Consider the following 115343-nt stretch of genomic DNA (forward strand, 5'->3'; position numbering starts at 1 on the left):
CCAACGGCGCGGCGGCAGCCGGCGCGGCCACCGGCGAGTACGACGCGGCGATCTGCGCCCCGATCGGGGCGGCCCGGCACCGGCTGGCCGTGATGGCCGACAAGATCGCCGACCATCCGGACGCGGTCACCCGGTTCGCCCTCGTCTCCCGCCCCGGCCCACCACCACCGGCCACCGGCGACGACCTCACCTCGCTGGGTCTACATCGCCCACGACCGGGTGGGCGCGCTGCTGTCGGTGCTGATGGAGTTGGCCGTCCGGGGTGAACCTGACCCGGATCGAGTCCCGCCCCACCGGGGAGGCCCTGGGCCGGTACGTCTTCTTCCTCGACTGTGCCGGGCACGTGGCGGACGCCCGGCTCGGTGAGGCGCTGCAGGGGCTGCGTCGGGTCTGCGCGGACGTACGCTTCCTCGGCTCGTACCCCCGGCACCGCTGGACCGCGACGGACGAAGACCGGCCGGTGCCGGCCCCGGCCGGTCTCTCCGACGCCGACTACACCGATGCGGCGGCCTGGCTGGCCCGGCTACGCACCGGCGAGTGAGGCACCGCGCGGGCCGGGTTAACGCGCGGGCCGGGTTAAGAGGGGGCCCCTGCGCTACCGGAAGCGTTGACCGGGGGCCCTTCCCTACCGCTCAGCTGAGGAGGCTGCCGAGGCCGCCGCGCTGCTCCTGCTGGCCGCTGCCGGTCACCGGTGCCTCCTCGGAGGGCTGCACCACCACGAACCCCTGCCCGGCGAAACTCATCGTGAAAGCCTCACCGGTACGCCGGCCGAGCAGGGTGCCCAGCCCGAGCTGCTCGGCCCGTGGTAGCCGGTCTGCAGGCTGGCCGACCAGCAGACCGCCGCCTGCGGGTCGACGTAGGTGGGTGCGTCGACACTGAGCACCACCGGGGTGCCCTTGGTGGTGATGGCGATCCGGCCGTGCCCGGTGAAGACGCAGTTGAACAGGCCGGACGACGCCATCCCGGCCCCGCCGACCATCCGGACGTCGTACTGCAGGCCGGAGTCGAAGGCCAGCACGCTGGAGCCGTTGATGGAGAGCGCGTCCCCCGGCTCCAGGTCGATGATGTGCACGTCCTTGGCGAAGTCGGCGAGGAAGAGGTCACCCACGCCGGTGACCTTCATCAGCGGGACACCCTCGCCGGTGAGTTTCTGCTTGAGGAACTTGCCGAGCCCGCCGGAGCCGAGCGCCTGGAACTGCATCTGCCCCTGATAGGCGACCATCGACCCGACCCGGGCCATCGTCTCCCCGTTGAGGGCGATCTTCAACATCTTGGAGTTCTGCAGCCGCATACCGGGCTGCGCGGACTCCCTCTCCAGGTTCTCCGCGGAGAACAGCTCGCTGCGCATGGTGAAGGTGCCTCCTGATTCGCGTACCTGCCTGTGAAGGTAGGTCAGCGCCGCAACCGGCCGGCATCCGCCGAACCGGCAGCAGGTCAGCCCCAGCCCAGCTCGTGCAGCCGCTCGTCGTCGATGCCGAAGTGGTGGGCGATCTCGTGCACCACGGTCACCGCCACCTCCTCGACGACGTCTTCGTCGGAGTCGCAGATCCGCAGGATCGGTCGGCGGTAGATGAAGATCCGGTCCGGCAGCACCCCGGCGTAGTCCCAGCCCCGGTCGGTGAGGGCGTGGCCCTCGTAGAGGCCGAGCAGCTCCGGCTCGCCCGGTGGCGAGTCGTCCTCCACCAGGATCACCACGTTGCTCATCAACCCGAGCAGTTCCTCGGGCACCTCGTCGAGCGCCTCACCTACCAGTTCCTCGAAACGTTCTCGGCTCATCTCGACGGGCACGTCGTCCATTCTGCCGGCAGCCGGGCCGGAACGCCGGGCGGCGACCGATGCCGGGGACCGGGCGGGTTCGTCAGGCGACGGCCAGGCTTCGCCGGGTCGGCCGGCGGGGCAGCGGCCGGACGGGAGCAAGGGCCGGCCGGGGTGGCGAGGTCGAGGGATGCCCGACCGCCCGCCCGGAGGCGGGGCGGCCGGGTGCCCGTCGAACAGAAAGCGGTGTACGTCAGGCGGCGAGGCGCGCGCTGAGACTGATCTGCGCGCCCGGAGAGAGCAGCCGCGAGATCGGGCAGTTCTCCTTGGCGGCCTCGGCGAGCTTGGTGAACTGGGCCTCGTCGAGGCCCGGCACCTGGCCGACCGTCTCCAGGTCGATCCGGGTGACCGTCATACCGGCGTCGGTCTTGTCCAGGTGGACCTTGGCGGTGGTCTGCACCGAGGTGGCCGGCGAGCCGGCGTCGGCCAGCCCCTTGCTGAGCGCCATCGAGAAACAACCGGCGTGGGCCGCGCCGATCAACTCCTCGGGTTGGTCCCCTCGCCCTCCTCGAAGCGCGACTTGAACGAGTAGTTCCCGGCGAGGCCGCCCTTGCCGGTGCTGATGGTCCCGGACCCCTCGGTGAGGGTGCCCTGCCACTGTGCGGATGCGGTACGGATAGGCATTCCCCGACGCTAACCGACGCCGGGTCCAGCGGCGACCGTCCCACCGACTCGGTGCCCGCCCGCCGGTCCGCCCCGCCCGCCACGGGCGGGCCACGACACGGCAGGTACGACATCCGCGGGCCAGGGCGTCGGAGGGTCGGGACCCGGCCGGCGACCGCCGGTTGTGTCATGATTCGGCGGGAGGCCGACGGCCGGGTCCAGCCCCGGCACGGCCGGGTCCAGCGGCAACGCGGGTCCACCGACGGCTCAGGCTCGCGCAGGCGGAAGGGTGGCCGATGTCCCAGGATCTTCCCGTTCCCCGGCAGAACGACCGCTCCGACGGGCCGGCCGTCCTGGAATGGGGACCGGACGAGCCGGCGGCACCGTCGTCGGGTCGTTTCGGGCGTACGCTCGCCGGCCTTGGCCGGGACCGACGGCTACCGCCGGTGCTGGCCGGGTTGGGCGCGGTTGCCGCGATGGCCTCGCTGGTCGGCGAGTGGCTGGTGATGACCGTGCCGGACAGCGGCCCCGGGGCGGACACGGTCCTGCGGGTGCCCGGCAACGTCTCCGAGGTCGGCGGCTTCGGGCCGGTTACCTGGTCGGCCTGCTGGTGCTGAGCGCTGTGGTGGTCCTCGCGCTGGCCGGCACCCCGGCGGTACGGCCCAACGCCCGGTTGGCCGGGTTGGCGCTCACCGGAGCGCTGCTGGCGCTGCTGGTGGCCACGGCCTTCTCGCTCGACGAGCCGAGCCAGCGCACCCTCTTCTACTCCCCCGAGGACGGCTTCCAGGTCGAGTACGGTCGCGGCCTGGTGATGGCCTTCGTCGGCTGCCTCCTGCTCGTGGCGGCGCTACAGCTCAGCGGCCAGGCCACCGAGGCACCGACCGACAGCCCCGGATGGCGGTGGCCTGGTCGCCGGGACCGCCCGCAACCGGACGACGACGAGCTGCCCGCTCCGGCCGACCTCACCGTCGGACCCGCCGTCCCGTTCGCCCGCCCCGAACCCCAGCCTGACCGCACCATCCCACCCCGACACCCACCCCACCGCACCCCGGCGCCCGCCGCACAGGATCTTTCAGGCACGTAGGGGAGCAGCCCCACGGGTGGCGGGGCAGGGGCAGCGGAGGACGGGCGGACGGAGTGCGGGGCAGTGGCTGGTCAGGTGGTCACCGGGTGGTCGCCGCGGGTTGGTGCCCGATTCGCGCGGAAGCCATGGTTGCGACCGGTTCACCGAGGTACGGTTGCTGCCCGCCGTTGGAGGATCGGAGGCACCGACGACCGGACGACCGGGCCCGACGGCGGCGGGCGAAGGAGGAGCCATGACCCGCCCGGGACTACCCAAACTGATCGCCACCGACCTCGACGGGACGTTGGTACGCAGCGACGACACGGTGTCCGCGTACACCCATGGTGTGCTGGACCGGGTCCGGGCCGCCGGCATCCCGGTGGTCGGCGCGACGCCGTGGTGGTGCTGCTGCCCGGGGCGGCCCTCGGCGACGGCACCACCGGCCGGCTGCTCGCCGCGCTGGTCGCCGCCGGGGCGTTCGCGGCCTTCCTCTCCACCTCGTCCGGCCTGCTCACCAGCGTCGCCGGGGTGATCTGGACCGACGTGCTGGGCCGCGGCTCGGTGCGCGACTTCCGGCTCGCCACGGTGATCGCCGGTGGGATCCCGGCCGCGCTGGCGCTGAACGTCTCCGGGCTGGACGTGTCGCAGGTGGTCGGGCTGGCCTTCGCGGTAGCCGCGTCCAGCTTCTGCCCGCTGCTGGTGCTCGGCATCTGGTGGCGCGGCCTGACCGACCTGGGCGCCACCGCCGGAGTGCTCGCCGGTGGCGGCGCGGCGATCACCGCCGCCCTGGTCACCGTGCTCGGCCCACCGCTGTCGGGCTGGCCGGCCACGCTCGTCGCCCAGCCCGCCGCCTGGACGGTGCCGCTGGCCTTCTCGGTGATGATCGCGGTGTCGATGCTCACCCGCCGCCATGCCCCCACCGACGTCGCCACCATCATGCTCCGCCTCCACACCCCCGAAGCCCTCCGCCTGTAAGGAAGGGCCCCCTGTTAACGCTTTTCGTATAGCGGGGCACCCCTCTCACCGCCCACCGGGGCGGACGAAGCTCCTGCCTGGGGAGGAGACACAGGTCGTACCGCGGCGGGATCAGCCGGTGGCGGTCGCGGGCTAGGGTCGCAGGCATGACTGAGGAGCACCGGGCGCTCGCGCTGCGCGGGCTGGTCAAGCGGTTCGACAGCAAGGTGGCGGTCGCCGGCGTCGACCTGGACGTGCCGACCGGGTCGTTCTACGGCCTGCTCGGCCCGAACGGCGCGGGCAAGACCACCACCCTGTCGATGGCCGTCGGCCTGCTGCGCCCCGACGGTGGCCAGGCCCAGGTGCTCGGGTACGACGTCTGGACCGACCCGGTACGCGCCAAGCAACTACTCGGCGTGATGCCCGACGGGGTACGCCTCTTCGACCGGCTCGACGGGGCGGAGCTGCTGGCGTACCACGGCTTGTTGCGCGGCATGGACCCGGCGGTGGTGGACCGGCGCGCGGCCGAGCTGCTGGACGTCCTCGCGCTCGGCGACGCCGGCCGGACGCTGGTGGTCGACTACTCGGCCGGCATGAAGAAGAAGATCGGCCTGGCCTGCGCGCTGCTGCACGGCCCCCGGCTGCTGGTACTGGACGAGCCGTTCGAGGCGGTCGACCCGGTCTCCGCCGCGCTGATCCGCGACATCCTGCACCGGTACGTCACCGGTGGCGGGACGGTGGTCTTCTCCAGCCACGTCATGGAGGTCGTCGAGCGGCTCTGCTCGCACGTGGCGATCCTCGCCGACGGGGTGATCAAGCGGGTCGGCACCATCGACGAGGTACGCGCCGGCCGGGCGCTGGAGGACGTCTTCGTCGAGGTGGTCGGTGGTCGGACCGCGACGGGTGAGGAGTTGGCGTGGCTGTCCCGGTGACCACCCCGCCGGTCGTCGCGCCCACCGAACACCTCCGGCCGGTCCGGGCCCGACACTTCGTCCGGCTGAAGCTGCGGGTGACCAGGAACAATCTCCGAGGCCAGAGCTGGCGCGTGGCGCTGTTCGTACTCGGGGTGTTCTTCGGTCTCTGGTTCGCGGTGGGTGGCTTCTTCCTGTTCGCCGCGCCCGGCCTGGCCGACGGCGGCCGGTACGCGATCCTGGCCGGTGCGCTCGGCGGCGGCCTGGTGACCCTGGGCTGGCTGGTCCTGCCGCTGGTCTTCTTCGGGGTGGACGAGACGCTCGACCCGGCCCGGTTCGCGCTGCTGCCGCTGAGCCGGCGGACCCTGGTCACCGGGCTCTGCGCCGCCGCCCTGGTCAGCGTGCCGATGGTGGCGGCGCTTGTCGCGTTCGCCGGGCTGGTGCTCACCGCCGGCCTGCTCGGCGGCTGGGCGGCGGCCGTGGTCTGCGTACTCGGGGTGCTCTCCGGGTTGTTGCTCTGCGTCGCCGGCAGTCGGGCGTTGACCAGCGCGTTCGCCACCATGCTCCGGTCCCGTCGGGTCCGTGACCTGGCGGCCGTCCTGCTCGCGGTGCTGGCGGCCATGCTCGCCCCGATCCAGCTCGCGCTCACCGCCGCGCTACGCGACGCGGACTGGGACCGGCTGCTGGGGATCGCCCGGGTGGTCGGCTGGACCCCGCTCGGCGCACCGTGGAGCGCCGGCATCGAGGTGGCCGAGGGACGGGCCTGGGCCGCCGCGCTGAAGTTGCTGATCACCGGGGTGAGCGTCGCGGCACTGTTGCTCTGGTGGTCCCGGTCGTTGGAGTCGGCGATGACCGGTACGGCCAGCGCCGGTGCCGCCCCGGCCCGCCGTGGCCCGGCCGGCACCGCCGTGGCCCGGCTGTTTCCCCGGCCGCTGGGCTGGCTCGGGCGGACCCGGTTCGGTGCGCTGGTGGCCCGCGAGTGCCGGTACTGGTGGCGGGACGCCCGCCGCCGGGCCAACCTGATCACCCTCGTGATGGTCGGGATCTTCGTGCCGGTGATGATCAACGTTGGCGGCGCCGGTTTCGTCTTCGACAGCGAGCAGGGGTTCAGCTCCGCCGGTCCGACCTCACCGCTGACGGCAAGCGTGTCGATGGTCTTCGTCGGGGTGCTGGCCGCGGTGACGCTCGCCAACCAGTTCGGTTTCGACGGCAGCGCGTACGCGGCGAACGTGGTCGCCGGGGTGCCCGGCCGGGTCGAGTTGCAGGCCCGGATGGTGGCCTTCTCGGCCTACGTGGTGCCGCTGCTGGGGGCGCTCTCGGCCGTCATGGTGCTGGTGCTGGGTGAGCCGGCCTGGATCGGCCTGACGTTGGGCGTCCTCTTCGCCACCTACGGCGGCGGGCTGGCGGTCAACTCCTTCCTGTCGGTGCTGGGCGCGTACTCGCTGCCGGAAACGAGCAACCCGTTCGCGATGAACACCGGCGCGGGGATCGCCCGCAGCATGCTCACCCTGGTGTCGATGATCGTCTCGGCGGTCGTGGCGATCCCGATGCTGGTCGCCGCCGTCCTGCTCGGCGACGCCTGGTACTGGTTCGCGCTACCGGTCGGCGTGGCGTACGGGGTGGGCGCGGCGTGGCTCGGCGCGTACCTGGCCGGAGACGTTCTGGACCGCCGGATGCCGGAGCTGCTCGCGACGGTGACCCCACGCCGCTGAGGATGGGTACACTCCATCCCCATCGACTGGCGGATCGAGGAGGCACGATGTCGCGCCGGACCGGTAAGCCTTCCTACCTGCTGGCCCGCCCCGACAACCGGCGACGTCTCGTCGCGGTCGGCGTGGGGCTCGTCGCGGCGGCGGTCCTGCTGGGCGGTGGCATCGGCTACGGCGTGGGACGACCGGATGCCACCGAGGCCAGCATCGCCGACCTGCGACGCGCCGAGACCGAACGCGACGTACAGCAGATCGCCGACCTCACCGCGCTGGCCCGGCAGACCCGCGACCAGCTCTCGCCCATCCTCACCGCGCTGCGGCCGGACGGACCGGCACCCGACCCGGCGCAGGCCCGCCAGTGGCAGCAGACCATGCGTACGGTCGCCGAGCCGTTCGCCAACCCGCCGTCCGGCAGCACCGCCACCAACGTCGCCCGCGGTGGGCTGCGCAGCGCCGTCGACCAGGCCGCCGTGGCGGTGGACGCGTACGCCCTGGCGGCGGAGTCACCGGCGGCCAACCGCAAGGCGCTCACCGACATCGCGGTCCGGCAGGCGACCCTCGCCGCCACCACCTGGTCGGTGGCCGCGACCCAGCTCGACCAGATCAACATCGACGCGGGCCACGGCCACCAGCACGTCTACCTCGACACCGGTCAGGACGGCGGCGCCTTCACCCCCGACCACGCCCCGGAGGGCACCGGCGGCTGAGCCGACTCGCTCGGGCCGGCCATGGGTGGCGGGCGCACAATGGGGCGATGCCTGTCGTCGAGTCGGTGATCACCGTTCCCGTGGCCCCCGAGCTGGCCTTCGCCGTGTCGCAGACGGTCGCGCCGGTGCGGTACCGCTGGGATCCCTTCGTCCGGGAACAGCACTTCGTCGACGGTGCCACCCGCCCCGGCAAGGGGGTGCGTACCTTCACCCGCTCCCGGCACGGGCTGACCATGGTCAGCGAGTACGTCTCCTTCGCCCCGCCGACCAACGTCGGGATGAAGATGATCCGGGGGCCGTGGTTCTTCGAGATGTTCGCCGGTGGCTGGCGGTTCGCCCCCGGCCCCGAACCGGACACCACGCTCGCCACCTGGCGGTACAGCTTCCGCTGCCGGCCGGCGTTCCTGCGCCCGATCGCCGACCGGGTCGGGGTCTGGCTGCTCGGCCGGGACATCCGCCGGAGAATCACCGGGTACGCCGCCGGCTGCGCCGACGAGCAGGTGCTCGCCGCCGCCCGGGAATCCCTCTCCGGGCCCGCTCAACAGCCGGAGAGTCACGGTTAGCTTCGTGCCCCAGTCCGGCGCGGCACAATGTTTCACGTGAATCATGAGCCGGGTGCCGAGATCCACCACACCGACCCCTTCGCCGTACCCGTCGGTGACCGCTCGCCGGTCCGGCGGTTGCGGGGGCGGCTGGCCGCCCCGGTCACCCTCTGGACGGCGCCCGGCCCGGCCGGGCTGACCGTATCGTCCACGCTGGTCGCCGAGGGCGAGCCGAACCGGCTGCTCGGGCTGATCGATCCGGAGTCGGACCTGTGGGCGGCGGTCGAGGATTCCGGTCGGTTCGCGGTTGCCCAGTTGGGCCCGCCACACCGGCAACTCGCCGACCGTTTCGCCGGCCTCTTCCCGGCCCCGGGTGGCCTCTTCGCCACCGGCGAGTGGACCGAAACGTCGTACGGGCCGGTGCCGGCCGACGCCGGTGGCTGGGCGGGGTGCCGCCTGGACGTCGCCCGCGAATACGGCTGGGGCCTGCTGGTGGAGGCCACGATCGAGACAGTGGAACTGGCCGAGGAGACCGCACCCCTGCTGCATTACCGAGGCCGCTACCACACCCTGAAGGACTGACCGCCCTCGACAGCATCGGACATGCCTGCCGCCGTCACCCGCCCAGCAACGGGCTGCGGGCTGCGGGCTGCGGGCTGCGGGCTGCGGGCTGCGGGCTGCGGGCTGCGGGCTGCGGGCTGCGGGCTGCGGGCTGCGGGCTGCGGGCTGCGGGCTGCGGGCTGCGGGCTGCGGGCTGCGGGCTGCGGGGGCTGACGTTCGGCGGCGGGCGGGGGATGAGCCGGCGAGGTGAGAAGGGTGCCCTGCTATACCGGAAGCGTTAACAAGGGGCCCTTCCTTGCACGGGGGGGACCGTTCGGCGGGGTGACGTGGGTCACTGGGCGCAGCTAGTCGGCCGTTCGGCGCAGCCGTCGACCGGTACCGATCTGGGCCTATCCGGTAGGGCGGTGCGCTTCCTACGGTCGCCCAAACCCCCACGCCTGTGAAGGTGGTGATCCACAGATGTCCACGGACACACCCGCTTCGGCCCCCCACGGGCCCGAGCGGTACCTCGCCGTACAACGGTCGGACGAGTTCGCCGGGTTGCGTCGCGCGCTGCGCGGCTTCGTCTTCCCGATGACCGTCGCGTTCTTCCTGTGGTACGCGCTCTACGTCATTCTCTCCGCGTACGCCCGGGGCTTCATGGGCACGAAACTGTTCGGCACCAACATCAACGTGGCGCTGATCTTCGGCCTGCTCCAGTTCGTCTCGACGTTCCTGATCGCCTGGTTCTACTCGCGGTACGCCGACCGGAAGATCGACCCGATCGCCGACAAGATCCGCGGCGAGCTCACCGGAGGTGAGTCGTGAGCGCACTCTTCGCGGCGGAGGCCAGCGGCGGTGGTACCGCCCGTACGCTGACCATCACGCTGTTCCTGCTGCTGGTGGCCGGCACCCTGGCGATCACCATCTGGGCCAGCCGGCAGACCAAGACGGCGACGGACTTCTACGCCGGCGGCCGGTCCTTCACCGGCTTCCAGAACGGTCTGGCCATCGGCGGCGACTACATGTCGGCCGCCTCGTTCCTCGGCATCGCCGGCCTGATCGCCCTGTACGGCTACGACGGCTTCCTCTACTCGATCGGCTTCCTGGTCGCCTGGTTGGTCGCGTTGCTGCTGGTGGCGGAGCTGCTGCGGAACTCCGGCCGGTACACCATGGCCGACGTGCTGGCGTTCCGGATGCGGCAGCGTCCGGTGCGGACGGCGGCGGCGGTCTCCACCATCACGGTGTCGATCTTCTACCTGCTGGCCCAGATGGTCGGGGCGGGCGCGTTGGTGGCGCTGCTGCTCGGCATCCGGCCGGGGACCACGTTCCTCGGCATGGGCGCCGACACCGCCAAGGTCGCCACGATCGTGCTGGTCGGCGCACTGATGATCATCTACGTCACGGTCGGCGGGATGAAGGGCACCACCTACGTGCAGATCGTCAAGGCGGTGCTGCTGATGGGTGGCACGCTGCTGATGACCATCCTGGTGTTGGCCAAGTACAACTTCAACCTCTCCGCGCTGCTCGGCGACGCGGCGGCCTCGTCGGGTCAGGGCACCGCATTCCTGGAACCCGGGCTGCGGTACGGCGTGGAGGTCGCCGGCAACGCGACGCAGACGTTCTACAACAAGGTGGACCTGCTCTCGCTCGGCATCGCGCTGGTGCTCGGCACGGCCGGCCTACCGCACATCCTGATCCGGTTCTACACCGTGCCCACCGCCAAGGCCGCCCGCAAGAGCGTGCTCTGGGCGATCGGCATCATCGGCACGTTCTACCTGTTCACCCTGGCCCTCGGCTTCGGCGCGGCGGCGCTGGTCGGCAGCGAGGCAATCGTCGCGCAGGACAAGGCCGGCAACACGGCGGCGCCGCAGCTCGCCGAGCGGCTGGGCATCGACTTCTTCGGCGGGGACATCGGTGGCGCGGCCATGCTGGCGATCATCGCGGCGGTCGCCTTCGCCACCATCCTGGCGGTGGTGGCCGGGCTGACCCTGGCCTCCTCGTCCAGCCTGGCGCACGACTTCTACGCCAACGTGATCAAGCGGGGCGAGGCGTCCGAGCGGCAGGAGGTGAACGTCGCGCGGATCTCGGCCTTCGTCATCGGCGCGGTCGCCATCGTACTGTCGATCTTCGCGCAGAACCTGAACGTGGCCTTCCTGGTGGCGCTGGCCTTCGCGGTGGCCGCCTCCGGCAACCTGCCGGCGATCCTGTACAGCCTGTTCTGGAAGCGGTTCAACACCTCGGGCGCGGTCTGGTCGATCTACGGCGGTCTGCTGGCGGCGGTGCTGCTGGTGTTCTTCTCACCGGTGGTCTCCGGCGCGCCGACGGCGATGTTCCCGGATCACGACTGGCAGTGGTTCCCGCTGTCCAACCCGGGCATCCTCTCCATCCCGTTCGGTTTCCTCTGCGGCTGGATCGGCACCGTCATCTCCAAGGAGCACGACGAGGACAAGTACGCGGAGTTGGAGGTGCGCTCGCTTACCGGCGCCGGCGCGCACTGAGCCGGACCTGGCCGCGCCCCGGCCGGCCCGCCGGTCGCAGTTCACCGGCACCCTGTCCGCGCCACTCGAGCCGACGGTGAGAGGGGTCCCCTGCTATACGCCAGGCGTTAACAGGGGGCCCTTCCTTTATCGGTAGGGTGCGGGTATGAAGGTTGCTCCGCGCTTCGGTACCGGTCATCGTGTCCTCGTCACCGGGGGGGCCGGTTTCGTGCCGTCGCACCTGGTCGACTCGCTCGTCGCCCGGGGCTGCGCGGTGGTGGTGCTCGACAACTTCGTCACCGGGTCCAAGGAGAACGTCGCCCACCTGGTCGACCGGCCGGGCTTCACGCTGGTCGAGGCGGACATCTCCGACGGGCTGCCGACCGACCACCCGGCCCTGGCCGAGCGCTTCGACGCCATCCTGCACATGGCCTCGCCGGCCAGCCCGACCGACTTCGCCACCCTGCCGGTGGAGATCCTGCGGGTCGGTTCGGTCGGCACCCTGCACCTGCTGGAGCGCGCGGTCGCCGACGGTGCCCGGTTCCTGATGGCCTCCACCAGCGAGGCGTACGGCGATCCGCTGGAGCACCCGCAACCGGAGACGTACTGGGGCAACGTCAACCCGATCGGGGTACGCAGCGTCTACGACGAGGCCAAGCGGTTCTCCGAGGCGGCCACCATGGCCTACCACCGGTACCGGGGGCTGGACGCGGCGATCGTCCGGATCTTCAACACGTACGGGCCGCGGATGCGCCCGGACGACGGTCGGGCCATCCCCACCTTCATCTCCCAGGCGCTGCGCGGTGAGCCGATCACCGTGCACGGTACGGGGAACCAGACCCGCTCGATCTGTTTCGTCGACGACCTGGTGCGGGGCATCCTGCTGCTGCTCGACTCGACCGAGACCGGCCCGGTCAACTGCGGCACCGAGCACGAGCTGACCATGCGGCAACTGGCTGAGTTGATCGTGTCACTCTCCGGCAGCAGCTCCGAGGTGACCTACGTCACTCGGAGTGCCGACGATCCGGAGAAGCGCCGACCGGACCTCACCCGCGCCCGGGAACTGCTCGGATACGCCCCGACGGTGGGCCCGGAGGACGGGCTGCGGCGGACCATCGAGCACTTCCGTCAGCGACTGGGGTGACCGGCGCGACACTCGCCGAGGCCAACCTGTACATCGCCTGAGGGCAATACTGGCGCGCGCTACGTACCCTGAGTTACATGTCAGCGACCAGCTCAGCCGGTGATTCGCTTCCGTACCTGCACCGTGGTGCCGGGCGCGCGTCGGTCCCCGGCCCGGCCCGGGGCGCCGGCCGGTCCCGGCCGGCCGCCCAGTGGTACCCGTCGCACGACGACGGCCCGGCGGGCGCCGGCCCGGGTGGGCCGGGCGGGCCACGTCAACCCGACGGACCGGCCGGCCCCGCCCCCCGCGGTCGGCAGCCGCGCTGGCGGCGCGGCGTCCTGGTGGTCGGGGTGGTCGTGCTGGTCCTGGCGCTGGTCGGCGGGGGCGGGGCGTGGTTCTACACCCGCAGCCTCAACAGCGACCTGGCCCGCACCGACCCGTTCTCCGAGATCACCGGCGGCCGGCCGGCGAAGACCGTGGACGGTGCGCTGAACATCCTGCTGGTCGGCAGCGACTCCCGGGACCCGGACGCCCCGGTCGAAGAGGCGAGCAAGTGGCGGGCCGACACGATCATCGTGATGCACATTCCCTCCGACCACCGCTCCGCCTACCTGGTCTCCATTCCCCGGGACCTGTACGTGCCGATCCCGGAGGCGGCCAACGCGGAGTGCGGATCGGGCAACCGAGGCAAGATCAACGCGGCCTTCGCATTCGGTGGACTGCCGCTGGCGGTACGCACCGTGGAGTGCTTCACCGATGTCCGGTTGGACCACGTGATGGCCATCGACTTCGCCGGTTTCAAGCAGGTCACCGATGCCCTCGGTGGGGTCGACCTGAAGGTCGAGCGGACCACCACCTCGATCCACAAGCCGTTCCGGACCTTCGAGAAGGGCACCAACCACATGAACGGCGCCGAGGCCCTGGACTGGATCCGGCAGCGCAAGCAGTTCCCGGACGGTGACTTCGCCCGAATGCGTCACCAGCAGGAGTTCCTCCGCGCGTTGATGGACAAGGCCGCCAGCTCGGGCACCCTGACCAACCCGCCCAAGCTGAACGCGTTCCTGCGGGCGACGACCGACGCGGTCACCGTGGACCAGGGCTTCTCCCTGGCCGACATGGCGCTGCAGTTCCGCAATCTGCGCGGCGAGAACCTCACCTTCGTGACCAGCCCGCACGCGGGCAGCGAGACCATCAACGGCGAGTCGGTGGTGGTCTCCGACCGGGAGAAGGCTCTGGCGATGTACCAGGCCATCACCGCGGACACCATGGCCGAGTGGGTGCAGGCCAACGAGAAGCCCGCCGACTCGGGCGGTAGTTGACGGTTCCGTTTCGAATTCGTTTCGACAGACGTCATCGTCGGTCGGTGACCGTGGGTGCGCGCCGCGCCACCGGTCACCGACCGGTCGTATCCGTCGGTACGTTCGGCCAGTTAATTGAGGCGAGCAGGAAGAACAACGGCAGATTGCCGCCGGGGGAACTCGCCACGAGGGGCCCGGATCCGTAAAGTGATCCCTCCCCTCTTATCACGCGAACTGGAGCACGCATGCCGGTTCAGACCCGCCGTCGATCCTCGGCATCGACGCATCCGAGCGCGGCCGCCAAGGCCTCGGCGGCCATCCCGTCGCAGCGTTCCGGCGGTGGGAAGCCCCCTGGCGACCCGCCGAAGCCGGCGAAGAAGCGCCGTCGCAAGGACCCGCTCTGGGCCCGGATCACCGTCGTGGTCGGCGCGGTGCTGATGGTGACCAGCGGAGCGGCCCTGGCCGGCAGCAAGGCCGTGATCAGCCAGGCCACCGGGAGCATCGCCCAGCGCAACCTGCTCGGTGAGGCGGGCAAGTCCGACGCCGAGGGTGGGGAGAGCCTGGAGGGTCCGATCGACATGCTGCTGCTAGGGGTGGACGCCCGGGAGCGCTGGGCCGCCGACGACGTCCGGGCGGACAGCATCATCGTGCTGCACATCCCCGCCAGCCACGACCAGGCGTACCTGATCTCCATCCCCCGGGACACCGAGGCGGAGATCCCGGAGTTCAGCAAGAGCGGTTACCCCGGCGGCACCGACAAGATCAACGCGGCCTTCCAGGCCGGCGCCCGCAACGGCGGCGGCTGGGAGGGCGGGGCCCAGTTGATGGCCCAGACGATCAAGAAGATGACCGGGGTCAGCTTCGACGGCGCGGCGATCATCAACTTCGGCGGCTTCAAGAGCGTCATCGACGCCCTCGGCACCGTGCGGATCTGCGTCAGCCAGGAGGTCAAGTCGGCCCACATGTCGTACGTGGACGACAAGCCGATGTGGAACGCGGACGCGAAGAAGACCGGCAAGGCCCGTACCCCGGTGGTGCACAAGAAGGGCTGCCGGGAGATGGAGGGCTGGGCCGCGCTGGACTACTCCCGGCAGCGCTACGGGCTGAAGAACGGCGACTACGACCGCCAGCAGAACCAGCAGCAGCTGATCAAGGCGATGGCCCGTAAGGCCACCGAGAAGGGCATCCTCTCCAACCCGGTCAAGCTGCAACAGCTGACCAAGGCGGCCGGCAAGGCGTTCATCCTCGACACCGGCAAGGCCTCCCTGCCCGACCTGGTCTTCACCATGCGGGGGGTCACCGGCAACGAGTTGACCATGCTGCGCACCAACGGCGGCAACTTCCACGGCAACGCCAACGGCCGGGAGACGCTCAGCCCGCAGACCCTGGAGATGTTCCAGGCGGTACGCAGGGACGAGCTGGGCGAGTTCATCTACACCAACCCGGCGATGCTCTCCACCCGGAAGTAGTTTCCCCGAACGCCACTGATCAGGCAGGACGTCTCCGTAGCCTGACGTGAGAGGTATTCACGTCAGGCTACGGAGGTGGGCGCCACGTCCAGGGCGGCACAGACCGGACCCCGGCGCCGGGCCGGGCGACGACGGGCGCCCCGCTGGGCGCGGATCCTACTCGGCGCCGGGCTCGTCCTGGTCCTGCTCGCCGGGGTCGCGGTCGTCGGGCTGCGCCTGCTCGGCGACCGGTACGAACGGACGGTGCTCCGGGAGCAGCTGCTCGACCCGACCGCCCGGCTCGACGGCACCAGCCTCGACGGCCCGCTGAACTACCTGCTCGTCGGCTCCGACCGGCGACCCGGCGACGACAACCCCGCGCAGCGCTCGGACAGCATCCTCATCGTGCACGTGCCGGCCGGGCTGCGCCAGGCGTACCTGATCTCCGTACCCCGGGATCTGCTGGTCACGATCCCACCCGGCGGCGGCTTCACCGGTGGGGAAGACAAGATCAATGCCGCGTACGAACACGGCGGCGGCGGTCAACCGGGTGCCCGGCTGCTGTCGGCGACCCTGACCCGGCTCACCGGACTGCGCTTCGACGGCGCGGCGCTCATCGACTTCGCCGGCTTCCGGACCGTCATCGACCTGCTCGGCGGGGTCCGGATGTGCGTGGACACCGAGGTCCGCTCGATCCACACCGGCACGGTCTTCCGCCCCGGCTGCCAGCAGATGGACGGCCGGCAGGCGCTGGACTACGTCCGGCAGCGCTACGACCTGCCCCGGGGCGACTACGACCGGCAGCACCACCAGCAGCAGCTCCTGCGGGCGATGTTGGAGCGGGCCGGCCAGACCGACCTGCGCCGCGATCCGGTCAAGCTGGACCGGGTACTCCGGGCGGTGGGCAGCGCGCTGACCGTGGACACCAACGGCGTACCCCTGCAGGACCTGCTCTTCGCGCTCCGCGCGCTGCCGGCCGACGCCCTGCACGGCGTGCAGATCCCGTCCTCCCCGCAGACCATCGACGAGGTCTCCTACGTCGTGCTCGACGACGGCGGCACCGGACTGTTCGCCGCACTGCGGGACGAACAGCTCGACGGGTGGGCCGCCGCCAACCCACGCTGGGTCAGCAAGCTGTGACCTCCGTACCGTTCCGCCCGGCCTCCGCCGGATCGACCGGACGAGGATCTAGGTTGGTACCCGTGTTCGGACCCCAGGTACCCACGATGCCCGTGACCGAGATCGCCGACGACACCTACCTGCTCGACGTCCGGGAGGACGACGAGTGGGCGGCCGGCCACGCCCCACAGGCCCATCACCTGCCCATGATGGAGCTGCCTACCCGGCTCGCCGACGTCCCCACCGACCGCGAGGTGGCGGTGATCTGCCGCTCCGGTGGTCGCTCGGCACAGGTGGTGGCGTACCTGATGAACAACGGTTGGGACCAGGTGCGCAACGTGGTCGGCGGGATGGGCGAGTGGGCCACCGCCGGACGACCGGTGGTCGACTCCGACGGGCGACCCGGCCGGGTGCTCTAGGGCCACCGACGTCATGGCCGAACCACTGGTCTTCGCGCACCGCGGCTCCTCCGCCGACCTGCCGGAACACACCCTGGCCGCGTACCTGCGGGCGTTGGCCGACGGCGCCGACGGCCTGGAGTGCGACGTCCGGCTGTCCCGCGACGGACATCTGGTCTGTGTCCACGACCGTCGGCTGGACCGGACCAGCAACGGTCACGGCCTGGTCAGTGCCCGCACCCTCGCCGAGCTGGACCGGTTGGACTTCGGCTCCTGGCATCCCGGCTGCGGGCCCGCCGGGCCGCCGGACGAGTCGCACACCCGGCTGTTGACCCTGCAACGGCTGCTCGACGCCGTGCTGGCCGCCGGCCGCCCGGTCCGGTTGCTGATCGAGACCAAACACCCCTCCCGGTACGGGCGTGACGTCGAACGCCGGCTGGTCGCCCTGCTACGCCGGTACGGCCTGACCGAGCCGGGCCCCGACGATCCGGTACGGGTCACCGTGATGTCCTTCTCCCTGCTGGCCGTGCGCCGGGTCCGGGCGCTGGCACCGCGGCTGCCCACCGTGCTGCTGATGGACCTGCCGCCGCGCTGGCTGCGCCGGGGACACCTGCCGTTCGGCACCCGGATCGCCGGCCCCAACGTCGAGCTGCTGCGTACCCGCCCGTGGCTGGTGCCGGCGCTGCGGGCGGCCGGCCACCAGGTGTACGTCTGGACGGTCAACGAACCGGCCGATCTCGACCTGGCCCTCGCCGCCGGGGTGGACGGGCTGATCACCGACCGGCCCGCGCACACCCTCGCCCGCCTCGGCAGGTGAACCGGGGGGTGCCCGGTGCCTCTCCGACCGGGCACACTCACAGCATGCCGGAGCACACCGATCTCACCGCCCTCATCACCGGCCAACGCACCGCACTGGAGATGCTCAACTCGGGTTCCGCCGCCCTGCCCGCCCTCACCCGGCTGCTCCAGGAGGTCCAGCCGGCCCTCGGCGCGGCGGGCATGGCCTTCGTGGAGTTCACCCCGCAGGGCGGCCGGGTGATCGCCGCGACCGGGGCCAGCGAGTGGACCCTCGGCCGACCACTGCCGGCCTCCGATCCGGCCACCGTCTGCCTGCTCACCGGCCCCAGCGTCCAGCAGGTCCGGATGACCCACCTGCCCGGTCACCTCGCGGGTGAGCTGGCCGAGCGGGGCCTGCGGTGGATGGTCGTCGGCCGGGCCGAACTCGGTGGGGTGACCGTGGGCAGCCTGCACGTGCTCTACCCGGAGGCGCGGGATTCCCTGGACGCCACCGAGCGGGCGGTCGTCGGGTACCTGGCCGCCTGCGTCGCGCACCTGTACGGCGATCGCAACGGGCTGCCCGTACACACCGAGGGGCCGGTGGTGGCGGCGCTGGCCGACGGTCTCGCGGTGGTCGACCCGGACGGCCGGGTACGGCTCTGGAACCCGGCAGCCACGCAGGTCACCGGCCACTCCGCCGCCGAGGCGCTCAACCGTCCGCTGCCGTTCCCGTTGCCGCCGCCCGGCCGGGCGCTGGACCACCGGCTGCCCGACGGCCGCTGGCTGAAGATCAACTCGGGTGAGCTGCCGGGGCCGGGCAACCTGCGGGTGGTCACCTTCCGCGACATCACCGACCAGCAGCGGCGGGACCGGGACCGCGAGTTGTTCGTGGCGGTGACCAGCCACGAACTGCGCACCCCGGTCACCGTGATCAAGGGGTACGCGGACACCCTCTGCAACCACTGGGACTCGCTCACCGACACCGATCGTCGGCAGGCCGCCCTGGTCATCGGTCAACGCGCCAACGAGCTGGCCCGACTGGTCGACCGGCTGCTCTCCTCGGCCGCCGAGGCCGCCCCCGGCGCGGAGCCACCCGCCCGGTTCGACCTCGGTGCGGCCCTACGGGACGCGGTCGCCGACCTGCCCGCCGAGATCCGCGAGCGGCTCCGCCTCGACCTGCCCGCCGACCTGCCCAGGGCCTGCGGGTTCCGGCAGAACCTGGCCACCGTGCTGACCGAGCTGAGCACCAACGCGGGCAAGTACTCCCTGCCCGGCGCACCTATCGAGATCACCGCCGACGCCGACGAGCAGACGGTCGCGTTCCGGGTCAGCGACCGGGGCATCGGCATCCGCCCCGAACACGTGGAACGGGCCTTCGAACGGTTCTGGCAGGGCGAGTCCGGTGACCGGCGTCGGTATCCCGGTGCCGGGCTGGGCCTCTATCTCGTCCGGCAGATCGTGGAACAGCAGAATGGGTGGGTATCACTCCGCCCTCGAGCCGGGGGCGGTACGGTCGCAGAGGTGCGGCTGCCGCGCGGGTGACCGGTGCGGCGACAGGGTGAGAGGGCGACCGTGGAAACGGGACGGACCGAGCGTTCGTGGTGCGTGGTGGTGCCGCACCATGCCGTCGGCGCCCGGTTGGCCCGGCGCCGGTTGGCCGACGAGCTCGTCGACGTCGTACCCCCGCTGCTCCTGCCCGACCTGGTAGCCGTCCTGGCCGAACTGGTAGGCAACGCGGTCCGGCACGCCGACGCGCTGCCCGGCGGGGTGGTCCGGGTCGCCTGGCGGCTCTGGTCGACCCCGCACGGGGTACGCGTCCAGTTGCGGGTCACCGACGGCGGTTCCGCCGACGGCCCGCGGCTGCGGGTGGCCGGGCCGGACGCGGTGGGCGGCCGGGGGCTGCACATCGTGGCCGGACTGTCGACCCGGTGGGGCGTGGACCGCGACGGCCTGGGCCAGAGCGTCTGGGCCGACTTCGAGCCCGCCACCGCCGCCCGGGGAGACTTGGTCCCCACCTGAGCCGGGCCTGGTCGCCCGGGTCGGGTCGGGCTTGGTCGCCGGACCGGGCCGGGCCTGGTCGTCCGGGCCTGGTCGTCGGGTCGTCTAGGCTCTCTCGGCGTGAGCAAGCGTCGAAAGAGTCAGCGGGCCGGCGAGGCCAGCCCGAAGCGCACCAAGGTACGCGACGTCTTCGTACCCCGGCCCTTCGAGGGGTTGGTCGACGAGCCGGAATGGATCGCCCTGCGTGAGCTGGTGCCGGCCGCCTCCGCGCCGCTGCGGCTCACCGAGGACATGGTGGCCGAGCACGGCGACCGCCCGGTGGTCCTGGCCACCGTGCTGCCGATGGCCGCACCGGCGATGAGCCGGGCGGACGGTCAGGTCTTCGTCGGCCTCCAGCGGCACCAGCAGTCCGGCGACGTCTCCCGGGACCTGGCCGAGGCGCTGCTCTGCGCGCTGCGTACCGAGCCGGGTCAGCCGGTCCAGGTGCCCCCGATGCCCGGCGAGGGACCGCGTCTGCAGGACGTCCTCGTCGACGCCCCGCTGGAGATCAGCATGCACGAGGGCTTCGAGTTCTGGCTGGAGCCGGAGGCCGCCGGGAACCCGACCGTGCAGGCGTCGCTGGAGCGCGCCAATGCCGCCGTCTACCCCACCGTGCGGCTCTCGGCGGCGCGGGCCGCGTACTGGTGCCAGGTGCCGGAGAAGGCGCACGTGCGGTGGGTGCTGCCCGACGACGAGGACGCCGCCCTGGACACCCTGGCCCGCCTCGGCGCGGCCGGCACCCTGACCCTCGGCGACCACACCCGCTTCGCCGGCATGTTCCGCGCGCACGGTCGCCTGACGCCGGTCTGGGACCTGCCCCCGGACGTGCCGGCCGCCGAGTGGGAGGACCCGGTGACGCAGTTCGCCAAGCGGTACGCCGAGGCACTGGCCGACCCGACGCCCCTGGACCCCGCGGGCCGCCGGGCGAGGCAGGGCCTGGTAGGCCGCCAACTAACCCTCCGCTGAGGGGTAAGGAAGGGCCCCCTGTACATCAGAAGGCGATAGGAAGGGGCCCTTCCTTACACCTGGGAGGGGGTCGCGGGTGACGGGGCAGGACATGCAGCGGGGGCCGCCCCGGCCGGAGCCCAATTCGGAGCCGGCGATCCGGATCACCTCGATGCCGGCCCGTTCGAGCTGGGCGTTGGTCTCGACATTGCGTTCGTAGCCGACACAGAGCCGGGGCGCCAGGGCGAGGGTGTTGTTGCCGTCGTCCCACTGCTCCCGCTCGGCGGTGACCGGGTCCAGACCGGTGTCGATGACCCGGAGCCGGTCCAGGCCCATCGCGTCGGCGGCGGCGCGCAGGAACGGTGCCGGGCCGCTCACCCGCGGCTCGCCGTCGGGCTCCGCCACCACCGTGTACGCCGCCAGCGTGTCCGCCACGTTCGGGTACATCAGCACGGCGTCCACGTCGACCATGGTGCAGACCGTGTCCAGGTGCATGGTGGCCCGCTCCTGGGCGATCGGGACCACCAGCATGGTGTGGGCCAGGTCGGCGGCGAAGACCTGTCGGGCGAGGCGTTCCGCTCCGGCCGGCGTGGTCCGTTCGCCCACCCCGACGGCGAGCACCCCGGGGGCCATGAGCAGCACGTCACCGCCTTCCAGGTGTTCCAGCCCGGGGTGGTAGACGAGTTCGGTGCCGACGAACCGGGGGTGGTGCCGGTAGATCGCGTCGGTGAGCGTGCTCTCCCGGCGGCGGGCCGGCATGGCCAGGCTGGTGACCGCCACCCGGTCGCCTACCCAGACCGCGGAGTCCCGGGTGAAGAGCAGGTTGGGCAGCGGGTCGATGACGAAGTCGTGCCGGTCCAGCAGGCTGTAGACCAGGCCGCCGGGGCGCTCCGGGCTGATCCGCAGTTCCTCGTGGGCGAGCCCGGCGATGAGCACGTCGGCGAGGGCGGCGGGGTCCAGATAGGCCAGCTGCTCGGCGGTCCGGCGGCGTAGGGCGTCACCGAGCCGGGGCGAAACGAGCACCTGCTCGGTGAGGTGACTGCGGGCGTCGGCGACCGCGAGTGTCTCGGCCAAGAGGTCGGCGAGATACAGCACCTCCACCCCCCGACCGCGCAGCGCGGCGGCGAAGGCGTCATGCTCCTCCTGCGCCCTGCCCACCCATGGGATGGCGTCGAACAGCAGCGAGTCGTTGTTCCGGGGGGTGAGCCGGGCGAGTTCCGGTCCCGGCCGGTGCAGGATGACCGTGCCGAGCACGCCGACTTCGCTGTCCACGTAGTGAGTCACCATGGCAGGGTAGGCAGGGATTGACGGCATGCGGAAAAAGAACCGTGGATGAATACGGCATTCATCCGCACTCACTCCGGCGCTCCGACTTGCCGACCACCGCCCCTGGCGACGTAGGGTAGTGGGGACATAACTTCGAGGGACCTTTTGCCGGAGGTCGCGATGACTGTCTTTCCCGCACGACGAGCCGTACCCACCGGTCGGGCGCTGCCGCCCGCCGATGCCTCCCAGCCCCGGGGCGAGTCCCCCGGTCTGCTGGGAGCGGCTCGACCGACACCCATGGAGTGGGCTCGTCGCCGCCGGGCCGAGCGCGGTGCGCGCCGGCTGGAGGCCGCCGGGGCCCGTGCGCTCGGGCAGCTCGACCATCTCGGGCCCTCCTGGCATGTCGTCGAGTGGCCCCGGACGGACGTGTCCGACCTGCTGCTCGACCACGGCCACGACGAGCGTGCGGGTTACCTCGCCATCGGGCCGAGCGGGCTCTTCGCGATCACCATCGCCGACCACGGCCGGGCCCGGGTGCTGGTCGCCGGGGACGTGGTGCAGATCAACGGCAAGCGTCCGGCGTACGTCCAGGAGACCCGGCGGGACGCCAAGCGGGCCAGCAAGGCGCTCTCCGACGCGGTCGGGCTGCCCATCCCGGTGACGCCGGTGCTGACCTTCGTCGGCTCCGGCGTCATCAGCGTCTACGGCCTGCCGAAGGACTGTCTGATGGCGACCCACCGGGAGCTGGACCGGCTCCTCGTGGCCGGGGGCAACCGGATCAGTCCGGCCACCGCCGACAAGCTGTCCCAGGTCGCGCAGCATCCCGGGACCTGGCTGAACGGCACGTACCGTCCCGCCGCCGACTACCGGTGGTACGACGAGGGCCGAACGGCCGCTGACAAGGCGGCCAACCGCCGGTAACGTCTCGGGCGACGCCACGTGGCCCGTTCCACCGAGCTGTCTCGTCCCTCCGTCCACGCCGTCCGCGTTCGGGTGTCCGGCTCCACCGGCGACCCGGCAGCGCTCCGGCGTGGCCGGGCGGGAAGCACGACGACCGGCTAGCGTGGACGGACCGGCGGTGTACCTAGGAGGCGCGGTGGCCCACGTCGAACTCTCGCTCTCGGAAGCCTTCGTGCCGACCGTACGGGCCGACGAGCCGGAGTACGACAGCCTCCACAGGTGGGCGGCCACCGTCTCACACGCGGCCGAGCCCTGCCTGCTGATCGACGCTGAGACCAGGGTGGTGGCTGTCTCGTCGTCCGGCTGCCGGCTGCTCTGCCTCGGCCGACCGGAGGACGTGATCGGCCTGCCGCTGCTCGACGGTGGCCTCCGGCTGCTCGACTTCACCGCGTACCGGGGTGAGCTGACCGAGCAGGACACCGACAAGATCCCACCGCTGCTGGCCCTGCACTCCGGCCGGCTGGCCCGGGGACTGCTGCGCATCCAGGCCGCCGCCGGCGCGCCGGACGCGACAGTGGACGCCATCTCCACGCCGGTGCTCACCGGCAGCGTGGTCGCCGGCTCGCTCACCTTCCTCTCCGAGGTCTGACGCCCGTCCGCTCCTTCACCGGGGGCCGGATGCCTCCTACGATGAGCTGAGCCACCCGACCACAGCCATGCCCATCGATACAAGGATCGGCTCGTGCCGCCCAACCCACCGCGCCGCCCCCGGTACCTCGTCGGGGTCGCGCTGCTCGCCGCCGTACCGCTGGCCGCCTGTGGCACCCCGCCCGAGCTGCAGCGGTCGAGCGCACCGAGGCCGACCGTGTCGGCGCCCAGCGCCGTACCCACCGATCCGGCCGCCGGTCCCGCCCCGGCCGGAACGGTGCTGCCGGAAGGGACGGCGGCGCCGGGTCAGCCAGTGTTGCCCGGTCAGCCGATGCTGCCGGGGACGGTGTTGCCGGGTCAGCCGGTGTTGCCGGGCGGGACGGCGGGCCCGGTGCTGCCGGGCGTGCCCGGTGGTCCCGGCGCCGTCGGTGGCCTGCCCGGCCCGGCACCGGGCCCGACCGGCCTCGGCCCGGTCGCCACGGCCTGCGCCGACGGGCCCACCGGCAGCCGGGTGATCGCGCTGCTGCGGGGTCCGGCGGCAGTGCTGCCCGACAGGGTCCAGACCCGGGTACGCACCGGACCGCTCTGCGCTGACGACTGGCACTACACGGTGCTGGACGTGACCGGACACGAGGAGCTCCAGGTCGTCACCCGGGGCAGGTCGAACGCGCCGGAGCTGGTCACCGCCGGCACCGACGTCTGCTCCGCCGAGGTACGGGCCACCGCCCCGGCCGGCATCCGGACGCTGGCCTGTCCCGGCGAACCAGGTGCGTAGGCTGTCGACATGCCCGGAACACCGCCGACCCGTTTCGTCTACCTCGGCCCCGAAGGCACCTTCGCCGAGCAGGCGCTGCGCACCGTCCCCGCTGCCGAACACGGCACCCGGACGCCCGCCCGCAGTGTGCCCGAGGCGCTGGAGAACGTTCGCAGCGGCGACGCCGACGCGGCCCTGGTGCCGCTGGAGAACTCGATCGGCGGGGTGGTCGGGGTGACCCTCGACGAGCTGGCCGAGGGGGAACCGTTGCTGATCACCCGCGAGGTGGTCCTGCCGGTGGACTTCGTTCTCGCCGCCCGCACCGCCACCCCACTGACCTCGGTACGCGCCGTGGCGGCCCACCCCCAGGCCTCCACCCAGTGCCGGCGGTGGCTGCGCACGTACCTGCCGGACGCGGTGGTCGTGGACGTCCTCTCCAACGGCGCGGCGGCAGCCGGCGCGGCCACCGGCGAGTACGACGCGGCGATCTGCGCCCCGATCGGGGCGGCCCGGCACCGGCTGGCCGTGATGGCCGACAAGATCGCCGACCATCCGGACGCGGTCACCCGGTTCGCCCTCGTCTCCCGCCCCGGCCCACCACCACCGGCCACCGGCGACGACCTCACCTCGCTGGCGGTCTACATCGCCCACGACCGGGTGGGCGCGCTGCTGTCGGTGCTGATGGAGTTGGCCGTCCGCGGGGTGAACCTGACCCGGATCGAGTCCCGCCCCACCGGGGAGGCCCTGGGCCGGTACGTCTTCTTCCTCGACTGTGCCGGGCACGTGGCGGACGCCCGGCTCGGTGAGGCGCTGCAGGGGCTGCGTCGGGTCTGCGCGGACGTACGCTTCCTCGGCTCGTACCCCCGGCACCGCTGGACCGCGACGGACGAAGACCGGCCGGTGCCGGCCCCGGCCGGTCTCTCCGACGCCGACTACACCGATGCGGCGGCCTGGCTGGCCCGGCTACGCACCGGCGAGTGAGGCACCGCGCGGGCCGGGTTAACGCGCGGGCCGGGTTAAGAGGGGGCCCCTGCGCTACCGGAAGCGTTGACCGGGGGCCCTTCCCTACCGCTCAGCTGAGGAGGCTGCCGAGGCCGCCGCGCTGCTCCTGCTGGCCGCTGCCGGTCACCGGTGCCTCCTCGGAGGGCTGCACCACCACGAACCCCTGCCCGGCGAAACTCATCGTGAAAGCCTCACCGGTACGCCGGCCGAGCAGGGTGCCCAGCCCGAGCTGCTCGGCCCGGTGGTAGCCGGTCTGCAGGCTGGCCGACCAGCAGACCGCCGCCTGCGGGTCGACGTAGGTGGGTGCGTCGACACTGAGCACCACCGGGGTGCCCTTGGTGGTGATGGCGATCCGGCCGTGCCCGGTGAAGACGCAGTTGAACAGGCCGGACGACGCCATCCCGGCCCCGCCGACCATCCGGACGTCGTACTGCAGGCCGGAGTCGAAGGCCAGCACGCTGGAGCCGTTGATGGAGAGCGCGTCCCCCGGCTCCAGGTCGATGATGTGCACGTCCTTGGCGAAGTCGGCGAGGAAGAGGTCACCCACGCCGGTGACCTTCATCAGCGGGACACCCTCGCCGGTGAGTTTCTGCTTGAGGAACTTGCCGAGCCCGCCGGAGCCGAGCGCCTGGAACTGCATCTGCCCCTGATAGGCGACCATCGACCCGACCCGGGCCATCGTCTCCCCGTTGAGGGCGATCTTCAACATCTTGGAGTTCTGCAGCCGCATACCGGGCTGCGCGGACTCCCTCTCCAGGTTCTCCGCGGAGAACAGCTCGCTGCGCATGGTGAAGGTGCCTCCTGATTCGCGTACCTGCCTGTGAAGGTAGGTCAGCGCCGCAACCGGCCGGCATCCGCCGAACCGGCAGCAGGTCAGCCCCAGCCCAGCTCGTGCAGCCGCTCGTCGTCGATGCCGAAGTGGTGGGCGATCTCGTGCACCACGGTCACCGCCACCTCCTCGACGACGTCTTCGTCGGAGTCGCAGATCCGCAGGATCGGTCGGCGGTAGATGAAGATCCGGTCCGGCAGCACCCCGGCGTAGTCCCAGCCCCGGTCGGTGAGGGCGTGGCCCTCGTAGAGGCCGAGCAGCTCCGGCTCGCCCGGTGGCGAGTCGTCCTCCACCAGGATCACCACGTTGCTCATCAACCCGAGCAGTTCCTCGGGCACCTCGTCGAGCGCCTCACCTACCAGTTCCTCGAAACGTTCTCGGCTCATCTCGACGGGCACGTCGTCCATTCTGCCGGCAGCCGGGCCGGAACGCCGGGCGGCGACCGATGCCGGGGACCGGGCGGGTTCGTCAGGCGACGGCCAGGCTTCGCCGGGTCGGCCGGCGGGGCAGCGGCCGGACGGGAGCAAGGGCCGGCCGGGGTGGCGAGGTCGAGGGATGCCCGACCGCCCGCCCGGAGGCGGGGCGGCCGGGTGCCCGTCGAACAGAAAGCGGTGTACGTCAGGCGGCGAGGCGCGCGCTGAGACTGATCTGCGCGCCCGGAGAGAGCAGCCGCGAGATCGGGCAGTTCTCCTTGGCGGCCTCGGCGAGCTTGGTGAACTGGGCCTCGTCGAGGCCCGGCACCTGGCCGACCGTCTCCAGGTCGATCCGGGTGACCGTCATACCGGCGTCGGTCTTGTCCAGGTGGACCTTGGCGGTGGTCTGCACCGAGGTGGCCGGCGAGCCGGCGTCGGCCAGCCCCTTGCTGAGCGCCATCGAGAAACAACCGGCGTGGGCCGCGCCGATCAACTCCTCGGGGTTGGTCCCCTCGCCCTCCTCGAAGCGCGACTTGAACGAGTAGTTCCCGGCGAGGCCGCCCTTGCCGGTGCTGATGGTCCCGGACCCCTCGGTGAGGGTGCCCTGCCACTGTGCGGATGCGGTACGGATAGGCATTCCCCGACGCTAACCGACGCCGGGTCCAGCGGCGACCGTCCCACCGACTCGGTGCCCGCCCGCCGGTCCGCCCCGCCCGCCACGGGCGGGCCACGACACCGGCAGGTACGACATCCGCGGGCCAGGGCGTCGGAGGGTCGGGACCCGGCCGGCGACCGCCGGTTGTGTCATGATTCGGCGGGAGGCCGACGGCCGGGTCCAGCCCCGGCACGGCCGGGTCCAGCGGCAACGCGGGTCCACCGACGGCTCAGGCTCGCGCAGGCGGAAGGGTGGCCGATGTCCCAGGATCTTCCCGTTCCCCGGCAGAACGACCGCTCCGACGGGCCGGCCGTCCTGGAATGGGGACCGGACGAGCCGGCGGCACCGTCGTCGGGTCGTTTCGGGCGTACGCTCGCCGGCCTTGGCCGGGACCGACGGCTACCGCCGGTGCTGGCCGGGTTGGGCGCGGTTGCCGCGATGGCCTCGCTGGTCGGCGAGTGGCTGGTGATGACCGTGCCGGACAGCGGCCCCGGGGCGGACACGGTCCTGCGGGTGCCCGGCAACGTCTCCGAGGTCGGCGGCTTCGGGGCCGGTTACCTGGTCGGCCTGCTGGTGCTGAGCGCTGTGGTGGTCCTCGCGCTGGCCGGCACCCCGGCGGTACGGCCCAACGCCCGGTTGGCCGGGTTGGCGCTCACCGGAGCGCTGCTGGCGCTGCTGGTGGCCACGGCCTTCTCGCTCGACGAGCCGAGCCAGCGCACCCTCTTCTACTCCCCCGAGGACGGCTTCCAGGTCGAGTACGGTCGCGGCCTGGTGATGGCCTTCGTCGGCTGCCTCCTGCTCGTGGCGGCGCTACAGCTCAGCGGCCAGGCCACCGAGGCACCGACCGACAGCCCCGGATGGCGGTGGCCTGGTCGCCGGGACCGCCCGCAACCGGACGACGACGAGCTGCCCGCTCCGGCCGACCTCACCGTCGGACCCGCCGTCCCGTTCGCCCGCCCCGAACCCCCAGCCTGACCGCACCATCCCACCCCGACACCCACCCCACCGCACCCCGGCGCCCGCCGCACAGGATCTTTCAGGCACGTAGGGGAGCAGCCCCACGGGTGGCGGGGCAGGGGCAGCGGAGGACGGGCGGACGGAGTGCGGGGCAGTGGCTGGTCAGGTGGTCACCGGGTGGTCGCCGCGGGTTGGTGCCCGATTCGCGCGGAAGCCATGGTTGCGACCGGTTCACCGAGGTACGGTTGCTGCCCGCCGTTGGAGGATCGGAGGCACCGACGACCGGACGACCGGGCCCGACGGCGGCGGGCGAAGGAGGAGCCATGACCCGCCCGGGACTACCCAAACTGATCGCCACCGACCTCGACGGGACGTTGGTACGCAGCGACGACACGGTGTCCGCGTACACCCATGGTGTGCTGGACCGGGTCCGGGCCGCCGGCATCCCGGTGGTCGGCGCGACCGGCCGCGGACCGCGACTGACCGAGCTGACCCGCAACGACATCCGGGCCGCCGACTACCTGGTGATGGCCGGCGGTGGCCGGGTGGTGGACCAGAGCGACCCCGACGGCCCGGTGGTGCTCTGCGACGAGCGGCTCTCCGGCGAGGTGCTGGCCCGCCTGCTGGTGGACCTGGAGGCCGAGGTCGGCCCGCTGACCGTGATGGTCGAGGCGCTGGACGACCACGACGCGCCGCTCTGGGGTGACTACCACCCGAGCTGGCCCTACCAGGACCGGTTCGAGGAGCGCACCCGCGCCGAGTGCATCTCCGGCGACGTGATCAAGGCCTTCGTCCGGACCGCCGACCACCACGTCGACCACCTGTTGGAGATCGCCCGCCGGATCGTGCCGCCGCAGGTGGCCACGCTCACCCAGGCCGGGCTCGGCTTCGTGGAGATCTGCCCGCCCGGGGTGGACAAGTCCACCGGGCTGACCGTGGTGGCGCAGGCCCTCGGGGTCGACCCGGCGGATGTGCTGGTCTTCGGGGACATGCCCAACGACCTGCCGATGTTCGAGTGGGCCGGCTGGGCCCGGGTGGCGGTGGCCAACGCGCACCCGCTGCTGCGGTCCGCCGCCGACGAGGTCACCCTGCGCAACGACGACGACGGGGTGGCGGTGTATCTCGATCGGCTACTCTCGCGCTGATGGGAGAGACCCCGCGCCTGGTGGCCACCGACATCGACGGCACCCTGCTCAGCGACGACCGGACGATCAGCCGCCGTACCGCCGACCTGCTGGCCCGCATCCGCGCCCAGGGCACGCCTGTCGTGCTGGTCACCGGCCGCCCGATCCGCTGGCTGGACCTGGTGTACGAGCAGCTCGTCGAGCCACTGCCGGCGGTCTGCGCCAACGGCGCGGTGGTGTACGACCCGACCACCGACGAGGTGCTGCGGGCCGACCCGCTCGCCCCGGACATCCTCGCCCAGGTGGCCCAGCGGCTACGGGCCGAGGTGCCCGGGGTGAGCTTCGCGGTGGAGATCGGCGACGGCCGGCAGATGCGGCACGAGGCGCACTACCCGCTGCGCTGGGACTCCGACGACGACGCGATCCGGGCCGTCGAGTCGGTGGAGGAGCTGCTCTCGGCACCGGCGGTGAAGCTGCTGGCCCGCGGCGGTGAGCAGGATCCGGACCTGTTCCTGGCGGTGGTGGCCGGGGCGTTGCGGGGGCTGGCCGAGGCGACGCACTCGTCGTACACCGGGTTGGTGGAGATCTCGGCGAGCGGGGTGACCAAGGCCGCCGGCCTGGCGTGGTACTGCGAGCGGGACGGCATCGCCGCCCGGGACGTGCTGGCCTTCGGCGACATGCCCAACGACGTGCCGATGCTGACCTGGGCCGGGCGGGCGGTGGCGGTGGCGAACGCGCACCCCGCCGTCCTGGCGGTCGCCGACGAGGTCACCTCGGCGAACTCCGAGGACGGCGTGGCCGCGTACCTGGAGAAGATCTTCGGGGTGGGCTGAGTCAGAGGTACTGACCGGTGTTGTGCCCCTCGCCGCCGGGCTGCCCCATCCCCGGCATGCCCGGGATGAGTCCGCCGGGGCCGCTGGGCAGCGCCCGCTGCCCCGAGCGCATCTGCTCCAGCTGCACCCGGGCGGCCATCTGCTGGGCCACCAGCGCGGCCTGGATGCCGTGGAAGAGGCCCTCCAGCCAGCCGACCAGCTGGGCGTGGGCGATCCGCAGCTCACCCTCGCTGGGGGCCTTCTCCTCGGTGAAGGGCAGCGAGATCCGCTCCAGTTCCTCGCGCAGCTCCGGGGCGAGGCCCTCCTTCAGCTCGACGATCGACCGCTCGTGGATCTCCCGCATCCGGTGCCGGCTGGCGTCGTCGAGCGGAGCGGCCTTGACCTCCTCCAGCAGCTGCTTGATCATGCTGCCGATCCGCATCACCTTGGCCGGCTGCTCGACCAGCCGGGCCGGGTCCTCGCCGCCGGCCGCCTCGTCGGTCTGCACGGTGCCGACCGGTCGCCCGTCCGGGCCGACCACCACCACGGTGCCGGGCACGCCGGTGCCGTCGCGGTCCGGCTCGTCACTCTGTCCAGCAGAACGTGCTTGCGTCATGGCACCCATCTTGACCCAGGGCCGCACCGCTCCGCTCGCCGGGACCGGTGGCGGAGCACGCCGCGGACCGGACCGGGCCGTGCGCCGGCACCGGATGTCCCATTCGGGCAGTGATCCCACACCGACCGGGTCGATTCGGGCCATCCCATGGCACGGGGCCGGAAGTCGCCACGTACCGGGCGGCCGTGGCGGTCCGCGACCGCCGGCCGTCACCGTGGGTGCTGGCCTGCACCGATGTGGGGCGCCGGGCGGACGGTCGACGCGCTAGGGTCGCGGCCATGGCCACCGATCCGCGCGCCGTACTCACCCGGCCCGCCCCGACAGCGGACAGCATCGTCCACTACGGCGGGCATCCGGATCAGGTCGCCGACGTCCGCCGCCCCGCCGGCCAGGGCCCGCCCCGACCGCTGGTCGTGGTGATCCACGGCGGTTTCTGGCGACCGGAGTACGACCGCGGCCACACCGGCCCGCTGGCGGCCGCCCTGGCCGGGCTGGGACACCCGGTGGCGCAACTGGAGTACCGCCGCGGCACCGGAGGGGCCGACACCCTGTCGGACGTGGTCACCGGGGTCGCGGCGCTGCCCGGACTGGTCGCCACCGCGTTGGGCGACCAGTTGGCACCCGGCCCGCCGATCCTGCTCGGGCACTCGGCCGGCGGACAGTTGGCCCTGCACGTCGCGGCGGTCGCCCCGCAGACCGTCGCCGGGGTGCTGGCGCTCGCGCCGGTCTCCGACCTCGCCGAGGCGTACCGGCTGGATCTGGACGGTGGGGCGGTGGCCGCGCTGCTCGGCGGTGGCCCGGCGGAGTTTCCCGACCGGTACGCCGCCGCCGACCCGAGGAGCCGGCTGCCCCTGCGGCGCCGGGTGGTGGTGCTGCACGGAACCCTCGACCAGCAGGTGCCGGTGGCGATGAGCAGGGCTTTCGTGGCGACCGCACAGGCGACCGGATCCGAGGTCGAACTCGTCGAGCTTGATCGATGTGAGCATTTCGCGCTCATCGATCCCGATTCGGCGGCCTGGCCCCAGGTGACCAGCGCGTTACGGTCCCTGCACAATGATTGACGCAGCACTTTCGAACAGGTAGAACGCCGAGGGGCGGTGATCAGGCCCCTGCCACTGACCTGGAGAGGACTTCGGTGTCGCCGATGAACCGCAGACGGGCACTGCAACTGTTGGCCGCGCTCGGCACCACCGGGCTGGTCGCTGGTTGCGGCTCCGAGGACGAGAGCGCACCGACCGACAACGGCACCCCCGTCAAGATCGGTCTGGTCGCGCCGACCACCGGGGGTCTCAAGCCGATCGGCACCGAGATCATCAACGGGTTCAAGCTCTTTCTCGACCTCAACGACCAACGGTTGGGCGGCCACCCGGTCAACCTGATCACCGCCGACGAGGGCGAGACCGCCAAGTCCGGTCAGGCAGCCGTGGACGGGCTGCTCAAGCAGGGCGTACTCGCCCTCACCGGGGTGGTCAGCTCAACGGTCATGATCGGCATCCGGGACCTGGTCGAACAGGCCAGGGTGCCCCTGGTCGGCTCCAACGCCTCACCGGCCGCCCTGCAGAGTGTCGTCTACATCTGGCGCACCTCGTACGTGCTCAACGAGCCCGGCGAGGCGATGGGGTCGTACCTGCGGCAGCAGTTCCCGCGCGGCGGCCGGATCGCCATGATCGCACCGGAGAACGTCGGCAGCCGGGACGTCATCGAGGGCTTCCGGGCCGGCTTCGGCGCCGACGACCCCCGCATCGCCGACCCGGTCGTCTGGACCGACGCCACCACCGAGCCCGGCAACGACACGTACACCGCCGACATCACCCGGGCGTTGAACCGCAACCCGACCGCGGTCTTCTGCTTCTTCACCGGCCCGTCCGCCGTGCAGTTCATCAAGCAGCTGCGCCGGGCCGGCTACCGGGGCGCGGTCTACGCGCCGGGCTTCCTGACCGAGGGTACGGTCCTCAGCGAGAGCCGGGAGGCCGACGCCGAGGGCATCATGACCGCGCTGAACTACTCGGCCGACCTGAACAACACCGCCAACCGGGAGTTCGCCTCGGCCTACCGCAGGATCTACAACTCCTCGCCGACCACCTACGCGATGGCCTCCTACGACGCGGCGCAGGTGCTCGACTCGGCCATCCGGCTCGCCGGCCCGACGCCGACCGCGCAGGAGGTCAACCTGGCGATGGGCAAGGTCGGTCAGATCGACAGTCCGCGTGGGCCGTGGCAGTTCAACCAGTCACGTACCCCGCAGCAGCGCTGGTACCTGCGCAAGGTCGACCGCGACGGCGAGCTGCTCTCCAACGTCCTGGTCAACGAGCTGGCCACGCTCGGCTGACCTGACCTGACCTGACCTGACCTGACCTGACCTGACCTGACCTGACCTGACCTGACCGTGGCCGGGCGGCCGGGCGGCCTGGGACGGCGGGCGGTCCGGGACGGCGGGCGGTCCGGGACGGCGGGCGGTCCGGGACGGTTCAGGGGCGTAGCTCGGCGACGCAGCACTTGACGCTGCCGCCGCCCTTCTTCAACTCGGCCAGCTCCACCGGCACGGGCTGGTAGCCGACGGCCCGCAACCGGCCGGCGAGCCGGGTGGCCTCGCTGTTCAGGACCACGTTCAGCCCGTCGCTTACCAGGTTCAGCCCGAACGCCAACGCGTCGGTGTCGTCGGCGAGCACCGCGTCCGGGAAGAGCTGGGCGAGCACCTGCTGGCTGGCCGCAGAGAAGGCACCCGGGAAGTAGCCGACGTTGCCGTCGTCCAGCGCGGCGAGCGCGGTGTCCAGGTGGTAGAAGCGTGGGTCGACCAGGTTCAGCGACACCACCGGGCGGCCGAGGGCCTCCTGCGCCTCGGCGTGGGCCGGCAACTCGGTCCGGAAGCCGTACCCGGCCAGGATCAGCCCGCCGTGGGCCGCCGGCAGGTACGCGAAGTCGCCCTCGCCCTCGTTGGTACGCAGCGGCGCGACGAACCGCCAGCCACGCTCCCGGTAGAAGGCCTGGTGCGCGGCGGCCTCGGCGGCCCGCTGCTCGTGCTTGAACCGCGCACCGTAGCCGGTGCCGTCCACCGTGAAGGCCCCGTTGGCGGCGTACACCATGTCCGGCAGGCCGGGCTCGGGATCGAGGACGAACACCTCGTGGCCCAGCCCGGTCAGCGTTTCCCGGAGCCGGTCCCACTGCTTGACCGCCAACTCCGGGTCGACCGGGGTCTGCGGATCCATCCACGGGTTGATCGCGTACTCGACGGTGAAGTGCTCCGGCGGGCACATGAGGTACGTCCGCTTTCGCGCGACTCGCTGCTGGTTCACGGTCACCAAGCGTAGGTAGCGTACAACTTTGGTAACAGCCATGAACATTGCTTCCCGAGGGCGGAACGTTGCAGATAGACGGCGTGGATCAGCAGATCATTGCGTTGCTCGTCGCGGACGCGCGCACTTCGTACGCCGACATCGGTCTCCGGGTGTCACTCTCCGCACCTGCGGTGAAGCGGCGGGTCGACCGGCTCCGCTCGACCGGGGTGATCAAGGGCTTCACCGCGGTGGTCGACCCGGCGGCGGTCGGCTGGACCACCGAGGCCTTCGTCGAGCTGTTCTGCGCCGGCCGCACCACCCCGGCACAGCTCGGCGCGGCCACCCGGCGGCACCCGGAGGTGGTCGGCGCGTACACCGTCTCGGGCGAGGCCGACGCGCTGGTGCACCTGCGCGCGGCCGACATCGGCCACCTGGAGGCCGCGCTGGAACGCCTGCGCGCGGAGCCCTTCGTGACCTCCACCCGGAGCACCATCGTGCTCTCCCGGCTGGCCGAGTCCCCCGGGGTGGGGCCCAGCACCCGCTGACCCGACCTGGACCCGCCGGCCACAGCCCGCGGGCGGGCGGGCTGGCGGGCTGGCGGGCTGGCGGGCTGGCCGGCTTGGCGGGTGGTTCAGAGGTACATGCCGGTGCGGTGCTCCCCGTCGTCGTCCCGCTTCGCCGGCTTGTCGCCCTCGCCGAAGAAGCGCTTCCCGCCGAACTCACCGTGCAGCCGGTCGTCCAGCTCGTCGGCGAGCCCGGTCATCACCTGCACAGCCAACATCAGGTGGGTCGGCTGGAAGTCCCGGCCGAAGACCGGGATGGACGCCCAGACGGTGTCCTCGGCGCAGTACAGCCGGCCGATCGGCATCCGGTTGGTCAGCTCGGAGAGCTTCACGTACAGCCGCTCGGTCGGCTCGACCTCGGTCAGCACCGGGGAGAAGACGTCGACCAGCGGGGGGTTGTCCCGGATCCGGACGAAGACCATCGCCGATCCGGCGCGGATGTTGATGTCGCCGTCCGAGTCGATCTGCAACTTGTCGGACTCGGACTTCAACATCGTCGAGACGACGGTACGCACCCGGTCGTCCAGGGCGAGCACCTGCTCCTTGGCCGGCTGGGCGCTCGCCGCGGCGGCCAATGCCTCGTCGAGATCGGCCTCGACGTCGCGGTCCGGCCCGAACTCGCTGCGGGCGGTACCCAACGGTTCCACCGGGACCGGGGCACCCTGCTCGTCGTGCACCAGGTAGACCAGGAAGGCCGGGTGCGGTGCGCCGTACACGTCCCGCAACGTGCGGGAGAGCAACGCGGCGAGCTTGCTCGCCTCCGCCGTGGTGACGGCCAGGCCGAAGTCCTCCCCCGACCCCTCGACCACCCCGGGCGGCGACCAGCCGAGCGCGATCATGTCCGCCACCGCCGACCGGTCCAACCGGTAGCCCTGGGGGAGGGTGGCATTGCCGACGGCCCGCGCCGCCACCTGCCCGTCGGCGCCGAGGTCCACGCTGATCGAGTAGACGGCGTCCCCGGTGCCGGAGGCGGTGGGGTCCAGGGTCAGCTCGACGTGGGTGCCGGCGGGCAACTCCCGCAGCCGTTCGGCGAACGCCCGGGCGAACTCCTGCCACGCCTGGGTCACCTTTGCCCGCAGGTCGGCCGTGGTCGGCGCGTCGAGCAGAATCGACTCGTGGTGGTCCGGCGTGGCACCGGATGGGTCAGTCGGCGCCGAGGGGTGCTCTGCCGTCATAGATCGCCTCCGTCCGTCAAGGTCACCCTACCCAGAGCAGCGGACGGCGCAGAAAGCCGCGACCGGGATCGGACACTGCCGCCGGTGCCGCGAACAGGTCCGGTCAGTCCGGCCGGTCGCCGCCGAGCTCCACCGGCCAAGCACCGGCCAGCGCGCTGAGCCGGTCGGCCGTCGCGCCCGGATCGGCGCCCCGCCCCACCGCCAACCCCAGCAGGTACGCGGTGACCGGCGCACCCGGACGCACCACCTGGTGGGCCACGTCCCGGGCCAGGTCCAGCACCGCCGGCACCGGCACCTGAGCCGGGTCGAGCCCCAGCTCGGCGCAGGCGGCGGTCACCCAGTCGTCCAACACTGTCACCGTGTCCACTCCTCTGCCCGGCGTACGTCGTCGTCAGTGTCGCAGTCGAACCAGGGTGGTGGCCCCGTGCCGGACCAGGGCAGGTCCACGATGGTGAGCCCGGCCAGCAGGGCCCGTACCGGCGCACCGTCGAGCCGGCCGTCGCGCTGCCCGGCCAACCGGTCCAGGGCCGCCCGCAGCGACGCCACCCGCCAGACACCGCAGAGCGACTGCCGACGGCCGTCGGCGTCGACGTAACAGACCCCGTCCGCCGGTGCCTCGGCCAACCGTCGCACCAGCCCGGCCACCGCGGCCGGGGTGAGCAACGGCAGGTCCGCGGCGAGCAGGGCAACTATCCGGGTACCCGGATCGAGCAACGCCAGTCCGGCCGCCGCCGCCGCGACCGGCCCACCCCCGGCCGGTTTTTCCCGGGTCACCCGTACCCCGACCAGCCCGGCACCGGACCGGACCGGCTCCGGGCCGACCAGGACACGCGCGTCGGTCAGGGCAGGCGGGTCGGCGTCGGCGGGAGTCGGGCCGACCAGGACACGCGGATCGGCGTCGCCCGGAGTCGGGCCGACCAGGACACGCTCGTCGGCGTCGGCGACCGCGGCCAGCACCCGGTCGAGCATCGGCCGGCCGCCGACCGGCACGCGGGGCTTGTCCACGCCGCCCATCCGCCGGGCCGCACCGCCGGCCAGCACCACCGCCGCGTACCCACCCCCGCCGCCCACCGTTCCCCCGTCCACCGTCCTGCCGTCCACCGGGCTCACGGTAGCGGCATGGGTGGTGTGCCGCCGTCGATCGACCCCGACGAGCAGCACTCGCCCGGGTGCGGCTCCGGGCGGGCCCGGGTGGTGGCAGGGCAGGATGGCGGGATGGGACGGGCCACTGATCGACGCGAGGTGCACCGGATCGACCTCGACGCGCCGCCGGGCCGCACGGCGGTACGCCGGCCGGACAGCCTCAGCGCGGAGGAACCACTGGAGATCCGGGTCGGGCCGGCCGGACCCAACCGGCGTCGACCACTCGCGGTGACCATGCGGACCCCCGGCGACGATCTGGACCTGGCGATCGGCTTCCTGCTCACCGAGGGGCTGATCCGCTCCGCCGACGACGTGCACACCGCCCAGCTCTGCGCCGGCACGGAGACTCCCAACACGTACAACGTGGTCGACGTGGTGCTGAGCCCCGGGGTCCCCGAGCCGGCCACCGACCCGGCCCGGAACTTCTACACCACCAGCTCGTGCGGGGTCTGCGGCAAGGCGAGCATCGACGCGGTGCGTACCCGGTCGGTCTTCGCCGTGGCCGACGACCCGCTGACCGTGCCGGCGGCGGTTCTCGCCGAGCTGCCCGACCGGTTGCGGGCAGCCCAGCGGGGCTTCGCGCGGACCGGTGGGTTGCACGCGGCCGGGCTCTTCACCGCGGGCGGCGACCAGGTGGTGCTGCGTGAGGACGTGGGCCGGCACAACGCGGTGGACAAGGTGATCGGCTGGGCCGTCCGGGAGCGGCGGTTGCCGCTGGCCGGGCACCTCCTGCTGGTCTCCGGACGGGCCAGCTTCGAGCTGACCCAGAAGGCGTGGATGGCCGGGATACCGCTGCTCGCGGCGGTCTCCGCGCCGAGCACCCTCGCCGTCGACCTGGCCGACGAGGCCGGCCTCACCCTGGTCGGTTTCCTCCGGGGGCGGACCATGAACGTCTACACCCACCCCCGTCGAGTCGAGGTGTGACGGCATGGACCAGCGATCGATGCAGCCTTCGGGCCCTTGTTGACTCTGGCGACGGCGGCTGGTCAGCCGCCGAGCAGGGTGGGCCAGAGGCGCGCGGCGGCGTCCCGGGCGAGCAGGAACCCCGCGATGCCGAGGATCCAGCCCATCGTGCTGCCGGCCTTCTCCGTGATCCAGCGGTTCAGCCGGACCAGCAGTGGCTCGATCGTCGCCGGCAGGGCCACCCGGGCACCGAGCAGCAGCACCGCCGGCAGCACCATCACCAGGCAGTACCCGCCGAGCAGGGCCAGCGTGGTGGGGCCGGCCAGCTCGGCGGTGGCGAGCAGACCGATCGCGGCGAGGTACGGCAGCATCGTCGCCACCTCCGCCAGCGCCGCCAGCAGCGCCAGCCCGACCAGCCACCGCAACGAGGAGTCGCCGCTGGTGGCACGGTCCCGCCACCGCAGCACCCCACCGCCGCTACGCCGAGGTCGTTTGCCGTCGTACCGGAAGCTCAGGGCGAACAGCCCCACTCCGAGTGCCAGCTGGATCCAGTACACCGGCGTGCTGTCCATCGTCGTGCCGAGGGCGGCCACGATCCACTCGCCCCCGAAGGTGATCAGCACCCCGACCGCGAAGTAGAAGACGGCGATCGTGCCCAGGTAGGCCAGGATCCGTGCGATCCGGACCGGGCCGGCCGCCAGCAGCAACCACACCGGGATGAACAGGGTCCCGATGCTTGTGCTGTCGATCAGGGCGAGCCCGCCGAGGGATCCCAGCAGGGTGTTGCTCACGCGACGGTGTCTCTGGGAGGCATCACGTATCCAGTCTCGTGGTGCCGACCGGGCGTCGGTTCGTCGGAGAAGACGATCTGGGCGTACATCCTTCGACCGAGGCTGGCCCGCGCCTCCCGCCGCGTCCGGGTCGTCTCCTTCAGGTACGGCGGGGCCGGCGCTGGCGGGGCCGCAGCAGGGCCGCGGAGGCGACGGTGGGCCAGCCATCCAGTTCGGACGGCGGGATGCCGCGCCGGAGGACGTCGTCCAGCAGCAGGGCGAGCGAGTAGTCCGGATGCTCGACCAGTGCCCGTTCCAGCGTCACCGCGGCCAACGCCCCCTGCCCCGCCCGCCAGGCGGCGAAGGCGAGCAGGCTGGCCGGTGCGGCGCTGAGGGCCGACTCGGTCCGGCGCAACACGTCCGACCAGAGGGCGATGTCCTCGTCCCGCCCGTCGGTACGTTCCCAGGCGTGGTCGCGCACCGGCAGGTGGGTCAGGAGCAGGCCAAGCCAGGCCACCTCGTCGTCGGTGAGTGACTCACCTCGACGCTGCCGCCGTTGGGCGGCGCGTACCGCCGCTCGACCGGCCGAGCGGAGCGCCCGGTCGTCGGGCAACTCGGTGTCGGCGGTCGACATCAGCGCCACCAGCCGCTGCTCGGCCCGGTCGGTCGCCTGACCCATCGCGGCGCGGGCCGGACCGTCGACCGGCGCGACCTGTGCGGTCAACGCGGCCCGATCGGGCAGGGCGACCTGCCCGGCGAAGACCGCCGTGGCGCTGACCTCGCTGGCCCGGGCGTCGTACGGCGTCCCCTCGGGTGGGCAGCAGTCGGTCTCGGTGCACAGGTAGGACCAGTACCGGCCGTCGGCGACCCGCAGGGCGTCCAGCAGGAGCAGGCCGCTGCCGGTGAGCGCCGCACGGACCGCGTCGACGGAGCCGGTGACCCGGGCGGGTGGCCCGTAGCCGAGCACCGTCGCCGCCTCGGCACGCTGCCGACCGACCACCTCGGCGAGGTGCCGGGCGGGTGGCAGCGGATCGGCCCCCTGGTCGGGCAGGTCGGCTCGGGCGGCGAAGACGATCTGGCGGCCCCGCAGCGCGACGACCACCACGCTGTCGACGGGGTGGAAGCCGATCAGGTACGGCACGGCGGCGATGAGGTCGGCGGGGGACCGGACGGCGAGTCGAGGACGGTCGATCGGAGTCATGCCGGCAGCCTGTCCGGTGCCGTCGCCGGCAGACAGCCCCTGTGGACGACACGCGGCTTATCCACAGATACGGAGAGTAGTCCTCCTGGTCAGCGCGTTTCCAGTGGTTATCCGGATCCGTTCCGACCGCGACCGGCCCCAAGCCGTCGGTGGCAGCGGCTACCTTGCGCTCATGGACCTGGCCTATCTGCGGGCGCATCCGACCCACCTGCCGACGTTCCTGACCCACCAGCGGATCCGGGAGACCCCGGTCGCCGGCGGCTCGATCTGTGCCGCCTCCCGCCTCACCCTGGACGACGGGCAGTCGCTCTTCGCCAAGACCTGGCCGGAACGGGCGGGGCGGCCGGTGCCCGAGGACTTCTTCACCACCGAGGCGGCCGGGTTGCGGTGGCTGCGCGAGGCGGGCCAGGTCCCCGTACCCGAGGTGGTGGTGGCGCTGCCGGAGCTGTTGGCGCTCGACTGGGTGGCGTCCGGCGAGCCGACGCCGGAGGCGGCCGAACGGTTCGGCCGGGAGTTGGCCGGTCTGCACCGGGCCGGCGCGGCGTCGTTCGGCGCGGACCGACCCGGTTTCATCGGGGCGCTGCCGCAGGACAACACCCCCGATCCGGGCCCGTGGCCGCAGTGGTTCGCCCACCGCCGCCTCGTTCCATACCTGCGCGCGTCGGTCGCCAACGGCGCGCTCACGCCGACCGAGACCGCTCTGGTCGATCGGGTGATCGACGGCATCGACTCGTTCGGTGGCGACGAGCCGCCCGCCCGCGTACACGGTGACCTGTGGCCGGGCAACCTGCTCTGGGGCGCCGACGGGCGGGTCTGGTTGGTGGACCCGGCGGCACACGGCGGTCACCGGGAGACCGACCTGGCACAGCTGGCCCTCTTCGGCGGGGCACCGCACGGCGACCGGATCATGGCCGCCTACCGCGAGGCGTGGCCGCTGGCCGACGGGTGGCGGGAACGGGTGCCGCTGCACCAACTGCACCTGCTGCTGGTGCACACCGCGCTCTTCGGTGCCGGGTACCGGTCGGCGGTCGCCGCGGCGGCCCGCGCCGCGTTGGGCGGCGTCGAGCGCGCTACCGTCGACCGATGAGCGCCCAGTCCACCGCCGGGCTCCTCGTCGACCGGTACGGCCGGGTCGCCCGGGACCTGCGAGTCTCGCTTACCGACAAGTGCAACCTGCGTTGTACGTACTGCATGCCGGCCGAGGGGCTGCCCTGGTTGGCCGGGCCGGAGCTGCTCACCGATGCCGAGGTGATCCGGCTGATCCGGGTCGCGGTGCAGCGGCTGGGCGTGACCGAGGTGCGGTTCACCGGCGGGGAGCCGCTGATCCGCCCCGGGCTGGCCGGCATCGTGGCCGCCACGGCGGAGCTGCGACCCCGCCCCCGGCTCTCGCTGACCACGAACGGCATCGGGCTGGACCGGTTGGCTCCCACCTTGCGAGCCGCCGGCCTGGACCGGGTGAACGTGTCGCTGGACACCCTGGACGCCGACCGGTTCCACCGGCTCACCCGGCGGCCGAGGCTCGACGCGGTGCTGGCCGGGCTGGCCGGTGCGGCGGCAGCCGGCCTGACCCCCGTGAAGATCAACTCGGTGCTGCTGCGGGGGGTCAACGACGACGAGGCACCCGCCCTGCTGCGGTACGCCCTGGCCCACGGCTACCAGTTGCGGTTCATCGAACAGATGCCGCTGGACGCCCAGCACGGCTGGGACCGGGCCACCATGGTGACCGCGGCGGAGATCCTCGCCGCGCTGCGGGCCGAGTTCGACCTGCGGCCCGATCCGACGGTACGCGGTGCGGCACCCGCTGAGACCTGGCTGGTCGACGCCGGGCCGGCCCGGGTGGGCGTGATCGGCAGCGTGACCCGTCCGTTCTGTGGTGACTGCGACCGGACCCGGCTCACCGCCGACGGTCAGGTGCGGGCCTGCCTCTTCGCCACCGAGGAGTCCGACCTGCGCGGCGCGTTGCGGGCCGGCGCGGACGACGACGAGGTGGCCCGCCGCTGGCGTACCGCGATGTGGGGCAAACGCGCCGGTCACGGCATCGACGATCCGAGCTTCCTGCAACCCGCCCGCCCGATGTCGGCGATCGGAGGCTGACGGTGCAGGTGACCGTGCGGTACTTCGCCGGCGCCCGCGCCGCCGCCGGCTGCCGTGAGGAGACCGCTCCGGCCGGCCGCTCGCTCGACGACATCACCGCCGAGTTGGCCGACCGCCACGGCGACCGACTCGCCGCCGTACTGCGGGTGGCGAGTTTCCTGGTCGACGGAGTGACCTGTCATGATCGTCGGACACCACTGCCGGCCGGGTCGACGATCGACGTGCTGCCGCCCTTCGCCGGCGGCTGAGGGAGGCTTCCGTGTTAGCGGTCCTGGGGTTCGTGGGCACCCTTGCGCTGGTCACCGGCCTGATCCACTTCTATCTGTGGCGGCGCCTGGTGCGCGACACCACCCGGCCCGGCCGCGCCCGGCGGGTCGGTGGTGTGCTGTTCCTGGTACTGGCGCTGCTGGTGCCGGCGACCCTGATCGGCACCAACGCCGGCCTCTACTGGCTCGCCTGGCCCGGGTACCTCTGGCTCGCGGTGATGTTCTACCTGCTGGTCGTCCTGTTCCTACTGGAGCTGCCGATGCTGGTCGCCCGGCAGGTGCTGCGCCGCCGCCCGATCACCACCGGTCCGGCCCCGACCGGACCGAGCGATCCGGTGCCGGCCTCCGCCGAGCCGGCGAACCCGGGGCCGGCCTCCGCCGCGCCGACCGGCGTCGGAGCCGAGCCGTCGCAGGCCGGCACCGACCGGCCGACCGCCGCTGGTTCGCCCGGCAGCCGGGCCACCGCCGTCGCCGACCCGCCGGCCACCGGCGGCGCCGGCCTGCCGACCGCCGCCGATCCGGTGCCGCCGGCCGTCACCGCCACCGATCCGCCGCCGGCCGGCGGTACCGGGTCGGCCGATCCGCCCTCCGCCGGCTCCGACGGCCGGCAGGTCGCCGACCACGACCCGCACCGGCGGCTGCTGCTGGCCCGGGGAGCGGCGATCTTCGCCGGGCTCACCGCCACCGGCCTGGTCGGATACGGCGTACGCACCGCGACCGGCCCACCGGAGCTGGACCGGGTCCAGATCCCGCTGGCCAAGCTGCCCCGGAGCATGGACGGCCTGCGGATCGCCACCGTCAGCGACATCCACCTCGGGCCACTGCGCGGGCGGGTGCACACCGAGCGGATGGTCGCGGCGATCAACCGGCTCGACGCCGACCTGGTCGCGGTCGTCGGTGACCTGGTCGACGGCACGGTCGCCGAGCTGGGTGAGGCGGCGGCACCACTGCGGGACATCCAGTCGCGGTACGGCAACTTCTTCGTCACCGGCAACCACGAGTACTACTCCGGCGTCGAGGAGTGGGTGACCGAGGTGGATCGGCTGGGTCTGCGCGTGCTGCAGAACCAGCGACAGGAGATCCAGGCCCGGGGTGGGGTCCTCGACCTGGCCGGGGTCAACGACGTCAGCGCCGACGGGGTCGGGGTGGCCGCCCCGCCGGACTACGCCGCCGCGCTCGGCGACCGGGACCCGAGCCGACCGGTGGTGCTGCTGGCCCACCAGCCGGTGGCGGCGTTCGAGGCCGCGAAGTTCGACGTCGACCTGCAGCTCTCCGGGCACACCCACGGTGGTCAGATCGTCCCGTTCAACCTGCTGGTCCGGCTGGAGCAGCCGGTGGTCTCGGGCCTGGGCGAGGTCGACGGCACCAAGGTCTACGTCACCAACGGGGCCGGATTCTGGGGCCCGCCGGTGCGGGTCGGCGCCAACCCCCAGATCACCCTGGTGGAGCTGCGCTCCGCCTGACCGGCGGGGTCGACGGGGATTGCGGAGGTCACGGGTGTGCGTGGCGACGGCTGGGTACTTGTGCCGGCGTGACAGGATGCGGCGTGCCTCCGTTCAGCTCCGTACCCCCCGGTGGCCTGCCGCCATTCGTCGCGGACCTGCACATCCACTCGAAGTACTCCCGCGCGTGCAGCCGCGACCTGACCCTGCCCAATCTCAGCTGGTGGGCCCGGCGCAAGGGCATCGGCGTGCTCGGCACCGGCGACTTCACCCACCCCGCCTGGTACGACCACCTGCGGGAGAACCTGACACCGGCCGAGCCCGGCCTGTACCGGCTCGGCCCGGAGGCGGAACGGGAGGTGGCCCGGCAACTGCCGCCCCGGCTGGCCGACGCGGCGGAGGCCGACCCGGTCCGGTTCATGCTCAGCGTGGAGATCTCCACCATCTACAAGCGGGACGACCGCACCCGTAAGGTGCACCACCTGGTCTACCTGCCCGACCTGGACGCGGTACAGCGGTTCAACGCCGCCCTGGCCCGGATCGGCAACATCGCCTCCGACGGCCGCCCGATCCTCGGGCTGGACTCCCGGGACCTGCTGGAGATCACCCTGGAGGCGAGTCCGGACGGGTACCTGGTGCCGGCGCACATCTGGACCCCGTGGTTCTCCGCGCTGGGCTCCAAGTCGGGCTTCGACGCGATCGCCGACTGCTACGCCGACCTGGCCGGGCACATCTTCGCGGTGGAGACCGGGCTCTCCTCCGACCCGGCGATGAACTGGCGGGTCGGCAGCCTCGACGGGTACCAACTGGTCTCCAACTCCGACGCCCACTCCCCGCCAGCGCTCGGCCGGGAGGCGACCGTACTGGCCTGCGGGCGGGACTACTTCGCGATCCGGGAGGCGCTGCGCACCGGCGCCGGGCTGGCCGGGACCATCGAGTTCTTCCCCGAGGAGGGCAAGTACCACGCCGACGGGCACCGGCTCTGCGGGGTCAACTGGTCCCCGGCGCAGACCCGCGCGGCCGGTGGCAGCTGCCCGGAGTGCGGCAAGCCGCTCACCGTCGGCGTGTTGAGCCGGGTCGAGGAGCTGGCCGACCGGCCCGACGGGTACCGCCCCGACCACGCCCGGGAGGTCACCCACCTGGTGCCGCTGGCCGAGATCCTCGGCGAACTCAACGGGGTGGGGCCGAAGTCCAAGAAGGTCGGTGGCAAGCTCAACGAGCTGGTCGCCGCGCTCGGCCCGGAGCTGTCCATCCTCACCACCGTCGAGCTGGACGAGATCGGCCGGGTCGGCGGTGAGCTGCTCGCCGAGGGCATCCGCCGGTTGCGGCGCGGCGAGGTCCGCCGGGTGCCGGGCTACGACGGCGAGTACGGCGTGATCACCCTCTTCGCCCCGGAGGAGCTGCGTTCGCCGACCGACACCCAGGCGGAGACGCTGTTCGACGTACCGGTGCCGGCGCAGCGGGTGCCGACGGAGCCGGCGCCGAGGCCGAAGCCCAAGCGCCCGACGGCGGCGAAGGCCGAGCCGAGGCGTCGGGCCGCGCCGCAGCCCCCGCCGCCCCCACCGATCCCCGCGCAGCCCTCGCCGCACGAGCCGTTCGAGCCGATGCTGGCCGGCATGGAGGAGGTCGGCACCGGGTTGCTGGACCGGTTGGACGCGATGCAGCGGGTGGCCGCCTCCGCGCCGGGTGGGCCGCTGCTGATCGTCGCCGGTCCGGGCACCGGCAAGACCCGGACGCTCACCCACCGGATCGCCTACCTCTGCGCCGAGCTGAACGTCTTCCCGGAACAGTGCCTGGCGATCACCTTCACCCGACGGGCCGCCGAGGAGCTGCGGCACCGCCTCGACGGCCTGCTCGGACCGGTCGCCGAGGACGTCACCGTGGGCACGTTCCACTCGCTGGGGCTGAGCATCCTGCGGGAGAACACCAAGGCGGCCGGCCTGCCGACCGGCTTCCGGATCGCCGACGACACCGAACGGACGGTAGCCCGGACCGAGGCCGGCGACGATCCGGTCCGCTACCGCGCACTGCTGCGCAAGCAGGACCTGGTCGACCTGGACGAGCTGCTCACGCTGCCGGTGGAGCTGCTGCGGGCGGACCGGAAGCTGGCGCAGCGGTACCGCAACCGCTGGCAGTGGATCTTCGTCGACGAGTACCAGGACGTCGACGCGGTCCAGTACGAGCTGCTGCGGCTGCTCAGCCCCGCCGACGGCAACCTCTGCGCGATCGGGGACCCGGACCAGGCGATCTACTCGTTCCGCGGGGCCGACGTCGGCTACTTCCTGCGGTTCTCGCAGGACTTCACGGACGCCCGGCTGGTCCGGCTGAACCGCAACTACCGGTCGTCGGCACCGATCCTGGCCGCCGCGGTGCAGGCCATCGCACCGTCCTCGCTGGTCCGGGGACGTCGCCTCGACCCGGCCCGGCTGGACCCGGAGGCCCCGCTGGTCGGGCGCTACTTCGCCAGCTCCGTCGCCGACGAGGCCGACTTCCTGGTCCGTACCATCGACGAGCTGGTCGGCGGGCTCTCCCACCGGTCGCTGGACTCGGGCCGCATCGACGGCCGCGCGACGACGCTCTCCTTCGCCGACATCGCCGTGCTGTACCGCACCGACGCCCAGGCCGCACCGATCATGGACGCGCTCGCCCGGGCGAACATCCCGGTGCAGAAGCGCTCACACGACCGGCTGCGGGACCGGCCGGGCGTGGCCGCGCTCGCCCGCGAGTTGCGGCACGCCGACGGGCTGGACGGCGCGTTGACCGCCCGGGTACGGCTGGCCGGGCAGGTGCTCGCGGACCGCTTCTCGGTGCCCACCCTGGACTCCCCCGGCGGCGTACGCCCGGAGGACGTGCGCTCGGCGGTGGACCTGCTCATGCCGCTGGCCAGACGCTGCGGCGACGACCTGCCGTTGTTCCTGTCCCAGCTGGCCACCGGTGCCGAGGTGGACGCGATGGATCCGCGTGCCCAGGCGGTCACCCTGCTCACCCTGCACGCCGCGAAGGGGCTGGAGTTCCCGGTGGTATTCCTGGTCGGCGCGGAGGACGGCCTGCTGCCGCTGCGCTGGCCCGGATCCGTCCCCGACGACGAGGCGGTCGCCGAGGAACGCCGACTCTTCTTCGTCGGACTGACCCGGGCCCAGGACCGGCTCTACGTGACCCATGCCGCCCGGCGGGCCCGGCACGGCCCGGAACGGGACTGCGCCCCCTCGCCCTTCCTGGACGCCATCGACCCGGGCCTGTTCGAACGGTTCGGTGAGAGCGAACCCCGCCGCCCCCGCGACCGCCAACTCCGCCTCATCTGAGGTGTAAGGAAGGGCCCCCTGTTAACGCATCCGGTAGAGAAGGGTCCCCTTCTTACTCAACGCGCCGGGAGGGGTTGCGCGCCGGCACGGGGTGCGCGCTTGACGCGCCGGGACGGGGGGTGGGTCGGGCGGTGGGTGGTCAGCTGGTCAGGAGGGCGAGCCAGGTGCCGGCGAGCAGGGCCGGGCCCACCGGCAGCGCGGTGTCCCGGCGGACCCGTCCGGTGGCCAGCAGACCGAGCACGGCGAGCCCGTTGAGCAGGTGCGGCAGGACCAGCCCGGTCAGCACCGTCGACCAGCCCAGCCAGCCGAGCGGCAGGCCGAGCACCGTACCGAGCTTGACGTCGCCGAAGCCGAGCCGGCTGCCAGGTGCCAGCGCGAGCAGCACCTGGACGAACCCGCAGACCGCGGCGGCGGCGACGGCGGTGAACAGCCGGCCGGGCGTACCGGCCAGCAGCGCGGCGGCGGTGAGACCGGCCGCGCCGAGCAGTCCGGCGGTGGCCACCAGCGGATCGGGCAGCCGGAGGCAGGTCAGGTCGACCACGGCGAGGATCAGACCGACGGCAGCCATGGCGAGAACCGCCGGCAGCCCCGGATCGCCGTCGAGCGCCGCCGCGAGGGTACCGAGGACGACCGCCCCGACGACGGCGCCGGTGGCCGCCGGTACCCAGGAGGGAACGCGGCGGACGCGTACCCGACCGGCGAGGAACGGTCGGTCGCCGGCCGACCGGGACGGTCCGGACGCGGGCGGTGCGGACGCGGGCGGGCCGGACGCGGGCGGGCCGGACGCGGGCGGTGCGGACGCGGGCGGTGCGGACGCGGGCGGTGCGGGGCGTCGACCCGGCGGAGCTGCCGGGCTCGCCGAGGTGGGGGTGGCCAGCCGCCGACCGGCTCCCGGTAGGACGGCTCCGATCAGCGCACCGAGCAGCGCGGCGGTGAACGGTACGCCCAACGACATGGAGCGGATGGTATCGATGGTCGGAGTGTCGCACCTGGAGGGCGTGAGCTGACCCGAGGTCACGCTACGGTTACCTGGGCGTTGGCGGCACTGGGCAGAGGTCGCCCCGACTCACCGGGAGGACGCGCATGGCGAACGACGGGTCACCGGCCGGCGGTCCTCCCGACGCGTGGCAGTGGCGACGGCCGGAGGACACCTACGGCCCGCGGGACGAGCGCGACCGCCCCGACCCGGACGGCCAGCGCCGCGCACCCGAGCCCTACCGACCCCACACCGGCCCCGACCGGTACGGACCGCCGGCGAACCCGCCCGGACGCGATGGATGGGAGCAGTACGCGCCGTACCAGCGGCCACCGGACGGCCCCGGGTACCGGTCTGCCGGCGCGGACCCTGGTCCGCCCTGGCCACCGCAGGGGACATCGCCACCGCCGGGAACCCTCCCGTCCGGAGGAACCCTGCCGGCTGCGGTGGCGGCGATTCCGGCGTACCCGGTGATTCCCTATTCTTCCGGTCCCGCGGACGCCGGTGCTCTGGACGGCGAGCCGCCGCGACGCCGCCGGTGGCCGTTGATCGCGGTCTCGGCCACCCTCGTGACGCTGGTGGTCATCGGGGTATCGGCGGTCCTGCTGCTGCGGGACCGGGCGGACCAGGTGCCGGTGGCCGACCCGTCGGAGCAGCCGGCGGTGGTCGAGCCCACCGCGTTGCCGACCGGAAGTCCGGCCACGGGGGGCGCGGCACCGGAGTCGTCGGCGGACCCCCGGTTCGTCAAGGTGGGGCAGTGCGTACGCAACGAGGGGCCCACCGGTGGTCGTCCCGAGTTGCTGATCACCGAGTGCGGGACGAGGACGTACGAGGTGTTGCGCCGGTTCGACGAGGCCACCAGTGGTGAGAGGGACGCCGAGGCCAAGTGCGCCAAGGTCGAGGGGTACACCAACTGGTACTTCTTCGACAGCGAGCTGGACACTCTCGACTTCGTGCTCTGCCTCAAGCTGCGCTGAGCCTCCTCGCAAGCTGAGCCCCCTCGCAAGCTGGGCCGATCAGGTCCGGCCGGCGCCGGTAGGGGGATCTAGGGGTTTCTACCGTCCACGCTAGAGAGCCCTAGTCTTCGCTCGACCGGGTCGACACGCCGGTAGCGTCCTATAGGTGCATCTAGGTTCGCAGCTAGACGGGCCGATACTGTGCGATACGTGGATCCGGTCCGCAACCCGTACGCACCCGGTGCCGGCCAGCGCCCGCCCGAGCTGGCCGGGCGCGGGCGCGAGCTGGACGTGTTCGACATCGTGCTGGAACGCATCGCCCGGGGGCGGCCCGAGCGCAGCCTGATGCTGACCGGGCTGCGCGGGGTGGGCAAGACCGTACTGCTCAACACGCTGCGCTCGCAGGCCATCGGGAAGCTCTGGGGTAGCGGCAAGATCGAGGCCCGTCCGGACCAGTCGCTGCGTCGACCGGTGGCCGCCGCCCTGCACATGGCGGTGCGGGAACTCGCCCCGCGGCACCGGGCCCCGGACCGGATCGACGGCTTCCTCGGCGTGCTGAAGGCCTTCGCCCAGCGGGACGCGCCGGGCGGACGCGGTGGCAGCCCGCCCAAGCTGCGCGACCGCTGGCAACCCGGCATCGACGTACCGGCCAGCAGTGGCCGGGCCGACTCCGGTGACATCGAGATCGACCTGGTCGAGCTGCTCACCGACGCGGCGGCGGTGGCCAGCGACGTCGGCACCGGCATCGCGGTCTTCATCGACGAGATGCAGGACCTCGGTGCCGAGGACGTCTCGGCGCTCTGTGCCGCCTGCCACGAGTTGTCGCAGCTCGGCGCGCCACTGATCGTGGTCGGCGCCGGCCTGCCGCACCTGCCGGCCGTGCTCAGCGCCGCCAAGTCGTACTCCGAGCGGCTCTTCCGGTACCAGCGCATCGACCGGCTCGACCGGATCGCCGCCGACCAGGCGCTCTGCGCGCCGGCCGAGCGGGAGCAGGTCGAGTACGAGCAGAAGGCGCTGGACCTGCTCTACGAGTCCTCCGGCGGGTACCCGTACTTCGTCCAGGCCTACGGGAAGGCGACCTGGGACCACGCCCCGCGGTCGCCGATCACCGCGGCCGACGTCCGGGTGGCCGCCCCGGAGGCCGAGGCCGAGTTGGCGGTGGGGTTCTTCGGGTCCCGCTACGAGCGGGCCACGCCGGCGGAACGGGAGTACATGCGGGCGATGGCCAGCCTCTCCGGTGCGGCCGGCGAGAGCGGCGCCGAACCGCGGGACGACATGGACGCGGCGGTGCCGACCGCCGAGATCGCCCGCTCCCTGGACCGGAAACCGGCAAGCCTCTCCCCGGCCCGGGACGCGCTGATCAAGAAGGGGTTGATCTACTCGGGCGAGCGGGGCACGGTCGCCTTCACCGTCCCGCACTTCGGCCGGTACCTCCGCACCCAGCCGGCCTGAGCAGACCAGCCGCCGGCGCGGCTGCGCAGCCGCGCCGGCTCAGACCTTCGACCAGGGCGGCGGGAAGATCACCTCGCCGGCCGGCACCGGCTCCGGTTCGCTGGTGGCCGGCGGCAGCACCAACGCCTGCCACGGCTCACCCAGCCCGGACCACGGGCTGGTCAGCCCCATCCGGTCGGCCCGGGTGAAGCCGAACCGACGGTAGTAGGCCGGGTCACCGAGCACCACCACGAGCCGCTCGCCCAGCTCGGTGGCGGCGTCGAGGGCGGCCTGCACCACGTTCGTACCGTGTCCGGTGCGTTGCCGGTGCGGCGCCACCGCCACCGGCCCCAGGGCCAACGCCGGCGCGAAGCCGGTCCCGGTACGCACCCGGACCCGGGTCAGCAGGGCGTACCCGACGACCTCACCGCCGTACTCGGCGACCATTGCCAACTCCGGCAGCCAGGCCTCGCTGCCGCGTAGCTCGTCGACCAGGCGGACCTCGCCCGGGAAACCCACGTCGGGGCGGGCGAACGCGGCGGCGATCACCCGCCGGACCGGTCCGGCGTCGGCCGGGCCCTCGGGTCGGAGCCGCAGAGTGGTCACCCGGGTGACGTTACTCCCTGCTGCCGATCCATCCGCGACGGTGACCGGCTTTCGGCGTGGCGTCGGCGATCCGCTTCTCCGAAGTGCGGATCGGCGGTTGCCGGGGTAGCCGCCGCCGGGACGGGGTATGACTGAGCAATGAAACCCGTGCGTTCCCTCGCCCGTGTCATGTTGAGCGGCATCTTCGTGGTCAGCGGTGCCCGTAACCTGCAGAACCCCGGCCGGGTGGTACCGGCGGCCAAGCCGGTGACCGACCGGGTCGCCCCGCTGATCGAGCGGAACTGGCCGGGCGCGCCGACGGACACCGAAACGCTGGTCCGGGTGAACGCGGGAGTCCAGCTCACCGCCGGTCTGCTCTTGGCCAGCGGTCGACTCACCCGCCCGGCGGCGCTGGTCCTCGCGGGCACGTTGGTGCCGACCACCGCCGCCGGTCATCCCTTCTGGAACACCGACGACCCGGCGGCGCGCGCCCAGAACCAGATCCACTTCCTGAAGAACCTCGGGCTCTTCGGCGGTCTGCTGCTCGCCGCGGCGGACACCGAGGGCCGGCCCGGGCTGCGCTGGCGGGCGGGGCACCGGATCGGCCACTCGCGCCGGTCGGTCGAGCGCGCCGTCCGCACCGCCCGGCGGGAAGCCAAGATCGCCGTACGCTCCGCCGCCACCGCCCGGCGACTGCCGGGGTAGCCGGCCCTGCCCGGGCGCCTGCCGGGGTAGCCGACCCCGCCCGGCGCGTACCGGACCGACCTGCACGAACAGCCACCCCTCCCGGGCCACCATCCCCCAAGGCCACGAATCACCTGAACCATTCCTTAGGCGTTAACGCGGCGGAAATGTCGCAAACAGGTGTGGGATCGGACACGGTCGGATAACGCGGGAGGCAAAGACGTGCGGCACCGCTCTAGGCTCCGTGCAGGACCTGGACGGACAAGACGACCTTGGTATGGGGGTGGCCACACCGTGCCGTCGACCGTCGGGAGACGGGCGGAGCGCCTCGCCCACGTCCAGCGCCTGGCCCGGCGCGTCGACCGCCGGACCCTCGCCCGGGTAGGCGTCGTCGCCGCCACCGCGTACGCCGCCTGGCTCGCCGTGGGGCTGTTCGGCCGGCCGTACAACTTCTTCGACATGAAGATCTACCACGGCGCGGTGGTGTGGTGGGCGAGCGGCCGTGAGCTGTACGACTTCATCTCCCCGGGCACCACCCTCGGCTTCACCTATCCCCCCTTCGCCGGCCTGCTCATGCTGCCGATGGCCCGGATCCCGGTCGACGTCGCCGGCCTGCTCAACGCGGTCGGCAGCATCGCCGCGTTGGCGGTCGTGCTGGCCGGGTTGCTGCGCCCGATCGTCGACCGGCTGGGCTGGCCGCTCTGGTTCACCGTGGGTGTCGCGGTGCCGCTGGCCCTGGCCATCGAGCCGGGCCGTGAGACGCTCGGCTACGGGCAGGTCAACCTGCTGCTCTTCGCGCTGATCATGGCCGACCTGATCGGGTTGCGCTGGCGGGCCCGCCGAGGCACCCGGTACGACCCGACGGCCGGGCCGCTGCACCGCTTCGTCTACAGCGGGGCCTGGGCCGGTGCCGGGATCGGCCTGGCCACCGCGATCAAGTTGACCCCCGCGCTCTTCATCGCCTACCTGATGATCACCCGGCAGTGGCGGGCGGCGCTGACCGCGATCGCCACCACGATCGGCGTGACCCTCGGCAGCTTCGCGGTGGTCGGTGACGAGGCACGGGCCTACTTCGGCGGTGTCCTCTGGCAGACCGAGCGGGTCGGTGCCGCCGACATGACCCCGAACCAGTCCCTGGCCGGCCTGCTGGCCCGACTGTACGACTCGATCGAGACCCCCGGGCTGCTCTGGTTGGCCTTCTCCGTGCTGATGCTGGCGCTCGGGCTGTCCCGGGCCGCCAACTCCCGCGCCGACGGTGACGAGTTGACCGCGTTCACGCTGGTCGGGCTGACCGCCAACGTGATCAGCCCGATCTCCTGGACGCACCACCTGGTCTGGGTCGTCCCGGCGGTGATCGTGCTGGCCGACGCCGCGGTACGCCGCCGGGAGGCCAGCCGTGGGCTGGCCCAGCGCCCCGTCCAGGCCTCGTCCTACGGCGGGCTGCCGGGGGTGAACGGGCTACGCCCGCCGATCTGGTACCCCACCCTCACCGGCCTACGCCACGGGGTCGCCGCCGTCGGGTTGTACCTGCTCTTCCTCATCTCGCCGATCTGGCCGTACGAGCACCAGCTTCCCGAGGTGTCGCACTACCAGGACGGCCTCTTCGGCGCGCTGATGGAGAACTCGCTGGCGCTGGCCCTGATCGTGCTGGTCGCCGCGTTGCCGTGGCGTCCGGGTGCCGAGCCCGCCTTCTACGCCGACCGGCTCAGCCGACCCGCCGCGCCGGGCCTGGCCCGCCGTTGACCGTTGGGCGGGCCGGGGCCGCCGTTGACCATGGGCGGGCCTGGCCCGCCGTTGACCGTGGGCGGGCCGGGCCGCCGTTGACCGACCACCGCAGCCCGGTCACGGGCAGTTGACCCACTCCTCGGTGCCGTCGGCGAACACCTGGTGCTTCCAGATCGGCAGTCGGGCCTTCACCTCGTCTACCAGTCGGGCGCAGGCGGCGAACGCGGCCGCCCGGTGGGCGGTGCTGACCGCCGCGACCAGCGCCACGTCACCGATGTCGAGCTGGCCGATCCGGTGCGACACGGCGACCGCGTACACGTCGGGTTCCGCGGCGATCTCGGCGGCGACCTCACGCAACACCCGGGCGGCACTGGGATGGCCCTCGTACTCCAGGCTGACCACCGCCCGACCGTGGTCGTGGTCGCGGACCACACCCTGGAAGGAGACCACCGCGCCGGCCCGCCGGTCCGCCACCGCGGCCTCGTGCGCGGCCAGGTCCAGCGGCTCGTCGGTCACGGCCGGATGGACGGCGGGCGACGCCGCAGCGGGTGACGACGGCCCCACGGCGGCGGGAGACGACGGCCCCACGGCGTCGTGAGACGCCGCGGCGTCGGGCCGGTTCACGAGGCCCGCTCGCCGGGAAAGAGCGGCAGCGGGACGAAGGGCACCCGGGCACCGGGTTCGCCCGAGTTGCCCGGCCGGATCACCGCGAACCCGTCGGCGCGGGCCAGGCCGCGCAGCATCGCGGAACCGACGTGGCGCACCGGGTACGCGGTGCCCGCCACCCGGTCCAGCCGAACCAGCGCCAGATGGGTGTAGTCCCCCCGACCGGGCACCGACTCGGCGAGCGTGACCTGCGGCAGCAGCGGCATCTGCCGCCCCTGCAGGCCGGCGAGCAGGGGTGCGACCAGGGAGACCAGGGAGACGATGGCGGACTGCGGATTGCCCGGCAGGCCGGCCACGAATCGCACCCGACCGTCGTCGGAGGTCACCCGGGCCAGCAGCATCGGGAAGCCGGGACGGACCGCGACGGTGTTGACCACGTAGTCGGCGCCGAGGGCTTCGAGGGCGGGGTGCAGGTGATCGACCGGGCCGTGCATCGTGCCCCCGGTCGTGCAGATCAGGTCGGCGCCGGCCAACGCCTGCCGCAGGGCCGCCACGTGGGCCGGCAGCGTGTCGGCGACCGGGCCCACCACGTCGGCCGGACGCACCTGGCAGCCGTACCGGCGCAGCCAGGAGGGCACGGCCGGGCCGAGCGCGTCCCGGACCCGACCGGCGGTGGGCGGCCCCGAGGTCAACAGCTCGTCGCCGAAGACCAGCAGCGCGGCGCGGGGCGGACGACGGACCCGCAGACTGTCGTGGCCGCAGGAGGCGGCCAGTCCGAGCAACGCCGGGTCGACCGGGGTGCCGGCCGGCAGGAGCTCCTCACCGGCGCGCGCCTCCTCGCCCGGCAGCCGCCACTCGGGGGCCGGGCGGGGGGTGCCGGTGATCCGACCGTCCGCGGTGCGTTCAGACTCCTCGATTCGCAGGATCGCGGTGGCTCCCGCCGGGACCATCGCCCCGGTGGCGATCTCCACCGTGCTGCCCTCCTCGGCCAGCGGGGGCGGGGCACCGCCGGCGAGCACCCGGCCCACGACCTGCCACGGCCCCGCGCCGCGTACCGCCCAGCCGTCCACGCTGGAGGTGGGGAAGGCCGGCAGGTCCGTCCGGGTGGTGAGCGGCTCGACGAGGGTGTGCCCGTCGGCCTCGGCGAGGGACCGGTTTGTCGCGGGAAGCGCGGCGGCCAGACCCACCGCGTACACCCGCGAGCGGGCCTCCTCCCAGCCGGCCGGCGGCGGCGCGACGACCGGCTCGGCGGCCGGTGCGGCTTCCGTACTCACGGGACCCACCCTTCCTTCGCGGCTGCCACCGAGCCTAGCCGCCGCACCGGCCGGGCCGCCGGGCTCAGGCGGCCGGCGGTGGGCTCAGGCGGCCGGCGGTTGGGTCGCGGACAGGTCAGTCGTCGCGGACAGGTCAGTGGTCGCCGCCGCCGAGCTGGTCGACGGTGTGCGCCAGGATCGGGCCGAGGACGGCCAGGCCGTCCCGGGCTCCGCCGGTCGAGCCGGGCAGGTTCACCACCAGCATCCGGCCGACCACCCCGGCCAGGCCCCGGGAGAGCGCCGCGGTGGGCACCTGCGCCCGGCTGTGCGCCCGGATCGCCTCGGCGATGCCGGGAATCTCGTAGTCGAGCAGAGCCCGGGTCACCTCGGGGGTCCGGTCGGTGGGGGTGACGCCGGTGCCACCGCTGGTCAGCACCACCTGCATCCCGTCGGAGTGGGCGGCCCGCAAGGCAGCACCCACCGGCTCACCGTCGGGCACCACGACCGGCTCGTCCACCACGCAGCCGAGGCCCCGCAGCCCGTTGACCAGCAACGGACCGCTGGTGTCCGGGTAGACCCCGGCAGCGGCCCGGTTGGAGGCGACCACCACCCGGGCCCGGATCACGGCCGGTCCGCCGGCCGCTGCCACTGCCCCGTCTTGCCGCCGGACTTGCTCAGCACCCGCACGGCGTCCACCGAGGCCGCCGGGTCGACCGCCTTGACCATGTCGACCAGGGCGAGCCCGGCCACCGCCACCGCGGTCAGCGCCTCCATCTCCACCCCGGTCCGGTCGGCCGTGCGGGCGGTGGCGGTGATCTCGACCGTGTCGGCGGTGACCGTCAGGTCGACGGTCACCCCGTGCAGGGCGATCGGATGGCAGAGCGGGATCAGGTCAGGGGTCCGCTTGGCGCCCATGATGCCGGCGAGCCGCCCGACGGCGAGCGCGTCACCCTTCGGCAACCCGTCCCGCCGCAGCAGGTCGATCACCTCGGGCGTGGTGCGGAGCAGACCGGCGGCCACGGCCACCCGGCCGGAGACCGGCTTGGCCGAGACGTCGACCATGCGGGCCGCACCGGCCGGGTCCACATGGGTGAGCTGCGCGGGATCGGTCACGTACCGGAGCATATCGTTCCGCTACGACGGCGGGATTCCGCCGCACCGCGCATTGCCGGATCATGGCCGTTTCCATCGAGGACCGTATTGTTGTGGCGCGCGTCCGGCAATGCCCGCCATTCGTTGCGGCAATCGCGACACGTCGGCAACGCTGCCGTCACCTGGGCGGCCGGTCCGGACCGGACACCGGGGCGGGGTACGCGGGCCCGGCACCGACCGGCGAGAATGGAACCGGCCACGAAGTGCCGGAACGTCCAGCTACCAGACGATTGCGGAGGGGCGCGTAGCACCGCGCTCCGTTCCGGATCAGTGGACGGAAAGTAACCAATTCCCGGCCTCTTTCCTAATCTTGCCCATAACGACATTTATGTCTTCTAAACGGGCCAATCTTCCCCTAGTCTTCAGGACATCGAAGCGGCGCCCGCTTTCTTGAAAAACGTCCTTGATGCGTACGGGAAACCGAAGGGAGCGACACCATGCGTGGCAGCGACTGGACCTGAATCACCAACCAGGTCAATCGGACAGCTAGACTTCGAGTCCCGACGAGGCGGTACCCACTGGGAGTGGCGTGACACTTTCCCAGCGACGAGGAAACGAGACCGATAAGCGGCTCCGGCTGCTCGTCGGTCTCGTCGTCGCTCTCGCCTGTCTGGTCCTCGCCGCCGCCCTCACCCTTGCCCTGACCTCACCGTTTCCGACGTCGGCCACCGACGGAGCGACGCTGGTGATGCTGGCGTTCCTCATCGCCGTCGGCACCCTGGTCACCATTCGGATCCGCATCAGGTCGACCAACCACTCGATCAGCTGGAACGAGACGGCCATCATCATCGGCGTGGCGATCGCCCCCGGACCGTGGGTGGTGCTCTGCACCGCGATCGGCATCGCCCTCGCCTTCCACCGGCTGGCCCGGGTCAAGCTGGCCTTCGGCATCGGCAAGAACGTCCTGGTGGCAGCCGGAGCGGCGGCCACCCTGTCCGCGCTGGACTGGCGCTGGCCACCGGAGCATCCCCTCGACATGGTGCTGCCCCTGTCGGTCGCGTACCTGGTCGCCGCCGTCCTGGACGACGTGTTGGCGATGCCGGTCATCGCCCTGGCCTCCGGCACCCGGGTGTCCCGGCAGTTCCGCACCAACCTCGACCTGCGACTCGCCGGCTTCGCCGCCCGCTTCGTGGTCGCCCTCTGCACCCTGCTGATCCTCCGTGAGGACCCCCGCCTGCTGCTCGCCATCCCGCCACTGGTGCTCAGCCTGCACCTGGCCTGGTCCGCCCGGGTGCGCAGCCGCACCGAACAACAGACCTGGCAACGACTGGCCAGGGCCACCGACGCCCTCAACGTGGTCGACCTCGACCGGGTGCTGACCACCGCCGTCACCCAGGCCGCCGAGCTCTTCTCCGCCGACGAGGTCGAGATCCAACTCCGCCCCGACGGCCGCACGGTGGGCGGCACCGCCAACGGCATCACCCACGACGGCACACCCGCCACCGCCGACCCCCACACCGGCACCACCGTCCCGATCGCCCTGGAAGGACACGGGGAGACCGACGACGTGGGCGTCCTACGGCTGCGCTTCCACGGCCCGGTACGCCTCTCCGAACGCGAGCAGTACACCCTGCGTACCTTCGCCTCCGCCCTCTGCACGGCGGTCCGTAACGCCCAGGCGTACGCCGAACTGGCCCGGGTCTCCGCCGAACACGCCCACGCCGCCAGCCACGACGCGTTGACCGGACTGGCCAACCGCCGGCACCTGCTGGACCAGGGCACCGAACAGCTCAGCAACCGACACGCCGACGGGGTGACCGCCCTGGTCCTGATCGACCTCAACCACTTCAAGGAGGTGAACGACACCCTCGGCCACGCCGCCGGCGACCAGGTCCTGATCGAGGTCGGCAACCGGCTCCAGGCCGCGGCCCGCCCCGACGACCTGGTGTCCCGCCTCGGCGGCGACGAGTTCGCCGTGCTCCTGCGCGGCCTGCCCGCCCCCGCGGTCGCCGCCCACCGGGCCGAGGGCCTGCTGAGCGCGCTGAACGAACCCTTCGACCTGGACGGCATGCGGATCAGCGTCGAGGCCAGCGGCGGCATCGCCGTACCCGGCGCGGCCGGCGGCATGCCGGAGCTGCTGCGTCGCGCCGACGTCGCCATGTACCAGGCCAAACGCACCGGCCAACGACTCTGGACGTACGCCGCCACCAGCGACACCGCCGACCTCGGCCGGCTCACCCTCGGTGGCGAACTCTCCCGCGCCGTCGCCGACCACGAGTTCACCGTCAGCTTCCAACCGATCGTCGACCTCGGCACCGGTGAGGCGATCGGCGCCGAGGCCCTGGCCCGCTGGCACCACCCCACCCACGGGCTGATCGATCCACTGCGGTTCCTGGAGGCGGTGGAACGCTCCGGCCTGCTACCCGCCTTCGCCGAGGCGATCCTCGACCAGGCGCTGGTCGCCGCGAAGAGCTGGCGCGCCGCCGGTTTCGACCTGCCGGTCGCGGTGAACGTCTCCCCCCGCAGCCTGCTCGACCCCCGCTTCCCCAACTCGGTCCTGGCCCGGTTACGCCGCCACGACCTGCCACCGGACCGGCTGATCCTGGAGCTGACCGAGACGCTGACCCTCAGCCAGCTCGACGTGGTCGACCAGGTCCTCAACCGGCTGCGCGACGCCGGGGTCCAGCTCGCCCTGGACGACTTCGGCACCGGCTACTCCTCGCTGTCGCTGCTGTCCCGGATCCCGGTGCACGAACTGAAGATCGACCGCAGCTTCGTGACCGCGATGGAGACCTCGGCCGAGGCCGCCGCCGTCATCCGCTCCACCCTCGACCTCGGCCGCAACCTCGACCTCGTGGTGGTCGCCGAGGGGGTGGAGAGCGAGCCGCAACGCCGCGCCCTCTGGCAGCTGGGCTGCACCGCCGGCCAGGGCCACCTCTTCGCCCGCCCGATGCCGGCCGGGGCGCTGCTGGCCGCCTTCCGACGCGGCTCCGGCGGACAGCCCGGATCCCTGGCACCACCGCTGCACGACGCCGGCGCGGTGATCCGCCTCGCCCCCGGCCGACGCCAGCCAGGTCGGGGCCGGCCCACCCGCCAGCCCCAGCTCCCGACCTGACCCACCCCCGCCTGCGGCACCATCGGGCCCGTCACCCGTCGCGGCGGCGTTCTGCCAGACTGGCCCGCGTGACCGTCGCCGCCACCCCGGACTCCCGCAACCGCTGGCAGCGACTGGACCGCGCCGGCGGCGGCCTCGGCCCCGACCTCGTCCTCTACGCCGGATCGGCCGCCTTCGCGGCGGTCACCGCAGCCGTCTCCACCCTGCCGCCGCACCGGGCCTGGGGGGCGGTCGCCGCCGTCGGCTACCTCGTCGCCACCCTCGTCGCCGCCACCCAACTCCTCGTCCGCCGTCGCCGCGCCGACGCCCGGCTGGCCGGTACCCCGGCGCGCTGGGCCGTCACCCTGCTCACCTGGGCCGGCACCGCGCTGCTGCCCCTGCTGCTGCAGAGCGCCCAACGGGCCGCCGGGCACGCCCACCGGGCACAGGAGGAGGTACTGGTCGTCGAGGACTCCGGCATCCGCTTGGCCGACCACGGCACGCCGTACCTCACCCGGGACGCCATCGCCGCCCTCCCCGCCGACGAGCGGCTGCTCGGGTACACCCCGTACCAGCCGGGAATGGCCCTGTTCGGGCTGCCCCGCGCGGTCGTCGACACCTGGTGGACCGACGCGCGGGTCTGGTTCGCCGTGGCCACCGCGATCGTGCTCGCGCTGGCCGTGCGGACCCTGTGGCCGGGCCCGGCCACCTCGTGGACCCTGTGGCCGGGCCCGGCCACCTCGTGGACCCTGTGGCCGGGCCCGGCCACCTCGACCGACCGGCACCAGGACAGCAGTCTGCTGCTGCGCGGCGTACAGGCGGCCACCGTACTGCCGATCTGTGCGCTGACCCTGGCCACCGGCGGCGACGATCTGCCCGTACTCGCGCTCTGTCTGTTGGCGTTGGCCCTGGCCGCCACCGGCCGGGCCGGACTCGCCGGCGTGGCGGTGGGGCTGGCCGGGGCGTTGAAGCTGCTCGCCTGGCCGATCGCCGTCGTGCTGATCTTCTGGGGGCTGACCCGCCGGGCCGGCGGCCGGGTCGCCGCCGGCGCGCTCGGCCTACCGGCGCTGGCCCTGCTCCCCGCCCTGCTGGTCGACCGGGACGCGCTGGTGGAGAACGTGCTGCGCTTCCCGCTCGGCCAGGGCCTGGTGACCAGTCCCGCGCAGTCGCCGTTCCCCGGCCACCTGATCGCCACCACCCTGCCCGCCGGGCGCGCGGTGGCCGCCGCGCTGCTGGTGGCCGCCGGAGTGGCGATCGCCGTCCGGCTCGTCCGCCGTCCGCCCCGCACCGCCGCCGCGACCGCCCTGATCTGCGGGTACGGCCTGCTGGCCGCCATCGTGCTGATGCCCTCGACCCGCTTCGGCTACCTGCTGTACCCGCTCGCCCTGGCCGCCTGGGCACCCGCGCTGGCGGCCACCTCTTCCGCCAAGGAGCCGACGCCGGCCGAGGTCAGGGCGTAAACCTAGAGAAGTGACTACCTTCCGCAACCGGGCCGATGCGGGTACGGCACTCGCCGAGCGGCTGTCCGGCCTGGCCGGCCGACCCGACGTCACCGTCCTCGGGCTGGTCCGCGGTGGCGTGCCGGTGGCCCGGGTGATCGCCGACCGGCTCGGTGTCCCGCTGGACGTCCTGGTGATCCGCAAACTGGGCCTGCCCTGGGCCCCCGAGGTGGCCTTCGGTGCGCTCGGTCCCGGCCGGGTACAGGTCCGCAACGACGAGGTGGCCGACCAGCTCGGTCCGGCCGAGATCGCCGAGGTCGACCGGCGTAAGCAGGCCGAGTTGGACCGCCGCGAGCAGCTCTACCGGGCCGGCCGGCCACCGGTGGACCTGGCCGGACGCACGGCCGTCCTGGTCGACGACGGCCTGGCCACCGGGGCCACCGCCCGCGCCGCCGTCGAGGTGACCCGGCAACTCGGCGCGCGGGCCGTGCTGCTCGCCGTACCGGTCGGCTCACCGCAGGCCTACCGACTGCTCGCCGGTACGGCCGACGAGGTGTTCTGTGTCGAGCTGCCGGCGGACTTCGTCTCGGTCGGCAGCTACTACGACGACTTCCACGAGGTGTCCGACGACGAGGTCGTCGACGCGCTGTCGGCCGACCGGTGACCGCAACAGGTACCTTCGAGTGATGCAGCTCATCTGTCCCAAGTGCCGCGGAGAAATGCGTCAGTACGAACGCAGCGGCGTCGTCATCGACCAGTGTGGAGAGTGTCGGGGGATCTTCCTCGACCGCGGTGAACTCGAGAAGCTGTTCGAGGCGGAGGCGAACTGGAACCGCCAGCAGGGCGGCGCACCACCCCCGCCCCGGCCCGCCCAGCAGCCGGGTTACGGCCAGCCCGGCTACCCGCCGCCCGCACCGCCAGCCCCGCACCAGCCCGGCTACGGCGCGGTCCCGCCGCCCCCGCCGGCGCACGGCTACCCGCCGGCCCCCGCCTACGGGCACGGCCAGCAGCACTACGGCTACCACGGCCACCACAAGCGCAAGAAGCACAAGGGCTTCCTCGACGAGATGTTCGGCTGATCCCGCATCCGGTCCCGGCGGCAACCAGCGTCGTGACGGCGCTGGTTGCCGCCACGGTCATCCCGCCGGGTCAGACGATCGCCATGTCCACGAAACGGGACAGGTGGAGTTGCGCCGCCACGGTGACCGTGTCCGTCGGCCCGTTCCGATGCTTGGCGATGATGAAATCCGCTTCGCCAGCCCGGGGTGACTCCTTGTCGTAGTAGTCGTCCCGATGCAGAAGTATGACAACGTCGGCATCTTGCTCAATAGACCCAGACTCGCGCAAATCGGACAATTGAGGGCGCTTGTCGGTACGTTGTTCCGGGCCTCGGTTCAGCTGGCTGACCGCGATGACCGGGCACTCGACCTCCTTGGCCAGCAGCTTGAGCCCCCGGGACAGGTCCGCGACCTCCTGCTGCCGACTCTCGGTGCGCTTCGGCGAGGTCATCAGCTGCAGATAGTCGACCACGATCATCTTGAGGTCGTGACGCTGCTTCAACCGCCGCGCCTTGGCCCGGATCTCCATCAGGTTCATGCTCGGCGTGTCGTCGACGAAGAGCGGCGCCTCGCTGATCTCGCCCATGCAGCGGGCCAGCTTGGTCCAGTCGTCGTCGGAGAGCTGGCCGCTGCGCAGCACGTGCAGCGGCACGCGGGCCTCGGCCGAGAGCAGTCGCATGACGATCTCGACCTTGCTCATTTCCAGACTGAAGATCGCCGCGGCCTGGTTGGCCCGGATGGCCGCGTTGCGGGCGAAGTCCATCGACGCGGTGCTGTTGTGCGTCGGGATCATGGAGCGACCCGCCAGGTACAGGTGGTCGGAGTTGTCCACCGTCACGCAGCGAACCGGCACGCTCGGCACCGGCCGGACATCAACGATGTACCGGCTCCCGGTCCGGGAGTTGCTGTCGCTGCACCGACGCCCTCGGTGCGCCTCGCGCTTGCGCGACAGCCTGAACACCTCGTCGGTTGTCGTGAAGTTGAGGTTGTAGGCCACAGACGACTCGGGGGTCCGGCCAGACACCAGCTTTCGGGCCACCGAGCAGCGGTACCCCAGGCTGACCACAAGTTCGTAGACACCCTCGGCCAACCTCGACGACGTCGTGGTGAACTGCACGTTGCCGCGCAGGGTGACGGTGCCATCGGTGTCGAGTAGCCCGGCAAGTAGCGTGCGCCGCTGCCGTTCGCTGGCCCGCAGGTACTGCTGGGGAATGTGCTTGTTGTTCAGCACGCCCACCGCCCGGAGCGCCTTCATCAGCGAACTTGGTTGACCGTGGCAAATCGGGCAGTCGGCGCGACCGACGCAGCCGCATCCGCGCCTGGGCCGGATCGTGTACAGCAGCGGCGAGGCCGTCGACTGCGTGGTATCGAAGCCCTCCTGCTCAACGAGGCGAAGGATCTCTGGATCGGCGGTGGTGATCCGGCTATCCGCGCTGTTCCCGTCTCCGAGCCACGCCCCCAGCGTGTACGGCGCGACCGGCAGGTCCTGGGCCGGCAGCGCCAGCGGCTGGGCGTTCTCGACCGCGTGGTTGGCCCGGCCATCGGTCGGGTGCCGCAGCGTCGCCGCGATGTGTTCCGTGGTGACGGCCCAGTCGTGGCTCACGGTCACCTCGGCATTCATCTTCCGGTTCACCCGGTCGGACAGCACGCCGAACAGCGCGTGCGCCGAGTAGGCGCAGATGGTGCGCCTCCACGGCTGGCCACGCCTGACGTACTCCCGCTGCACCGCCCCTGCCGTGCCCACCTGGCTGCCGACGACGTGTAGGACGTTGCGGAACTGCTCACCTGCGGACTCGACCGGCTCTGCAAAGGTGATGAGTCGGTCAGGGGCGGCCATGGCCACGCGGTGTGCGGCAGCAGCGGCGAGCCGAGCATCCTCGCGCCACTGGTGCGAGGGGCGCATCTCGGTGCGCTGGCGGCGTGAGGCACGGGTGGTGGTCTTCCACAGGTGCTCGGCGTCGGCCACGATGACAGAGCCGTCCGAGAACTCGACCTCGTAGCAGGGGCGGCCGTACATGACGTCGAAGGCGTTGGTGATGGTGGTCGGCTTCCCGTCCGCACCGAGCAGCCGGTCGCCGACCCCGACCTCGCCCATGGTGGTCCAGCCCTCGGGGGTGGGCAGGGGGGTGTCCAGGGCGAGCGCCTTGCCGAGACCGGGCCGGCCGGCCACGATGATCAGCTGGCCGGCGTGCAGGCCGTTGAGGAGGCGGTCCAGGTCGGAGAAGCCGGTGGGGACACCGGTCATCATCCCGCCCTGGGCGCCGACCGCCTCGATCTCGTCGAGGGTCGGCTGGAGCATGTCGGCGAGGATGGCGAAGTCCTCGCTGACCCGGCGCTCGGTGACGTCGTACACGGCCTGCTGGGCGAGGTCCACCACGTCGTCGACGTCCCGGCTGCCACCGGCGGCGGTGCCGTAGCCGAGCTGCACGATCCGGGTACCGGCCTCGACCAGACGGCGCAGCACGGCGCGCTCGCTGACGATCCGGGCGTAGTAGCCGGCGTTCGCCGCGGTCGGCACGGCGGCCATGCAGGTGTGCAGGTACGGCGCGCCGCCGATGCGGCCCAGGTCACCGGAGTCGGCCAGCGCGGCGGCGACGGTGATCGCGTCGGCCGGCTCGCCCCGACCGTAGATGTCGAGGATGGCGTCGAAGATGGTGGTGTGCACCGGGCGGTAGAAGTCGTTGGGCTTGAGGATCTCCACCACGTCGGCGACGGCGTCCTTGGACAACAGCATGCCGCCGAGCACGCACTGCTCGGCGGCGATGTCCTGCGGCGGGGTCTTCTCGAACTGGCCGTCCCGGGGGGCCGGAGCGGGCCCCTGCCCGCCGACCCGCGGCTCCGTCCGCCTGTCGTCGGTGACCGACACGGGACCCCCCTCCGATGCGTCGATCGGCCCCGGCGGGACCGCCGGGGTGTGGACAAACTGCCGACCTACCGGCCCGCTCGATCGGGGGCCATCGCACGGCCGGTCGGGGGGTAACCATACGGAACCCGAGGTCAGCGACTCAACAACGCCGGTGGACGAGCCTCGGGACAACCTGTGGACAGCGCCCGGATGGTTGTGTGCAGCGTGTGCACAACCTGTGGACAACGGTTGGGGAATTCTCGGCCGCACGCTCTGGAGCTGCGGGTACGTCGTCCCCACCCTGTGGACGAAGAATTTCTGGTCAGGTCGGGGGTCGAATCGTCCCGTACTATTTGCTGCAGACGGCTACACCTGGACAGCGGGTTGCACATTCGGTTGAGAAGGGGTCACGCTCCGGCCGTGAGCTACCGGGACTGGGGACGCGGGGAGGGCAGCCCGCCCGAGCGTCAGTCGATCGCCCCGTGGGCCGATGCCGTCGAGCCGCTGCCGGTCGCACCGGACGCCGCCGAGCGGTACCGGACGCCGAGCCGCCGACGGGCCAGCGAGCGTGGGCAGCAGGAGCCGGTCGACACCTACCTGCCCCGGTGGGCGCTGGAGTCGGGCGTCGAGCGGGTCGACGGTGGTGGTCGGCATGCGGCCCCCGACGACGACGTACCCGCCAGGCCCCGGGCGGGTCGGCGGCGGGCGGCGGAGTCCACCGGCGGGCGCCGACGGGCCGACGAGGCCTCGTGGCGCGATGCGCCGACCTCCGGGACTACGCCGACCTCCGGGACGGCCCCCACCTCCGGGACGGCGTCGGACGCCGACCACACCCGGGAGTGGACCTTCGACCGCCCCCAGGAGCAGGGGTACGTCGGAAGCCGGCGGGCCGATGCCGACGAGGACGAGCCGGTGTCGGGCATCATCCCGCGCAGTCGCCCGCGTCGGTCGTCCGCGCGCCGGCCGCAGGTGGTGTGGAGCAACCTGGAGGAGCCTGCCCGGGGTGACGAGCCATCTGGTGCTACCGGCTCAGCCGGTTCGGCCGATCCGGTTGGTGCGGCCGATCCGGAGCCGCCGACCCGGCGGAGCCGTCGGGGCCGGTCGGCCACGGCAAGCTCCTGGGCCCCTTCCTCTGACGAGGACCCGGTCGAGTCGGCGCCGGAGCAGGCGGCACCGGGGCGTCGGGCGGACCGGACCCGGCAGGGCCGTCGGGCGGCGCGGCGCGACCGGGCGGACCGGGCCGGCGTGGTGGACCCGGCCGACCAGCCTCCCGTCGATCCGTGGGACGCCTCCGGCCTGGAGACCTGGCACCGGGCTATCGGGGCCGACGATCGCTGGGACGAGCCCGGGGGCGCCTTCGGCGGCCGGACCGACAGCACCGGTCAGTTTGACCGGCTCACCGACACCGGCCAGTGGAACGCGGGCGATGCCGGTCGTTGGGGCGTGGACGCACCGGGCCGGGTCGAGACGGGTCGGGACGGGTCGGGTCGGGACGGGACGGGCCGGGACCGGGCGGGTCGGGACCGGGCGGGTCGGGACCGGGCGGGCCGGGACCGGGCGGGCCGGGACGGGACGGGACGGAGCGGTCCGGGGCGCTGGGACGACGGTGACACCGGCACCGGGGATCGCGGTGACGCTGGCCCCTGGGGCCGTGGTGACACCGACCGTTGGGACCGGTTGCCCGGTCCGGATCGGTGGTCGGACGTCGGCGGGATCGGGGTGTCGCCGACCAGTGACACCGGCCCGCCGGTCAGTGGCGGTTGGCAGGGCACCGGGCGCGACAGCGCCGCCGACGGTTGGGACCGCGCCGGGGGCAGCGTCTCCGGTGGTTGGGACCGCGCCGGGGGCAGCGTCTCCGGTGGTTGGTCAGGCGCGCACGGCGCCGCACGGGACGACACCGGCAGCTGGTCCGGCAGCGTCAGTGGGGCGGGTCCTGCCTCGTCCGGTGCGGGCTGGTCCTGGCCACCGGAGCAGACCACCGGGGAGTTCTGGCCCGGTACCCGGTTGGCCGGTGACGACCCACGGTGGATGGAGCCGCCCGCCTCGGCCCCGCAGTCCCCGGCGGCCGCCTACACCGTGCCCCGGTCCCGCAGCGCCAACCGGCGTCGGGCGGCCGAGGGGCCGCGTACGGTGTCGTCGGTCGGGCGGCGGGCCGCAGCGGTGGGGCAGCCGTCCTGGTCCCGGCGACTGGAAGATGATCTTCTCGATCCGGATCCGAGCGGACCGTTCCGGCCGTTGGTCTACACGGTCGCCTGTTACGTGGTGCCGGGGATCCTGGTCTTCCTGTGGCTGCTCACCCTCGACGGGCAGGCGCCGCCGGGTTGCGTCACGGACATCACCGGCGGTGGCTGCGACTCGGCCCGGTCCCAGGCGTTCGGCTCGCTGGTGGCTGGTACGCCGCGGTTCGGGTTGGCACTGGCCGGCAGTCTGGTCGTCGCCGAGCTGTTGCGACGGGTGGGCACGACCTGGCGGCCCGCGACGATAGCGTTGGCCTCGGCGGTGGTCGGCGGTGGCCTGTCCACGGTGCTGATCAGTGTGGTGACCGGTCAGCCCATCGGCTGACCGCTGGCCCCGACGTCCACGACTCCGGGTTCACTCAGGGACTCCGGGTGCACTCAGGGACTCCGGGTTCGCTCGGGTACTCCGGGCCGATCAGGACCGGAACACGAACCGGGCCCGCACCTGGTCGGTGCGGGCCCGGTCGTCGTACGGGTCGTTCAGCCCTGCTGGACGTTCAGGTCGAACTTGGCGGTCACCTCGGGGTGCAGTTTGATCCGCACCGGGTAGGAACCGGTCGACTTGATCTGGCCGGGCAGTTCCAGCCGACGCCGGTCGAGGGTCGGACCGCCGGCGGCCTTGACGGCGTCGACGATCTCGTTCGGGGTGACCGAGCCGAAGAGCCGGCCACCGTCACCGGCGCGGGCCTTCAGGCTGACCTTCAGACCTTCGAGCTGGTCCTTGACCTCGTTGGCGTGGCCGAGGTCGCGGATCTCCCGGGCCGAACGGGCCCGCTTGATGACCGTGACCTGCTTCTCCGCACCCTTGGTCCAGGTGATCGCGAAGCCCTGCGGCAGCAGGTAGTTACGGCCGTAGCCGTTCTTGACCTCGACGATGTCACCCGGGGCACCGAGGCCGGACACCTCCTGAGTCAGGATGATCTTCATTTCGGTGCCTCCTCTCAGCGTGCCGTGGCGGTGTACGGCAGGAGCGCCATCTCACGGGCGTTCTTGACCGCACGGGCGATCTGCCGCTGCTGCTGCGACGTGACGCCGGTCACCCGCCGAGCGCGGATCTTGCCGCGATCGGAGATGAACTTGCGCAGCAGCGCGGTGTCCTTGTAATCGATGTAGGTGATCCCGTCCTTGTCGAGCGGGTTCACCTTCTTCTTCGGCTTGCGAAGTGCCGCAGCCTTGGCCATTGACCTTGCTCCTGGTTTGCGATCGCGGGCGCTCGGCGCCATTAGAACGGAGGCTCCTCGTCGAAGTTGCCGCCCGAACCAGCGCGCGAAGGAGTCGGCGCGGCCGAAGCCCACGGGTCGTCGAAGTTGCCTCCGCCGCCCTGGCCACCACCGCCACCGGAACCCGAACCCGAGCCGAAGCCGCCGCCACCGCCGCCGGAGCGGGACATCTTCTGCACCTTCGCCGTGGCGTAGCGCAGCGACGGGCCGATCTCGTCGACCTCCAGCTCGATGACGGTGCGCTTCTCACCCTCGCGGGTCTCGTACGACCGCTGACGCAGTCGACCCGAGACGATCACGCGGGCGCCCCGCTGGAGCGACTCGGCGACGTGCTCCGCCGCCTGCCGCCACACGGTGCAGGCCAGGAAGAGCGGCTCGCCGTCCTTCCATTCGCCGGAGGCCTTGTCCATGAACCGGGGCGTCGAAGCGACCCGGAACTTGGCGACCGCCGCACCGGACGGGGTGAACCGCAACTCGGGGTCATCGGTCAGATTGCCGATGACCGTGATGGTGGTGTCTCCTGCCATGACCATCTCCTCGCGCACTCAATCTGCTCGCGGTACAGGCTCTCAGAGCCGTACGACAGAGCCGATGAGGTTGATCCGGACGAACGGGGGTTGAATGCTTAGCGCATCTCCGGCCGGATGACCTTGGTGCGCAGCACGGACTCGTTGAGCCGCAGCTGACGGTCCAGCTCGGCCACCGCCTCAGGCGTCGCCTGCAGGTCGATGACGGCGTAGATGCCTTCGGCCTTCTTGTTGATCTCGTACGCGAGGCGCCGGCGGCCCCACACGTCCGTCTTCTCCACCGAGCCACCCGCGGTCCGGATCACGTTCAGGTACGTGTCGAGCGACGGGGCGACGGTGCGCTCCTCGAGGCTGGAGTCGAGGATCACCATTACTTCGTAATGACGCAAGACGTGCTCACCTCCTGTGGGCTAAGCGGCCACGGTCCTTCCGTGGCAGGAGGTCGTGCGTCGTGGCCCGCCCGTACCGGGGGAACCCGGCCGGACACGGACAACCGGACCAGGATACCCGGCCCGGACGATCTTCTCCGAGGTGGTCGGCGAGGTGGTCGGAGGAGGAGTGCCGACAGGGGTCCGCCCCGGCACGCGTGTGCGGGCGAACCCCTGTCGAGGTGACCGCGGGGCGTCCCGTCCGCATTCCTTGGGTGGGACCTGGGGAGGAACGACCACACCGATGAGGTTGGACCGAAGACGCCCCGCGGAGCTTTATTGTGTTGTTATCCCACCGTACAACGCCTCTGATGGCTTCTAGTGGTAAATGCGGTAATTTTCCGATCTGATGCAGAGCTGCCGGTACCCGGCCGGACGACGGACCGACCGGTCGACCGGCCGCCGTACCCAGCGGTTGGGCATCGATCCCCATCCAGGGCAACGAGGCCCCGCCCGGCGGGTGACGCGCCGTCGGTCGTGGACGGCCCGCCGCTGTCGGTCGGTGTCGGGGTGGCGACGTAGGCTCGCCTGCATGCGTATCGGAGCCCATGTCGATTCGGTCGACCCGCTGGCCGAGGCGGCGGCCCGCGCCGCGGAGGCGGTGCAGTTCTTCCTCGCCGACCCGCAGGGATGGAAGGCGCCGCAACCCCGGCCGGACGCCGACCGGCTGCGGTCCGCCGACGTGGACCGCTACGTCCACGCGCCGTACGTCATCAACGTCGCCACCCGCAACAACCGGATCCGGATCCCCAGTCGCAAGCTGCTCCTGGCGCACGCGAACGCGGCCGCCGCCATCGGCGCCAAGGGGCTGATCGTGCACGGCGGGCACGTCAACGCCGGTGACGACCTCGCGGTCGGCTTCGACAACTGGCGTAAGACCTTCGCGTACGCGGCGGACTCCGGTGGCTTCCAGCTGCCGGTCCTGATCGAGAACACCGCCGGTGGGGACAACGCCTGCGCCCGACGGCTGGACGCGCTGGCCCGGCTCTGGGACGTCGTCGGCGAGTACGAGGTCGGCTTCTGTCTGGACACCTGCCACGCGCACGCCGGCGGCGAGGAGCTGCTCGGCCTGGTCGACCGGATCAAGGCGATCACCGGGCGGATCGACCTGGTGCACGCGAACAACTCCAGGGACGCGTTCGACTCGGGCCGCGACCGCCACGACAACCTCGACGGCGGCACGATCGACCCCGAGCTGGTGGTCGCCCTGGTCCGGGCGGCCGACGCACCGGTCATCGTGGAGACGCCCGGCGGCGTCGAGGGCCAGCGCGCGGACATCACCTTCCTGAGAGATCAACTGGGTACGGGAGCCTCGGCGGCATGACCACGGAGCAGTCCGACGCGACCGGCGGCGGCAGCCGGTCCACCGCAGACACCACGGGCGAGTCCGAGCAACCGGCCACGACCCGGCCGAAAACGCCGGACGAGGGTACGTCGACCGCCGACAAGCCGGCGGTGCCGGCAACCCAGCAGCCGGTGAAAGCAACGGCGGTAGACCAGCCGGTGGAGCCGGCGGCGGCACAGCAGCCGGCGGAAACGGCGGCACAGGAGCCGGTCAAGCCCTCTGCGGCACAGAGCAGCACCGCGGAGGCCGACGCCAGCGCCGGCAAGGGCGACAGCGCGGCAACCGACGCCAGCGCCGCGAAGAGCGAGAACGCGAAGAAGGACGACCCCGCCGAGGCGGACGGCAGTGCCGAGCCGGGCCGTACCGACGTGAAGGGCACGCACGGGAAGCCGGCGCGCGCCTGGTGGCGGCGATGGCGCGGTGGCCCGAAACGGCCCGGCACCGCGAGCGGACCGCAGGCCGGCGGCGGGCAACAGGCCGGCGGAGCGGTGCGGGTCGACGGCGCGGAGACGGCGAAGCCGGACCCCTGGGAGGCGTTCTCCCCGGCCGGTGAGCCGGTGCCCACCCGGCTGGGTCGGGCCACCCGTGCGGTCGGCCGGTTCCTGGTGCACGAGTGGACGCTGGCCGTGGTCGGGGCACTGGTGCTCGCCGTGGCGTTGACCTGGCCGGCGTTGCGCTACCCGCTGCACACGCTGCCGCAGGACATCTGGGATCCCAGCCTGCAGGCCTGGCAGATGGCCTGGTCCGGGCACATCCTGCTGACCAACCCGGGGCAGCTGTGGCAGGCCAACGCCTTCTACCCCGAGTCGTGGAGTTTCGCCTTCTCCGACACCCTGCTCGGCTACGCCCCGGCCGGCATGATCGGCACCGGCCCGGAGGCGGCCGTCCTCCGCTACAACATCATCTTCGTGTTGGCCCACGCGTTGGCCACGATCGGGGCGTACGCGCTGGCCCGGCAGCTCGGCGCGGGCCGGATCGGCGCGGCGGTGGCCGGCGTCAGCTACGCCTACGCGCCCTGGCTGCTGGCCCAGGCCGGCCACCTGCACGTGCTCTCCAACGGTGGCATCCCGTTGGCCCTGGCCATGCTGGCCCGGGGGCACGGCTGGTCGCTGCGGTACGGCTACCGGCCACGACGGCGGCACGAGGGCTGGGCGTACGCGGGTTGGCTGGTCGCCGCCTGGCAGCTCAGTCTCGGCTTCGGCATCGGGCTGCCGTTCGCGTACTTCCTCGGTGGCGCGGTGCTGGTCGCAACCGTCACCTGGTTCCTGCGGCGCTACCTGGTCCGGCCGGTGAAGCGCCCGTTCGGGGCCCGGCTGCTGGTGGCCGACCTGGTCGGCGGGGCGCTCTTCGCCGCCGTCGGTGTGCTGCTGGCCATCCCGTACTTCAAGGTGGCCGAGCTGCACCCGAACGCCGCCCGGACGCTCGGTGACATCGGGGTCTACTCGCCACCGCTGTCGGGCTTCTTCACCGCGCCCGGTGAGTCCAGGGTCTGGGGTGGCCTGCACGAGGGTGCGCGAGCCGCGCTGCCCTGGCCGCCGGAGATGACCCTGCTGCCCGGCTTCGTGCTGTACGCGCTGGCCGCCGGTGGGCTCTTCTTCTCGGTGTGGCGGTTGCGGCACCGGCTGCTGCTGCTCGCCGGGGTGCTGGTCAGCATGGTCCTGTCGATGGGCACCGAGTTCTTCGGTGGCACCTGGACGTACGGGCCGCTCTTCGAGTACCTGCCCGGCTGGAACGGGATCCGGACCCCGGGCCGGCTGATGCTCTGGGCGACGCTGCTGCTCGGCCTGCTCGCCGCCGGCGCGGTGACCGCCTTCTGCATCCGGGTACGGGAACTCGCCGCCCAACGGATCCCGTCCTGGCCGGGGCCCTGGCTGCGGCTGGCGACCCTGCTGCCGCTGCTGCTGGTGATCGCGGAGGGTCTGAACGCCACCCCGCACCCGGTGGCGCCGCCCCAGCCGGCGGCGATGCGCAGCGTGGAGGGCCCGCTGCTGGTGCTGCCGAGCAGCCAGAACCACGACCAGCCGGTGATGCTCTGGACGACCACCCGGTTCCAGGACGTGGTCAACGGCGGCAGCGGCTTCACGCCGGCACAGTTGGAGGACGTCCGCCGGGTCACGTTGAGCTTCCCGGACCAGACCAGCGTCGACTACCTGCGCACCCTCAGCGTGGCCAACGTGGTGGTGGTCCGCGACCAGCTCGCCGGCACCCCGTGGGAGGTGACCGTCGACAACCCGGTCGAGCAGCTCGGCATCACCCGCGACGACCGGGGCGACGTGGTGATCTTCCGGCTGTGACGGCGGGTGCCACGGCTCAGGCCGGTACCGGCTCCTTCGGCGCTTCCACGGCGGCCGGGCGGCGTCGCCACCGGTCCACCCAGGGCGCGTCCTCGGCACCGTCGAGCACCCCGCCGTCGGGATCGTCCGGGTAGGTCGCCCGGACCGCGTCCCGCTCCGGGTGCAGCACCTCCCGGACGATCAGCACGCAGAGCAGCAGGACGGTGCCCCAGCGCAGTGCCGCGGCGAGCACGAACACCCCTTCGGGGAAGACCGGCGTACCGGTGGCCGAGCCGAGCAGCTCGCCGTAGAAGGCGACGAAGTAGCCGACCTCGGCCAGTTGCCAGGCCAGGAAGGCACCCCACTTGGGGCGGGCCAGCACCAGCAGCGGCAGCAGCCAGAGCACGAACTGCTGCGACCAGACCTTGCTGGTCAGCAGGAAGGCGGCGACGACGAGGAAGGCGAGCGGGGCCAGCCGGGGACGCACGGGCGCCCGGACCGCCAGCACGGCCACCCCGAGGCAGGCCAGCCCGAAGAGGGCGTACGACAGGTAGTTGAGGGTGTGCACGTTGGCGCTGAGCCAGTCGAACGGCCCCTGGGACCCCGGGTCGCCCAGGTTGATCCGGCCGTCGAGGTAGCGGCCGATGTACCAGAGGGTGCCCCAGTCGATCGGCCGGGTGCTGTTCAGCTCGAAGAACCGGTTCCAGCCCTCCGGGTAGAGCAACGCCACCGGCAGGTTCACCGCGACCAGGGCGGCCAGTCCGGTGCCGAGCGCGGTCAGTGCGGCCCGGACCCGACCGGAGCGCAACCCGAGCACCAGGATCGGGCCGAGGATGAAGATCGGCCACATCTTGGCCGCACCGGCCAGACCGAGCAGCAGACCGGCGGTCGCCGGCCGGCGACGGGCCCAGGCGAACAGCCCGAAGGCAGCCACCCCGATGGCGAGCAGGTCCCAGTTGACGGTGGCGGTCAGCAGCAGTGCCGGGGCCAGTGCGAAGAGGGCGGCGTCCCAGGGTCGTCGGCGGCGCAGGGCGAGGATCACCGCCACCGTGGCCACCGCGAGCACGCTCAGCACCAGGGCGTTCGCGTTGTACGCCCACTGCCCCTGGTTGATTTCCGGATTGTCCTTGCCGAGGTGATACACGGGCAGCCCGAGCACCCCCATGAAGGCCCCGGTGAGCACCGGATACTCGACCGGGTGGTCCCGGTAGGGCACCTTGCCCTCGTTGAGCCCCTCGGCGTAGTAGAGCGCCAGCACGTCGCTGTAGCAGAACCGGGTGTACTGCACGTTGTTCTGCCAGGCCCCGGAGTGGCAGGGCGACTTCTGCACCCAGTGCAGGGCGAGCGTCAGACAGACCAGGGCCAGCACGATCCGGGTGGCGGTCCAGAACCGGCGCTCAGCGGTGGCCGGACGGTCCAGTGAGGTCGCGTGATCACCCAGCGGACCGCCGATCAGCTCCGAGGTGCCCCGGACGAAACCGTCCGAGCGGGACGGGTGGTCGGTCCGTGTGGACCCGGCGTCGGTGTCGGCGGTGGGCTCGGTGCTCATGTCCAGTCATCCTGCCGTATCGACATCCGCGACAGAAGCTCCTCGGGCCGAACGACAGCGACCGGGGCGATTCATCCGCCAAGAGTCACCTTCCGCTCGCCGGAGCGCAGCAGCCCCAACCACTTCGGGCCGGGCACGGGGGCACGCCGCACACCAACGTGCCCCCGTGCCATCAGCGGGGGCGGGCCAGGCGTCGGGCCCTCTCCTGACGACTCGGCAAGGCAGGGTCGGCCACCGCGCCAGCGCCCCACAGACGTGAACCGACCCGTACGCCGGTTCCCAGTCGTTCCGACACTCGAATCAATGCCTTACTTCCGTCCCTGGCCACCAGGTGGAAGTGCGACGGTTTCACTGGGTCAAGATCACCTCCCCAGGCGACCGTGCCGTCACAGTCAACGAGAATGTCCCGCACGATCTGCTCGTGGTGCGGCCAAAGCCGCTCGCTCCCGCCGAGGGGGTAGGCCCTCGGGTGCAGGGCTATCGCTGTGCCCGAAAGGTAGTTTGACTCGAAGTTCGCCCCGACTCGCCGGTTGATGTGATGGCCAAGGACACCACCCCCCTCACCTGTGTCCAGTGGCGCAATTTCGTAGTGCCAGCGCCTCGCGACATGTAACAGCACTGCGGCTGCCCCGTGGCACAGGGGCACAGTAGCCAGGGAACCCTCGATCCGGAAGCGGCCGATGGCCTTCTGGTCGATCCGCCAACCGTTGGCGGAGATGCTCCGCTTCCAACTTTCGGATCCCTCGGCCCGCACAGGGACACCAGGTACGAGCACGAACGACCCAGCGCCTGCCGCCGCAGCGCCGAGCAGGTTGCGCCTCGAAACCATAGCAGTTCTCCTACTCACCATTGACGAGGAAGGAAACACCCGGGTCGGAGTTTTCTCGCCAGACGTTATGATCCAATCCCCATGCCGGCTGGAATTCGTACTCCCGAATCTGGTTAAACGACCAATTCTCGGGAAGAGGAAAACCGAGGTTCCCAGAAAACCCCCAGGACATACCGGAGACAAACGACCATCGCGCACCGACCTCATGGGTGATCCGGGAGCAAACGTTACGCGATCCATAGACCCCAAATAGGTACCGACCACCCAGCTCGGCGAATGCCGCCTTGACCCCTTGGAAGTAAGGCCTAATATTATTGTCGATGTCGACGTCTAATGCGTCATAATCTACCGCGAAGTAGATGCAGGCCCCTGCTGGAATACGGAATCCGACAGCCTTCTGGTGAGCTACTACCGCTTGGTCGTAACCCTTGACGAAGGTAAAGTTCATCAACTCCGTCCCGTTGTATTGAAAAATAGGATAGAAACGCATGCCCGCGTCGATAATCACCTGTGGCTCGTGCGGCCTGAGCGCCTTAGCCAGGTAATAGGGGTCACTTGGGGGAAGATGCTCATCGAGGTAGCGGCCCACAATTCGGTAGCCGGCTGCCTTTAGTTGAGCGGCCCGAGTAGCGGTGATCTCACGAATGCAGTCACAGCCGGCTGCGGGCCTTTCGGTGTCCCCGCAGGAGACGAGCAGCTGAGCCCAGGTCGTGTAGTCGTTGGTACTGGTAACCGGGATCTGCGAAAAACGCTGAAATGCTCGCACCCAGTCGAGGTGGGTGCTGGTGACAGTGTCCGTGCCTATGTCTTCGGGGCGATACATCAGAGGTGTCTGGGGGTTGCCAGGTAGCATAGTCGGGGAGTTGAAGTAGCATGCCGATCGGAAAAGATAGCGCAGGTCGCCGGCGAGCGGACCAGAGCCGACCCCCCTCAGACCAGTTTGAGTACCAGGACCGAAGTAGCCGTTGATCGAGCTCGGCGGGATCCCGATCTCGTACTGGACAGCCATCATGAAACCCTGCTGTACGTCCCGAGAATAGATCCCGTCACAGGGCACAAGTCCCATCGCGGGGATATCGATCTCGGCCACGTATCGCAGGTTCAGGCGCCGTTGGATTTTCTGGATGTTGATGTCGCCGCCGGGTACCAGCCGGAACTGGTCCATCCGAAGAAGCGCCTTGAGGATGTCCGGCCACATCGCGTGCCGCATTGTCGAATTGGTGTAGGATAGCCCGGTGTCGGTATAGAACTGCTCGATCGCCGTTTGCGACTCGCCACTCCATAGGGCGTGACTGGTAGAGGCCCAGTATCCCTTGCACCACAACGCGCCGTTGTAGATCCGAATAAGGTTGGAACGAGACTCTTGACTGGGAAGTAAGTTGCGGTTCTTGACGGCGTTATAGGTACCCGGCCCGAAGCTCTGGACCGTGGGAGAGATGCCGAGTTCGTGCTGAAGCGCCTGGGTTAGAGATAGGACGGTGGACCAACCGGTACGTCCGTTCTCGGGGCATCGAAGGTAACCCGGGGCATTCGCGTAGGTGCCGTTAACCCAACGTTGCGCTGCGAAAATCTGGTAATCTGCAAATCCCGACCAAGGTACGGCCGGGTCTATCGTGGATCCTTCAACGGCGTACATGGTCAGGTTTCCCGGGCATTCGGTCTCGTACCCAAACGAGTGTGGCAGGATCCGGAGACCAGTCCGCGTAGGTGCCGCCGTGCGCAGATGCTCGATGAGCGCCCGATAGGCGCGGAGCATCGACTCTGTCGGATGCTGGTTCGCACGCATTAATGCACAGATTGAGTAGAATCCCGCATTGCGTCCCAACCCGTCGACTAGCCCAGCGTTTCCAGCGTTCGCCTCGCCTCGCTCATACCCACGCCCCTCGTAAATATTGCCATGAGGACAGATTAAAAAGTTGTAGCCAATATCCCCTTCAAACTCACCACCGCCGACGTGATTTTCATAGACGTCGGCGATATCGCGCCGACAAGCCTCTTCGTTTGGATAGTCACCATTCAACTGGGCGTTGCCGCGATAGTGAATGAATACTCCACCAATTGGATTCCAGCTGTTGTTACTGCTGGGCAAGGGTGCCGCTGACGCATGCCCCCGTCGCCCCTCGTCGACGTATTGACCCCATTGAGCCCGAGCATGAATGGTTATAGCCATTAGTATCTTATCCCTTTGCGTTCCCCGGCAACCATTGCCCTTTATCAGTAGAGCAGAGGTAAAGCATCATCCTGTCGGCCGAACAAATATACCTAGTTCTAGATAAGTGACTGCCTACAGCCACCTCCGCAGGCGATCGGTCGCATCGTCAGCCCGACTAGATAGACACCAGCACGGTGTTATACCATCTCTGAATGAAGGCGCAGAATAGTCCAACGGGACCGAGGCAGGTATCTCGACTCAAGCCGACCTGGGTGGCACTTCTCGGAGTTATTGTCGTTGCTCTAATACTGATCATTCCTATCCGGATCTTCGGTGCCGGCAGCCACGAAAAAGAGAGCTGCGGCAATGCTTTTTCAACGGACTTGACAGCTTGGCAAAATGTGCCAGACGGGGATTACTGGGAAAGAGCACAGCAAGCCTGCAATAGTCAACGGATCACCCGTGTTGCATCAGCCACAGGGGTAGTTTCAGTAACATTTTTTGCAGTAATGCTCCTGGACACTCGCCGTCGAAAATCATCACATAAGCCCGAGAAAAACACTTGATCTAGCGAAGCGTATTATCTTGACCAAATTTGTGACCTCTAGAGGACTATTGTGGCCACAACTCTTACCAAGCAAGCCTTCAGGGTGTGGCCCACAATTTGTGGGCCACACCCTTCCCGTTAGTACTTCGAAGTACAGTATACGATGCGCTTGCGATCGTTGTAATAATCATTTTCAGTATCGTATTGATAAAAACACGCACGTGCGAGAAGGTTTTTGTCATTAGCCATTCTCGACCAAGAACCACCAGTAGTTCGGCTATCATATGAGGCGCGGAGGGTAGTTCCAGAACTATTGAAGCTCTGCACCAACACGCCGCTCAGCCAGCCAATGCTGCCCGTTTGTCGCCCCCAAGCAGTCCGGCACCACGGGCTGTACCTTAGCTCGACATAGGTCGCCGAGGCGACCGTCCGTGCATCCTGGTAACAACCACCGCTACCGCTACCTACGACGGCATTGTACGTCTGCGGGTCTTTGTTGTCGCAAGGACTGCCACATCCCACGCTATCTGCACTGGCACTGCCGGGAACGGCAAGCGTGGCCGCGACCACAGTAAGGACAGCCACCAATCCCAGCCGCACCCTACGCAGCTGACGAAAGACCGGCCTATCTGCAGGCTTTCGGCTTCTCAAGATCGTCGACCTCCACACAATTGGGTGTTTGAGCACTGTAGGACTCGATTCCGTCCGCCACCATTCAATCGTGGACACTCCACAAAAGACAGGGCTAGATTTCTCATCTGAGTCCAGGTAGGATCCGAGCACAGAGCGTTACAGGCACGACAGGCCGGAAACCTCACAGCAACACAATCTGAATGAAGGCAGTTAGGAAAGTTCTGATGCAATACGCCTATTGCCATTTACCTGCCGCCACAAAAGACGCGGTCCATTATCGGGCATCCGCCACTACAATGAGCAGCTTTGCAGTACTATTTTAATCGCCATGGCCGAGCCCAATGAGACTGATGGCGCGAATTATCTAAACGGCATTTCGCTTGCAGCGGATTAGAAGAGCACTCACCCATCGTCAAAGCAAATCTACGATGTGATGGCCGATGCTCGCCCTACCGTGCCGACGTCCTAATGCCGTCGGCGGCCGGACGATGACAGTCCGGCCGCCGACGGCGATCGATTGTTCGGTCCCGGGGTCAGCCCGGGACCCGGTGCTCAGTCCTCGTCTTCGTTCTGGTTGCCGGGTCTTGGATTGAACCCGCCGCCGTCCTGCCCCGGCCCGCCCGGGCCGTTGTTGCCACCACCGCCGAAGCCCGGACACAACGGATCGGTCTGCGGGTTACAGCCGGGGCCGCCCGGGCCGCCGTTGTTGCCACCCGGACCACCAGGAACGGTCGGTGGGGCCTCCGGCTCCGGCGCCGGAGGCGGAGGCGGCGGGGGCGCCTCGCCGTTGCCGGCCTCCTGGTCGCCCATCCCGGTGATGTCCGGCAGCGACTCCTTGTCCTGGCCCTTCAGTGCCTCGTCCATGTACTTCTTCCACAGCATCGACGGGATCGTGCCACCGCCGATGTTGTTGCCGTCCTTGTCGAGGATCTTCGGCTTCTCCGGGTCCCGGCTGCCGATCCAGACCGCCGTGGCCAACTGCGGGGTGTAGCCGACCATCCAGGCGTGCGCGTTCTCCGCCGAGCCGGCGTGTTCCCAGGTGCCGGTCTTGCCGGCGGCCTGCCGACCGTCGTCCAGCTTGCCGTTCTGGCTCTTGGCGGTAATCTCCTTGAGCACCGCGGTCACCTCGTCGGCGACGTCCTTGCGGACCCGCTGCTCCGGGTCGAGCTTCTCCCCGGTGCCGGCGACCTTCTCCATCTTGCCGGTGTCCTTGTTCTGCCGCTCCACCGACAGGACGAAGTGCGCCTTGTTGTACTTGCCGCCGTTGGCCAGCGTGGCCAGACCGTTGGCGTGGTCGAGCACGGTGACCGGGTACTGCCCGTACCCGACGACCCGGTCGAACTTGCTCGGGGCGAGGTCCTCGGGCTTGTTCTTCATCAGGTCGTACGGCTTGGGCGGGTCGGTGGTCCACATGGTGCTGACGCCGGACTGCCGGGCCAGGTTGACCACCTTGGCCGGACCGATCTTCTCGGTCAGGTGGAAGAACGGCACGTTGTACGACTGGACGGTGGAGACCTCCAGGGTGCAGTTCTTGCCACAGATGCCGGCCCCCCGGTTGGCGTTCTGCACCTCGTTCTTGAAGCCTTCCGGCTTGAACGGGGTGGCGTCCCAGCGGGACTTGACCGAGATGCCGGCGTCGATCGCCGCCGCCAGGGTGTAGACCTTGAACGACGAGCCCGGCGGATGACCACCGACCAGGTCGCCGTTCTGGTTGGTGTTCTTGCCGGCGTAGTCGAAGTCCGCCCCGCTGTCACCACCGTAGTAGGCGAGCACCCGGCCGTTGCGCGGGTCGATCGAGACCACCGCCGCCATCAGGTTCTTCGGCTGGCCGGCGAGGACCGAGCCCTTGCGGCCCGGCTGGGCGGCCTTCTCCAGGGCGTTCTGCATCTTGGCGTTGATGGTGGTTCGGATCCGGTACCCGCCGCCGCGCAACTCGTCGACGCAGTTCGGCTTGTTCTCGGCGCCGGAGTTGCTGCACACCCCCCACTGCTCCAGCTCCGCCCGGACGTAGTTGACCACGTTGCCCTTGGGCGTGTTGACGCCGAAGCCGTTGCCGTCCTTGGCCTGCTTGGCCACCTTCGGGTACTCGGTGGGGCGTTCCGGCTTGCCGGGGGCGCCGATCCAGCCCTCGGCCTGCATGCCGTCCAGGACGTAGGTCCACCGGCCCTGCGCGTCGGGCAGGTTGACCGCCGGGTCGTACCCCTTGTGGGTGGCGGTGGCCTGCGGCTGCTTGATCATCGCGGCGAGGACCGCGCCCTCGGCGACGGTCAGGTCCTTGGCCCGCTTGTTGAAGAAGGTGCCGGCCGCGGCCTCGATGCCGTACGCGCCGCGCCCGAAGTAGATCACGTTGAGGTAGTGCTGCATGATCTCGGGCTTGTCCATCTGGTCATTGAGCTTGGAGGCGAGGATCGCCTCCTTGACCTTCCGGGCGTACGTGTCGTCCTTGAGGCTCTCGAACGCGTTGCGGGCGTACTGCTGGGTGATCGTCGAGGCACCCTGCCGGTCGCCGTTGGAGAGGTTGTTCCAGGCGGCCCGGGCGATGCCCTTGTAGTCGACGCCGGAGTGCCGGTAGAAGTTCCGGTCCTCGGCGGCGGCCACCGCGTGCTGGACGTGCTCCGGGATGTCCTTGATGGTGACGATCGTGCGGTTCTCGTTGCCGAGCTTGGCCACGACCGTCTTGTTGTCGCTGGCGTAGACGGTGGTGCTCAGCGGCAGCGGCACCTCGTCGGGCAGCACCACGGTGGTCGAGTAGTAGGTGAAACCGACCACGCCGAGCCCGGCCAGCATGACGAAGACCGCGAAGCTGGCGATCAGCATGTTGATCCGTTTGCGCTTCTTGGCCCGCTTCACCGCGTCCGGGTCGCCGCTGCGACCCCGGCGACCGGGACCACCCGGCCCCCCTGGGCCACCGGGTCCGCCGGGACCACCGGGTCCGCCGGAGACCGGGGAGACGGCCGCGCGGGCCACCGAGGCCCGGCCGGCCGAGCCGACGGCCGCCCCGCCCACCGCCGCCGCACCGACGCTGGCCCGGCCGGAGCCGGCACCGACGCTGGCCCGACCGGGCGCGGCGGTACCCACACTCGCACGACCGGCCGATCCGGAGCCGGGGGCCGGGGAGACCGGCACCGAGGCCCGACCGGAGCGGCCAGGGGTCGCACCGCCCGGGTACCCGCCGCCTGCCGGGGAGACCGGCACCGAGGCCCGGCCCGGCCCGGCCCGGCCGACCGACGCGCTGCCCGTACCCCTGGACGCCGGCGGCTGGGCCGCCCCGTAGGAACCGGACTGGGCACCGCCGTAGGAGCCGGGCGGCGACGCCGCGCCGCGGGCACCGGGCGGCTGGGCCGCCCCGTAGGAACTCTGTGGCCCCTGGGCCGGCGGTGAGGCCGCCCCCCGGACCGGTGCGGAGCCGCCGACCGAGGCCCGGCCGCTGGAGGCGGCCCCCCGAGGGGTGGCCGAGGCCGAGGCCCGGCCGGTCGGAGCCGCGTCGTCCTGCGCAGGTGACCAACCGGTCCCCGGCGGCCGGTACGCGTCATCCGCACCCGGGATCTGCGCCCGCCCATGCGGGGAACTGGGATCGCCGTACGAGTTCATTCCTCACACCCTGCCGGTCGCGGTGGGGCGCGGGTACGCCGCCACCGGTTTGCCGTGAGTTGAAACACCCGTCAGCACGTCCGACTCGGGTCGGTACGACCGGGTTGTTTCGCTACTAACCGGATCAATTACGCACAAGAGCTGCCAGCCGTCCCGCTCGTACACGATGCCGGGACCGACCGAGTCAGCCAGTTTCACCGTTGCGCCTCTCGCCTTCGCCGGGGGGTCGAGCCGGTGCCCGCCCCCGGGGTCACGGCACCGCCCATCGCGTCCTGCCCCGGACCGCCCTCCGGGTCGTCGACGAGCCCGTCCCGCCCGAGCAGGTACTGCTCCACGAGGTGGTTCCAGTCACAGCCGAGGCACACCTCCACCACGAAGACCTGGAACTCACGCAACGTCATCGCCAGCGCGGGCAGCTCGTCCCGGGTGCGGGCCTGGCCGGCGGACTGCTTGAGCTCGTCGCCGTAAATGTAGTGGACGTGCGTGAGGTTCTCACTACGGCAGATCGGGCAGCGCTCCTCGGTGGACTCGCCGTGGAAACGCGCGGCGTTCTTCAGATACGGCGAGGCGTCACAGACGTCGTACGTGCCGACCCGCCCGGCGAGGAGCTCACGCAGCACCGCCCGCTTCTGGAGCGAGTAGTCGACCACCTGGCGAGACCCACGCATGCGGCAAAGGGTACGCGGTCCGGACCGACGAGGCGACCACGGTAACGATGCGTGAGCGTGACACGCCGAAATCCGGGGTTTGCCCTACCCACCGCGAGGGGCTACGGTACCGATGTATCGGCCCGATACATCGAGGCGGGCACCGATACCGGTGAACGTCCAGGGGTGTGGGTGGGAAGGGGAGGCGCGTGCTCGAGCTCGCCATCCTCGGCCTCCTCCAGGAAGCCCCGATGCACGGATACGAGCTGCGCAAGGAGCTCACCGCGAAGCTCGGCGCCATCCGGGCGGCGATCAGCTACGGCTCGCTCTACCCGACGCTGCGCCGGTTGCAGACGGCGGGTTGGATCACCGAAGCCGCCGAGACGCCCGCGACGGCAGACGAGGTCCCCGCGCTGACCAGCCGGCGCGGGCGGGTGGTCTACGAGATCACCGCGGAGGGCAAGGAACGCTTCGCCGAGCTGATCGGGCAGGCCGGCCCCGAGACGTACGACGACACCGGCTTCGGCGTGCACTTCGCGTTCTTCGCCCGCACCGACCAGGCGACCCGGCTCCGCATCCTGGAGGGCCGCCGCCGCAAGATCGAGGAACGTCGTGAAGGCCTTCGCGACGTGCTCGGTCGGGCTGCCGAGCGGCTCGACGCGTACACCCTGGAACTTCAACGCCACGGCCTGGATGCCTGTGAGCGTGAGGTCCGCTGGCTGGAGGAGCTCATCGCCAACGAGCGCTCCGGCCGCGCACCGGCAGCCCCCGACCCGGGGACCGCCGGTGTTCGACGAGATGATCCCAACCCGCCCCCGCCTGGCGAGTCCAGGACAGAGCGGCCGTGATGAAGAAGAAGGAGGCAGACGCTATGGGCTCCGTCCGCGTCGCCATCGTCGGTGTGGGTAACTGCGCCTCGTCCCTGGTCCAGGGCGTGGAGTACTACCGCGACGCCGACCCGAACGACCGCGTTCCGGGTCTCATGCACGTCACCTTCGGCGACTACCACGTCTCGGACGTGGAGTTCGTGGCGGCGTTCGACGTGGACGCCAAGAAGGTGGGCATGGACCTCGCGGAGGCGATCATCGCCAGCGAGAACAACACCATCAAGCTCTGCGACGTACCGCCGACCGGCGTCAGCGTGCAGCGCGGCCCGACCTTCGACGGTCTGGGCCAGTACTACCGGGAGATCGTCCAGGAGTCCGGCGCCGAGCCGGTCGACGTGGCGCAGGCGCTGCGCGACGCCCAGGTCGACGTGGTCGTCTCCTACCTGCCGGTCGGCTCCGAGCAGGCCGACAAGTTCTACGCCCAGGCCGCGATCGACGCCGGTTGCGCGTTCGTCAACGCCCTGCCGGTCTTCATCGCCTCCGACCCGGAGTGGGCGCAGAAGTTCACCGACGCCGGCCTGCCGATCGTCGGCGACGACATCAAGAGCCAGGTCGGCGCCACCATCGTGCACCGCGCCCTGGCGAAGCTCTTCGAGGACCGCGGCGTCGAGCTGCTGCGCACGTACCAGCTCAACTTCGGCGGCAACATGGACTTCATGAACATGCTGGAGCGCAACCGCCTGGTCTCGAAGAAGATCTCGAAGACCCAGTCGGTCACCTCGCAGATCCCGCACGAGATGAGCAAGAGCGACGTGCACATCGGCCCGTCGGACCACGTGCCGTGGCTCGACGACCGCAAGTGGGCGTACATCCGCCTGGAGGGCCGCTCCTTCGGTGACACCCCGCTCAACGCGGAGCTGAAGCTGGAGGTGTGGGACTCGCCGAACTCGGCAGGTGTCATCATCGACGCCGTCCGGGCCGCGAAGATCGCCCTGGACCGCAAGATCGGTGGCCCGATCCTCTCGGCCTCCTCCTACTTCATGAAGTCCCCCCCGGTGCAGTACGCCGACCACGAGGCGCACGCCGCCGTCGAGGGATTCATCACCGGCGAGGTCGAGCGCTGACCCGCTGAACACCAGCAGCACCGCCGAGGGCCGGGTCCGCGTGGACCCGGCCCTCGCCGTCGGTCACTCCGACATCTCCAGGTACGGCGACAGCCGTATGGCCAGTTCCTCAACCGAGTCGACCTCGCCACTGGTCAACGCATCGGTGAGGGCCATCCGGTCCTTGGCGGGCATGTTCAACAACATGTCGGCCCGTTCCAGGCAGACGTCCAGCGCCGTCCAGGCAAGGCTGGCGTTCCACAGGTCGAGCGGACGCCAGACCATGATCCCGTGCAGGAGGGCTGCTACCTGGTTCAACAGCTCGGGGTAGACCCGGCCGTCCAACAGACGTGCGTGAGGACGGGCGGCAGCGGCGACGAGGATCCCCCCGTCCCGCACCACGGTTCGTGAGGCCGTGCAACTGGAGAGCAGGAGCAGCAGGTCTTCGGCGTCGGGCCAGGCTCGCGTCACCGGTCCCCCAACATCTCGTAGAACTCTGCGTTCCGCTCACGAACCCGCCTAGCGGCCTGGCGGGTCCACTCGTTGCGCGCCTGGCGGTCGAGGTACTCCTGGATGGCCAGCTCGACGGTCTTGTGCATCGAGCGATGCTCAGCCTCGGCCAGCTCACGGAGCCGCTGTTCGATTTCGGGCTTGAGCGTCAGGGTGAAGGCCATACCACTTTTGTATAGCTCTTCAGGGGGCGCGTCAACCACGCTTGGCACTACCTCTTCCTCCTTGTTGATTGATCATGAGCCGCCCGGGTGTTGATCCGAGCACGGCCGCCGGCAGGCCGCATACCGACCAACGGCAGGGCAGCGAGGCCGGACGCGGAGACATGAGAACCAGATGTGTTACCGCCGCCCCGCCCGTCGAGCTGGTACACGTCCAGCCAGCACCAACCGTCGTAGGTGACCAGGTCGTCGCGGACCCGGATCACCCGAGCCAGGAACGGCCGACTGGCAAACTGGATGCCGGCCACCCGGGTCACCTGCACCACCTCGCCGGCCCTCACCACCCGTACCGCCGCCAGGCCCGGATCCGGGCCCGCGCCACCTCGACCGCCGGGCACCAGCCGACGCAACAGGCCTGACACCTGTGGTGCCGGTGGAATTCGAGCACCCGCCAGGCGGAGCGGACCAGACCGGGAAGCCGCCGCCCGGTCACCACCGCGACCTGGCCGCCCGGCCGACGGGATCGCCGCCGGGCACCCGCCCCGACTCGCGCGCCGGCCGCGGCTCGCGCACCCGCCCCGGCTCGCGCGCCCGCCGCGGCTCGCGCGCCGGCCGCCAGCGAAGCAGGGCCACCAGGCGAGACGCCGGCACCGCCCCGGGCAGCACCGGCAGCCCCAGCTCGACAAGCCGGTCGGCCGCCGCGTTGGCCGGCCGGCACGGCCCCGGCACGCGGGCAGATCCGGCACGAGCCACCCCGGTCGGGTACGTGCGCGGCGATGATCTCGTGTGCGGCACGGCTCTCCAACCGCGCCCGACTCTCGTGCAGCCCCATCGACGGCGTACCCCTCGCAGGATGGGGCGGACGCGCGGCCCGGCACCGCCGCGAGGGGGATTCGCGGCGGGGACCACGCGCCCGCCCGGCTCGACGCCCGGGTGCGCTGTCGGGTCCGCGCACCCAGGCCCACAACCGAGGGGGTACGCACCACGCACGCGCGCCGGTGCCCGCTCCTGACGGGTACGGCGTGGTAGACAGTCGGGGAGTCGTTCCCCGGGACGCCGTCCAGCGTGATGTGTCTCCCGTTCGGCTCGTTGCCGGACCGGGGTGGGCAATGCCGCCAAGCCGACCCACCCCGGTCCGCCCTACCTCGACCACTGATCACCTTCGGTAACCACAGCCACACGCAGCCAGATGGTGCCGAACGAACATACGTTCACGCTTCGCGCGCAATGGCTCGGCGTCAGCACCCGCAGCGGCAACGGCAGCGCCAACTGCGTCGAAGCCGGGCCGGTGCTCGACGGCAGCGGCCGGTTCGCCGTACGCGACAGCAAGGACCGCACCGGCCCCACCCTGCTCTTCCCCGCAGCCGACTGGACCACCTTCCTCAGCAGCCTCCCTTCCCCACCTGCCTAGCCAGCGGTTGCCGATCCACCAGGCAACGGGCCGGGGCGGGGCGGGGCGGGGCGGGAAAGCCCTTCCGGCGTGAGAAGGGTGCCCTTCTATACCGAAAGCGTTAACAGGGGGCCCTTTCTTACCCGTCAGGACCAGGCGCGGCGGAGGGCGACGCCGGCTTCGAGTTCCAGGAGCTTCACCTTGCGGGGTAGGCCGCCACCGAAGCCGACCAGCTTCCCGCCCGCACCGACGATCCGGTGGCAGGGGACGATCACCGGCACCGGATTGCGGTTGCAGGCGACCCCGACCGCCCGCGCGGCCCCCGGATCGCCGAGGGCCCTGGCCACCTGGCCGTAGGTAAGCGTCTCCCCGTACGGAATCAGGGTCATCTCTCGCCAGACCGCCCGCTCGAACTCCGAGCCCCGGCGCAGCACCACCGGCACGGTGAACTCGGTCAGCTCTCCCGCGAAGTACGCCCGCAGCTCACCGACCGCCTGCCGATCCAGCTCGGCATCGGGGGCCTCCACCGCCGAGGGCACCCGGCCGAAGTGCGCTCCGCACACCCCGCCGGAGTCGGTAGCCACCGAGAACTCACCGATCGGTGAGTCGACCACGATCCAGCGCATGCGCCCATAGTTCCCGGTCCCGCCGGCACAGCTGCAGGCAGTCCCATCACGGCGGCCTTACGGGGCCTGACGAATCTCCTCGCCAACCTCGGCGCGTCGCAGAACGTCGTGCCGACGCCGGTCACCGAGAACGCACCGATCGAAAAGTCGAGCACGATCCGACGCGCCCCAGCATCTTCCCCGACCACCGCCACCAACGGTTATGGGGAGATCTGTGGCTGCCATAGCAACCACAGATCTCCCCAAAGGCCCGGTTGGCGCGAATGCCACGCGCATCGGTCCCGGAAAGATCGACTACTTCCGGGCTGAGCCACTCAGTCCCGCTGGCGGGCCTGTCCCCGCGTAAGAAGGGGCCCCTTCTATACCGGAAGCGTTAACAAGGGACCCTTCCTTACATCAGGCGGCGGAGAAGTAGAACTTTTCGCCGTTGCCGAGGCCCAGGGTCTCGCTTTCCCAGTTGATGTTGCGGCTGGAGATGAGCTGGCTGGTGCCGGCGCTGCCGGCGGTGACGGCCTGCACATCGATGTAGGCCCGCACGTAGACGGTGCCGTCCGGGTTGTAGTCCAGGAAGTCGAAGACCTGCCAGTCACCGATGGAGGTGCTCCGGGCCACCAGCGGCTTGCTGCCGGCGCTCTCCGCGGTGACGTACTTGCCGTTGGAGAGGGCCTTCAGGGCGAAGTAGCCGCCGTCGAGGTTGACCACCTCGAACTTCTCCCAGGTGCTCACGCTGGTCTTGCTGGGGACCAGCGGGGACTTGCCGGCACTGGGCGTGGTGACGAACTTGTTGCTGGCGCGGGACTTGATGCTGACCACCGGCGCCGGGGCGTCGAGGTCGAACTTCTCCCAGGTGCTGATGCTGGTCTTGCTGGCGATCAGCGGGGACTTGCCGGCGCTGGGCGTGGTCACGTACTTGCCGTTGACCGTGGCCTTGAGGCTGACCGTACCGTCGGTGTTGTGGACGAGCTGGAACTTCTCCCAGCCGCCGATCGCCGACGCCTTGGCCAGCAGCGGGCCGGTGCCCTTGCTCTGTGCGGTGACGAACTTGCCGTTGGCCTTGGCGCGCAGGCCCACCAGCCCACCGCCGGCGTCGACGATGTCGTACTTCTCCCAGCCGCCGAGCACGCCGGCCTTGGCCAGCAGGGGCTGGGTGCCCTTGCTCTGCGCGGTCACGTAGGCCCCGTTGGAGCGGGCCTTCAGGCCGAAGGAGCTGCGGGCCACCGAGTTCTTGCCGACCCGCAGCATCCGGTCGATCGAACCGTAGCTGTCGTGCACGGCGCCGGCCGACCCGTTGGTGACGATCGCATCCCGGACCTGCTTCGGGGTGAGGGCCTTGTTCGCCTGCAGCAGCAGGGCCGCGGCCCCGGCCACGTGCGGCGACGCCATCGAGGTGCCGTTGAAGGCGATGCTGCCGCTGCTGGTGCCGGCCTTGGCCGAGACGATGCTCGCCCCGGGGGCGAAGATGTCCAGGCAGCTGCCGTAGTTGGAGAACCAGGCCCGGTAGTCGATCCGGTCGGTGGCTCCCACGGTGATGGCCGCCGGAACGGCCGCCGGGGAGACCTCGCAGGCGTTCTGCATGCTGTTGCCGGCCGCGACGGCGTAGGTCAGGCCACTTGAGATGGACCGGTTGACCGCGTCGTCGACGGCCATGTTGATGCCGCCGAAGCCGAGGCTCATGTTGACCACGGCCGGCTTGGCCGCGTTGGCGGTCACCCAGTCGACGGCAGCGAGGATCTGCTCGCTGGAGCCGCTGCCGTAGCAGTCCAGCACCCGGACGGCGACCAGGTCGACCTCCTTGGCCACCCCGTACTTCGTGCCGCCGACGGTGCCGGCGACGTGGGTGCCGTGCCCGTCGCAGTCCTCGGCGATCGGGTCGTCGTCGACGAAGTCCCAGCCGTTGACGGCCCGACCACCGAAGTCGGCGTGCTTGACGTCGATACCGGTGTCGATGACGTACGCGGTGACGCCCTTGCCGGTGGCCGAGTAGGAGTAGGAGTTGTTCAGCTTCGGGGTCACCTGGTCGATCCGGTCCAGCCCCCAGGAGGGCGGGCTGGGCTGGCTGGCCGAGGCGGTGGCCCGCTGGACCTGCTCGACGTAGGCCACGGCCGGGTCGGCCGCGACCTGCTGGGCCTGCCGCCGGGTCATGGCGGCGGAGTAGCCGTTCAGGGCCTTGGTGTAGACCTTGCGGACCTTGCCGCCGTTGGCCCTGGTCAGGGCCGAGGCGGTGGAGCGGACCGTGGTGGCACTCGCCTTGCCCTTGAGCACGACGATGTACCGGTCCGGCACGGCACCCGGGTGTTCGGTGCCGCGCACGGGTGCCCGCTGACTGTCGCCCGGGGCCGCCAGCGCGGCGGATCCGGTGACGGCGCAGGCGACGGAGGTAGCGCAGACGAGGGCGAGCCCGGCCGCCGCAGAGCGGCCTATCACGCCACGACGTATCACTGTGTGAACTCCCCGTTGGGTCGTCGGCGTCCATCCTGGCCGCCGAGGAGCGAATGGCCCGGCCGGGCGAAGACTCGCGAGGGGGCCGGGTTGATCCTGCACCATCATGGATGGTGGTCAACGGATTTCGGCTCAGCCGAACGGTCGATACGCCAGCGTTTCGTCGTCACATTCACGACACCGCCGGGAAGGACGGTCCACACCGGACCGGTCAGTCGAGGATGCCCTGCTCGCGGGCCCAGCGCAGCAGCTCCGCCTCGGCCGCGTCGCGGTCCAGCGGGCCGTGTTCCAGGCGCTGTTCCTTCAGGTGCTTCCAGGCCCGTCCGACCATCGGCCCCGGCGGTACGCCGAGCAGCGCCATGATGTCGTTGCCGTCCAGGTCGGGGCGGACCCGGGCGAGGTCCTCCTCGGCGGCGATCCGGGCGATCCGCTCCTCCAGCGCGTCGTAGTCGCCGGCCAGTTGGGCGGCCTTGCGCCGGTTGCGGGTGGTGCAGTCCGAGCGGGTCAGCTTGTGCAGCCGGGTCAGCAGGTCACCGGCGTCGGTGACGTACCGGCGCACCGCCGAGTCGGTCCACTCGCCCCGGCCGTACCCGTAGAAGCGCAGGTGCAGGCCGACCAGCTTGACCACCTGGCTGGTGACGTCCTTGGGGTAGCGCAACGCCTTCATCCGGGCCTTGGTCAGCCGGGCCCCCACCACCTCGTGGTGGTGGAAGCTGACCCGGCCGTCCGGGCCGACCGCCTTGGTCGCCGGCTTGCCCACGTCGTGCATGAGCGCGGCCATCCGCAGCACGAAGTCGGGCCCGTCGGACTCCATCGAGATCGCGTTGCCGACCACGGTCAGGGTGTGCTCGTAGACGTCCTTGTGCTGGGCGTGCTCGTCGATCTCCAGCTTGAGCCCGGTCAGCTCGGGCAGGAAACGCTCGGCCAGGCCGGTGTCGACAAGCAGCCGCAGCCCGGTGATCGGGTCCGCGCCGCAGAGCAGCTTGGTGAACTCGTCGCGGATCCGCTCGGCGGTGATCCGGTCCAGGTCGGCGGCCATCCGGGTCATCGCCGTCCGGACGTCGGGGTGCACCGCGAAGCGCAGCTGGGCGGCGAACCGCGCCGCCCGCAGCATCCGCAGCGGGTCGTCGCCGAAGGACTCCCGCGGCGTTCCGGGGGTACGGACGAGCTTGGCGGCCAGGTCGTCCAACCCGCCGTACGGGTCGGTGAACCGGTGCTCGGGCAGGCTCACCGCCATCGCGTTGACGGTGAAGTCCCGCCGCCGCAGGTCGTCGGCGAGGCTCGTGCCGTACTCGACCACCGGGTTCCGGCTGACCTGGTCGTACGCCTCGGCCCGGAAGGTGGTGATCTCCAGTCGCAGCCCGTCGCGCTGGGCCCCGATGGTGCCGAACTCCCGACCGGTCTCCCAGATCGCCTCGGCCCAGCCCTTGATGATCCGCAGCGTCTGGTCGGGGTGCGCGTCGGTGCAGAAGTCCAGGTCGTCGCCGAGCCGGCCGAGCAGCGCGTCCCGGACCGAACCGCCCACCAGGTGCAGCTCATGACCGGCCCGCGCGAACCGGCGGCCCAGCTCGTCGGCGACCGGGGAGACCCGGAGCAGTTCGGCGACGGCGTTGCGCTGCGCGGCGGTGAGATCGCGACGGTCGGTGACGGGGGGTACGGAGGCCTCGGACATGGGATCGCCAGACTATCGGGCGGCCGACCGCGGATATCCGCCGGGCGCGGGTAACCGCTACCGATTGACTAAGGTCTTGGGCGTGCGGGCCGGGACCCGGGCCGTGGAGAACCTGGGAGGCGACAGATGAGCGGCGGGCTCTACCGCAGCGCGAACTCCGCGCAGGGTGGCTGGCCGCCGCCGGACGACGGCGCGACCTTCATCTCCGCCGAGCCGTTGAACCAGCCCGGGGTGGAGGCGACCGCGCCGCCGCCGGAGGTGGTCGCCGAGACCAGCGCCGCCGCCAACAGCGCGGTGATGGCGCTGGGCAGCCTGGTCAGCCGGGGTACCGGCTTCATCCGGAACCTGATGATCGGCGCCGCGCTGGGCAACCTGGTAGGCAACGTCTACACCACGTCGATCTTCCTGCCCAACCAGGTGTACGAGTTCCTCCTCGGTGGCGTACTGACCAGCGTGCTGATCCCGGTGCTGGTCCGGCGCAGCAAGTCCGACCCGGACCGGGGCGAGGCGTACGCCCAGCGGCTGCTCACCCTGGCGGTGCTCGCCCTGGCCAGCGCGGTCCTCATCGCGGTCCTCGCGGCACCGGTGCTGACCAGCCTGTACGCCGGCGGCAAGGACCAGGACTACACCGGCCTGGTCACCAAGCTGTCGTACCTGATGTTGCCGATGTTGTTCTTCACCGGGTTGAGCGCGCTGATCGCCGCGGTGCTGAACACCCGGGGGCACTTCGCCGCGCCGATGTGGGCGCCGATCCTCAACAACCTGGTGGTCATCGGGGTCTTCGGCCTCTACATCGTGGTCTACGGCGCGCAGGCGCAGAGCCCCGGTGACCTGGGCTGGGGGCAGATCCTGCTGGTCGGCGGCGGCACCCTGTTCGGGGTGGCGGTGCAGGCGATGGGCCTGTTGCCGGCGCTGCGCAAGGTCGGCTTCCGGTGGAAGGCCCGGTTCGACTTCCGTCAGCTGGGCCTCGCCGAGCTGGCCAAGCTCGGCGCGTGGATGTTCTGCTACGTCGCGGTCAACCAGCTCGGCCTCTTCGTGGTGGTCAACCTGCTCACCCGGGCCGCCGACGAGGACAGCGCCGGTCTGCTGATCTACAACAACGTCTTCCTGCTGATGATGATGGCGCACGGCATCATCGCCGTGTCGATCATCACCGCGCTGATGCCCCGGATGAGCGCCGCCGCCGCCGACGGCCGTTTCCACGACCTCACCGCCGACCTGTCCCGGGGTACCCGGATGGTCACCGCGGTGCTCGCCCCGATCGCGGTCTGTTACGCGGTGCTGGCCGCGCCGATCTCGGTGGTGGTCTTCCGGTACGGCGCGTTCACCGGCGACAACGCGGTGGCCACCTCGACCGTGCTGCTGGTGGCGGCGGTCGGGCTGGTCCCCTTCGCGATCAGCCAGCTCTTCACCTTCGCCTTCTACGCCCTGCCGGACACCCGGACCCCGGCGCTGGTGAACATCCCGGTGGTGGTGCTGCGGGTGCTGCTGCAGGTCGGGCTCTTCGTGGCCTTCTCGGCCACCTTCGCGGCGGCCGGCATGATGCTCGGCAACGCGGTGTCGTACGTGGCGGCGGCGGTGCTCTCCGCGATGCTGCTGCGCCCCCGGGTGGGCCGGATCGGGCTCGGCGACATCATGCGAACCATGGGCAAGGTGGTCGTCGCCGCCGTCGGCGCGGCCCTGGTCGGTCTGCTGGTGGTCAGCCTGCTCCCCGGTGACCGGGCGGAGCTGAGCTGGCTGGCGGCGGCGGCGCAGCTCGCGATCGGCGGCGCGGTGATCGGCGGGACGTACCTCGGTCTGGCGATGCTGCTGCGGATCGGGGAGATCACCGAGGTGGTCGGCATGGTCCGCCGGAAGCTCGGTCGCTGAGTCCGCCGTCGGTGCCGGCGGTGACACGCCCAGGTGCGAAACTTTCCTCCGGTACGGAAAGTGAGCAACGATCACCAGCCTGGGGATGAGCCTGTGGATAACTCCGCGATTCGCGGGTGAACCACCCTTTCAGCCTGTGGATAACTAACCGTAAGGTTGAGCATGGGGGGACCGTCGGTGGGAATCTGGAGGACGTCGCCGGGGCAGCCCCTGCGTCGACTCCCCGCCGGGAACCTCTAGATTGGTTGGTACATGTGCCAGCAACGCGGCTGACATCGGCCGTAACCGGACGAGATCCCCAGCTTCCGACACCCTGCCGGGTACGGCCGAAAGATGACATGTCGGAGGGCCGACCAACCCGGGTAAGGTCGCTCTCGACGGATACGGCACACCCCGGCGCTCCGCGTCGACCCGGTCGGCCGGTTCCATCGAAGGCAGAGCGGAAAGCCACATGCCCAGCAGCGCGGGTCCATCGATCGACACGATCACCGAGGGAGGACGGGTGACCCAGGTCGGCGAGGGTCAGGATACGGCGGAGAGCGCACCGCCGGTCGCCACCTTCGGTGCTCCCACAGCCGGTGAGATTCTCGCCGAGCGGTACGAGCTGGTCGAGCACATCAACAACGACAGTGCGGGCCGGCTGGTCTGGCGCGGGGTCGACGTCATCCTGCGCCGGCCGGTCGCGGTCGTGCTGCGCTACCCCGGCGGCGACTCGGCCACCGAGATGCTGCAGGCCGCCGTCGCCGCCAGCCGGGTCATCCACCCCAACCTGGTAGGCGTCTACGACGCCATCGACGAGGCCGACCGGGCGTACGTGGTCCGCGAGTGGGTGGACGGCCAGTCGCTGCGGGAGCTGGTGGCCCACGGGCCGCTGGACCCGGCGCGGGCCACCGCCATCGGCAACGCCGTGGCCAGTGCGATGGCCGCGGTGCACGCCACCGGCATGGTGCACGGCAACGTGCACCCCGGCACCGTCATGATCAGCGATGACGGCCGGGTGGTGCTGGCGGACGCGCGCACCGACGGCGGGGACAGCCAGGAGAACGACATCCGGGCCATCGGCGGGGTGCTCTACTTCGCCCTGACCGGCCACTGGCCGCACGCCGAGGTTCCGCTGCGGGGTGCCACCGCCGGGCACGGCCGGGCCGCCATCGGCGACGCGGTGCGCGACGCCAGCGGCACGCTCGCCGCGCCACGGCAGGTCCGGGCCGGCGTGCCGGCGTACCTCGACGACCTGACCATGGACCTGCTCGACCCGGCGATCGAGCCGCCCTCGTCGGACGTGCTCGCCGCCGAACTGGCCCGTCTGGACATCCCCGGCGAGGAGCAGTTCCTGGAGCCGACCGGGCCGCTGCGCTTCGCCGCCGACACCGGCGAGGAGCCCTCACCGCTGGCCGCCGCCGGTGGCCGCAAGGTCGCCGTCGGCATCGCCGGCGTGCTCACCGTCGCCCTGGTGGCGATCCTCGTCGGCATCAGCGTCTGGGGCGGTGACGAGCAGCAGGACCCGGAGAACACCCCGGCGGCCCTGCCCTCGGCAAGCGCCCCGGTGGCCGAGGACACCACCCCGCCGGCGGCCCAGGTCCGCAAGCTCGACATCGCCGGCGCCCGGGTCATCGACCCGGACAGCCGGGACCGGCTCGGGCTCGACGGCGTCGAGAAGGCGTACGACGGCGACCAGGACGAGGGCTGGGCCACCCAGACCTATCGCGGGGCACCGAACTTCGGCGGCTACAAGCGCGGCATGGGTGTCTGGATCGACCTCGGCACCGAGCGCACCGTCAAGTCGGTCCAGGTCAACCTCTCCGCCGTCGGCGTCTCCGCCCAACTGCTCTCCGGCACGATCGACGCGCCGTCGACGAACGCCGGCGACGACCGGATCATCAAGGAGTACGCCAAGGCCCCGATCGGGCAGCCGTTCGAGGACCACGACGGCACCACGATGACCTTCAACGGCTTCGACGCCGACGCCAAGTACCGCTACCTGCTGTTCTGGATCACCGAGCTGCCCCCCACCGACGGCGGCTTCAAGGTCGGCGTCCAGGAGATCACGGTCCAGGGGTCGTGACCGGGGCGGGACGCGGCTCCGACGTACCCCGGGTGTGACGATGGCCGGCGGCGAGCGGACCTCCGGGCCGGCGACGAACGTCACCGGCCCGGTGACCACCGGCCCGCCACCGGTCCAGGCCCCGGCGGTACCGGAGGTCTCCGACCTCGACCTGCTGCACGCCCACGTCGCCGGCGACCGGCACGCCTTCACCGAGCTGTTCCAGCGGCACCGTGACCGGCTCTGGGCGGTGGCGGTGCGTACCGCCGGTGACCGGGAGGAGGCCGCCGACGCGTTGCAGGACGCGATGCTGTCGGCCCACCGCGCGGCGGCCGGGTTCCGGGGCGACTCGGCCGTGACGACCTGGCTGCACCGGATCGTGGTGAACGCCTGCCTGGACCGGATCCGGCGCCGCAAGGCCCATCCCACGGTGCCGCTGCCGGACGGGTTCCGTCCGGACGAGGACGGCCGGGTTACCGGCGGCGTCGAGCCGGTCGCTCCCGCGCCGGACCACGACACCGCGTTGGTGGTCCGCCAGGCGCTGGCCGAGTTGCCGGTGGAGCAACGCGCCGCGCTCGTCCTGGTCGACGTGCAGGGCTACCCGGTCGCCGAGGTGGCCCGGATCCTCGGCGTGGCCGAGGGCACGGTCAAGAGCCGGTGTGCCCGGGGGCGGGCCCGGCTGGCGGTACGGCTCGGACACCTGCGACCCACCTCGGGCGGCGCCCGCCAGACCGCGGAGAGCGCCCGCCAGACCGCGGAGAGCGCCCGTGAGACGGCAGGCAGCGGCCGCCCCACCTCGGGCAGTGGTGCCACCACTGGCCCGGTCGGCGTGCCACCGGTCACGCCAGGGAACCGTCGAGCCGTGGACGGCGTCGGATCGGCGTCGGGGCGTTCCCGACGCGACCCCATGCGGGAGGAATCGTGACGGCCGGGGAGTTCCGGGAGGTCGACCTCGACCTGCTCGCCGACTACCTCGGCGGCGCGCTGGACGGCACCCCGGACGAGTCCGTCGTCGCCCGGCTGGTCGCCGAGGACCCGGCCTGGGGTGCCACGTATCAGCGGCTCTCCGCCGCCCTGCCCGCGGTCCAGGCCGACCTGGTCGACTGGAGTGCGTCCACCCCGGCGCTGCCGGCAGCGGTAGCCGACCGGATCACCGCCGCGCTCGCCGCCCAGCCGCCGTTGAGCGCCGAGCCGCGACCGACCGTTCAGGAGCCGCTCACCGCCGGGGAACCGCTCACCGTCGAGGAGCCCGTCGCCGCCCAGCCGCCGCTCGGTGCTGCCGCTGCCGCAGGGCCACTCGCCGGGGTGGGTGAGCGGCGACGGCAGCCGCCCGCTCCCCGGTCGGCGGACGGCTCCGGCGGCTCCGGCGGCTTGAGTGGTCCGGGCGGCCCAGGTAGCTCGGGCGGCTCGACCGGGCCCGGTCGACGACGGCGGCGGTGGGCCCGGATCGCCGGTCCGGTCGCGGTCGCCGCGGCGTCGCTCGCGGTCGTCGGCCTCGGTGTCGACCGGTGGGTCACCGGTGGTGACGACCGGGCGGCGGACACGGCGCTGAGCGAGACCGCCCCGGAGGCGGCCGGGCCGATGGCCGCGATGCCCTTCACCCTCACCGCCGTACCCGGGTTGAGCAGCGGTGTCGACCACACGGCCGAGACGCTGGCGGCCGGTGGCCTGGCCCCGGCCGTACCCCGGCAGTTCGGCACCCACGCGGACGGGCCCGCACGCGGCACGGACGGCCCGGACCGGGCCACCGAAGAGCAGCGACGGCAGGTCCCGGCCGCCCTGGCCCGGCTCACCGACCGGCCGGCGTTGGACGCCTGCCTGGCCGGGATCGCCGGCGCACACGGCAGCTCGCCGATCGTCGTCCAGGTGCTCGACTACGCCACCTTCGAGCGGCAGCCGGCGCTGGTCGTGGAGTTCGTCGACGCCCGGGGTGCCCGGTGGGCCTGGGCCAGCGGCCCGCGCTGCGGCCTCGACGGCTCCGGCGCGGACACCCGCTACCAGGCACGGGTAGGGTGAGGTCGCGGTCATCGGTGCGGGCGACGGTGACCGCACACGTGACGGAACCCACCGGCTGACCGGTTCGGGAATTCCCGGTTCGTGCGATGACGTTCTGCAAGTCAGCGCCGGCGCCGCTGAACCCGTCGGCACCCGGATCGCCATCGTCCCGGCGGCAGGTCGGAACGGACGGCGACAACACACATCAGGAGACGGCAGTGGAAGAGGTCCGAAACCTCATCATCATCGGCTCCGGGCCAGCCGGTTACACGGCGGCGGTCTACGCCGCCCGCGCCAACCTCAATCCTCTGGTCATCGAGGGCTCGCAGTCCGGCGGCGCGCTGATGACCACCACCGAGGTGGAGAACTTCCCCGGCTTCGCCGACGGCATCCTCGGCCCCGAGCTGATGGACAACATGCGCAAGCAGGCCGAGCGGTTCGGTGCGGAGTTCCTCACCGACGACGTGACCCGGGTCGAGCTGGTCGACACCGGCACCCCGGGCTCCGACGCGGCCAGCACGGTCTGGGTGGGCGAGAGCACGTACCGGGCCCGCGCTGTCATCCTCACCACCGGTTCCGCCTGGCGGCCCCTCGGCGTGCCGGGCGAGCAGGAGTACCTCGGCCACGGCGTGTCGTCCTGTGCCACCTGTGACGGCTTCTTCTTCCGCAACCAGAACATCATCGTCGTCGGTGGTGGTGACTCGGCGATGGAGGAGGCCAGCTTCCTGACCCGGTTCGCCGAGTCGGTCACCATCGTGCACCGGCGTGACTCGTTCCGGGCCAGCAAGATCATGGCCGAGCGGGCGTTGAGCAACGAGAAGATCAAGGTGGAGTGGAACTCGGTGGTCGAGGAGATCCTCGGCGCCGACGGCAAGGTGACCGGGGCCCGCATCCGCAACGCGCACACCGGCGAGAGCAAGGTGCTGGACGTGACGGGGGTCTTCGTGGCCATCGGCCACGACCCGCGCAGCGAACTCTTCCGTGGTCAGGTGGAGCTCGACGACGAGGGGTACGTGAAGGTCGACGCCCCCGGCACCCGCACCAACGTGCCAGGCGTCTTCGCCGCCGGTGACCTGGTCGACCACACCTACCGACAGGCGATCACCGCCGCCGGCACGGGCTGCGCCGCCGCCCTCGACGCCGAGCGCTTCATCGCCACCCTGAGCTGAGAGAAACCGAACACTTCCCGGAGGAGGGTCATAGTGGGAACGACCAAGGCGGTCACCGACGCCAGTTTCGCCAGTGACGTGCTGAAGTCCGACAAGCCGGTACTTGTGGACTTCTGGGCCGAGTGGTGCGGGCCGTGCCGGAAGGTCTCGCCGCTGCTGGAGGAGATCGCGGGCGAGATGGCCGACCAGGTCACCATCGTCAAGCTCAACATCGACGAGAACCCGGAGACCGCACGGGCCTACCGGGTGATGTCGGTGCCGACCCTCACCGTCTTCAAGGGCGGCGAGCCGGTCCAGTCGATCGCCGGGGCCAAGCCCAAGGGCGAACTGGTCAGGCTGATCCAGTCCGCGCTCTGACCCCACCTGCCACGAAGCCCGTCACCCTCCCGGGGTGACGGGCTTCGGTGCGTCCGGGCCCGGGTCCCGTCGGGCCACGCCGGCGGGCCGGGCGGGCCCGGTCCTGGTCACGGCAACCGACCGCGCGGCGTGAACAGCCACGGTACGCTCCGTAGGCGGCCGCAAAGAGGGGTGTCCTTCGTCGACCTACCGGTCGTTCGGCAGCGGTCAGGCTGGTCAGCATCCGCACAGAGGGGGTCGTGCGTGCGTCCGATCCGACCCGGTGACCGGGGAGCCGCGGTGCGGGAGATCCGGTCCGTGCTGACCGGGCTCGACCTGCTCGCCCCCTCCGACGGGCGCAACTGCGACGAGTTCGACCTCGACACCGAGCGCGCGGTGCGGGCCTTCCAGCAGTCCCGGGGGCTCAGCGTCGACGGGCGGATCGGCGAGGAGACCTGGCGGGCGTTGGACGCGGCGCGCTGGCGACTCGGTGCCCGTACCCTCTATCACGCCGTTCCCGAGCCGTTGACCGGCGAGGACGTCCGCTCCCTGCAGGAGCGTCTGCTGGAGATGGGTTACGACGCGGGCCGCGCGGACGCCATCTACGGGCTGCGCACCGCCCGCGCGGTGGCCCAGTTCCAGCGCGAGGTGGGGCTGAAACCGGACGGATCGTGCGGGCCGCACACCATGGGCGCGCTGCGCAGACTGGGCCGCAAGGTGGTCGGTGGTCGGCCGCAGTGGTTGCGCGAGTCCGACGCCATCCGGCAGTCCGGTCCCACCCTGGTCGGCCGGACCGTCGTCATCGACCCGGGGCACGGCGGTACGGACCCCGGCGTGGTGGTGCCGGACGGCCCGTTGCGCTGGACCGAGGCCGACCTCGTGCACGATCTCGCCAGCCGGCTGGAGGGCCGGCTCGCCGCCTCCGGGGTACGGGTGCAGCTGACCCGGGGGCCGGCTCCGCTGGCCTGCCTGCCGGACACCGACCGGGTGCAACTGGCCAACTCCCTCGGTGCGGACGTCTTCATCTCGTTGCACACCGACCGGCACGTCAACCCGGTGGCCGAGGGGGTGGCCACCTACCACTACGGCACCGACAACGGCGTGACCTCGGCGACCGGGGAACGCCTCGCCGGCCTGGTGCAGCGGGAGATCGTGGCCCGTACCGGTCTGCGGGACTGCCGGACCCACGCCAAGGCCTGGGACCTGCTGCGGTTGACCCGGATGCCGGCGGTACGCGTCGAGGTCGGCTACCTGACCTCCCCGACCGACCGGAGCCGACTGGTCGACAGCCGCTTCCGGGACCGGGTCGCCGAGGCGATCGTGGCCGCCGTACAGCGGATGTACCTGCCGATCGAACGGGACGTACCGACCGGCTCGATCGACGTCAGCGAGCTGCGCGCGGTCATCGCCGCCGGTACGGCGGCGCGCTGAGCAGAGCCGCCGGTGCCGCAGCGCGCTGAGCAGAGCCGCCGGGGCTGTAGCGCGGTGAGCAGAGCCGCCGGGGCTGTAGCGCGGGACCCGGCCGCCGGCAGGGGTCGACTTGCGCGGGGGCGCTCAGTTCGGGGTGGAGCGGGTGGCCGGCGCCGGACGTACCGGGCGCAGGAGCGTCTCCGGGCTCATCGAGCCGAGCAGTTTCTCCAGCGCGTACTCGACGTCGGACTTCCAGCTCAGCGCGGTGCGCAACTCCAGCCGCAGGCGCGGATAGCGCGGGTGCGGCCGGACCGTCTTGAAGCCCACCGAGAGGAAGAAGTCCGCCGGAGCCAGGCAGCCACCGCCCCGGTCGCCGTCGTCGTCACCGAACTTCGCGTCACCGAACGCCTCGATGGCCTTGATCCCCCGCTTGGTCAGGTCACGGGCGACGCCCTGCACCAGCATCCGGCCCAGCCCGCCGCCGGCGAAGGCGGCCACCACGTGCGCGGTCATCAGCAACGCCGCGTCGGCCGAGACCGGGGAGGTGGGGAACGCCATCGACCGCGGCACGTAGGCCGGGGGCGCGTACATCACGAAACCGGCGGGCATCCCGTCGACGTAGACGAGCTTTCCGCAGGAGCCCCACTCCAGCAGGGTCTGCGAGACCCAGGCCTCCTTCTCCAGCCCCGGGTCACCGGCCGCGCGGGCCCGATCGGCGGAAACCGGGTCGAGCTCCCAGTGGACGCACTGCCGGCACGGCGTGGGCAGGTCCTCCAGGGTGTCGAGGGTCAAGCTGACCAGACGTCGCGACATTGACGTATCCCCACAATAGGCTCGGAGAGGAGGCTCCGGCCCCGGCATCCGCGTGCGGATGCCAATCACGCAACGTTGCCGCCGCTGTCGGGGCCCCGACAGGCGATGGTACGCCGTCGACGGACGGTACGGGAGGGGACGCGCGAAGCTGGGAGCCCGGTCCGGGATGTGGGCGGACTACCGGTCCTACCACATCCTCGGCCGGCTGGGGACTACGATCGACCAACCGGTGTCCGTGCCGCCATGGTCGCCGGTCGGCGGGGTATCCCAGAGCGGGAGCTACCCGAGACGCGATCGAGGTGATGTCATGACCGGCACGACGCTCGACGACTACACCGACCGGTACGCCCGGCGGGTCCGGGGCATGACCGCCTCGGAGATCCGGGCACTCTTCGCGGTGGCCAGCCGGCCCGAGGTGGTTTCCCTGGCCGGCGGCGCCCCCTACATCGCCGCGCTGCCGTTGGACGCGGTCGGCGAGATGCTCGGCAAGCTCGGCTCGGAACACGGCACCACCACCCTGCAGTACGGCATCGGCCAGGGCACCCTGGAGCTGCGGGAGCGGATCTGCGAGGTGATGTCGCTCTCCGGCATCGACGCCGCCTGTGGCGCCTCCCCGGACGACGTGGTGGTGACCGTCGGCGGGCAACAGGCCCTCGACCTGGTGGCCCGGCTCTTCCTCGACCCGGGTGACGTGGTGCTCGCCGAGGGGCCGACCTACGTCGGCGCACTCGGGGTGTTCCAGGCTGCCCAGGCCCAGGTGGTGCACGTGCCGATGGACGGCGACGGGCTGGTCCCGGAGGCGCTGGAGGCGGCCATCGCCGAGCTGGCCCGCGCCGGCCGGCGGGTCAAGTTCCTCTACACCATCCCGACGTACCAGAACCCGGCCGGCGTGACGCTCAGCGACGAGCGCCGGGAACGGGTGCTCGACATCTGTGAGCGGGCCGGGCTGCTGGTGGTGGAGGACGACCCGTACGGGCAGCTGGGTTTCGAGGGGGACGCGCCGCGGCCGTTGCGGGCCCGCCGCCGCGAGGGGGTCTTCTACCTCAGCACCTTCTCCAAGACCTTCGCCCCGGGTCTGCGGGTGGGCTGGATCCTGGCCCCGCACGCGGTGCGGGACAAGCTGGTGATCGCCAGCGAGGCGCAGATCCTCTGCCCCAGTGGGTACGCGCAGGCGGCGGTGACCACCTACCTGGCCACGATGCCCTGGCGGGAACAGCTCAAGGTCTACCGGGAGGTCTACCGGGAGCGGCGGGACGCCCTGCTGACCTCGCTGGCCGACCTGATGCCGGCGGGCACGACCTGGACCCGACCGGCTGGTGGGCTCTTCGTCTGGGCGACCCTGCCGGAGGGGCTCGACGCCAAGGCCATGATGCCCCGGGCCATCGCCGCGCGGGTGGCCTACGTGCCGGGCACCGGTTTCTACGCCGACGGCAGCGGCACCGGCAACATGCGGCTCAACTTCTCCTTCCCGTCGCCGGAACGGATCCGGGAGGGGGTCCGCCGGCTCGCCTCGGTGATGGAGCAGGACATCGCGATGCGCCGGGTCTTCGGCACGGTCGGCGACGCCGGTCCGCGCCGGAGGCAGGCCGGCGCGGACACCCCCGGCCCCGACTTGGCATGATTCCCGGCATGGGTGCCACCTCTGCCGAACGGTCCGCTGCGACCGCCGCCACCACCGCCTTGACCGAGCGCACCGCCGCCGACCTGCACGTGCTGGTCCTGGCCGGTGGCCTCTCCTACGAACGCGACGTGTCGCTGCGCTCCGGCCGCCGGGTCCTCGACGCGCTGCGGGCGGTAGGCGTGCAGGCCGAGCTGCGGGACGCCGACGTCGCGCTGCTGCCGGCGTTGACCGCCGACCCGCCCGACGCGGTGGTCATCGCGCTACACGGGGCCACCGGTGAGGACGGCTCACTACGGGGCGTCCTCGACCTCTGCGGCATCCCGTACGTCGGTTGTGACGCCCGCGCGGCCCGACTGGCCTGGGACAAGCCGTCGGCCAAGGCGGTGCTGCGCGAGGCCGGCATCCCCACCCCGGACTGGGTGGCGCTGCCCCACGACCGCTTCTCCGAGCTGGGCGCGGTGGCGGTGCTGGACCGGATCGTCGACCGGCTGGGGCTGCCGCTGATGGTGAAGCCCGCCCAGGGCGGTTCCGGGTTGGGCGCCGCAGTGGTCCGGGATTCCGCGTCGCTGCCCGCCGCGATGGTCGGTTGCTTCGCGTACGACTCCACGGCCCTGGTCGAGCGGTACGTCGCCGGGATGGACGTGGCGGTCTCCGTGGTCGACCTGGGTGACGGCCCGCAGGCGCTGCCGCCGGTGGAGATCGTGCCCCGCAACGGGGTGTACGACTACGCCGCCCGGTACACCGCCGGTCGGACCACCTGGCACGCGCCGGCCCGCCTCGACCCGGAGGTGGCCCGTACCGTCGCCGACGTGGCGCTGGCCGCCCACAACGCACTCGGTCTGCGCGACCTCTCCCGGGTCGATCTGATCGTCGACGCCAAGGGCCAACCCCACCTGCTCGAGGTCAACGTCTCCCCGGGGATGACCGAGACGTCGCTGCTGCCCCTGGCGGTCCAGGCCGGCGGCCTGGACTTCGGTCGGGTGCTCGGTTCCCTGGTGACCCGGGCCGCCAACCGCACCTGACGCACCGCACCCGTTCGGCCCACCGCACCGCCTGACCCGGCGCTCGCCTGCCGTCCGGGCCCGACCGCTGCGCTCGCTGACATCTTCACCGCTTCTTGGCTCTGGTGGCTTCCCGACGGTGGGAAGCCACCAGAGCCCGTTTTCGGCCTCCGCGCAGCGGTTCCGCTCTCCCGCAGCGGTCGTGTTCTCCGCCGCGGCAGTCCGCTCTCCCCACTGGTTCCGTCTCTTCCCGCCGGGGCGAGGCATGCGCGGAGCGGGTCAGGGTTGTTCCTCCGCCGCCTCGATGACCGAGGTGGCTTCCTCCTCGGCCCCGCTCGGGCCGGGGGAGGAGGACTGCGCGGCCAGACTCGACGGCGCCTGCCACTGGATGCGCGGGGGTTCGGCCAGCGGCCGGCCACCGAACTCGGCCAGCCAGGCGGCGATCATCGCGAGGTTCTCCCGCCACTGCTCCTCCGAGATGGGCGGGAGGATCGAGTCCCACAGCGAGAGGAACGTCCCGCGCAGCTGCAGCCGCCCGTACGGCCGGGCCAGGAACCACATGTGGAAGTGCTCCGAGCCGTCCCCCCACCGGTTCACGTGAACTCGGGCCACACCGTCGAGGGACCGGATGGCGCGTTCCAGCCGTACCGTCATCACGCCCAGCTCGGCGGCGAGCAGGCTGGGCAGATCCCCCAGGTCGAAGTGGGACCGGGATTCCAGGATGAGGACCATGGGCAGGCCGGTGGGCCGGTCCATGGCCCGCACCCGCCACCGTTCACCCACCCAGATGTACGCGTCGTCAGGTGCGCTGCAGGCGGTGCACTCGCGGTCGCCCTCGCCCTTACGGGGAGGCTCCTCCGAGACTGGTTCGTCGAGCTGCTTGACCCGCAGTTCCCCCTCGAAGGGGAACGACGGCCACTGGGTGAAGTCCGGGACTGAGGGCGGGGTGTCGTGCACGAAGCTGACCCTAACCGAGTCCGCCGTCGCTGTCCCTCCCCGGATCTACCCCAAGCTGCGGGGCCCGCCTCGGCAGACAACCCGCCCGTCGACCGGATATCCCCAGGGTTGTCCACAGGTTGCTGATGCCCCACCACACCCCGTCATCCACAGGTTGGCACCCCGATTGACGCGGGGTTTCACGTGAAACAGGGATGCCTGTGGAAAACCCCTGTGGATAACTTTCAGGGTTCACGTGACTCCGACTCCCGGAACGAGCGGCGCTCGACTCACCCTCGTTCCTCTACCCGGCCCGATGGCCGACGCGGGCCCGACGGCCGACGCGAGCCCGACGGCCGAAGGAGTGGCGGATCGGGCGGTACCGACTCACCCGGCTGCTGCGGGCCAGCGTCTCCGACCAGTCCTGGGTACGCCACGTCGTCGGGCAGACCGACCAGCGCCGGCGGGAGCAGACCGTCGCACGTCCGGCCGAAGCGCCTCCCAGGCCGGCGCACCATCCGGACCCGCACGGCCGGCCGGGTGGCGACGCCCGGGCAGGCCGGTACCGGTGACTCCGGGAGGCGGTGCGAGCAGGAGGAGTGCGAGCAGCGGGCGGCGCCTGACCGGGAGAGGGTGAACGAGGCGGGGACAGCTCGGCTCGTTTCACGTGAAACGCAGTGCACGCCGGTCGCCGGTTGCGGCCGACCGCCGCCGTTTCACGTGAAACAGCCCTTGCGTGGCCGGCCTTGGGCGACTGTTTCCCTTCCTGAACGACGGCTCCCGGCCAGGGTTCCGCCCGCCGAGGCGGCGCGACCACGACCATGACCCGGCCGATGCAGCGCGGCGCCAGCCTGACTTCCGACCCCGGCCAGAAAAGCGGGGTGGGTGAAGACTCCGGTCAGAGAGTCCTCACCCACCCCGGGGGGCGGCGGAGATCAGTCCGCTGACTCCTGCTGCTCGACGCCGATGATGCCGACGATCCGTTCCAGGTCGTCGACGGTGGCGAACTCGATCGTGATCTTGCCCTTGCTCCGGCCGATGTCCACCTTTACCCGGGTGTCGAACCGGTCCGAGAGCCGGTCGGCCAGATCCGTCAGGGCGGGCGCGTGTGGCTTGGTGCGCCGCTTCGGTGCCGCGTTCGTTGCCGAGCCGTCACTGAGGGCCAGGGCGACGATCTCCTCGGTCGCCCGTACCGACAGGCCTTCGGCCACGATCCGCAGCGCCAACTGCTCCTGCGCCTCGGGCTCGTCCAGGCTGAGCAGGGCCCGGGCGTGCCCCGCCGAGAGCACTCCGGCCGCGACCCGGCGCTGGACCTGGGCGGGCAGGTTGAGCAATCGGATGGTGTTGGAGATCTGCGGCCGGCTCCGGCCGATCCGCCGGGCCAGCTCCTCGTGCGTGGCACCGAACTCGTCCAGCAGTTGTTGGTAGGCGGCGGCCTCTTCGAGCGGGTTGAGGTTCGCCCGGTGGATATTCTCCAGGAGCGCGTCCCGGAGCATGGCGTCGTCGCGGGTGTCCCGGACGATCGCCGGAATCGTCTCCCGGCCGACCTCCTGGGCTGCCCGCCAGCGCCGCTCGCCCATGACGATCTCGTACTTCTCGTCGTCGAGCTGGCGTACCACGATCGGCTGGAGGAAGCCGACCTCCTCGATCGAGGTCTTCAACTCCTCCAGCGCTTCCTCGTCGAAGACCTGACGGGGCTGCTTGGGGTTCGGCACGATCGAGTCGACCGGGATCTCGGCGAACCGGGCGCCCGGCACCGGGCTCAGTACGGGCTCGATCTCGACCGGCGCGGCCGCCTGCGGGTCTGCCACCGACGCGGGAACGGCCTCCGCGCTCACGACGACACCGTTTGTGGATTCCCGGGCGTCCCCGACCGGGTCACCGGAGTGGGAACCGGTCTCCACCGGCACGGCAGCAACGTGGGTCTCCGCGGGCACGACGGCGGGCTGCGCCGGCCCGGTGGGAATGAGTGCTCCGAGCCCACGGCCCAATCCGCCACGAGGACGATTCTTCATGCGACGCCTCCCAGCGACTTGTCCGCACTACACATTCCGGCTCACCGGTTCTCCTTGGCCCCACGCTCTGCGATCTCCTGAGCGGCCTCGAAGTAACTCGTTGCCCCTCGTGATCCGGGATCGTAGGTCATGACCGACTGGCCGTAGCTGGGTGCCTCGGAGACGCGGACGTTGCGGGGGATGACAGCCTGGAGCACCTTGTCACCGAAGTGGTTGCGCACGTCCTGCTCCACCGCGTCGGCCAGTCGGGTACGCCGGTCGTACATGGTGAGCAGGATGGTGGAGACGTCGAGGTTCGGGTTGAGGTGCTGCCGTACCAGGTTGATGTTGTTGATCAACTGGTTGAGGCCCTCCAGGGCGTAGTACTCGCACTGGATCGGGATCAGTACCTCCTGGGCGGCCACCAGGGCGTTCACCGTGAGCAGGCCGAGCGACGGCGGGCAGTCGATGAAGACGTAGTCGAAGTGGCCCGGGTAGGCGGCGATGGCCCGGACCAGTCGGGACTCCCGGGCGACCACTGACACCAGCTCGATCTCGGCACCGGCCAGATCTATGGTCGCCGGTACACACCACAGGTTGGGGATGCCCTCCACCCCCTGGGCCACGTCGGCCAGCGGCACACTGTCGATCAGGCAGTCGTAGACGTCCGGAACGCCGGTATGGTGCGGCACGTTGAGCCCGGTCGACGCGTTGCCCTGCGGGTCCAGGTCGATAACCAGCACCCGGTTGCCGTGCAGGGCGAGCGCCACCGCGAGGTTGACCGTGGTCGTGGTCTTACCCACGCCACCCTTCTGGTTCGCGACGCACATGACCCGGGTCCGTTCCGGACGAGGCATCGTCACCTCGCCACTCGGATTAAGGATCTGCACGGCGCGCATCGCCTCCATAGCCAACGGTGGATCATCCTCTTCGCGCGTCGGGGTTTCACGTGAAACGTACGCGGTCGCGGCGACTTCCGTCGCCCCGTACGCCTCCGCTGAGGTCACTGTCGGGTCGGCCGCGGAGTGTGCGGAAACGGCGCCGGCCGGAGCCGGTTCGGCGTCGGTCAGGTCCGCGTCGACCGGCTCCCTCCCTACCGTCGGCGGGTCACGCCGTACCACGGCTTCGCAGTCCGGCGCGGTGGAGCCGTAGGGGCCGTCCGGCCAGTTCGGGTGGCCGGTTTCACGTGAAACGTCGTCCACTGCGGAGCGACGTCGCCCGGAACCGGTCACGTCTGGATCGTCGTCGTACCTGTCGTCGTCATGCACCTGTCATCCCTGCCCGCTTCGGATGGTCGGTCCGCACCCCGTCAACTGGGCACATCCGCGCTCGCGGTAGAACGCGCGGCCCGGCGGGAGCGGCCGTGGTCCGAGGCACCAACACCGCCCGCTCCACACTATCGACGCGCGGTCAGCCTACGGCGGACGGGCGCAGCGGGTCCACGTCGGGTTTCCCGAGTCCGCTCACCCTGGTTCAACGACGGCGCGGCGAGCCGGAAAGGGCAGCATCCGGATCAGTGTCCCCGGGGTCGCCCACCACGACGCCCGGCCCGCGCCCGCTTGGCCGGGGCCTGGCCGCGTACCTGCTCCCGCACGACCTCCACCACGGTCGTCGGTGGCTCGATCAGGCCGACTCCGCACTGGTGCACGGTGGGCTCACCGCCACCGAGACGCTTGACCGTGCTCAGGTGTTCGGCGATCTCGGCGGCGGCCGAGGAACCCTTCAACGCCAGTAGCCGCCCACCGCGCCTCGCCAGTGGCAGGCACCAGGTGGCCAGCCGGTCCAACGGGGCCACCGCCCGCGCGGTCACCACGTCACCGCTGAACGGCCCGGTTCCGGTACTACCCGTCGCCGCCTCATCCGCCCGGCCGCGGAACACCCGGACCCGTCCGGCCAGGCCCAGCTGCTGCACGACCTCGATCAGGAAGACGGTACGCCGGGCGAGCGGTTCGACCAGGGTCACCGTCAGGTCCGGGCGGGCGATCGCCAACGCCAGACCGGGCAGCCCGGCACCGGACCCGACGTCGATCACCACCGCGTCCGGCGGGATCCGCTCGGCCACGACCGCACAGTTGAGCAGGTGCCGCTCCCAGATCCGGGGCGCTTCCCGGGGACCGATCAGGCCCCGGACCACCCCGTCGGTGACAAGCAGTTCCGCGTACGCGGCAGCCAGGTCCAGTCGGTCACCGAAGATCTTCGCCGCGGCTTCGGCCAACTCCGGCGGCAACACCGCCTCGGCAGCCGTCGGCCCACCGCTTTCCGCCCCGGTGCCGTCCGACACAACGCTGTCCGAGGCGGGGCGGTCCGACGCAACGCTCTCCGACGGGAGGGCGACCGATCCGGCGTCGTCCGGTGCCACGTTGGTAGCCGGCCCGGTGCTGCTCGGCGGGTCGGGGAGGTCGACATGCCGCGGCCCGGGCGGCGTACCACCCGGGCCGGACACGGCAGCAGCCGTACTGTCGTCGCTGGTCACGCGGTCAGTCCGCCGGCCGTACGACGATGCGCCGGTTCGGCTCGACGCCCTCGGACTCGCTCTGCACGCCGGTGGCCGCGTTCACCACGTCGTGCACGCACTTGCGCTCGAAGGCGGACATCGGCTCCAGCCGGACCGCCTCGCCGTACTCCTTGACCTTCTCGACGGCGTTCTTCGCCACCGCGGCCAGCTCCTTGCGCCGGTTCGCGCGGTACCCGCCGACGTCGAGCAGCAGCCGGCTGGGCGTACCGGTCTGCCGGAACACGGCCAGCCGGGCCAGTTCCTGCAGCGCCTCCAGGGTGGCCCCGCGCTGTCCGACCAGGCTCTGCAGCCGGCCGCCGACCACCTCCACCATCGGCCGGCCACCGGAGACCAGCTCGTCGATGTCGCCGTCGTAGTCCAGGATGTCGAGCAGGCCCTCGACGTAGTCGGCGGCGATCTCGCTCTGCCGGAACAGCTCGCTCTCCGCCGGGGCCTTCTTCTCCCGGGGCCCCGCCTCGGTCTCGGTGTCGGTCTCGTCGGGACCCTCGGCACCGTTCGCCACGATCGGCCCGGTCTCCGAGTCCGCGGACTGCTCGGTGCGGGGGATGCTGGTGTCGGTCACGGTTTCATCTCCGTACTCGCTCGGCCGGACCTTGGGTCCGTTGATCTCCCGCAGGGCCGTCGGCGGGAGGTCGCCGATGCCCACGGGCACGTCTGTCCGGGCGGTCTCGCCCGTGACCGCGCGGCGCGCGGTGGTCCGACCGGCGCCTGCCGTACGGCGGCTGCTCGGGTCGGTGCCGGCCGCCGCCGGAGTGGTCCCGGCGGCGGCCGAGTGGTCTACCCCTGTCGCTTGCTGGGGCGGGGCTTCTTGGCGTTGGTCGGCTTGGCACCCGGCTTCGGACCGGCGACCTTGGGGGCGGCCGGCTTGGCCGGCGGCGGGGGTGGCGTCTTCTTCCGGCCGAGGAGCCCACCGGTGGTCTTCGCCGCCGGCTGGACCGGGTTACGGGTGGTCGCGCCCGGCTTCGCCGTGTTGGCCGTCGGCGGCGGGGGGAACTTGCGCAGGACCCACTGCTGCTGGCCGAGGGTGAAGAGGTTGTTGGTCACCCAGTAGATGATCACGCCGATCGGGAAGATCGCCCCCGAGATCAGCAGCGAGGCGGGGATGCCGTAGAGCATCAGCCGCTGGATCATCCGCTGCTGCGGGTCCTCGGCCCAGCCGGTCTTGAGGATCATCTGGCGGCTGGTCAGGTAGGTGGTGCCCATCATGACCAGGACCAGGATGCCGGCGATCACCTTGACGGTGGTGCCGTTGGCGTTGAGGCGGGACAGCTCCTCGGCGGTCGAGCCGAACTTGCCGGCGATCGGCGCGGTGAAGAGCGTCGCCTGGGAGGCGCTGTTGAACTGGTCGACCGTCCAGCCGTACAGCGTCTTGCCGGCCTCACCCTTGTCCGGGTTGAGTCGACGCAGCACGTGGAAGAGACCGAGGAAGACGGGGATCTGGAGGAACATCGGAAGGCAGCCCATCAACGGGTTGGCCTTTTCCTTCCGGTACAGCTCCATCATCTCTTTCTGGAGCGTCTCCCGGTCACCCTTGTGCTTCTCCTGCAGCTCCTTGACCTTGGGCTGGAGCGCCTGCATCGCCCGCTGCGACTTGATCTGCTTGACGAAGATCGGGAAGAGGATCACCCGTACGGTGACCACCAGGAAGATGATCGCCAGGATCCAGGCCCAGTTCGTGCCGATGACCTCGCCGACCGGTACCCCGATGGCGTCCCAGGCCGAGTGCCAGGCCAGCAGGATCCACGAGATCGCGTAGTAGATCCAGTCGAGACTCAATTCTCAGGCTCCAGTCACATCGGCACGGCGGCGGTCGCCCGGATCCGGAACCGGGTCGTGCCCACCTGGGTGAAAGGGGTGGCAGCGCGACAGGCGCCGGACCGTCAGCCAGGCTCCCCGCAGCGCGCCATGCCGGGCGAGCGCCTCGACGGCGTACGCGCTGCACGACGGGTAGAACCGACAACGAGCCGGCAACGCCGGGCTTACCCAACGACGGTACGCGACGATCGGCCCGGTCAGCACCCTGGCACCCGTCGAGGTGCGCCGCGGGGCCGCGGATTCGTCGCTCACCGGGACCGCCGCCCCCGCGCGGCACGTGCGGCGGCCAGGGCCGCGTCGAGGTCGGTGCCGAGCCGGGCGTACGACACCTCGGCGGCGGACGGCAGGGCACGCACCACGAGGGTGCTACCCGCCGGCAGCTCGGTCGTCCGCTCGCGGACCAGGTGTCGGAGTCGTCGGCGGACCCGGTTACGGACCACCGCCGGCCCGACGGCCTTGGACACCACGAAGCCGACGCGGGTCGGTGTCGAGGCTTGCTCGGCACCGCCGTCCCGCGCCGGCTTCGGCGAACTCGCGGGTGTGGTCAGGTGGACGACGACGGCACCGCGACCGGCCCGTCGGCCAGCGCGAACCGCTACGGCGAAGTCGGTGCTGCGCCGCAGTCGTTGTGCGGCCGCCAGCACGACTGCCCACGTCCCCCGGACCGGTCAGCCTCAGGCCGACAGGCGGGTGCGGCCCTTGGCCCGGCGGGTCGAGAGGATGGCGCGGCCGGCACGGGTACGCATGCGCAGCCGGAAGCCGTGGGTCTTGGCACGCCGGCGGTTGTTCGGCTGGTAGGTGCGCTTGCTCACGTCAGGCTCTCCGTTTTCGTACGCCCCGGGCGCGGGAGCGCCGGGATCGTGTGGTGGTCCAGGCCACCTCGTCCGGTGACCCCCTCCGATCGGTGCTCCCGTCCGACCGGTGCTGCCCAGCGTCGCGGAACCCTGGATGGTGCGGGGTAGCGACTGCGGGCAACAAGCACCCCACACCCTAGCAGAGGGCGTCAGAGCAGCCGCTCCAGCCTACGCAGCGGGGCAACCACCGTCAAACAAGATCGACTTCGGGGTCGGTCCGCTGACCGAGACCGATGCGGCGGTTTTCACGCATACCGACAACGACGACGGCACCCCGGCGGTTGAAGGCCTGTGGACAACGCTGTTAGCGTGCCCGTTTGCGGTCATCGTCGGAAGGTCCGGCTTGTCACCGAAAGGCAAGACCGGACAAGGTAGTGGATCGTTCGGCACGGTGGACCCGCTTTCCACCCCGTCAAGTCGAGGGGGCGGCCGGACCTGCCTCCGGCGGACAGCCCACAATCGGTCGGTACACAGGCTGTGGATAACTTGTGGACAACGGTCTGTGTAGTGAACGTTTCTCCTGCTCAGGAGGGGCGACGTCGACAGCGGTGAAGCTGGCGGCAGCATGGCGGTCGGGAGCAGAGGCGAGGGGGTGGCACGACGGTGGCCGGAACGACCGACCTTGCCGCGGTGTGGACGGCGACGACGGATGATCTCGCAGACGAGATCATTTCCGCGCAGCAACGCGCCTACCTGCGCCTCACCCGGCTGCGCGCCATCGTCGAGGACACCGTCCTGCTCTCGGTGCCGGACGCCTTCACCCGGGACGTCATCGAGTCCCGGCTCCGGCCGGCCATCACCGAGGCGCTCACCCGTCGACTCGGCCGCCCGGTCCAGGTGGCGGTCACCGTCCGGATCACCGACGACCCCTCCGCCGGCCGCCCGGCAGGCACCGTCTACCGCAGTGCCGACACCGGGGACTTCGACGCCGTACCCGACGACCACCGCTTCGCCGGTGCCGACCGGCCCGGTGGCGACCGGTTCGACGGTGGCGACCGGTTCGAGGACGCCGACGACCGACGGTCGATGAGCGTCCCGCCGCTCTTCCCGGACCTCGACCAGTCCCGCCAGGCCGGCCCGCACGATCGGAGCGATCCGCGCGATCAGGCCGGCCCGCACGATCGGAGCGATCCGCGCGATCAGGCCGGCCCGCACGATCGGGGGGGCCCGCACGGCCAGGGTGTCCCGCGCGGTGAAGCCGACCCCCGCGACCAGGGTAGCCGGTACGACCAGGGCGACGAGGACGACCGGAACCGCCAGCCCGCCCGGGACGGGGACAGCCGGTCCGACCAGCACAGCCGGTCCGACCAGCACAGCCGGCCGGACCGGCACCCGGACCAACGGACCGACCCGCACTCCGACCGGTACGACCGCCAACGGGAACACCGGGGAACGGCGCCGGAACACCCGTCCCGACCGGGAGAACCCTCGGACGACCAGCGCCCCGGTTCGATCCCGGCCAGCCGGGCCGGCCAGGAACCGCTCTTCGGCGCGGCCTTCGGTGAGTCCCTCCGGCGCGACCGGCCCGGCGGAGACCGGCCAGGTTTCGGCGAGCGCCCCGGCCACGACCCCTCCGCCGGTGGCCTGGCGTCGCCGGCCGGGCTGGCCTCCGCCGCCGGCATGCGCCCCTTCGAACCCCGGTACCGGCAGGACCCGGGCGGCGGCCGGGACCACCTGCGCGGCCTGCCCGGCGACGGGGCCACCGACAACGGCCCGGGACGCGGCGGCGCCGATCACCGACCGGGTGGTCGGGACGACCGTCGGCTCCCCGGCGGTACGGAGAGCAGCGGCAACCGACTCAACCCGAAGTACATGTTCGAGACCTTCGTGATCGGCTCCTCCAACCGGTTCGCGCACGCGGCGAGCGTGGCGGTCGCGGAGTCACCGGCCAAGGCGTACAACCCGCTGTTCATCTACGGCAGTTCCGGGCTGGGCAAGACCCACCTGCTGCACGCCATCGGGCACTACGCCACGACCCTGGGCAACGCCCGCTCGGTCCGGTACGTCTCGACCGAGGAGTTCACCAACGACTTCATCAACTCGTTGCGTGACGACAAGACCAGTGCCTTCCAGCGACGCTACCGCGACGTCGACATCCTCCTGATCGACGACATCCAGTTCCTGGAGAACCGGGAACGCACCCAGGAGGAGTTCTTCCACACCTTCAACACGCTGCACAACGCCAACAAGCAGATCGTCATCACCTCCGACCGGTCGCCGAAGCAGTTGGCCACCCTGGAGGACCGGCTGCGGACCCGCTTCGAGTGGGGGTTGCTCGCCGACATCCAGCCGCCGGACCTGGAGACCCGGATCGCGATCCTGCAGAAGAAGGCCGCCCAGGAGCGGCTCTATGCCCCGCCGGACGTGCTGGAGTTCATCGCCTCCCGGGTGTCGAACTCGATCCGGGAGCTGGAGGGCGCGCTGATCCGGGTGACCGCCTTCGCCAGCCTGACCCGGTCGACCGTCGAGTTGGCGCTGGCCGAGGAGGTCCTGCGCGACTTCATCCCGGACGGTGCCGGGCCGGAGATCACCGCCGACCAGATCATGGTCTCCACCGCCGACTACTTCGGGGTGAGCCTGGAGGACCTGCGCGGGCACAGCCGCTCCCGGGTCCTGGTCAACGCCCGCCAGGTGGCCATGTACCTGTGTCGGGAGCTGACCGACCTGTCGTTGCCCCGGATCGGGCAGGCGTTCGGCGGGCGGGACCACACCACGGTGATGCACGCCGACCGCAAGATCCGGCAGCAGATGGCCGAGCGACGCTCGCTCTACAACCAGATCGCCGAGCTGACCAACCGGATCAAGCAGACCACCTGACCCCGGGTACGCCGCCGACCGACCTGCCCAGGTCGCCACCGCCACCGCACCCGCACCCGCACCGCGACCCCACCGCACCGCGTCACGGCCTGTGACGGCCCCCACATTCGTTAGCCCGGCCACCCTTCGGCCGGGCTTTTTCGTGCCCCGGGGTTGCCCCTCGACCCGGTAGAGCCCGCAGGATCGGCCCATGCCCGTCCACAGCGTCCACAGGCTGTCCACAGCCAGTTATCCACAGTCAGTGGATAACCACGCTGCGCACCGCCTCGGTTACCCACAGGTTGTGGAAAAACCCTGGGGACATCCTGTGGATGGCTGTGGACGACTGTGGACAGCCAGCCCCCGTTGTCCACCGATCCGGACCGGGCTGTGCATAGCCTGTTGAAGGTTCTGGGGAAAACTCGGGTTCGGCCGGCACGCGTCATCCACAGGACTGGGGAGAAAGTCTGTGGATATCCGGTGGATAACCGGTGGACGACGGTGGATAACTTCGCCGTCCGGGCGCCCTGTGGACAACTACGCGAGTTTTACACCGGGTTCTCCACAGCTAACCCACCGGTGCACAAGCGTCCTGAGCTGGGAAAAGCCGAGTTTTCCACAGTTTGCACAGGTGCTACGAAGACGATGGGTTATCTCTTCTAAGAGAACAAAAACCAATCATCACCGTTGAGCTTCCTGTGGATCGCAGTCCGGAGCGGCCGAGCACCCTCGGCCGGCACCCCGCAGCAACCGGGGCCGGGCGCACCGCCGATGCCCCCGCGCCCTAAGGTTCGATGGGAACCCGCACGGTCAGGTGGGTCGGTAGGCAGCGGTCGGCATGAGAGAGTTGTCGTCGACGTCGACGCGGAGGCATTGATGAAGTTCCGAGTGGAGCGCGACGCGCTCGCCGAGGCTGTGGCGTGGACCGCGAAGAGCCTGCCCAGCCGGCCGTCCGTTCCGGTGCTCGCCGGCGTACTGCTGCGGGTCACCGACGGAAACCTGCAGGTTTCCGGCTTCGACTACGAGGTCTCCAGCCAGGTGGCCGTGGAGGTGCAGGGCGACGCCGACGGCGCCGCGCTGGTCTCCGGGCGGCTGCTGGCCGAGATCACCAAGGCGCTGCCCGCCAAACCGGTGGACATCGCCGCC

Annotated in this window: 100 protein-coding genes and 8 pseudogenes (1 of these 108 running past the window's edge); 62 read left to right on the forward strand and 46 right to left on the reverse strand. The window is 71.4% G+C overall.

Translation table 11 applies throughout. From position 1 onward, the window contains the following. Positions 1-541, forward strand: a pseudogene (locus tag GA0070617_RS00135) (prephenate dehydratase); the annotation flags it as partial. 91 nt (positions 542-632) lie between these two features. On the opposite strand, the pseudogene GA0070617_RS00140 reads toward GA0070617_RS00135, so the two are convergent. From GA0070617_RS00140 to GA0070617_RS00150, 3 genes and pseudogenes are all read right to left on the reverse strand, one after another. Continuing rightward, positions 633-1348: pseudogene (locus GA0070617_RS00140) on the reverse strand (AIM24 family protein). 86 nt (positions 1349-1434) lie between these two features. Then, positions 1435-1797: a metallopeptidase family protein gene (locus tag GA0070617_RS00145; RefSeq protein WP_175440377.1), complete on the reverse strand. Its 363-nt coding sequence runs from the start codon at positions 1795-1797 to the stop codon at positions 1435-1437. Between the two features lie 211 nt (positions 1798-2008). After that, a pseudogene (locus GA0070617_RS00150) lies at positions 2009-2439 on the reverse strand (OsmC family protein). Between the two features lie 275 nt (positions 2440-2714). On the opposite strand from GA0070617_RS00150, the pseudogene GA0070617_RS00155 reads away from it, so the two are divergent. From GA0070617_RS00155 to GA0070617_RS00240, 19 genes and pseudogenes are all read left to right on the forward strand, one after another. After that, positions 2715-3418: pseudogene (locus GA0070617_RS00155) on the forward strand (hypothetical protein); the annotation flags it as partial. Between the two features lie 316 nt (positions 3419-3734). Then, a pseudogene (locus GA0070617_RS29500) lies at positions 3735-3875 on the forward strand (HAD family hydrolase); the annotation flags it as partial. Beyond that, positions 3863-4456: pseudogene (locus tag GA0070617_RS00160) on the forward strand (sodium:solute symporter family transporter); the annotation flags it as partial. The pseudogenes GA0070617_RS29500 and GA0070617_RS00160, both read left to right, overlap by 13 nt. Positions 4457-4602: 146 nt before the next feature. Then, positions 4603-5367, forward strand: a complete 765-nt coding sequence (locus GA0070617_RS00165; protein ID WP_091432269.1) for an ABC transporter ATP-binding protein — start codon at positions 4603-4605, stop codon at positions 5365-5367. Continuing rightward, a complete protein-coding gene (locus GA0070617_RS00170) occupies positions 5352-7058 on the forward strand; it encodes an ABC transporter permease (protein ID WP_373868332.1) in 1707 nt (568 codons plus the stop codon). Before GA0070617_RS00165 ends, GA0070617_RS00170 begins: the two co-directional genes overlap by 16 nt. A 47-nt stretch (positions 7059-7105) precedes the next feature. After that, complete coding sequence (locus GA0070617_RS00175) at positions 7106-7762, forward strand: hypothetical protein (RefSeq protein ID WP_091432274.1); 657 nt, start codon at positions 7106-7108, stop codon at positions 7760-7762. A 47-nt stretch (positions 7763-7809) separates the two neighbouring features. Beyond that, positions 7810-8325, forward strand: coding sequence for an SRPBCC family protein (locus tag GA0070617_RS00180; RefSeq protein WP_091432277.1), 516 nt, complete (start codon positions 7810-7812; stop codon positions 8323-8325). A 6-nt stretch (positions 8326-8331) separates the two neighbouring features. Beyond that, positions 8332-8886, forward strand: a pseudogene (locus tag GA0070617_RS00185) (flavin reductase family protein); the annotation flags it as partial. 438 nt (positions 8887-9324) lie between these two features. Continuing rightward, entirely contained in the window at positions 9325-9672 is a 348-nt protein-coding gene (locus GA0070617_RS00190) for a DUF485 domain-containing protein (RefSeq protein WP_091432283.1), read from the forward strand. Then, positions 9669-11345 (forward strand): solute symporter family protein, encoded by a 1677-nt coding sequence (locus GA0070617_RS00195; RefSeq protein WP_091432286.1) that lies wholly within the window; start codon positions 9669-9671, stop codon positions 11343-11345. Before GA0070617_RS00190 ends, GA0070617_RS00195 begins: the two co-directional genes overlap by 4 nt. 145 nt (positions 11346-11490) lie before the next feature. Continuing rightward, positions 11491-12468, forward strand: a complete 978-nt coding sequence (locus GA0070617_RS00200) for an NAD-dependent epimerase/dehydratase family protein (protein WP_091432290.1) — start codon at positions 11491-11493, stop codon at positions 12466-12468. Between the two features lie 77 nt (positions 12469-12545). Then, positions 12546-13766: an LCP family protein gene (locus tag GA0070617_RS00205; protein ID WP_091432293.1), complete on the forward strand. Its 1221-nt coding sequence runs from the start codon at positions 12546-12548 to the stop codon at positions 13764-13766. Between the two features lie 224 nt (positions 13767-13990). Then, the gene (locus GA0070617_RS00210; RefSeq protein WP_091432307.1) at positions 13991-15214 is read left to right on the forward strand and encodes an LCP family protein; all 1224 of its coding nucleotides are present in this window, start codon (positions 13991-13993) and stop codon (positions 15212-15214) included. A gap of 75 nt (positions 15215-15289) precedes the next feature. Then, positions 15290-16333: an LCP family protein gene (locus GA0070617_RS00215; protein ID WP_444980277.1), complete on the forward strand. Its 1044-nt coding sequence runs from the start codon at positions 15290-15292 to the stop codon at positions 16331-16333. Positions 16334-16395: 62 nt separating this feature from the next. Next, on the forward strand, positions 16396-16731 hold the full coding sequence (locus GA0070617_RS00220) for a rhodanese-like domain-containing protein (RefSeq protein WP_091432311.1): 336 nt from the start codon (positions 16396-16398) through the stop codon (positions 16729-16731). A 13-nt stretch (positions 16732-16744) separates the two neighbouring features. Further along, positions 16745-17527 carry a glycerophosphodiester phosphodiesterase gene (locus GA0070617_RS00225; protein ID WP_091432314.1) on the forward strand — a complete coding sequence of 261 codons (783 nt, stop codon included), beginning with the start codon at positions 16745-16747 and terminating at the stop codon, positions 17525-17527. A 44-nt stretch (positions 17528-17571) separates the two neighbouring features. Further along, positions 17572-19029, forward strand: coding sequence for a PAS domain-containing sensor histidine kinase (locus tag GA0070617_RS00230; RefSeq protein ID WP_091432244.1), 1458 nt, complete (start codon positions 17572-17574; stop codon positions 19027-19029). A 63-nt stretch (positions 19030-19092) separates the two neighbouring features. Beyond that, positions 19093-19506, forward strand: coding sequence for an ATP-binding protein (locus tag GA0070617_RS00235; RefSeq protein ID WP_175440378.1), 414 nt, complete (start codon positions 19093-19095; stop codon positions 19504-19506). 99 nt (positions 19507-19605) lie between these two features. Next, on the forward strand, positions 19606-20490 hold the full coding sequence (locus GA0070617_RS00240; protein ID WP_091432247.1) for a DUF5926 family protein: 885 nt from the start codon (positions 19606-19608) through the stop codon (positions 20488-20490). Here GA0070617_RS00240 and GA0070617_RS00245 read toward each other — a convergent pair. Continuing rightward, a complete protein-coding gene (locus GA0070617_RS00245; RefSeq protein ID WP_091432250.1) occupies positions 20476-21756 on the reverse strand; it encodes an arginine deiminase in 1281 nt (426 codons plus the stop codon). The two genes, GA0070617_RS00240 and GA0070617_RS00245, sit on opposite strands and share 15 nt — an antisense overlap. Before the next feature lie 159 nt (positions 21757-21915). Between GA0070617_RS00245 and GA0070617_RS00250 the strand changes: the two genes are divergently transcribed. The 4 genes from GA0070617_RS00250 (at position 21916) to pheA (ending at position 25018) form a co-directional block, all read left to right on the forward strand. After that, a complete protein-coding gene (locus tag GA0070617_RS00250) occupies positions 21916-22656 on the forward strand; it encodes a hypothetical protein (protein ID WP_091432300.1) in 741 nt (246 codons plus the stop codon). A 175-nt stretch (positions 22657-22831) separates the two neighbouring features. Beyond that, on the forward strand, positions 22832-23284 hold the full coding sequence (locus GA0070617_RS00255) for a hypothetical protein (RefSeq protein WP_091432254.1): 453 nt from the start codon (positions 22832-22834) through the stop codon (positions 23282-23284). 93 nt (positions 23285-23377) lie between these two features. After that, the gene (locus GA0070617_RS32280; protein ID WP_373868333.1) at positions 23378-24058 is read left to right on the forward strand and encodes a hypothetical protein; all 681 of its coding nucleotides are present in this window, start codon (positions 23378-23380) and stop codon (positions 24056-24058) included. 9 nt (positions 24059-24067) lie between these two features. Next, positions 24068-25018, forward strand: coding sequence for a prephenate dehydratase (pheA, locus tag GA0070617_RS00265; protein WP_091432257.1), 951 nt, complete (start codon positions 24068-24070; stop codon positions 25016-25018). A 91-nt stretch (positions 25019-25109) separates the two neighbouring features. On the opposite strand, the gene GA0070617_RS00270 is transcribed toward pheA, so the two are convergent. The 3 genes from GA0070617_RS00270 to GA0070617_RS00280 form a co-directional block, all read right to left on the reverse strand. Continuing rightward, entirely contained in the window at positions 25110-25826 is a 717-nt protein-coding gene (locus GA0070617_RS00270; protein WP_091432260.1) for an AIM24 family protein, read from the reverse strand. An 86-nt stretch (positions 25827-25912) separates the two neighbouring features. After that, positions 25913-26275 carry a metallopeptidase family protein gene (locus GA0070617_RS00275; protein ID WP_175440377.1) on the reverse strand — a complete coding sequence of 121 codons (363 nt, stop codon included), beginning with the start codon at positions 26273-26275 and terminating at the stop codon, positions 25913-25915. A 211-nt stretch (positions 26276-26486) separates the two neighbouring features. Further along, positions 26487-26918, reverse strand: coding sequence for an OsmC family protein (locus tag GA0070617_RS00280; RefSeq protein ID WP_091432263.1), 432 nt, complete (start codon positions 26916-26918; stop codon positions 26487-26489). A 276-nt stretch (positions 26919-27194) separates the two neighbouring features. On the opposite strand from GA0070617_RS00280, the gene GA0070617_RS00285 reads away from it, so the two are divergent. The 3 genes from GA0070617_RS00285 to GA0070617_RS00295 all read left to right on the forward strand — a co-directional run bounded on the left by GA0070617_RS00285 (position 27195) and on the right by GA0070617_RS00295 (position 29850). Further along, a complete protein-coding gene (locus GA0070617_RS00285; RefSeq protein WP_091432266.1) occupies positions 27195-27911 on the forward strand; it encodes a hypothetical protein in 717 nt (238 codons plus the stop codon). Positions 27912-28216: 305 nt separating this feature from the next. Beyond that, on the forward strand, positions 28217-29038 hold the full coding sequence (locus tag GA0070617_RS00290) for an HAD family hydrolase (RefSeq protein WP_091432318.1): 822 nt from the start codon (positions 28217-28219) through the stop codon (positions 29036-29038). Beyond that, entirely contained in the window at positions 29038-29850 is an 813-nt protein-coding gene (locus tag GA0070617_RS00295; protein ID WP_091432321.1) for an HAD family hydrolase, read from the forward strand. The genes GA0070617_RS00290 and GA0070617_RS00295 overlap by 1 nt, the downstream gene beginning before the upstream one ends. Before the next feature lies 1 nt (position 29851). Here GA0070617_RS00295 and GA0070617_RS00300 read toward each other — a convergent pair whose 3' ends face one another. Next, a complete protein-coding gene (locus tag GA0070617_RS00300; RefSeq protein ID WP_091445661.1) occupies positions 29852-30454 on the reverse strand; it encodes a bacterial proteasome activator family protein in 603 nt (200 codons plus the stop codon). A 269-nt stretch (positions 30455-30723) separates the two neighbouring features. Between GA0070617_RS00300 and GA0070617_RS00305 the strand changes: the two genes are divergently transcribed. Next, complete coding sequence (locus GA0070617_RS00305) at positions 30724-31506, forward strand: alpha/beta hydrolase family protein (RefSeq protein ID WP_091432324.1); 783 nt, start codon at positions 30724-30726, stop codon at positions 31504-31506. Between the two features lie 74 nt (positions 31507-31580). Continuing rightward, positions 31581-32774, forward strand: coding sequence for an ABC transporter substrate-binding protein (locus tag GA0070617_RS00310; protein ID WP_091432327.1), 1194 nt, complete (start codon positions 31581-31583; stop codon positions 32772-32774). A 139-nt stretch (positions 32775-32913) separates the two neighbouring features. Here the strand turns inward: GA0070617_RS00310 and ddaH are convergent, their stop codons facing one another. Continuing rightward, the gene (ddaH, locus tag GA0070617_RS00315) at positions 32914-33747 is read right to left on the reverse strand and encodes a dimethylargininase (RefSeq protein WP_175440389.1); all 834 of its coding nucleotides are present in this window, start codon (positions 33745-33747) and stop codon (positions 32914-32916) included. Between the two features lie 59 nt (positions 33748-33806). Between ddaH and GA0070617_RS00320 the strand changes: the two genes are divergently transcribed. Further along, positions 33807-34265: an Lrp/AsnC family transcriptional regulator gene (locus GA0070617_RS00320; protein WP_091432333.1), complete on the forward strand. Its 459-nt coding sequence runs from the start codon at positions 33807-33809 to the stop codon at positions 34263-34265. Positions 34266-34351: 86 nt separating this feature from the next. Here the strand turns inward: GA0070617_RS00320 and GA0070617_RS00325 are convergent, their stop codons facing one another. The 3 genes from GA0070617_RS00325 to mobA form a co-directional block, all read right to left on the reverse strand. Next, positions 34352-35458 carry a T3SS (YopN, CesT) and YbjN peptide-binding chaperone 1 gene (locus GA0070617_RS00325; protein ID WP_091432336.1) on the reverse strand — a complete coding sequence of 369 codons (1107 nt, stop codon included), beginning with the start codon at positions 35456-35458 and terminating at the stop codon, positions 34352-34354. A 103-nt stretch (positions 35459-35561) separates the two neighbouring features. Beyond that, entirely contained in the window at positions 35562-35816 is a 255-nt protein-coding gene (locus GA0070617_RS00330; RefSeq protein WP_091445665.1) for a DUF6457 domain-containing protein, read from the reverse strand. Beyond that, positions 35813-36559: a molybdenum cofactor guanylyltransferase gene (mobA, locus tag GA0070617_RS00335; RefSeq protein ID WP_373868334.1), complete on the reverse strand. Its 747-nt coding sequence runs from the start codon at positions 36557-36559 to the stop codon at positions 35813-35815. The genes GA0070617_RS00330 and mobA overlap by 4 nt, the downstream gene beginning before the upstream one ends. A gap of 114 nt (positions 36560-36673) precedes the next feature. Between mobA and fdhD the strand changes: the two genes are divergently transcribed. After that, positions 36674-37525, forward strand: a complete 852-nt coding sequence (fdhD, locus tag GA0070617_RS00340) for a formate dehydrogenase accessory sulfurtransferase FdhD (RefSeq protein ID WP_091445667.1) — start codon at positions 36674-36676, stop codon at positions 37523-37525. A gap of 62 nt (positions 37526-37587) precedes the next feature. On the opposite strand, the gene GA0070617_RS00345 is transcribed toward fdhD, so the two are convergent. Both GA0070617_RS00345 and GA0070617_RS00350 read right to left on the reverse strand, forming a co-directional pair. Next, positions 37588-38295, reverse strand: a complete 708-nt coding sequence (locus GA0070617_RS00345; RefSeq protein ID WP_091432339.1) for a GAP family protein — start codon at positions 38293-38295, stop codon at positions 37588-37590. A 139-nt stretch (positions 38296-38434) separates the two neighbouring features. Beyond that, entirely contained in the window at positions 38435-39475 is a 1041-nt protein-coding gene (locus GA0070617_RS00350) for a DUF4192 domain-containing protein (RefSeq protein ID WP_091432342.1), read from the reverse strand. A 172-nt stretch (positions 39476-39647) separates the two neighbouring features. On the opposite strand from GA0070617_RS00350, the gene GA0070617_RS00355 reads away from it, so the two are divergent. The 5 genes from GA0070617_RS00355 to GA0070617_RS00375 all read left to right on the forward strand — a co-directional run bounded on the left by GA0070617_RS00355 (position 39648) and on the right by GA0070617_RS00375 (position 46579). After that, positions 39648-40562, forward strand: coding sequence for a fructosamine kinase family protein (locus tag GA0070617_RS00355; protein WP_091432345.1), 915 nt, complete (start codon positions 39648-39650; stop codon positions 40560-40562). Then, positions 40559-41569 carry a GTP 3',8-cyclase MoaA gene (gene moaA / locus GA0070617_RS00360; protein ID WP_091432348.1) on the forward strand — a complete coding sequence of 337 codons (1011 nt, stop codon included), beginning with the start codon at positions 40559-40561 and terminating at the stop codon, positions 41567-41569. Before GA0070617_RS00355 ends, moaA begins: the two co-directional genes overlap by 4 nt. A gap of 2 nt (positions 41570-41571) precedes the next feature. After that, positions 41572-41817, forward strand: a complete 246-nt coding sequence (locus GA0070617_RS00365; RefSeq protein ID WP_091432351.1) for a MoaD/ThiS family protein — start codon at positions 41572-41574, stop codon at positions 41815-41817. 11 nt (positions 41818-41828) lie between these two features. Further along, positions 41829-43298 (forward strand): metallophosphoesterase, encoded by a 1470-nt coding sequence (locus GA0070617_RS00370; protein ID WP_091432354.1) that lies wholly within the window; start codon positions 41829-41831, stop codon positions 43296-43298. 83 nt (positions 43299-43381) lie between these two features. Continuing rightward, positions 43382-46579 (forward strand): UvrD-helicase domain-containing protein, encoded by a 3198-nt coding sequence (locus tag GA0070617_RS00375; protein WP_091432355.1) that lies wholly within the window; start codon positions 43382-43384, stop codon positions 46577-46579. Positions 46580-46718: 139 nt separating this feature from the next. Here the strand turns inward: GA0070617_RS00375 and GA0070617_RS31165 are convergent, their stop codons facing one another. Then, positions 46719-47534: an A24 family peptidase gene (locus GA0070617_RS31165; protein ID WP_229688272.1), complete on the reverse strand. Its 816-nt coding sequence runs from the start codon at positions 47532-47534 to the stop codon at positions 46719-46721. A 494-nt stretch (positions 47535-48028) separates the two neighbouring features. Between GA0070617_RS31165 and GA0070617_RS00385 the strand changes: the two genes are divergently transcribed. Next, positions 48029-48532, forward strand: a complete 504-nt coding sequence (locus tag GA0070617_RS00385) for an LppU/SCO3897 family protein (RefSeq protein ID WP_091445671.1) — start codon at positions 48029-48031, stop codon at positions 48530-48532. Positions 48533-48721: 189 nt separating this feature from the next. After that, positions 48722-49963, forward strand: coding sequence for an ATP-binding protein (locus GA0070617_RS00390; protein ID WP_091432358.1), 1242 nt, complete (start codon positions 48722-48724; stop codon positions 49961-49963). A 39-nt stretch (positions 49964-50002) separates the two neighbouring features. On the opposite strand, the gene GA0070617_RS00395 is transcribed toward GA0070617_RS00390, so the two are convergent. Beyond that, the gene (locus tag GA0070617_RS00395) at positions 50003-50548 is read right to left on the reverse strand and encodes a GNAT family N-acetyltransferase (RefSeq protein WP_091432361.1); all 546 of its coding nucleotides are present in this window, start codon (positions 50546-50548) and stop codon (positions 50003-50005) included. Positions 50549-50686: 138 nt separating this feature from the next. Between GA0070617_RS00395 and GA0070617_RS00400 the strand changes: the two genes are divergently transcribed. Both GA0070617_RS00400 and GA0070617_RS00405 read left to right on the forward strand, forming a co-directional pair. Further along, positions 50687-51232 (forward strand): DoxX family protein, encoded by a 546-nt coding sequence (locus GA0070617_RS00400; protein WP_091432364.1) that lies wholly within the window; start codon positions 50687-50689, stop codon positions 51230-51232. A gap of 273 nt (positions 51233-51505) precedes the next feature. After that, positions 51506-52954, forward strand: a complete 1449-nt coding sequence (locus GA0070617_RS00405; protein WP_091432367.1) for a glycosyltransferase 87 family protein — start codon at positions 51506-51508, stop codon at positions 52952-52954. Between the two features lie 99 nt (positions 52955-53053). Here GA0070617_RS00405 and GA0070617_RS00410 read toward each other — a convergent pair whose 3' ends face one another. The 4 genes from GA0070617_RS00410 to moaC form a co-directional block, all read right to left on the reverse strand. Further along, positions 53054-53452 (reverse strand): molybdenum cofactor biosynthesis protein MoaE, encoded by a 399-nt coding sequence (locus GA0070617_RS00410; RefSeq protein WP_091432369.1) that lies wholly within the window; start codon positions 53450-53452, stop codon positions 53054-53056. Positions 53453-53556: 104 nt separating this feature from the next. Further along, on the reverse strand, positions 53557-54816 hold the full coding sequence (locus GA0070617_RS00415) for a molybdopterin molybdotransferase MoeA (protein ID WP_091432372.1): 1260 nt from the start codon (positions 54814-54816) through the stop codon (positions 53557-53559). 133 nt (positions 54817-54949) lie between these two features. Continuing rightward, complete coding sequence (locus tag GA0070617_RS00420) at positions 54950-55420, reverse strand: MogA/MoaB family molybdenum cofactor biosynthesis protein (protein WP_091445675.1); 471 nt, start codon at positions 55418-55420, stop codon at positions 54950-54952. Further along, a complete protein-coding gene (gene moaC, locus GA0070617_RS00425) occupies positions 55417-55908 on the reverse strand; it encodes a cyclic pyranopterin monophosphate synthase MoaC (RefSeq protein ID WP_091445673.1) in 492 nt (163 codons plus the stop codon). The genes GA0070617_RS00420 and moaC overlap by 4 nt, the downstream gene beginning before the upstream one ends. A 568-nt stretch (positions 55909-56476) precedes the next feature. Here moaC and GA0070617_RS00430 point away from each other — a divergent pair. The 4 genes from GA0070617_RS00430 (at position 56477) to GA0070617_RS00445 (ending at position 61499) form a co-directional block, all read left to right on the forward strand. After that, positions 56477-59002, forward strand: a complete 2526-nt coding sequence (locus tag GA0070617_RS00430; RefSeq protein WP_175440390.1) for a putative bifunctional diguanylate cyclase/phosphodiesterase — start codon at positions 56477-56479, stop codon at positions 59000-59002. A gap of 68 nt (positions 59003-59070) precedes the next feature. Continuing rightward, positions 59071-60441 (forward strand): glycosyltransferase 87 family protein, encoded by a 1371-nt coding sequence (locus GA0070617_RS00435; RefSeq protein ID WP_091432375.1) that lies wholly within the window; start codon positions 59071-59073, stop codon positions 60439-60441. Between the two features lie 10 nt (positions 60442-60451). After that, positions 60452-61084 (forward strand): phosphoribosyltransferase, encoded by a 633-nt coding sequence (locus GA0070617_RS00440; protein WP_091432379.1) that lies wholly within the window; start codon positions 60452-60454, stop codon positions 61082-61084. A 19-nt stretch (positions 61085-61103) separates the two neighbouring features. Continuing rightward, positions 61104-61499, forward strand: a complete 396-nt coding sequence (locus GA0070617_RS00445) for a TFIIB-type zinc ribbon-containing protein (RefSeq protein WP_175440391.1) — start codon at positions 61104-61106, stop codon at positions 61497-61499. Between the two features lie 70 nt (positions 61500-61569). Here the strand turns inward: GA0070617_RS00445 and dnaB are convergent, their stop codons facing one another. Next, positions 61570-64344, reverse strand: a complete 2775-nt coding sequence (gene dnaB / locus GA0070617_RS00450) for a replicative DNA helicase (protein WP_091432385.1) — start codon at positions 64342-64344, stop codon at positions 61570-61572. A 399-nt stretch (positions 64345-64743) separates the two neighbouring features. Between dnaB and GA0070617_RS30295 the strand changes: the two genes are divergently transcribed. Next, complete coding sequence (locus GA0070617_RS30295) at positions 64744-66885, forward strand: hypothetical protein (RefSeq protein WP_091432388.1); 2142 nt, start codon at positions 64744-64746, stop codon at positions 66883-66885. A gap of 155 nt (positions 66886-67040) precedes the next feature. Here GA0070617_RS30295 and rplI read toward each other — a convergent pair whose 3' ends face one another. The 4 genes from rplI to rpsF form a co-directional block, all read right to left on the reverse strand. Then, entirely contained in the window at positions 67041-67487 is a 447-nt protein-coding gene (gene rplI / locus GA0070617_RS00460) for a 50S ribosomal protein L9 (protein WP_091432390.1), read from the reverse strand. A 14-nt stretch (positions 67488-67501) separates the two neighbouring features. Further along, positions 67502-67741 carry a 30S ribosomal protein S18 gene (gene rpsR / locus GA0070617_RS00465; RefSeq protein WP_007073789.1) on the reverse strand — a complete coding sequence of 80 codons (240 nt, stop codon included), beginning with the start codon at positions 67739-67741 and terminating at the stop codon, positions 67502-67504. 41 nt (positions 67742-67782) lie between these two features. Further along, complete coding sequence (locus GA0070617_RS00470) at positions 67783-68325, reverse strand: single-stranded DNA-binding protein (RefSeq protein ID WP_175440392.1); 543 nt, start codon at positions 68323-68325, stop codon at positions 67783-67785. An 80-nt stretch (positions 68326-68405) separates the two neighbouring features. Then, positions 68406-68696: a 30S ribosomal protein S6 gene (rpsF, locus tag GA0070617_RS00475; protein WP_067301247.1), complete on the reverse strand. Its 291-nt coding sequence runs from the start codon at positions 68694-68696 to the stop codon at positions 68406-68408. A gap of 571 nt (positions 68697-69267) precedes the next feature. Between rpsF and GA0070617_RS00480 the strand changes: the two genes are divergently transcribed. Both GA0070617_RS00480 and GA0070617_RS00485 read left to right on the forward strand, forming a co-directional pair. Continuing rightward, complete coding sequence (locus GA0070617_RS00480) at positions 69268-70059, forward strand: deoxyribonuclease IV (protein WP_091432393.1); 792 nt, start codon at positions 69268-69270, stop codon at positions 70057-70059. After that, entirely contained in the window at positions 70056-72374 is a 2319-nt protein-coding gene (locus GA0070617_RS00485; RefSeq protein ID WP_229688273.1) for a hypothetical protein, read from the forward strand. Before GA0070617_RS00480 ends, GA0070617_RS00485 begins: the two co-directional genes overlap by 4 nt. Positions 72375-72390: 16 nt before the next feature. Here GA0070617_RS00485 and GA0070617_RS00490 read toward each other — a convergent pair whose 3' ends face one another. Beyond that, the gene (locus tag GA0070617_RS00490; RefSeq protein WP_091432398.1) at positions 72391-73902 is read right to left on the reverse strand and encodes a glycosyltransferase family 87 protein; all 1512 of its coding nucleotides are present in this window, start codon (positions 73900-73902) and stop codon (positions 72391-72393) included. A gap of 839 nt (positions 73903-74741) precedes the next feature. Then, positions 74742-76820, reverse strand: a complete 2079-nt coding sequence (locus GA0070617_RS00495) for a glycoside hydrolase domain-containing protein (RefSeq protein ID WP_175440393.1) — start codon at positions 76818-76820, stop codon at positions 74742-74744. A 275-nt stretch (positions 76821-77095) separates the two neighbouring features. Between GA0070617_RS00495 and GA0070617_RS29515 the strand changes: the two genes are divergently transcribed. Next, entirely contained in the window at positions 77096-77449 is a 354-nt protein-coding gene (locus GA0070617_RS29515) for a hypothetical protein (RefSeq protein WP_139135539.1), read from the forward strand. Between the two features lie 119 nt (positions 77450-77568). Here the strand turns inward: GA0070617_RS29515 and GA0070617_RS32285 are convergent, their stop codons facing one another. From GA0070617_RS32285 to GA0070617_RS00510, 3 genes are all read right to left on the reverse strand, one after another. Beyond that, positions 77569-78213, reverse strand: a complete 645-nt coding sequence (locus GA0070617_RS32285; protein WP_091432405.1) for a DUF2690 domain-containing protein — start codon at positions 78211-78213, stop codon at positions 77569-77571. Positions 78214-78615: 402 nt separating this feature from the next. Then, a complete protein-coding gene (locus GA0070617_RS00505) occupies positions 78616-81654 on the reverse strand; it encodes a transglycosylase domain-containing protein (RefSeq protein ID WP_091432408.1) in 3039 nt (1012 codons plus the stop codon). Positions 81655-81848: 194 nt separating this feature from the next. Beyond that, a complete protein-coding gene (locus GA0070617_RS00510) occupies positions 81849-82322 on the reverse strand; it encodes a DUF5318 domain-containing protein (protein ID WP_091432411.1) in 474 nt (157 codons plus the stop codon). A 188-nt stretch (positions 82323-82510) separates the two neighbouring features. On the opposite strand from GA0070617_RS00510, the gene GA0070617_RS00515 reads away from it, so the two are divergent. Both GA0070617_RS00515 and GA0070617_RS00520 read left to right on the forward strand, forming a co-directional pair. Beyond that, on the forward strand, positions 82511-83149 hold the full coding sequence (locus tag GA0070617_RS00515) for a PadR family transcriptional regulator (protein WP_091432413.1): 639 nt from the start codon (positions 82511-82513) through the stop codon (positions 83147-83149). A 23-nt stretch (positions 83150-83172) separates the two neighbouring features. Next, complete coding sequence (locus tag GA0070617_RS00520; RefSeq protein ID WP_091432416.1) at positions 83173-84252, forward strand: inositol-3-phosphate synthase; 1080 nt, start codon at positions 83173-83175, stop codon at positions 84250-84252. Between the two features lie 63 nt (positions 84253-84315). On the opposite strand, the gene GA0070617_RS00525 is transcribed toward GA0070617_RS00520, so the two are convergent. Genes GA0070617_RS00525 through GA0070617_RS30300 form a run of 3 tightly spaced genes read right to left on the reverse strand, consistent with a single transcriptional unit; the run spans position 84316 to position 85300 of the window. Further along, the gene (locus GA0070617_RS00525; protein WP_091432419.1) at positions 84316-84702 is read right to left on the reverse strand and encodes a hypothetical protein; all 387 of its coding nucleotides are present in this window, start codon (positions 84700-84702) and stop codon (positions 84316-84318) included. Beyond that, on the reverse strand, positions 84699-84905 hold the full coding sequence (locus GA0070617_RS00530) for a ribbon-helix-helix protein, CopG family (protein WP_091432422.1): 207 nt from the start codon (positions 84903-84905) through the stop codon (positions 84699-84701). Before GA0070617_RS00530 ends, GA0070617_RS00525 begins: the two co-directional genes overlap by 4 nt. A 47-nt stretch (positions 84906-84952) precedes the next feature. Then, complete coding sequence (locus tag GA0070617_RS30300; protein ID WP_175440395.1) at positions 84953-85300, reverse strand: hypothetical protein; 348 nt, start codon at positions 85298-85300, stop codon at positions 84953-84955. Positions 85301-86094: 794 nt separating this feature from the next. Here GA0070617_RS30300 and GA0070617_RS00545 point away from each other — a divergent pair. Beyond that, the gene (locus GA0070617_RS00545) at positions 86095-86313 is read left to right on the forward strand and encodes a DUF397 domain-containing protein (protein WP_244891673.1); all 219 of its coding nucleotides are present in this window, start codon (positions 86095-86097) and stop codon (positions 86311-86313) included. Positions 86314-86438: 125 nt separating this feature from the next. Here GA0070617_RS00545 and GA0070617_RS00550 read toward each other — a convergent pair whose 3' ends face one another. From GA0070617_RS00550 to GA0070617_RS00560, 3 genes are all read right to left on the reverse strand, one after another. Further along, positions 86439-86918 (reverse strand): methylated-DNA--[protein]-cysteine S-methyltransferase, encoded by a 480-nt coding sequence (locus GA0070617_RS00550; protein ID WP_091432435.1) that lies wholly within the window; start codon positions 86916-86918, stop codon positions 86439-86441. A 396-nt stretch (positions 86919-87314) separates the two neighbouring features. Beyond that, on the reverse strand, positions 87315-89342 hold the full coding sequence (locus tag GA0070617_RS00555; RefSeq protein WP_229688275.1) for a S8 family serine peptidase: 2028 nt from the start codon (positions 89340-89342) through the stop codon (positions 87315-87317). A gap of 226 nt (positions 89343-89568) precedes the next feature. Then, on the reverse strand, positions 89569-91029 hold the full coding sequence (locus GA0070617_RS00560; protein ID WP_091432439.1) for a CCA tRNA nucleotidyltransferase: 1461 nt from the start codon (positions 91027-91029) through the stop codon (positions 89569-89571). Positions 91030-91155: 126 nt separating this feature from the next. On the opposite strand from GA0070617_RS00560, the gene murJ reads away from it, so the two are divergent. The 7 genes from murJ (at position 91156) to GA0070617_RS00595 (ending at position 99873) form a co-directional block, all read left to right on the forward strand. Beyond that, positions 91156-92898 carry a murein biosynthesis integral membrane protein MurJ gene (gene murJ, locus GA0070617_RS00565; RefSeq protein ID WP_091432442.1) on the forward strand — a complete coding sequence of 581 codons (1743 nt, stop codon included), beginning with the start codon at positions 91156-91158 and terminating at the stop codon, positions 92896-92898. 451 nt (positions 92899-93349) lie between these two features. Beyond that, positions 93350-94963, forward strand: a complete 1614-nt coding sequence (locus GA0070617_RS00570) for a protein kinase family protein (protein ID WP_091432445.1) — start codon at positions 93350-93352, stop codon at positions 94961-94963. A gap of 40 nt (positions 94964-95003) precedes the next feature. Beyond that, entirely contained in the window at positions 95004-95867 is an 864-nt protein-coding gene (sigM, locus tag GA0070617_RS00575) for an RNA polymerase sigma factor SigM (protein ID WP_091445685.1), read from the forward strand. Beyond that, positions 95864-96958 carry a hypothetical protein gene (locus GA0070617_RS00580; RefSeq protein ID WP_091432448.1) on the forward strand — a complete coding sequence of 365 codons (1095 nt, stop codon included), beginning with the start codon at positions 95864-95866 and terminating at the stop codon, positions 96956-96958. The genes sigM and GA0070617_RS00580 overlap by 4 nt, the downstream gene beginning before the upstream one ends. 197 nt (positions 96959-97155) lie before the next feature. Continuing rightward, the gene (trxB, locus tag GA0070617_RS00585; RefSeq protein ID WP_091432451.1) at positions 97156-98106 is read left to right on the forward strand and encodes a thioredoxin-disulfide reductase; all 951 of its coding nucleotides are present in this window, start codon (positions 97156-97158) and stop codon (positions 98104-98106) included. A gap of 33 nt (positions 98107-98139) precedes the next feature. Then, complete coding sequence (gene trxA / locus GA0070617_RS00590; RefSeq protein WP_091432453.1) at positions 98140-98463, forward strand: thioredoxin; 324 nt, start codon at positions 98140-98142, stop codon at positions 98461-98463. A gap of 243 nt (positions 98464-98706) precedes the next feature. After that, positions 98707-99873, forward strand: a complete 1167-nt coding sequence (locus GA0070617_RS00595) for an N-acetylmuramoyl-L-alanine amidase (RefSeq protein WP_091432457.1) — start codon at positions 98707-98709, stop codon at positions 99871-99873. A gap of 123 nt (positions 99874-99996) precedes the next feature. On the opposite strand, the gene GA0070617_RS00600 is transcribed toward GA0070617_RS00595, so the two are convergent. Continuing rightward, the gene (locus GA0070617_RS00600; protein ID WP_091432460.1) at positions 99997-100665 is read right to left on the reverse strand and encodes a GNAT family N-acetyltransferase; all 669 of its coding nucleotides are present in this window, start codon (positions 100663-100665) and stop codon (positions 99997-99999) included. A 307-nt stretch (positions 100666-100972) separates the two neighbouring features. On the opposite strand from GA0070617_RS00600, the gene GA0070617_RS00605 reads away from it, so the two are divergent. Continuing rightward, entirely contained in the window at positions 100973-102286 is a 1314-nt protein-coding gene (locus GA0070617_RS00605) for an aminotransferase-like domain-containing protein (RefSeq protein ID WP_091432463.1), read from the forward strand. Positions 102287-102294: 8 nt separating this feature from the next. Then, complete coding sequence (locus tag GA0070617_RS00610) at positions 102295-103308, forward strand: D-alanine--D-alanine ligase family protein (RefSeq protein ID WP_229688276.1); 1014 nt, start codon at positions 102295-102297, stop codon at positions 103306-103308. 261 nt (positions 103309-103569) lie between these two features. Here GA0070617_RS00610 and GA0070617_RS00615 read toward each other — a convergent pair. From GA0070617_RS00615 to rpmH, 9 genes and pseudogenes are all read right to left on the reverse strand, one after another. After that, positions 103570-104244 (reverse strand): annotated as a pseudogene (locus GA0070617_RS00615) (hypothetical protein); the annotation flags it as partial. A 914-nt stretch (positions 104245-105158) separates the two neighbouring features. Beyond that, positions 105159-106238 carry a ParB/RepB/Spo0J family partition protein gene (locus GA0070617_RS00620; RefSeq protein ID WP_091432466.1) on the reverse strand — a complete coding sequence of 360 codons (1080 nt, stop codon included), beginning with the start codon at positions 106236-106238 and terminating at the stop codon, positions 105159-105161. A gap of 41 nt (positions 106239-106279) precedes the next feature. Next, positions 106280-107485, reverse strand: a complete 1206-nt coding sequence (locus GA0070617_RS00625; protein WP_091432470.1) for a ParA family protein — start codon at positions 107483-107485, stop codon at positions 106280-106282. A gap of 245 nt (positions 107486-107730) precedes the next feature. Continuing rightward, positions 107731-108498 carry a 16S rRNA (guanine(527)-N(7))-methyltransferase RsmG gene (gene rsmG, locus GA0070617_RS00630; protein ID WP_091445689.1) on the reverse strand — a complete coding sequence of 256 codons (768 nt, stop codon included), beginning with the start codon at positions 108496-108498 and terminating at the stop codon, positions 107731-107733. 196 nt (positions 108499-108694) lie between these two features. Further along, positions 108695-109294, reverse strand: coding sequence for a Jag family protein (locus GA0070617_RS00635; RefSeq protein WP_091445691.1), 600 nt, complete (start codon positions 109292-109294; stop codon positions 108695-108697). Between the two features lie 215 nt (positions 109295-109509). Beyond that, positions 109510-110508 (reverse strand): membrane protein insertase YidC, encoded by a 999-nt coding sequence (gene yidC / locus GA0070617_RS00640; RefSeq protein ID WP_091432473.1) that lies wholly within the window; start codon positions 110506-110508, stop codon positions 109510-109512. Between the two features lie 3 nt (positions 110509-110511). Next, entirely contained in the window at positions 110512-110751 is a 240-nt protein-coding gene (gene yidD / locus GA0070617_RS00645; RefSeq protein WP_217628897.1) for a membrane protein insertion efficiency factor YidD, read from the reverse strand. A gap of 44 nt (positions 110752-110795) precedes the next feature. Continuing rightward, on the reverse strand, positions 110796-111191 hold the full coding sequence (gene rnpA, locus GA0070617_RS00650) for a ribonuclease P protein component (RefSeq protein WP_091432479.1): 396 nt from the start codon (positions 111189-111191) through the stop codon (positions 110796-110798). A 30-nt stretch (positions 111192-111221) separates the two neighbouring features. Continuing rightward, positions 111222-111359: a 50S ribosomal protein L34 gene (rpmH, locus tag GA0070617_RS00655; protein ID WP_067300964.1), complete on the reverse strand. Its 138-nt coding sequence runs from the start codon at positions 111357-111359 to the stop codon at positions 111222-111224. 645 nt (positions 111360-112004) lie between these two features. Here rpmH and dnaA point away from each other — a divergent pair. Together dnaA and dnaN are read left to right on the forward strand one after the other, a co-directional pair. Beyond that, complete coding sequence (gene dnaA / locus GA0070617_RS31170) at positions 112005-114218, forward strand: chromosomal replication initiator protein DnaA (protein ID WP_091432482.1); 2214 nt, start codon at positions 112005-112007, stop codon at positions 114216-114218. Between the two features lie 855 nt (positions 114219-115073). Then, positions 115074-115343, forward strand: partial view of a DNA polymerase III subunit beta gene (gene dnaN / locus GA0070617_RS00665; RefSeq protein ID WP_091432486.1) — the 5' portion only. It continues 864 nt past the right edge of the window; the window shows 270 of its 1134 coding nt (coding positions 1-270); the start codon lies at positions 115074-115076; its stop codon lies beyond the right edge, outside the window.

It is taken from the genome of Micromonospora yangpuensis (assembly GCF_900091615.1).
GTDB lineage: Bacteria > Actinomycetota > Actinomycetes > Mycobacteriales > Micromonosporaceae > Micromonospora > Micromonospora yangpuensis.

What these genes read in the sequence shown, in the direction of transcription:
- GA0070617_RS00505 (WP_091432408.1), bottom strand. Translation starts at nt 81,654, where the DNA reads ATGAACTCGTACGGCGATCCCAGTTCCCCGCATGGGCGGGCGCAGATC.
- GA0070617_RS00210 (WP_091432307.1), top strand. Translation starts at nt 13,991, where the DNA reads ATGCCGGTTCAGACCCGCCGTCGATCCTCGGCATCGACGCATCCGAGC.
- GA0070617_RS00485 (WP_229688273.1), top strand. Translation starts at nt 70,056, where the DNA reads ATGACCACGGAGCAGTCCGACGCGACCGGCGGCGGCAGCCGGTCCACC.
- GA0070617_RS29515 (WP_139135539.1), top strand. Translation starts at nt 77,096, where the DNA reads ATGAAGGCGCAGAATAGTCCAACGGGACCGAGGCAGGTATCTCGACTC.
- GA0070617_RS00520 (WP_091432416.1), top strand. Translation starts at nt 83,173, where the DNA reads ATGGGCTCCGTCCGCGTCGCCATCGTCGGTGTGGGTAACTGCGCCTCG.
- GA0070617_RS00295 (WP_091432321.1), top strand. Translation starts at nt 29,038, where the DNA reads ATGGGAGAGACCCCGCGCCTGGTGGCCACCGACATCGACGGCACCCTG.
- fdhD (WP_091445667.1), top strand. Translation starts at nt 36,674, where the DNA reads ATGGGACGGGCCACTGATCGACGCGAGGTGCACCGGATCGACCTCGAC.
- GA0070617_RS00325 (WP_091432336.1), bottom strand. Translation starts at nt 35,458, where the DNA reads ATGACGGCAGAGCACCCCTCGGCGCCGACTGACCCATCCGGTGCCACG.
- GA0070617_RS00530 (WP_091432422.1), bottom strand. Translation starts at nt 84,905, where the DNA reads ATGGCCTTCACCCTGACGCTCAAGCCCGAAATCGAACAGCGGCTCCGT.
- GA0070617_RS00180 (WP_091432277.1), top strand. Translation starts at nt 7,810, where the DNA reads ATGCCTGTCGTCGAGTCGGTGATCACCGTTCCCGTGGCCCCCGAGCTG.
- GA0070617_RS00610 (WP_229688276.1), top strand. Translation starts at nt 102,295, where the DNA reads ATGGGTGCCACCTCTGCCGAACGGTCCGCTGCGACCGCCGCCACCACC.
- GA0070617_RS00250 (WP_091432300.1), top strand. Translation starts at nt 21,916, where the DNA reads ATGACTGTCTTTCCCGCACGACGAGCCGTACCCACCGGTCGGGCGCTG.
- GA0070617_RS00270 (WP_091432260.1), bottom strand. Translation starts at nt 25,826, where the DNA reads ATGCGCAGCGAGCTGTTCTCCGCGGAGAACCTGGAGAGGGAGTCCGCG.
- GA0070617_RS00280 (WP_091432263.1), bottom strand. Translation starts at nt 26,918, where the DNA reads ATGCCTATCCGTACCGCATCCGCACAGTGGCAGGGCACCCTCACCGAG.
- GA0070617_RS00605 (WP_091432463.1), top strand. Translation starts at nt 100,973, where the DNA reads ATGACCGGCACGACGCTCGACGACTACACCGACCGGTACGCCCGGCGG.
- sigM (WP_091445685.1), top strand. Translation starts at nt 95,004, where the DNA reads ATGGCCGGCGGCGAGCGGACCTCCGGGCCGGCGACGAACGTCACCGGC.
- rplI (WP_091432390.1), bottom strand. Translation starts at nt 67,487, where the DNA reads ATGAAGATCATCCTGACTCAGGAGGTGTCCGGCCTCGGTGCCCCGGGT.
- murJ (WP_091432442.1), top strand. Translation starts at nt 91,156, where the DNA reads ATGAGCGGCGGGCTCTACCGCAGCGCGAACTCCGCGCAGGGTGGCTGG.
- GA0070617_RS00600 (WP_091432460.1), bottom strand. Translation starts at nt 100,665, where the DNA reads ATGTCGCGACGTCTGGTCAGCTTGACCCTCGACACCCTGGAGGACCTG.
- GA0070617_RS00480 (WP_091432393.1), top strand. Translation starts at nt 69,268, where the DNA reads ATGCGTATCGGAGCCCATGTCGATTCGGTCGACCCGCTGGCCGAGGCG.
- GA0070617_RS00560 (WP_091432439.1), bottom strand. Translation starts at nt 91,029, where the DNA reads ATGTCCGAGGCCTCCGTACCCCCCGTCACCGACCGTCGCGATCTCACC.
- GA0070617_RS00275 (WP_175440377.1), bottom strand. Translation starts at nt 26,275, where the DNA reads ATGGACGACGTGCCCGTCGAGATGAGCCGAGAACGTTTCGAGGAACTG.
- GA0070617_RS00550 (WP_091432435.1), bottom strand. Translation starts at nt 86,918, where the DNA reads ATGCGCTGGATCGTGGTCGACTCACCGATCGGTGAGTTCTCGGTGGCT.
- rpsR (WP_007073789.1), bottom strand. Translation starts at nt 67,741, where the DNA reads ATGGCCAAGGCTGCGGCACTTCGCAAGCCGAAGAAGAAGGTGAACCCG.
- GA0070617_RS00165 (WP_091432269.1), top strand. Translation starts at nt 4,603, where the DNA reads ATGACTGAGGAGCACCGGGCGCTCGCGCTGCGCGGGCTGGTCAAGCGG.
- GA0070617_RS00355 (WP_091432345.1), top strand. Translation starts at nt 39,648, where the DNA reads ATGGACCTGGCCTATCTGCGGGCGCATCCGACCCACCTGCCGACGTTC.
- GA0070617_RS00205 (WP_091432293.1), top strand. Translation starts at nt 12,546, where the DNA reads ATGTCAGCGACCAGCTCAGCCGGTGATTCGCTTCCGTACCTGCACCGT.
- GA0070617_RS00285 (WP_091432266.1), top strand. Translation starts at nt 27,195, where the DNA reads ATGTCCCAGGATCTTCCCGTTCCCCGGCAGAACGACCGCTCCGACGGG.
- GA0070617_RS00350 (WP_091432342.1), bottom strand. Translation starts at nt 39,475, where the DNA reads ATGACTCCGATCGACCGTCCTCGACTCGCCGTCCGGTCCCCCGCCGAC.
- GA0070617_RS00225 (WP_091432314.1), top strand. Translation starts at nt 16,745, where the DNA reads ATGGCCGAACCACTGGTCTTCGCGCACCGCGGCTCCTCCGCCGACCTG.
- GA0070617_RS00290 (WP_091432318.1), top strand. Translation starts at nt 28,217, where the DNA reads ATGACCCGCCCGGGACTACCCAAACTGATCGCCACCGACCTCGACGGG.
- GA0070617_RS00490 (WP_091432398.1), bottom strand. Translation starts at nt 73,902, where the DNA reads ATGAGCACCGAGCCCACCGCCGACACCGACGCCGGGTCCACACGGACC.
- GA0070617_RS00400 (WP_091432364.1), top strand. Translation starts at nt 50,687, where the DNA reads ATGAAACCCGTGCGTTCCCTCGCCCGTGTCATGTTGAGCGGCATCTTC.
- GA0070617_RS00305 (WP_091432324.1), top strand. Translation starts at nt 30,724, where the DNA reads ATGGCCACCGATCCGCGCGCCGTACTCACCCGGCCCGCCCCGACAGCG.
- GA0070617_RS00245 (WP_091432250.1), bottom strand. Translation starts at nt 21,756, where the DNA reads ATGGTGACTCACTACGTGGACAGCGAAGTCGGCGTGCTCGGCACGGTC.
- GA0070617_RS00200 (WP_091432290.1), top strand. Translation starts at nt 11,491, where the DNA reads ATGAAGGTTGCTCCGCGCTTCGGTACCGGTCATCGTGTCCTCGTCACC.
- GA0070617_RS00145 (WP_175440377.1), bottom strand. Translation starts at nt 1,797, where the DNA reads ATGGACGACGTGCCCGTCGAGATGAGCCGAGAACGTTTCGAGGAACTG.
- GA0070617_RS00510 (WP_091432411.1), bottom strand. Translation starts at nt 82,322, where the DNA reads ATGCGTGGGTCTCGCCAGGTGGTCGACTACTCGCTCCAGAAGCGGGCG.
- GA0070617_RS00190 (WP_091432283.1), top strand. Translation starts at nt 9,325, where the DNA reads ATGTCCACGGACACACCCGCTTCGGCCCCCCACGGGCCCGAGCGGTAC.
- GA0070617_RS00175 (WP_091432274.1), top strand. Translation starts at nt 7,106, where the DNA reads ATGTCGCGCCGGACCGGTAAGCCTTCCTACCTGCTGGCCCGCCCCGAC.
- GA0070617_RS00230 (WP_091432244.1), top strand. Translation starts at nt 17,572, where the DNA reads ATGCCGGAGCACACCGATCTCACCGCCCTCATCACCGGCCAACGCACC.
- pheA (WP_091432257.1), top strand. Translation starts at nt 24,068, where the DNA reads ATGCCCGGAACACCGCCGACCCGTTTCGTCTACCTCGGCCCCGAAGGC.
- GA0070617_RS31165 (WP_229688272.1), bottom strand. Translation starts at nt 47,534, where the DNA reads ATGTCGTTGGGCGTACCGTTCACCGCCGCGCTGCTCGGTGCGCTGATC.
- GA0070617_RS00300 (WP_091445661.1), bottom strand. Translation starts at nt 30,454, where the DNA reads ATGGGTGCCATGACGCAAGCACGTTCTGCTGGACAGAGTGACGAGCCG.
- GA0070617_RS00620 (WP_091432466.1), bottom strand. Translation starts at nt 106,238, where the DNA reads ATGAAGAATCGTCCTCGTGGCGGATTGGGCCGTGGGCTCGGAGCACTC.
- moaA (WP_091432348.1), top strand. Translation starts at nt 40,559, where the DNA reads ATGAGCGCCCAGTCCACCGCCGGGCTCCTCGTCGACCGGTACGGCCGG.
- GA0070617_RS00570 (WP_091432445.1), top strand. Translation starts at nt 93,350, where the DNA reads ATGCCCAGCAGCGCGGGTCCATCGATCGACACGATCACCGAGGGAGGA.